The organism is Variovorax paradoxus, assembly GCF_024734665.1.
In the GTDB taxonomy this organism is placed as follows: Bacteria; Pseudomonadota; Gammaproteobacteria; order Burkholderiales; family Burkholderiaceae_C; genus Variovorax.
On sequence record NZ_CP102931.1, the window covers coordinates 6386400 to 6499071 of the forward strand.

Genomic DNA, 112672 nt, shown 5'->3' on the forward strand with positions numbered 1-112672 from the left:
GCAAGATCGGGCCGATCTGCGCGCGATCGACATGAATCAGCACGCACATCGCGAGGATCGCGTTGTAGGGCCCGCCCAGCGCATCCGTGATGACGTCGAGCAGTTCGCCCTTCTTGCCGCGCTCCGCCTGCAGGTCGAGAAATGCCTGTGCCGCATCGGTGCGCCTGACGACCCCGCCCAGGGACTCGATGAAGTCGGCGTCCCGCCCCGGACCGGAGCCGATCTCGAGCACGGTGCCGCCGGTGGGCACGAACTGCATCATCCGCCGCAGCGCGTCCGCGATTTCGGGCTGCAGCGGGTGTTCGGCCACGATCGCGTTGTACTCGCGGGCAGAACCTTCGTAGGACTGGACGGTGCGGTGCGATTTCTCCAGCGCCTGTGCGGAGATTTTCATGAGCAGCCTTTCCGGACCATCGGACATCCGACGGAACCTGGAAAGGCTAGGCCCAAGACGCCACCCGGGCCATGGGGCAAATCACCTAGTGGACTGCCGATGAAGTCAATGAACTGGCTGGGTTGGCAATACCTGCCGCAGCAGGCAGCCTCACACAGAGCGCGTGATGCCGCCGTCCACGCGCAGGTTCTGCCCGGTGATGTAGCCCGCGCCTTCCGACGCGAGGAAGCCGATCACGGCCGCGATCTCGCTGCTCTTGCCGTAGCGGCCCATGGGAATGCGGCCACGGAATTCGGCCTTCTCTGGCAGGCTGTCGATGAAGCCGGGCAGCACGTTGTTCATGCGCACGTTGTCGGCCGCGTACTTGTCGGCGAAGAGCTTGGTGAAGGCTGCAAGGCCGGCGCGGAACACGCCCGATGTGGGGAACACGGGGTCGGGCTCGAAGGCAGCGAAGGTGGAGATGTTGATGATGGAGCCGCCGCCCTGCTTCGCCATGAGCGGCGCGACGAGGCGCGCAGGGCGCACTGCGCTCAGCAGATAGACGTCCATGCCGCGGTGCCAGTCTTCGTCGGTGATGTCGAGGATCGGCGCGCGCGGGCCATGACCTGCGCTATTGACCAGCACGTCGACGCGGCCCCATTCAGCTACGACCTTGTCGACGAGCCGCTTGAGGTCGTCGTTCGACTGGTTCGAGCCTGTCACGCCGATGCCACTCAGCTCGGCGGCCAGTGCCTCGCCCTTGCCCGACGAGGAGAGGATGGCTACGCGAAAGCCGTCGTCTGCGAGCTTGCGGGCTGCCGCGGCACCCATGCCGCTGCCACCTGCGGTGACGATGGCTACTTTTTTCTGTTCTTCAGAAGACATCCAGGATTCCTTGGTTCATGCGAGACCTGCATTTAGCCAAGGAATCAGGCTTCTTGCCATTCAGGGGTGCGTGCGAATGACACCGGGTACTCCCCTCCGCGAATGTCCCCCGGCCTGCGGCCTCCTCCTTTATTTCGCTGCGGGGAGCACCCGATGCCATTCGCACATGGGCGCGGCCGTTGTGCAGGCATTCAAAGGCCTACTGCTTGCAGGTGCGCTGACGTTCAACCTGTTTCGTCATCTGGACGATCTCGTGCTCAACGCACATGGACTCCGCCGTCTGCTCCAGCGATCCACCGCCATAGTCCTTCGCCGCGTTGCGTTTGCATCCCTGGTCGCGCACGACTTCCCAGCGGGCGATCCTGGCTTCGAGACGCTCCTTGCAGGCCGGCAACTGCTGCACCTTGCTGGCTAAGGCGTGCTTCAGTTTCAGGTCAGCCACAACGACATCGCGATACGCGCAAATATTCATCGCTGATTGACTTGCCTCGCAACGAGACAGAAGGCCGCGCAATTCGTCCTCAGGTATCCCGGAGCGTTGCGCCAAGGCGGTCAATACCTCCTGAAAACCAGGCTCGTACTTCGCAGGAGATGCTGTGGATGCTCCCGAGACTGCGCAAGCAGTCAGCAGTGCAATCAACCCGCGTTTCATCGCGCGGGCTGAAATAGGGATGCCTCTTCGCGTCGGCGGTTTGCCAGGCTCTGCAAACGAACAGTGCGAAGACGGTGGCCGCGAGGTTCTGCGCGCCCACTGACACTCATCACCGTGTTCTCGTTGGCCATTCAGGCTTTTGTTGTTCGGGGCGATCAACCACCGCTCTGATCGATCACGTCGATGGGGTGCTCTGTTTCGCGAAATAAAGGAGGAGGCCGAAGGCCGGGGGACATTCGCGAAACAGAGCACCCCGTCGGCGGGATTGCGCCCCGAAACGAACGAAACCTAAACCGGAGGCAAAGTAGCCCGCATCGACGCACGCTGGTTGAATGCTTCGAACCACTTCGCACTGTTCGGCGCCTCAGCGCGCCAGTCGACGGCAGGAAACCGGAAGTCCATGTAGCCCAGCGCGCACCCGAAAGCGATGGTGCCGATGTCGACACGATCACCGAACGAAGGCGCAGCCGTCTCGAGCCATTCGAGGCCGGTGCGCACCTTGGCGAGTTGGCCATCGGTCCAGTCAGCCCAGCGCAGTTCCTCAGGGCGCAGCACGCTCTCGTAGCGGGCGAGCAATGCTGCGCCGGTCATGCCGTCGGCCAGCGCGAGTTCGGTCAGGCGCGCCCAGCGCGCGGTTCCGTCTGCCGGAAACAGTTTGCCCGACTGCGTGGCGTTCAGGTACTCGCAGATCACGCGGCTGTCGAACAGCACCTGGCCGTCGTCGGTGATGAAGGTCGGCACCTGGCCGAGCGGGTTCTTCGGGATGATGGTGGCGTCGCGCTTCACGGGGCCGGCCGCGCTCGGCAGCTTCTCGATGCGGTCTGCAATGCCGAGCTCGTGCGCCACGACCATGCACTTGCGCACGAAGGGGGAAGCGGGAGAGAAGAAGATTTTCATGGTGATGAGAGCTTGTGTTTCAGGCGTGCACTGTGACTACGCCGGCTTCCTGATGCGCAGCATGCCCTCTTGCGCGGCCGAGGCCACGAGCCGGCCGTCGCGCGCATAGAGGCTGCCGCGGCACAGGCCGCGCGCGCCGCCCGCGCTGGGCGAATCGAGCACGTACAGCAGCCAGTCATCCATGCGGAAATCGCGGTGGAACCACATCGCGTGGTCGAGGCTCGCGGGGCGCACCTGGCCGCTCATGAAGCTCAGGCCGTGCGGCAGCATCGCGGCGCGCAGCAGGCCGTGGTCGGAGGCGTAGGCCAGCAGCGCGCGGTGCACCATCGGATCGTCGGGCAGCGGCGCGATGGCGCGCATCCAGATGGCGCTTTGCGACGCCGCCGGGCGCGGCAGCGGTGCCATCAGGTCTTCGGGGTCGACGCGGCGGTATTCGATGCCGTGCGGCTGGATCGCCTTGGAGCGCCAGGGCTCGGGCAGGCGGTCGCCGAGGGCGATGCGCTGGTCGAGTTCGCTGACGAGGCCTTCGGGGCCGGCCACCTCGGGCATGTCGAACTGGTGCTCGACGCCTTCGTCCACGGTCTGGAACGAGGCCGACATTTCAAAAATGATGCGCTCCTGCTGGCGCGCCACCACGTGGCGGGTGGTGAAGCTGCGGCCGTCGCGCACGCGGTCTACGCTGTACTCGATGGGTGCGTGCTCGCCCGGCAGCAGGAAGTAGGCGTGCATCGAATGCACCGGGCGCTCGGCGCCGACCGTGAGGCTGGCCGCCATCAGCGACTGGCCCAGCACCTGGCCGCCGAACACGGCGGGCGTGCCGATGTCCTCGCTCTGGGCCAGGAAGCGGTCGTTGCCCAGTGGCTCGAGCTGCATGAGCGCGACGAGTTCGTTGACTATGCGGGAGGCGGTGGCGGAATCGGTGGTCATCGGGGGGAAAGCGGTCAAAAACCTGGCAGAAAGCAACCCTGGACCATAGCAAAGGCCGCGCCCGCAGGCTGTCGCGGGCCGGTCAGCGACTGCTATTTGAAGAAGCAGATATCCATGAAACGGGCCCGGCAGCTGTAGTCCGTTCCGCCCTGCACCACGGACAACGGCGCCCCACCCAGCACCAGCGAGCCATCGGCGGCTCGAGACAGCGGCGTCGGCGCGGCCTTGTCGGCGGGGCCGCTGGCCGTTTCCTGCTCCACGTACTTGAGGTACTGCGTCCGGGAGAAGTCGACCGCCTCGTCCTGCTTCAGCACGCCGGCCTCGTAGCGGCGGCCCTTGACGCTGCCGAAGTAGCGCAGCGCCGGCCCGGTGCGGTCGCCGTATTTCACTTCGGTCCTCGCGAAGCCGGTCTGGATCAGGAAGGCCTGGTCGTCAGGCGTCAGGTCGGTGTCGAAGACCATCAGCACGTACTGGCCTTCGAGGCTCTGGTTGCGCGCCACCTTCAACTCGCCGACCAGGGCGGGCGAGATCTTGGTGCGACCTTCCCACCGCAGGATGGTGGCCACACCCGGGTCGCCGTCGAATACGTAGTGGTACTTCTCGCCGGCAATGACGAGCTTGCGGCCGTCCTTGCTCGCGAGAAAGCTCACCATCGCGTCCTTGCCATGAACGGGCTCGCCCTCGGGCGTACTGGCGCAGCCCCACTGCATCAGGCCGAGCGCGGCGCATGAAAGAGCCAGGAAGCCGCGGCGCGCGGTGATCGACAACGAAAGAAGGTTCACGTTTCGTCCGGGGGTCGAGTTCATCTTGCCCCGGACTCTAGCGCGCCGCCGTGCTCAGCGGTCGAGGTCGGCGCCGTCGGCGGCCAGCTTTTTCTGCAGGGCCGGCACATCGACCTTCGCGCAGGCGCCGCCGCCCAGCGACGCTGCCGCCGTGCCCGCGGCCTGCCCCATGACAAAGCAGCCACCGCTCGCGCGCGCGGCCGACTGGCCCTCGTGCGTCATCGATGCGCAGCGGCCGGCCACCAGCAGGTTGTCGAGCGTCTGCGGCACCAGCATGCGCCAAGGCAGGTGGTTGTAGGCGTTGGCTTCGTCGCGCGGAAAGGCCCATTCGATGCGGCCGTCGGCGTGCATTTCCATCGGCCAGGCATTCAGGCCAATGTTGTCGTCGAACTTCGCCGAGCCCAGGATGTCCTCGCGCCCGAGCGCATACAGACCCTGGATGCGCCGCGTCTCGCGGATGCCGACCTGCGGCGCGATCTCCACGATGGACGACTGCGCGAAGCCCGGCACCTCGGCCTTCAGGAACTTGAAGTACTCGCTGATCTGGCGGCGGCCTTCGAGTTCGCCTTCGGTGAGTTCGCGCGCATCGACGCCGTTCATCGCGCGGCCCTGGGCATTGCGGATCTGCGTGACGTTGGCACGCCATTCGCGCGGGTCCTTGTTGGGCCGCAGGATGGCGCCCTCGCGCGGAAACTTGTAGACGCCCGGCTTCTGCTGCTCGGTGCGCGCCATGTAGTCGTTGATGGCCTTGAACTCGCCCACCGCCTCCAGCGCGGCCGGTGCGTCGACCTGGCCGATGCGGAACATGGTGGTCGGAAAGAGCCCGCTGCCATGGCCGTCGCCCACTTCGAAGGGCACGCCGGCAAAGGCCGCCACGTCGGCATCGCCGCTGGCGTCGATGAAGGCGTTGGCGCGGATGGCCTGGCGGCCCGACTTGGTCTCGACCACCAGCGCCGCGATGCGGTTGCCGTCGCGGATTACCGCGGCCGCGTACGCATGGAACAGCAGCTTCACGCCCGCGGCGTCGAGCAACTGGTCGGCGGCCAGCTTGTAGGCCGAGGTGTCGTACGAGCGCACGCAGATGCGCCCGCCCATGCCGTTCTGCGGCTGGTTCATGCCGTTGAGCCCGGCGATGCGGTCGATCAATTCGTCGACCACGCCGCGCACCAGTTGCGTCATCTCGCCCTTGCGCTTGCCGTACAGGCCCGCGAAGTTGGTAACACCGCCTGCAGTGCCCATGCCACCGAGAAAGCCGTAGCGCTCCACCAGCAGCGTGTTGGCGCCGTGGCGTGCGGCGCTCACTGCAGCGGCAATGCCGGCGGGGCCGCCGCCGACCACCACCACGTCGTATTCGCCGAATACCGGCAACTCGCGCGCCGGTTCATGCAATGTTGTGGGAGACGTAGTCATTACTGCAGCTTGATTCCGCGGGCCGAGATGATCTTGCTCATGATCGCCGCCTCTTCGTTCACACGCGTGCGCATGCCGTCCGGCGAGGTGCCCACGGCCTGCCAGCCCTGCTCGAAGAGCTTGCGGCGCACGTCCGGGTTCTTCATGACCACTTCGAGTTCGCGGCTGATGCGCGCCTGCGCCGCCTTCGACAGGTTGGCCGGGCCCAGCAGCGCCACCCACACCTCGAGGTTGAAGTCCTTCACGCCGGCCTCCGACAGCGGCGGGATCTCGGGCACCAGCGCGCTGCGGCCGCCGGTGAGGCCGATGGCCTTGAGCTTGCCGGCCCTGATCTGCGGCATGGCCACGCCCGGCGGGATCAGGCCCATCTGCACCTGGTCGCCCAGCATCGCGGTGATGACCTGCGGGTTGCCCTGGTAGGGCACGTGCTCGGGCTTGAAGCCGGGCACGCGGGTCTTGAGCAGTTCCATGCCCAGGTGCCCGACCGAGCCGATGCCCACCGAGCCGTAGTTCCACTTGTCGCCGGCCTTGCGGCCCTCGTCGAAGAAGGCGGTGCCCGAGGGCAGGTTGTTCTGCGCCACCAGCACCAGCGGCGCGGTTGCGATCAGCGACAGGTAGGTGAAGTCTTTCACCGGGTCGTACGGCAGCCTGGCGTACAGCATCTTCGACGACGTGAGATTGCCGTTGATGACGATGCCCAGCGTGTGGTCGTCGGTGGCCTTGGCCACCTGGTCGGCCGCGATGTTGCCCGAGGCGCCGGCCTTGTTGTCGACCACGATCGGCTGGCCCAGCGCCTTCGACAGCGGCTCGGCGATGGTGCGCGCCGCGATGTCGGGCGTGGAGCCGCCCGGGAAGCCCACGAGCAGGCGGATCGGCTTGGTAGGCCAGGCGGCGTTCTCTGCATTGGCGCTCAGTGGCAGCGCAACGGCGGCAGCAGCCAGGCCGCAGGCAATCAGGAGAGCTCTCTTGGTGGCTTGCATGAAAAGAAGTGTGAAAAAGTTGTCAAAAAACAAAGAGGGTCAGCTTAACTGTCGAGTGAGACAGCGGGCAAGCCACGCCCCCGTTAATCCAAGCTGATGTTGCCCCTGCGCACCAGCTCGCCATACACCTTCGACTTGGCCTCGGCGTTGCGCTCGATTTCCTCGGGCGACCAGGCCAGCGGCTCGAAGGCGAAGGTGTCGAAGCGGGCTCGGATTTCGGGGTCGGCGATGACCTTGGCCACGTCGGCATTGATCTTCGCCTTGACGGCCGCCGGCACGCCCTTGGGCGCGAGCAGCGACACGAACGAATTCACCTCCAGCGAGGCCGGGCCGCCGGCCTCGGCCATGGTCGGCACGTCGGGCATCTGCGGAATGCGCTTGGGCGCGGCAATGGCGAGGTAGCGCAGCTTGCCGGCCTTGTAGATGCCCTGGCTCGACGGAATGCTCGCGAAGCTCCAAGGCACCTCGCCGGCGCCCACGTTGGAGAACAGCTGCGACACCTCGCGGTACGGCGCGTGGCGCATGTGGATGCCGGTGAGCGCCTCGAGCTGCTGCGCGCCCAGGTGGCCCGGGCTGCCCACGCCCCACGAGCCGTAGACGATGCCGTCGGGGTTGGCCTTGGCGGCGGCGATCAGGTCGCTCATGTTCTTCCACTTCGAATCAGTGGCCACGGCCACGAAGAAGGGTGTGCGAAAGAGCGACGCCACCGGGTCGAAGTGCTGCAGCGTCACGAAGTTGCGCGACTTGTACAGGTGCGGCAGCGCGGCGATGTGCTCGCTGTCGAGCTGCAGCAGCGTGTAGCCGTCGGGCGCGGCGCGGCGGGCCTGGTCGATGGCGATGAAGCCGCCGCCGCCGGGCTTGTTGTCGATCAGCACGCGCTGGCCCCACAGGCGCGAGAGCTTGTCGGAGACCAGGCGCAGCACCGCGTCGGGGCCGCTGCCGGCCGCGAAGGGGGTGACCAGGGTCACCGGCTTGTTGGGGAAGTCGCCGGCTTGCGCCATGGCGCCTGTCGCCGCCGTCAGGGCAAGGACGCCTGTCAGCAATGCGCACGAAAAATTCATGTCTTGTCTCCTGGGCCTTTTTGGCCTCGATGGTTAGTTATGAATGATGAAAGCAACGGGTGTCAGTGCGGCGAAAGCGCGGCAGCCGCTTCGTTCGCCGCCATGGTCGCGGGCCGCAGCGCCTCGGGCGCATCGTCCAGGCAATGCTCGGGCCGCCAGGCGTAGAGCCATTCGACCGCATCGTAGAAGCGCTCGGGCGAGCGGCCGACCCACAGGCTGTTGCGCACGAGGCGTTCCACGCCCTTGGCGTGATACAGCCGCCCCATCTCGCGCACCGACAGCACCACGCGCGCCGTGCGGGCGATGCGTGCCGCTTCATAGAGCTTGAACGCGGCAGCCATGTCAAAGCCGCTGGCCTTCACCGCCTCGCCGAGCGTCACCGCGTCTTCGAGCGCCATGCAGGCGCCCTGCGCGAGGTACTGCATCATGGGATGCGCCGCATCGCCCAGCAGCGTGGCCGGGCCCTCGCTCCAGCGCTCGACCGGATCGCGGTCGGCGGTGCTCCAGCGGCGCCACGAGGTCGGGCGGTCGAGCAGCTGGCGCGGGCGCGCATGCACGCCCTCGAAGTACGAGAGCACTTCTTCCTTGCTGCCGTCGGTCACGCCCCACTCTTCCTGCTCGCGGCTGTGGAAGGTGACGACCAGGTTGTATTGCTCGCCATGGCGCAGCGGGTAGTGCACCAGATGGCAGTTGGGGCCCGCCCAGACCACGGGCGCGTTCCAGCGCAAGTCGGCCGGCATGTCGGCCGCGGGCACCACGGCGCGGTAGACCACGTGGCCCGACACGCGCGGCGCATCGCCGATGAGTTTTCCGCGCACCACCGACTTCACGCCGTCGCAGCCGACGATGGCGTCGGCCTGAAAGCGACGGCCGTCGCTCGTGACGGCCGTGACGCCTTGCGCGCCCATATCGATAGCTTCAACCTGCGCCGAGGTATGGAAGCGGATCAGCGGATGCTGCTTCACGGCTTCGTGGATCGCGCCGTGCAGGTCGGCGCGGTGGCTCACCGCATAGGGATTTTTGAAGCGCGCTCGGAAGGCTTCGCCGACCGGCACCGAGGCCACTTCGCCGCAATCGACCGCGTCCATCATCACCAGCCTGTCGGTGAACACCGAGCCCCGGCGCACCGCCTCGCCCACGCCCAGCGCGTCGAGCGCGGCGAAGGCATTGGGGCCGAGCTGCAGGCCGGCGCCAATCTCGCCGATGGTGGCGCTCTGTTCGAGCAGGTCGATGGAAACGCCCAGGCGCGCAAGCGCCAGCGCCGCGGCCATGCCGCCGATGCCGCCGCCGACCAGCAGCACGGTGGGAGGGTTCTTCGATGGGGTCATGGCGGGCCTGTGCGGTGAAGAAGATCAGTCGATTTGCACGGTCAGCGAAGGCAGGCGGTCGATGCTCACCTTGATCGTCTGGCCGGGCTTCACCGCGCCCACGCCTTCGGGCGTGCCGGTGAAGATCAGGTCGCCGGGCTGCAGCGTGAACAGCGTCGACAGGTTGGCGATGACTTCGTTCACCGACCAGATCAGGTGCGTGATGTCGCTGTTCTGGCGTACCTGGCCGTCGACTTCGAGCACGATGGCGCCGGCGTTGATCTCGCCCACGTCGGCCAGCGTGCGCAGCGGCGCGATGGGCGCGGAGAAGTCGAAGGCCTTGCCGATTTCCCACGGACGGCCCTGCTCGCGCATCTTCATCTGCAGGTCGCGGCGGGTCATGTCCAGGCCCACGGCGTAGCTGTGGATGTGGCTGGCGGCCTGGTCGACGGGGATGTTCTTGCCGCTCTTGCCGATGGCGACCACCAGCTCGGCCTCGTAGTGGTAGTTGCTCGTGAGCGGCGGGTAGGGAATGGACGCGCCTTTGCCGTCGAACACCGGCACCACGGAAGCGTCGTCGTTCGGCTTGCAGAAGAAGAAAGGCGGTTCGCGGTCGGGGTCGAAGCCCATCTCGCGGGCATGGGCCGCGTAGTTGCGGCCGACGCAGTAGACGCGGCGCACGGGGAACTGCTGGTCGGAGCCCACGATGGGCAGGCCGACGATGGAGGGAGGCGTGAAGACGAAGGACATGAAGGCTCCTGCCGCGCGTGGCGGCACACGGTCGAACAAAAAAAGAAAAGAAGGGTCGCCCGTGCTTCAGGCGTCTTCGAGAAAGGCTTCGCGCAGGATGCCCATGGCCTGCTGCACAGGGCGATCGGAGAAGCTGAAGAGCACGGTGTCTTCGCCCGGCGACGACAGCCGCAGCGGCGCCCACGAAGGCACCACGAAGGTGTCGCGTGGACCGAACGCGAAGCGCTGGCCGGCAATCTCGGCCGTGCCGTGGCCTTCGACCACGCTGTACACCGCGCCATCGGTCGCGCGGTGCGTCTTGCCCGCGAAGCCCTTTGGCAGCAGTTGCAGGTTGGTCGAGATGGTCGGCATCGGCGAGCCGCCCGTCAGCGGGTTGATGTAGCGCAGCTTGTGGCCCAGCCAGGCATCGGGCGCTTCCTGCGTCTGCAGTTGCGCCAGCGCCTCGCGGCTGCGTGCGTGGGGGTAGTTGAAGATCGGCGAGGTGGCCGATGCGTGGTCGTGCCGCACCGGCACCATGTTGTGGCCGAAGCGCGCGAGGCTGTTGCCTTCGGGGCGCGACACGTGCTGCACCTTGGCGTCGTCGTTCTCGGCGAAGCCGGCGTCGAAGAAGCGCAGCATCGGAATGTCGAGTCCGTCGAGCCACACAACCGGCTCCACGCTGCCGCCGATGCCTTCGTTGCCATGGTCGTGCCAGGCCCACGAGGGCGTGATGATGAAGTCGCCGGGGTACATGGTGGTGCGTTCGCCGCCCACCGTGGTGTAGGCACCCTTGCCGTCGACGATGAAGCGCAGCGCCGACTGCACGTGGCGGTGCGAAGGCGCCACCTCGCCCGGCATGATGAGCTGCAGCCCGGCGTAGAGCGACTGCGTGATCGACGAGTTGCCGGGCAGCGCCGGGTTCTCGAGCACCAGCACGCGGCGCACGGCCTCTTCGGCGGTGATGAGTTCGGCCGACTCCATCAGCAGCGGGCGGATCTCGTCGTAGCGCCACAGCGCGGGCACGCAGGGCGTCTGCGGTTCGCGCGGCACCAGCGCGTGCAGCGATTCCCACAGCGGCGTGAGGTTCAGCGGGCGGATGCGGGCGTAGTAGTCGCGGCGTTCTGCCGCATTGGAAGGCGCGGGTTTCATTGCGTGGTTGTCTCCGTGGCGGCATTGTTGAGCCGGACCACTATTTCCTCAAGACCGGTAGCCAATACACGGAATTCGAAATTTCGATAATGGTGCCTTTCACCGTACGCAGGAGCCCCGGATGTCCAAGCTCGATCTCGAATGGCTCGCCGTGTTCGACGAGGTCTACAAGACCGGCAACGTCTCGAAGGCGGCCGAGCGGCTGGGCATGGCGCAGGCGGCGGCCAGCACCGCGCTGAACAAGCTGCGCGCGCATTTCGACGACCGTCTGTTCACCCGCACCGCCCAGGGCATGCAGCCCACGCCGCATGCCGAGCGCATCTATCCGAACCTGCGCGAGGCGCTGGCCCAGCTGGCACAGGCCCAGGGCAACCGCAGCAGCTTCGAGCCCGCGCAGGCGCAGCGGCGCTTTCGCATCTGCATGACCGACATCAGCGAGGTGGTGCTGCTGCCTGGCCTGCTCGACCACCTGCGGCGCGCGGCGCCGGGGGTGCACATCGAGACCGAGATCATTTCGACGATCAGCGGGCGCCGGCTGCAGGACGGCGAGGTCGACCTGGCCGTGGGCTTCATGCCGCAGCTGGACGCGGGCTTCTACCAGCAGACGCTGTTCATGCAGAACTTCGTCTGCCTGGCGGCGCAGAACCATCCGCGCATCGGCGCGAAGCTCACGCGCAAGCGCTTCGAGGCGGAGGCGCACGCGGTGGTGTCGACCTCGGGCACCGGGCACGCCATCGTCGACACGACCATCGCGCGGCTGGGCCTGAAGCGCGACGTGGTGGTGCGGCTGTCGAGCTTCCTGAGCGTGGCGCGCATCGTGGCGCACACCGAGCTGATCGTGGTGGTGCCGCGCATCCTCGGCAAGGTGCTGGCCACGCAGGAGCCGGTGAAGCTGCTGGAGCCGCCCTTCACGCTGCCGGCCTATGCCGTGAAGCAGCACTGGCACGAGCGCTTTCATGCCGACCCGGGCAATGCCTGGCTGCGGCGCACCCTGGCGCAGTTGTTCAGCGGCAGCTAGCCGCCGACTGACTGAGCGTGCATGCCCGGACGACGGGCGGCAGCCGCAAGCGTGCGCCCGCTCGCATAATCGCGGCTCCCCACCTCATAGCCATATTCGAAAAGGCGGCCCCATGTCTTCGATCACCCTGCGTTTTCTTGCCGAGCCCAGCACCGTCAACTTCGGCGGCAAGGTCCACGGCGGCACGGTCATGAAGTGGATCGACGAGGCCGGCTACGCCTGCGCGACCAGCTGGGCCAAGCGGTATTGCGTCACCGCCTTCATCGGCAGCATCCGCTTTCACCGGCCGATCATGATCGGCGATCTCGTCGAGGTGGAGGCCCGCCTGGCCTACACCGGTAACACCAGCATGAACATCTCGGTCGAGGTGCGCAGCGGCGACATGAAGGGCGGCTCGATGGAAAAGACCACCGAATGCCTGATCGTGTTCGTCTCGGTCGACTCGCACGGGCGGCCGCTGCCGGTCGAAGCCTTTGTGCCCGGCACGCCTGGTGAAATGGCTCTGGCCGAGCGCGCCAAGGCGCATCTCGACGCGAGCCGCGCGGCGGGCGCAACGCCCTGAGCCTTTCCCAGGGCTTCGCCCCATAGACGCGAAGCTCTAATGCAAAGCACGTCGAACAGCTAGAGTCAGCCGCTTGTTTGCAAAGGAACATTCGCATGGCTACCCAGGACGACGACAGCAACGGCAAGGCCGCAGACCGCATCAAGGATTCCGCCCAGCAGATCTGGCTTGCCGGGCTCGGCGCCTTCGCCAAGATGCAGCAGGAAGGCAGCAAGGCCTTCGAAGCGCTGGTCAAGGACGGCGCCGGCATGCAGAAGAAGACCCAGCAGGCCGCCGAGGAAACCCTGTCCCAGGCCCAGCAGCGCATGGCCGGCTTCGCCAGCGAGTTCGGCACCAAGGCAGCTGGCCAGTGGGGCAAGCTGGAGAACATTTTTGAAGAACGCGTGGCGCGCGCGCTCGAAAAGCTCGGCATCCCCAGCGCCGCCGACATGGCCGCGCTGCAGGCGCGCGTCGAGGCGCTCGAAGCACAGCTGAAAAAATCGCAGGGCGCCACCGCCGCTCCCCGCAAGACCGCGGCCCGCAAGACGGCTGCGCCCGCCGCCAAGAAAACCTTGCGCCGCAGCAAAGCCGGCTGAGCCAGCCCGCGCCGTCTGCCGACCGGTCGGTATTGCGGCACTGCACAAAAATTCAGCGCCGCAAAACATGTCCCGCACCGTTCATGGTGCGGTGCACATGCGCTAGAGTGCCCCCAAGAGACCACGAGACAACCGGGGGCACCGACATGGCAAAGAAGGCGCCACGCCGCACAGCGCAACGCATCCTCGAAGCCGCATTGGATCTGTTCAACCGCTTCGGGGAGCCGAACGTCTCGACCACCCTGGTGGCGGGCGAACTCAACATCAGTCCGGGCAACCTGTACTACCACTACCCGGCCAAGGAAGAGCTGATCAACAAGCTCTACGAAGCCTACGAGATCGAGCTCAACGAGCTGCTGCACGCCAGCGAAGGCGTGCACGACGTGGAGGACGCGTGGTTCTTCATGCACAGCCTGTTCGAGCTGATCTGGCGCTACCGCTTCCTCTACCGCGACCTCAACGACCTGCTCAGCAAGAACCGGCGGCTGGAAACCCAGTTCCAGCTGGTGCTGAAAAACAAGGCACGCGCCATCCGCCAGCTGATCGCCGGCCTGAGCCGCGCCGGCCACCTCGAGATCGACGCGCACGAGGTCGACACGCTCGCGCAGAGCATGGTCGTGGTGCTGACCTACTGGCTCAGCTATGAATATGTGCGCAACCCGCGCGAGGCGCTGGAGCCCGCGCATGCGGCGGGAGCGCTGATGCGCGGCGGCCACCACACCCTGCACCTGCTCGCGCCCTACCTCGGGCGGGAACAACGGCGGCATCTGCTGACACTCAGCAATGCCTACAACGGCGAAGATTCCAGCAACAGCGGTGCCGGCAGCAGCGCCGGCGCCGTGGCTTCCCCGGTCGATATGGCGGTCTAGCAACCATGCCCCACCCCGATTTCAAACCGCTCTCGCTGATGTCTGCCAGCCCGATTGCCACCGCCGACGCGGCCCCCTGGACGCCCCTGCCCTGGGCCGACGTGCCTCGCTTCGATGCCCGCAGCGTGCTGCTCCACTGGCCGCGCCTGCATGCCGGCCACGAGTTGCCGCTGCCGGCCGAAAGCTCTGCGCTCGCCGAAGGCTGGGCGCTGTACCACAGCGGCGAATTCGAACGCGCCGCCGCCGTCGGCCTGCTGCAGGGCGCCGAAGGGATGGCGCTGGCCAACCAGGCGACCGCGATCTACGCCAACTACGTCGAGCCGCGCGAGGCCGTGCGGCTCGCGATGTTCCGCCAGGTGATCGAGCGCGCGAGCGCGCAGGCCGCTGCCGAGCCCGAGAACTGCCAGGCGCTCTACTGGCAGTCCTACGCACTGGGCCGCTACAGCCAGGGCATCAGCGTGGCGCGTGCGCTGGCGCAGGGACTGGGCAGCAAGCTCAAGGGAGCGCTGGAGCGCGTGATCGAGCTGCAGCCGCGGCACGCGGACGCGCACCTCGCGCTGGCTTCGTTCCACGCCGAGGTGATCGACAAGGTCGGTGCGCTGGTCGGGCGCATGACCTACGGCGTGCGTGCCGAGACCTCGCTCGAATTGTTCGAACGCGGCCTCGAGCTGCACCCCCATTCGGCCGCCGGAATGATGGAATACGCCCGCGCGCAACTGATGCTGCACGGCGAATCGCGCATGGGCGAGGCAACGCGGCTCTATGAAAGGGCTGCAGGGCTGAAGCCGGCCGATGCGCGGGAGCGGCTCGATGTGGAGCTGGCGCGGGCGGGGCTGAAGGACTGAATCTGGTACCACCGGGTACCGTGCAATTTAAGATGCACAGTTTCCGCTTTCTTCAATTCGACCGCCATGTCTGATCTCAACGCCCAATTCGAAGCCGCCCAGGCCAACTCCAAGCTGCTCGCCGAGCGCCCCGACAACCCGACGCTGCTGAAGATCTACGGCCTCTTCAAGCAGGCGACCGAAGGCGACAACACCGCCAAGAAGCCCGGCTTCAGCGACATCGTCGCGCGCGCCAAGTGGGACGCGTGGACCGCCCAGAAGGGTGCGAGCGCCGACGAGGCCAAGCAGAAGTACATCGACCTGATCGAATCCCTGCGCGGCTGATCGACCGCGCCTTCGCTCCAGTCAGGCCGGAAGCTTCGTATCGGCGTAGCGCCGGATGGGCTGGACGAACGCGATGTCAACGCCATCGAGCACGTCACGCCCTTCGAGGCTTTCGAACTTGAGCCCGGTCTCCGCCTCGATGAACGCGAGCGGACGCTGCGATGTGTCGAAGTCTTCAAGGTCGCGCGCCACCCCCGAATCGAGATAGGTGCCCTGGCTCATCAGGTAGGCGATGGCGCTCAGCTCGCCCGTCGCCTCGCTGATGAAGGCAACCACCTTCCAGAAGTCCCGCGGGATCTGTATGCCGAATCTCTCCGGGTCGCCCGACCGGAGGATGGGGCCCGTGAAGACGCTGATGCGCTTGTCGTCGCCCTGGGCATTGCCGAGGATGTAGTCCTCGAGGTCGCCCCACAGCCCATCGTTGAAAGGCTGCCATTGCGGGCAGGCGTTGGTGGCGAAGAATGTGTCGATGTTGGCCCGTTGCGCCGTCGCCAGCGAGCCCCAGTTCGGGTCCTGCCTGCGCGTCATGTGGCCGCGGGAGAATTTCTTGTCCTGCTCGGGGCCGTAGGCCTCCCGCAGCATCTGGTATTCCTTCCTGATGCGGCCGTCGTAGTTCCAGGTGTCATGGCGCGGAACGTTCTTCGACTTCGACCCGTCGATGTTGCACGCCGAGTAAAGCGGCACGCGCCGGGAAATGCATTGCACCGTGCTGAAGTGCTGGTACTTGAGCTCGAAGGAGCCGTCTTCGAGCTTTGCGATGTCGTCCATGGAGATGGCGTCGCCCATCGACGGCAGTTCCACACGATTGGTGTCCCCGAAGAACTCGGGTACGTAGCCTTCGCGGCCCCTGAAGAACTCAGGCGGCTTCGGCGTTGCGGCAACACGCTGGATGCCAGCCCATGAATTGCTCACGACCTGGATGTCTGTATCGGACATGAAGCTCCCTATCCAAAAAACTCCATGACCACCAGCGGCCATGGGCGCCTTGCGGCTATTTCGCGAGCTTGGCGCGTGCGTTTTTCAGATTGAAGACAGGTTTGCGGATTTCCGCGAAGGTAGGCTGGGACACGGCCCATTCCGGGTTCTGTTCGAGCACCGCCAGTTGCTCCTCGTCGAGCTGGGCTTCCACCAGGGTGCTCGTCTTCGGCGTGAGCACCGCGCCCGGCACGCTGCGACGCAGCCGTGCTTGCGCCGACAATTTCTTGCCGGGGCTGCCTGTGTAGGTCAACACGACGCTTGTCACTTCAGAACTCCAAAACCTTCATATTCGGCTGGCCAACCCACCTTTTGCGCTGTCTGAGACAGCATCTTGACGATGGCGTCGGCCTTTTCAGGACCGTCAGGCATGTTAAGCAGCTTCGAATTCCCTGACAACAGACGGGCCGCCATGCCCGAGGAGTACGGCGTGGCCATCGAGGTGCCGGACATCATTGCGTACTTTTCACCCGGAAACGTCGACAGCACCGCCACGCCGGGGCCGATGAAATCGGTCGAAAGCCCGTAGTTCGAGAACTCGGCGACAAACTCCTTCTTGCGGCGGATCTCGCTCTCCTGAAAGCTCTCGGGGCAGTCGGCCGGAAATGTTCCGTCGCGCCCCAGCGCGCCAACGGCCAGGGTGTGGCTGTAGCGGGCCGGATAGCGCAGCAGGGGCTGGCCGTCGTTGCCGGTGGCCGCGAACACCACGACGCCGGCATCGCGCGCCTTCTGGAGGATGTCCGGCATCTCCGGCATCGGCTCCAGGCTGCCCATGCTGATGTTCACGATGTTGCAGCCGTCGCTGATGGCGCGTTCGAGCGCGCTGGCAATGTCGGTCGATTTCGCGCGTCCACGCTCGCCGGTCTTCGGGCAGACGCGATAGGCCAGCAGGCGGCAGGCCGGCGCCAGGCCATAGATGCCGGTGGCGGACGCCTTCTTGCCCGCGATGATGCCGGCGACGTGGGTCCCGTGCCCGATGCCGTTGTCGAGAAAATCCGCGGCATTCTCGCCAGTGACGAAACAGCCGCCGCCCGCCACGGCGATGTCCGCATGCGGCCCGACGCCGCTGTCGATCACGCCGACCGTCACGCCCGCTCCGGCCTGGGGGTCGTATGGCGCGTAGTTCGCCAGCAGCTGGAAGCTGTCGGGCACCAGCGGCGTGGCTTGCACGTTCAATCGCTTCGGTGCCGCGACCCGGTCGAACCCCTTGATGAAGACCGACCAGTGCGTGTGTTCCGGCTCGACCAGGATCATTTCCACCCGCGGATAGAGCACCGGAATTCCCAGGCTCGCGATTCCCTTGCTGTCGGTCACCGCGGGCACGTGCGCGCCGTCCCAATCCACGAGCGCCTTGACCCGGACGCCCGGCACGGGCTTGCCCTGCGGGTCCGCAAGATGCAGCTCGAAGCTCTTGACCTTGGCCCCCGGCGCAACCTGGATCGCGCTGGAATCCATCTCATCGCCCAGCGGCCGGATGTACTGGAGGTAAGCCCATGCGGCGGGTGCCACCCGCAGCCCCGGCGTGTTGCGGCGCATCGCCAGCAGGGCGGACGAGTTGGCCTGCATCACGGACACGTCGTCGAGCTGCTTGATGAGCTTCATCCGGGGAATGCCACGACCTTCCACTCTTTGGCCGAGCGCCTCCGCCGCGTTGCCGAGATTGATTGCGCTCAGCGTCGCCATCTCTGCGCCGCCAGCCACGGCGCTCCTGGAGGGCCACACGATGACGTCGTCGGAGAACTTGGGCTCAGCAGCCATGCGGCGCAGACGCAGCTGCTGCAGCAGGTGCTCCACCTTCTCGCAGTCCAATTTCGACAAGTCCCATTTCGCAGTCCCGTAGACGCGTTCGGTTTCACGCGCAGGGGTGCTGCTGTTCCGCCTCGGGGCTTCCTGTCGCCTGTTCGCTGCTGCCATGGACTCTCCTTGTTGCCCGGTTTATCGCACGGGGGCCATTGCAGGCCCATGAATGGCCCGTATCGGCTAGCCCACTATTCCGCGCTCGTGCAGCGCGGCGATCTGCTCGGCGCTCAGGCCGATTTCCTTCAGCACCGCATCGGTGTCCGCGCCCAGCGCCGGCGCGTTGTGCCGGTGGCTGGCCGGCGTGAGCGACAGCTTGGGCACGAAACCAGGCACCGCGAGCGCGCTGCCGTCAGCCATCTGCACCTGCTGCAGCATGCCGCGCGCGGCGTAGTGCGGATCGGCCGCGATGTCGGCGATGGTGTAGATCCGGCCGCCTGGCACATGCGCCGCGTCGAGCGCGGCCAGTACTTCGTCGACCGTGCGTTGCGCGGTCCAGTCGCCGATGGCGGCGTCAAGCATTTCGACCTGCGCCACGCGGCCCGTGTTGCCGGCCAATGAAGGATTCGCCGCGAGGTCGGGCCGGCCGATGCACGCCATGAGCCGGCGAAAGATGCTGTCGCCGTTGCCCGCGACGATCGCGTAGCCACCGTCCGAACATCGGTACGCATTGGTCGGCGCAATGCCCGGCAGCGCGCTGCCGGCCGCCTCGCGCACCGCGCCGAATTCGCCGTACTCGGGCAGCAGGCTTTCCATGCAGTTGAAAACGGCCTCGTAGAGCGCCACGTCGATCACCTGTCCGCGGCCCTTCGGATATTCGGCGCTCACCGTCGCATGCCGGTGCTGCATCGCCATCAGCACGCCGATCACGCCGTGCAGCGAGGCCAGCGTGTCGCCGATCGACACGCCCACGCGCACCGGCACGCGGCCCGGCTCGCCCGTAAGGTGGCGCAGCCCGCCCATGGCCTCGGCCACCACGCCGAAGCCGGGGCGGTCGCGGTACGGCCCGGTCTGGCCGTAGCCGCTGATGCGCAGCATCACGAGCGCGGGGTTGGCGGCCAGCAGCTCGTCGGGGCCGAGGCCCCAGCCTTCCATCGCGCCGGGGCGGAAGTTCTCGATCAGCACGTCGGCCTCGGCCGCGAGCTTGCGCACGACGGCCTGCGCCTCGGGTTCGCGCAGGTCCAGCGCCAGCGAGCGCTTGTTGCGCGACTGCACCTGCCACCAGACGGAGGTGCCGTCTTTCAGCAGCCGCCAGGTGCGCAGCGGATCGCCTCCGCCGGGCGGCTCGATCTTGATGACCTCGGCGCCGAAGTCGCCCAGCGTGCGCGCAGCAAAGGGCCCGGCGATGAGCTGCCCGAGCTCGATGACCTTGAGGCCGGCCAGCGGGCCCGCTGCCGGAGGGGAGGAGCTTGTTGTCGTCATGACGCCAGAGTGTGCCCGGGCCTGACGGGGCGGGAAAACACCTATGAATTCTTGACTTCGCAAATCCGGCGCCTGCCGCGGTGCAGCAAATACCGCCCGCGGCCCTGCTCTCCCCGAGGAGAAAGGGGTTTGCTGCGGCGCAATGCAAGTCGCCGCATCGGTCGTTCAGGCCTCCCCGGAAGTCAAAAAAGTATCGATCCGGGACGCCTTCTCTGGTTGTTGGCATCGGGAGCGGTTCGTACAGTCCGCCCCATGCAACCCGACCTGGAAATCGTTGAAGTCCGCGGTGACGAATCGTTCACCTGCTGGGCGCACGGCTACCCGTACCGCACGGTGCGCTGGCACTTCCATCCCGAGTACGAGATCCAGCTGATCGTCGAGACCCAGGGCGTGTATTTCGTGGGCGACCACGTCGGCCACTTCGAGCCGGGCAACCTCGTGATGATGGGCCCCGATCTGCCGCACAACTGGATCAGCGACGTGCCCGCAGGCCAGAGCGTCGAGCGGCGCGGCATCGTGATCCAGTTTCCGGCCGGGCTGGTGCAGAACATGGCCGGCACTTTTCCGGAGTTCGAGCGCATCGCGCCGCTGCTGGCCGAATCGGGCTCGGGTCTGCTGTTTTCGGTGGAGACCGCCGCCGCGGCCAAGCCGATCATGGAATCGCTGCTGGAGGCGCGCGGCCTGCGCCGCGTGATCCTGCTGCTGTCGCTGCTCGAACTGCTGGCCGACGGCCACGACCGCCAGCGCCTGGCCAGCCCCGCGTTCAAGCCCGACCCCAAGGCCTTCATGTCGCACGCGATCAACAACGTGCTGGCCCACATCGCGGCCAACCTCGGCGACGACCTGCGCGAGCCGATGCTGGCCGAGCTGGTGGGCCAGAGCCCGAGCGCGTTCTCGCGATCCTTCCGCAAGCACACGGGCCAATCGTTCGTGCGCTACGTGAACCGGCTGCGCATCAGCCGCGCCTGCGAGCTTCTCACCAACAGCGAGAAGCCGGTGCTCGACGTCTGCATGGACGTGGGCTTCAACAACGTGTCGAACTTCAACCGGCAATTCCTGCTGCACAAGCGCATGCCGCCGACCAAGTTCCGCAATTTCCATCGCATGCAGGCCGCGGCCTCGCGTGCCGCCAACCCGCCGTAGCCGGGCTTCCGTGTTCCCCGTGTCGTCACCGACGCGGCCCTTCGGGCGCCGCGTGGGGCGAGCCTTTGTCCGCGTTTTTCGACAGTCACAAACCCAAGGAGACAGCCACCATGAAGAACATCCTCAAAGCCACCGCCCTTACCGCCGCGCTGATCTGCGGCGCATCCGCCGCACAGGCGCAAGCCTCGAAGCAGCCGCTGCGCATCGGCATGACCTTCCAGGAGCTCAACAACCCCTACTTCGTGACGATGAAGCAGGCGCTCGAAGAGGCCGCCGCCAGCATCGGCGCCACCGTGGTCACCACCGACGCGCGGCACGACGTGGCCAAGCAGATCGGCGACGTGGAAGACATGATCCAGAAGAAAGTCGACATCCTGCTGCTGAACCCGACCGACTCCACCGGCGTGCAGTCGGCCGTGCGCTCGGCCAAGAAAGCGGGCCTCGTGGTGGTGGCGGTCGACGCCAACGCGCAAGGCCCGGTCGATTCCTTCGTCGGCTCGAAGAACACCGACGCCGGCCGCCTGGCCTGCGAGTACCTGGCAAAGAGCATCGGCGAGAAAGGCGACGTGGCCATCCTCGACGGCATTCCGGTCGTGCCTATCCTGGAGCGCGTGAAGGGCTGCCGCGAGGCGCTCGCCAAATACCCCGGCATCAAGGTCGTGAGCACGCAGAACGGCAAGCAGGAACGCGCCACCGCGCTCACCGTGACCGAGAACATCCTGCAGGCCAACGGCAACCTCAAGGGCATCTTCAGCGTGAACGACGGCGGCTCGATGGGCGCGCTCGCCGCCATCGAAGCCAGCGGCAAGGACGTGAAGCTCACCAGCGTGGACGGCGCCCCCGAGGCCATCAAGGCCATGCAGAAGCCCGGCTCGAAGTTCATCGCCACCACCGCGCAGTACCCGCGCGACCAGATCCGCCTGGCCATCGGCATCGCGCTGGCGAAGAAGTGGGGTGCCAACGTGCCCGCTGCGGTGCCGGTCGACGTGAAGCTGATCGACGCCGACGGCGCGAAGACCTTCACCTGGTAACCGACGCCAGAAGCAGCGCACGGCCATGAACGACACCGCCGAAATGCTGAGGCTCGAAGGCGTCTCGAAGAGCTTTCCGGGCGTGAAGGCTCTCGCGGGCATCGACCTCTCGATCCGCAAGGGCGAAGTGCACGCGCTGCTCGGCGAGAACGGCGCGGGCAAGTCGACGCTGATGAAGATCCTCGGCGGCATCTACCAGGCCGACGAGGGGCGCATCTTCATCGAAGGCAGCGAGCGGAAGTTCGCGGGCTACAACGATGCGATTGCTGCCGGCATTGGCATCATCTTCCAGGAGTTCAGCCTCATCCCGTACCTGAACGCGGTGGAGAACATCTTCCTCGGACGCTACCTGAAGAACCGTTTCGGGCTGATGGACAAGGCGGCGATGAAGCGATCCGCGCAGGCCTTGTTCGACGAGCTGGGTGTGCAGATCGACCTCGGCGTGCCGATCTGCCGGCTCTCGGTGGCGCAGCAGCAGTTCGTTGAAATCGGCAAGGCGCTGTCGCTGAAGGCGCGCCTGCTGGTGCTCGACGAACCGACTGCCACGCTCACGCCGAACGAGGCCGGGCACCTGTTCAAGATCATGAGGGAGCTGCGCGCCAGGGGTGTGGCGATGATCTTCATCTCGCATCACCTCGACGAGATCTTCGAGGTGTGCGACCGCATCAGCGTGCTGCGCGATGGTGCCAACGCAGGGCATGCCGAGGTGGGCGCGACCGATGTGAATGCGCTGGTCGAAATGATGGTGGGCCGCCGCATCGAACACAACTTTCCGCCGAAGCCGGTGCCTGCGCCGCGCGGGCGCAAGGTGCTCGAAGTGCCGCACATCCAGCTAGCGAAGGGCGGGCCCATCAACGCCTTCGAACTGCATGAAGGCGAGATCCTCGGCTTTGCAGGGCTGGTCGGCTCGGGCCGCACCGAACTGGCGCTGGGCATGATGGGTGCCGACCGCGTGCATCGCAAGACGGTGCTGCGCAACGGCAAGCCCGTGCGACTGAACGACCCGACGCAGGCGCTGGAGAACGGTATCGGCCTGCTGCCCGAAAGCCGCAAGGTCGAAGGGCTGATCACCGATTTCACGATCCGCTTCAACATCTCGCTGAACAACCTCGGCAGGCACCGCAGCGCGGGGCTGGTCAGCCAGGCGTCTGAGAAGCAGGCGGCCGGCGAACTCTCGCGCCGCGTAGGTGTGAAGGCGCCGAACATCGAGACGCGCGTGGCGACGCTGTCGGGTGGCAACCAGCAGAAGGTGGTGATCGCGCGCTGGCTCGGCCACGCCTCTGAAGTGCTGATCTTCGACGAACCCACGCGCGGTATCGACGTGGGCGCCAAGGCCGAGATCTACGGCCTGATGCGCGAGCTCACTCGGCAGGGCAAATCGATCGTGATGATCTCCAGCGAGCTGCCTGAGATCGTCGGCATGTGTGACCGTGTTGCCGTGTTCTCGGGCGGGGCCATCGTGGCGACGCTCGAAGGCGACGCAATCAACTCGGGCGACATCATGCGCTACGCCACTTCGTCGGGAGGCGCTCAATGACTACGACAGAGATTTTTTCGAGGCGCGATCACGCCGACGGCGCCCACTGTGCACAGGGCATCCCGTCTTCGCGCAATACCCAGTGGAGCACATGAAATGAACGCAACCGCAACCGCAACCGCAACCCACCCCACACCACCGGCACCTGCAGGCGGCTTCTTCACCCAGCTGCGCCGCTCCACAGCCTTCCTCCCACTGGTAGGCCTGGTCGCGATCTCGGTCTTCATGATCGTCGCGACCGACAACTTTCTCTCCTGGGGCAACCTGCAGAACATCGCGCTGCAGTCGTCGATCAACGCGATCATCGCGGTGGGCATGACGGCCGCGATCCTCACCGGTGGCATCGACCTTTCGGTGGGCGCGGTGGTGGCACTGTCGGGCACGCTGGCCTCGGGAATGATGGTGCAGTTCGGCCTGCCGCCGATGCTGGCCGTGCCGCTCGGCCTGGCCGTTGGCGTGGTGATCGGCCTGTTCAACGGCTACTGCGTGGCCTACCTGCGCATGCCGCCGATCATCGTGACGCTGGCCACCATGGGCATTGCACGCGGCATTGCGCTGATCTACACGGGCGGCTATCCCATCGACGGGCTACCCGATTCTTTCGCCTTTCTCGGCGGCGGCGTGCTGGCTGGCATCAAGGTACCGATCCTCATCATGCTGGCGACGTACCTCGTGGCCTACGTGCTGCTGAACATGGCGCCGTTCGGCCGCTACGTGTATGCCATCGGCGGCAATGAGGAAGCCACTCGACTCTCGGGCGTGCGCGTGTCGCGCTACAAGCTGCTCGTGTATGCGCTGAGCGGGATGACCGCCGCCATCGCCGGCATCGTGCAGGCAGCGCGCGTGACCAGCGGACAGCCCGGCGTGGGCGTGGGCTTCGAGCTCGACGCCATCGCAGCCGTGGTGATGGGCGGCACATCGATCGCCGGCGGGCGCGGCGCCATCGTCGGCACGCTGGTCGGTGCACTGCTGCTGGGCGTGCTGAACAACGGCCTCAACATGATCGGCGTGTCGCCGTACCTGCAATTGATCATCAAGGGCGGGATCGTCCTGCTCGCCATCTTCATCAGCCGCGAAGCCAAGCGCTGACTTCGCAGCCGACACCTTCCCCCCAAACTCCCCAACCTCATGTCTTATCAAAAGCTCCAACCCGGCACATCGGGCGCCATCGCCCAGCTCGCCATGCAGGCCGTCGTCTGCCACGGCCCCAAGGACTACCGCCTCGAAACCGTCGACATGCCGGCCATCGGCCCGAACGAGTTGCTGATCTCCATCGCCGCCTGCGGCATCTGCGCCTCCGACTGCAAGTGCCACTCGGGCGCGAAGATGTTCTGGGGTGGCGACGGCCAGCCCTCATGGGTCAAGGCGCCGGTCATCCCCGGCCATGAATTCTTCGGGTATGTCGAAGCCCTCGGCGAAGGCGCGGCCGAGCACTTCGGTGTGGAGAAAGGCGACCGCGTGATCGCCGAGCAGATCGTGCCCTGCGGCAAGTGCCGCTTCTGCACTTCGGGCAAATACTGGATGTGCGAAGTGCACAACATCTTCGGCTTCCAGCGCATCGTGGCCGATGGCGGCATGGCCGACTACATGCGCCTGCCGTCAACCTCGCGCGTGCACAAGATCCCCGACGGCATCTCGCTGGAAGACGCGGCCATCATCGAGCCGCTGTCTTGCGCGATCCACACGGTGAACCGCGGCGACATCCAGCTCGACGACGTGGTGGTGATCGCCGGTGCCGGCCCGCTGGGGCTGATGATGGTGCAGGTCGCCGCGCTGAAGACGCCGAAGAAACTCATCGTGATCGACCTCGTGCCGGAACGCCTGGCGCTCGCGAAGCAATACGGCGCCGACGTCGTCATCAACCCGAAGACCGAGAACGCAGACGCCATCGTCAAGGGCCTGACCGAAGGCTACGGCTGCGACGTGTACATCGAGACCACGGGCGCGCCCATCGGCGTGACGCAGGGGCTGGAGATGATTCGCAAGCTCGGCCGCTTCGTCGAGTTCAGCGTGTTCGGCTCGGAAACCAGCGCCGACTGGTCGATCATCGGCGACCGCAAGGAGCTCGACGTGCGCGGCGCGCACCTGGGTCCGTACTGCTACCCCGTTGCCATCGACCTGCTGGCGCGCGGCCTCGTCACCTCGCAGGGCATCGTGACGCACGACTTTCCGTTGACCGAATGGGAGCGCGCCTTCGCGCTGGCAAACTCGCTGGATTCCATCAAGGTGCTGCTCAAGCCGCAGCCCCGATCCTGAGAGACAACACATCATGAAATACGTGATCGGCGTCGACATCGGCACGCAAAGCACCAAGTGCCTGCTGGTCGGCATCGACGGCAAGGTGCATGCGCAAGCGAGCGTGGCCTACCAGCCCGAGACGCCGAAGCCGCTGTGGGCGCAGCAGGACTGCGCCGTGTGGTTCGACGCGGTGCGCGAGAGCGTGCGCGCCTGCGTGGCCGGCAGCGGCGTCGCTCCGTCGGACATCGCGGCGATGTGCGTGAGCAGCCTCTACGGCGGCGCGGGCATTCCGGTCGATGAAGAGATGCAGCCGCTGCACCCCTGCCTGATCTGGATGGACCGCCGCGCCACGGCCGAGGTTGCATGGGTGAACGCGAACGTGGACGTACCACGCCTCGAAGCCATCACCGGCAACGGCGTGGACAGCTACTACGGCTTCACCAAGATCCTGTGGGTGCGCGAGCACCTGCCCGAGGTATGGGCGAAGACGCGCCATTTCCTGCCGCCCAACAGCTATATCAACTGGCGGCTCACGGGCGAGCTGGCGGTCGATCACAGCTCGGCCGGCAACATCGGCGGCGTGTACGACGCGGCGCGCCGACAGTGGTCCGAAGAGGCGATGCAGATGCTCGGCATTCCGTCGCGCATGATGCCGCCGCGCCTGACCGAGTCGAGCGAGGTGGTCGGCGGGCTGAGCACCGAATGGGCCGCGAAGCTCGGCCTTGCCGAGGGCATGCCGCTGATGGCGGGCGGTGTCGATGCGGCGGTGGCCACCTTCTGCGCGGGCGTTACAGGCAGCGGCGACCATGTGGCGATGATCGGCACCAGCATGTGCTGGGGCTTCGTGAGCCCCACGGTCGATGCACGGCACAAGCTCATCACCATGCCGCACGTGTATCGCGGTGCGGACCGCAGCTATGTGTTCGGCGGCGCAATCACGGCGGGTGCGGCCATCACGTGGTTCCGCGAAGCCTTCTGCCAGGCCGAAGTGGCCGAGGCGGCGCGCACCGGCGAAGACGCGCACGCGCTGATCGAACGCAAGGCCGTCGACGTGCCACCCGGCGCGGAAGGCCTCGTGTTCCTGCCCTACCTCATGGGCGAGCGCAGCCCGATCTGGGACGCGCGGGCCAAGGGCGCCTTCATCGGCCTCTCGCTCGCGCACAGCCGGGCGCACCTGTACCGCGCGGTGCTCGAAGGCGTGAGCTTCGCGCTGCAGCACAACATCGAGGCGGGACGCCAAAGCGGGCAACCGCTGGACGACCGGCTGATCGTGGTCGGCGGCGCGGCACACTCGGACCTGTGGATGCAGATCGTGGCGGACATCACAGGCTATCCGGTGTTCACCATCGAGCAAGAAGTCGAGGCGGCGCTCGGGGCGGCGATGCTCGCGGCACTCGGTGCTGGGCTGGTCGATGCTGCAACGGCTGAGCGCGGCTGGGTCACGCTGGTGGAGCGGGCGCGGCCTGAGCCTGCGGCGCAGGCTGTGTATCGAGAGCGCTTCGAGATCTACAAATCCCTTTATCCCGCGTTGCGTGATGCGATGCATCGGCTGATGTGACTATTCGATGCGATCGGGGGCGCGATCACGACAGCGGCGTCCATGTGCGAATGGCACCGGGTGCTCCCCGCAGCGAAATAAAGGAGGAGCCGAAGGCGGGGGACATTCGCGGAGGGGAGCACCCGGTGTCATTCGCACGCACCCCGACCGAACACTGAAGCAACTGACATGACAACCTCCTTCAACTTCTCCGGCCAACGCGCACTGGTGACCGGCGCGAGCAGCGGCATCGGCCGCGCAGTGGCGATGCGACTCGCGCAGTCCGGCGCAAAAGTCACAGCCGTGGGACGCAACGCCGCAGCACTGGAGACGCTGCACGCCGAGGCCGGCTGCACGCCACTGGTACTCGACGTGGCCGACGCTCCCGCACTGGAGCACGCGCTCGCGCAGTTGCCCGCATTCAACCTCGTCGTGAACTGCGCCGGCATCGCGTTGCTCGAATCTGCCGCCGAAATGAAGGCCGAAAGCTTCGACACCGTCATGGCCGTCAACGCACGTGCCGCAGCACTCGTAGCCTCACGCTGCGGCAAGGCCATGATCGCGGCCGGCATACGCGGCAGCATCGTCAACGTGTCGAGCCAGGCCTCACTGGTCGCACTCGACGCGCACCTCTGCTACTGCGCCTCGAAGGCTGCGATGGACGCCATCACGCGCTCACTGTGCCTGGAGTTCGGGCCGCACGGCATCCGCGTGAACAGCGTGAACCCGACCGTCACGCTCACGCCGATGGCCGAACAGGCCTGGGCCGACGCGGACAAGAGCGCTGCTGCCCTCAGGAACATTCCGCTGGGCCGCTTCGCGCAGGTGGAAGAAGTGGTGGCGCCGATCCTCTTTCTGCTGAGCGATGGCGCGTCAATGGTGAGCGGCGTGGCGCTGCCGGTGGACGGCGGCTACACCATCGCCTGAAGCCGAAGGCTCTCAGGCGAGACGGGTGCCGCTACCCCGGGGGGATTCGAGCAACGCGTCGAGGTTGCGCGTGATCTTCTGCTCGATCATTTCGCTGAAGCTGCTGAACAGGAAACCCAGCGTCGCATCGAGCGTGAAGGTGCTGGCCGTGACCTCGACGGTGCCGTCGATGCCAGCGCGCGTGAAGGTTGCCACGTCGCGGTCTTCGCCCTTGGTGTAGACGCATTCGAGGCCGAACTCCTGTTCGGCCTGCTTGATCCACTGGCGTGCGGCGACGCGCGCCCCGGCGATGCCCAGCGTGTGGTTGCGTTCGATATGGATGTCAGGCACCGTGATCTCCGTTTTTTTGTTCCGGGCTGGAATGGGTTTGCATGATGCCGGTCGCCGCCTGCAAGGCACTGCGGCGTTCTTCCGTGGTCGGCAGCGCGGCGATGCGCCGGACCTCAGTGTAAAAGCGCGGCCAGTCGTGGCCTTCGCGCTCGAAGAGTTTCTCGAAGCTGGGCACGAGATCGTCGTAGGCGCCCTGCGCGCCGAAGGCCGCGTTGTTGGCGCGCGCCACCCAGGCGTCGTAGGCGTTGCGGCGGGGGCCGGACCAGCCCTCCTTCAGCTTCGCGTAGCGCTCGCGGAAATCGGTCATGGCCGCCTGCTTCATGACCTCGACCTTGGCCCAGTCCTTGGCCTTGGCTTCGGGCGATTCGTAGACCTGCGTCAGCGCGCGGCGGGTGTTGAGCGCCAACGCCCGGAAGTCCTGGCGCTGCCCATCGAACTGGGCGTACTCGCGGCGGGCCTGCTCGCCGGCTTCGCGCTGCAGCCACATCGCCCCGCCGATGCGCTCGACGGCCGTGGCGTACGACTCGTTGAACACCGTGTCGCCGGCCACGTAGAGCACCTGGTGCGCCAATTCGTGGAACACGATGCGCGCGAGCTCGCCCTCGGGGTAGCCGATGAAGGTGGACAGCAGCGGGTCGCCGCCGGCCCAGTTCATCCAGCCCAGCGTGGAGTACGCGGGCACGGGGTACACGGCAACTTCCAGGTCTTGTTTCTTCTGCGCCTCGGCTTCGGCCTTGGCCGCGTCCTCGCTGTAGTAGCCGCGGTAGCCCACGCAGCCGGCCACCGGGAAGCACCAGCTCTTGAGCGTCAGCGAGTACGGCGGCGCGGCCACCACATTCCACACGGCGGCGGGGCGGTGCAGGTCGGCGTACGACTTGTAGCTGGCGTTGTCGGGCAGGCCGAGTTCGGCGGATGCGAAGCGGCGGATGCGCTGCGTGAGTTCGAGCTTGGCCTTCAGCGGCGCGGACACGGCCGGGTCGGCCAGCCACTCGGGCACGGGCTTGGCGGCCCGCATGATGCCGATGTGGCCGCTGGCGGACTGCCAGTAGTAGCCGAGGTCGGCGCAGCCGGTGAGCAACAGCGCGCCGGCCAGCGCAAGCGCGGGAAGAGGCCTCACGCCTTTTCGACCTCGACGAGGCAGTCGTAGAACGTAGGGCCGCGGCCGATGTCGGTCAGGCGCTGGCTGGTCAGCTCGTTGACATTGGTGCCGTCCATGCCGAGCTTGCGCCACCAGATGCCCATGCCGTGCACCACGCCCTGCCGCGCGCGGCGCGAGACCTCGGCGCGGCAGCGGTGCTCACCGCGCTTGTTGAACACGCGCACCATCGCGCCGTCCTCGATGCCGCGCGCGGCGGCGTCGGCCTCGTGGATCTCGAGCAGCGGCTCGACCTCGATGGCGCGCAGGCTCGTCACGTTGACGAAGGTCGAGTTGAGGAAATTGCGCGCCGGCGGCGAGATCATGGCCAGCGGAAATTCGGTCGAACTGCCGGCCGGCTCCCAGTTGGGCACGTGGTCGGGCAGGCCGCCGATGCCCATGGCTTCGAGGCGCGCGCTGAAGAATTCGCAGCGGCCCGAAGGCGTGGGGAAGCTGCCTTCGGCAAACGGCGCCTCGGGCAACTTCACGCTGGTGAAGCCCTGCGCCAGCAGTTCGGGGAAGTCGATGGCGTTGTCGGCAAAGGCGGTGCGGCACAGCGTTTCGTCGGAATCCGAGAAGCAGGGCTCGCCAAAGCCCATGCGGCGCGCCAACTCGCGGAACACCCAGGCATTGCTGCGGGCCTCGCCGCGCGGCGCCACGGCCGGGCGGTTCAGCAGCACGTCGGTGTGGCCGTAGCTGCAGTGGATGTCCCAGTGCTCCAGCTGCGTGGTGGCGGGCAGCAGGTAGTCGGCGTAGTCGGCGGTGTCGGTGCGGAACTGCTCCAGCACCACGGTGAACAGGTCTTCGCGCGCGAAGCCGGCCGCCACCTTGGCCGACTCGGGCGCCACCGCCACCGGGTTGCTGTTGTAGACCACGATGGCCTCCACCGGATTGGCGGTGTCCAGCAGCGCGTCGCCGATGGTGCTCATGTTGACGATGCGCGGCTTGCGCCCGGCCAGCAGGTCGGGGCGCTGAAGCGCGGCGCGGTCGACCGGGTAATGACCCGAGCTGCTCAGCAGCAGGCCGCCCGCGCGGTCGCGCCAGGCGCCAACCAGCGCCGGCAGGCAGGCGATGGCGCGGGCCGCGTTGCCGCCGCCGCGCACGCGCTGCATGCCGTAGTTCAGGCGGATCGCAGCCGGCTTCGTGGTGCCGTAGGCCCTGGCCAGCGAGACGATCTGTTCTTCAGGGATGCCGCAGACTTCGGCCGCGCGCGACGGCGGCCATTGGAGCGCGCGCTCTCGCAGCTGCTCCCAGCCCAGCGTGTGGTTGGCGATGTAGTCGTGGTCGAGCCAGTCGTGCACGATCAGCTCGTGCATCAGGGCCAGCGCCAGCGCGGCGTCGGTGCCGGGCAGCAGCGCGATGTGCTCGTCGCACTTGTCGGCGGTTTCGGTCTTGCGCGGGTCGATGCACACCAGCCGTGCGCCGGCGCGCTTGGCGGCCTGGGCATGGCGCCAGAAATGGAGGTTGCTGGCGATGGAATTGCTGCCCCAGATGAGGATCAGCCTGGCCTCGGCGAAGAACTCGATGCGCATCCCGACCTTGGCGCCCAGCGTGTAGACCATGGCTTCGCCGCCGGCCATGGAGCAGATGGTGCGGTCCAGCAGGGTGGCGCCCAGCTTGTGGAAGAAGCGCCGATCCATCGACTCGCCCTGCACCAGCCCCATGGTGCCCGCATAGCTGTAGGGGACAATAGCTTCGGGTTTTCCCTGTAATACTCGAAGATGCGCGGCAATGTCGTCCAGCGCGGCGTCCCACGACACGGGCTCGAACTGGCCACTGCCCTTGGGGCCGACACGTTTCAGGGGCTGTACCAGCCGTTCGGTGTGGTCGTTGCGTTCGATGTAGCGTGACACCTTGGTGCACAGCACGCCACCGGTGTGCGAGTGGGCGGCATTGCCCTGCAGCTTGACGGCCACGCCATCCTTGACGGTTGTAACAAGCGCGCAAGTGTCCGGGCAGTCGTGGGGACAGGCGCCCAGCACGGTGGTCGTTACGGGCTGGGGAGGCGCTTCTTCGAGCAAGGTATCCGGTGCGTGGGCCATCGGGCGAGTCTAATTTGTGCGCGAGTCAGAGCGCGGGAGTGGGTTTTCATCATGTTGAATCGACGTCATTTTTCTTTGGCCGCAGGCGCGGCCGCCACGCTGGGGGGTTTCGGCATCGCGCGGGCACAGGGCGACACGCCGCTGGTGCTGGGCCAGTCGGCAGCGTTCACCGGTCCGGCGGCGCAGCTGGGCATCCAGTTTCACCAGGGCGCCAAGCTGTTCCTGGACCAGTACAACGCCCAGTCGGGGCACCGCGACGTGGTCATCAAGAACCTCGACGACGGCTACGAGCCCGACCGCTGCGCGGCCAACACGCAGAAGCTGATCTCGGAAGACGTGTTCGCACTCTTCGGCTACATAGGCACGCCGACCAGCCTGGCGGCGCTGCCGCTGGCGGTGAAGGACAAGGTGCCGTTCGTGGCCCCCTTCACCGGCGCGATGTCGCTGCGCGAGCCCTTCCAGAAAAATGTGTTTCACGTGCGCGCCTCGTACAACGACGAGACGGCGCTGATGGTGAAGCAGCTCACCCACCTGGGCCTGAAGAAGATCGCGGTCTTCTATCAGAACGACGCCTACGGCAAGGCCGGGCTCGACGGGGTGACGCTGGCGCTCGGCGAGCAGCAGCTCAAGCCCGTGGCGCTGGCCACGGTGGAGCGCAATTCGGCCGACGTGGCGCAGGCGGTGAAGTCCATCGTGGCGGCGAAGCCCGACGCGGTGGTGCAGGTGGGCGCGTACAAGGCCTGCGCGGCCTTCATCCGCGAGGCGCGCAAGGCGGGCTACGGCGGCACTTTCTTCAATATGTCTTTCGTCGGCACGCAGGCGCTGGCGGACGAGCTGGGCAAGGACGCGGCCGGCGTGATGGTGACGCAGGTGGTGCCCTCGCCCTACAACCAGGCCAATGCGCTGGCGCGCGAATTCACCGAGGCGGTGCGCAAGGCCGGCGGCGGCGCGAGCGCCAATTTTTCGAGCATGGAAGGCTACCTGGCCGCGAAGGTGCTGACCGAGGGCCTGCGCAAGGCACCGGGCAAGCCCACGCGCGAGAGCCTGATCGCAGGGCTGGAAAGCATCGACCGCCAGCAGTTCGGCGGGTTCGAGGTGTCGTTCTCTGCCAAGAACCACGTGGGCTCGAAGTTTGTCGAGCTGTCGATGTTGACCGGCGACGGCCGCGTCAGGACCTGATCAGGCCGCCTTGCCGCTGAGACCGCCCACGGCCTGGAACATCGCCTGCCGCGCCTGGCTGACGATCTGTCCACGCCAGGCATCGGTGTCCGTATAGAACGCTTCCAGCATCCGTGCCCGGATACCGTCGGCCAGGTCAGCCGGCGCCTCAGGGTGCTTGTGCAGCCAGTGGTCGGCACGCAGCGCGCCGGTCACTTCGAGGATCGGCAGCGTGCCGTATTCGAGCGCGATGCCGGTGTACTCGGCCTGCGGGCACTCCTCGTAGACGGAGTCCCACATCAGCCCGCGCAGCAGCGCTGAAGTCGAGGAGCCGTCGTAGATCGAAGTGACGGGCGCGGCGGGCGTGCCCCACCACGCATTGGCGCGCGCATAGGCGACCTTGTCGTCGCGGCAGGCAAAGATGCGTTCACCCAGACCGTTCGGGCCGAGCCCCGTATGCAGGTCGATCCAGGCCAGGCGCTTGGCGTTGCCCGCGTGGCGCTTGAGCACGCTGCGGATGGTCTTGTTGCTCCAAGTCGGCGCCTTGCCGCCGAAGAACAGGCCATCGTCGAACTGGTATTGCCCGCTTGTCACGGCCGCCTGGTAGGCAGTGGCGCCGTGCTTTCCGATCCACTTGTCCACGGCCGCCTGGTTCTCGGGCGTGGGCGGCCAGGTGGCGGGCAGCAGCAGGTCGTGCAGCTTGGCATACGGCTCGTTGACCGGCACCGGCTTGGAGAAGTCGATGAAGTTGCGGTTCAGGTCGACGTTCTCGTGCGTCACGCGCCGGCCGTAGGAAAAACCGTGCGGGTTGAGCGCATGCACGTACAGCACCGCCACGCCCTGCGCCTTGGCCTTCTCGCGCCATTCAGAGTCGTGCAGCGCGAACACCTGCACGCCGCTGCCGCAGTGGCCTTCGGCGCCATGGCAGGCGCTGCTGACGATCAGCAGGTTCTGCGCATTCGCGTCGCCGTCGAGCGCGACGTCCATCGACAGGTCTTCGCCGTCGCGCCCCTTGAGCGGGTGCGCATGCGGCTCGACCGTGAGGCCGGCGCTCACGCAGCCTTGCAGGAACTTCTGGCGCGCCTGGGCGTAGCGCGGCGAAAAGGCCTCTGCGATGCCGATCATGTCGCTGCGCCGCCGGGCTTGAGGAACTGCTCGGCGATCTGCACCCAGCAGGTGGCGCCCAGCGGGATGAGGTCGTCGTTGAAGTCGTAGCTCGCGTTGTGCAGCGTGCACGGGCCTTCGCCGTGGTGCACGTCGCGGTGCGTGCCGTCGCCGTTGCCGATGAAGGCATAGGCGCCGGGCTTGGCCTGCAGCATGAAGGCGAAGTCTTCGGAAGTCATGGCGGCCTCCTGCTTCAGCACGTTCTCGGGGCCGACGATGCCGCCCATCACACGGCGCGCGAAGTCGGCCTCGGCCTCGGTGTTGATGGTGGGCGGGTAGTAGCGCTCGAAGCGGAAGTCGCAGGTGGCGTCGTGCGCCGCGCAGATGTGGTCGGCGACCTGCTTCATCTTCGCCTCGATCAGGTCGAGCACCTCCAGCGAGAAGGTGCGCACCGTGCCCGACAGCTCGCAGTTGTCGGGAATCACGTTGTTGGTTTCGCCGGCATGGATGGTGGTGACCGAGATCACGGCCGAATCGGTCGGCTTCATCTTGCGGGTGAGGATGGTCTGGAAGGCCTGCACGATCTCGCAGGCGATAGGCACCGGGTCGATGCCCGTATGCGGCAGCGCGGCGTGGCCGCCCTTGCCGATCACGTTGATGTGGAACTTGTTGCCCGAGGCCATCACCGGGCCGGGGCTCACGGCGAACTGACCCGCCTTCATGCCGGGCCAGTTGTGCATGCCGAACACGGCGTCCATGGGGAACTGCTCGAACAGTCCTTCCTTGATCATCTCGCGGGCGCCGCCGCCGCCCTCTTCCGCCGGCTGGAAGATCAGGTAGACGGTGCCGTCGAAGTTGCGGTTCTTCGCCAGGTGCTGAGCGGCCGCGAGCAGCATGGCCGTGTGGCCGTCGTGGCCGCAGGCGTGCATCTTGCCGTGGTGCTTACTGGCGTGGGCGAAGGTGTTGAGTTCGGTGACGGGCAGCGCGTCCATGTCGGCGCGAAGGCCGACTGCGCGGCTGCTGGAGCCATTCTTGACGATGCCCACCACGCCGGTGGTGCCCAGGCCGCGGTGAATGGGAATGCCCCATTCGGTGAGCTTGCCTGCCACCACGTCGGCGGTGCGGACTTCCTGGAAACAGAGTTCGGGGTGGGCATGAAGGTCACGTCGGACGGCGGCGATGCCAGCCGCCTGCGTGACGAGCGAGTCGATGAGTTTCATGGCGTGGACGTCTCAAAATGCCAGTCTATCCACTCTGGCGTTTCGAGGCACCACCAAAAATACGCACCCCGGGTGCGCACCCGGGGTTCAGTGCCCGGCGGTCCAGAAGCCGACGTGCGGCGCAGAGGCTTCCTCTTCGAGCAGCGGCCCCACCACCTCGACGCGTCGCTGCCCGCGCGCGAAAACCTCGCGGCAGGGAAGCGAAAAGGTCGGGTTTTCGGGGTGGTCGCCGGTCAGGCCGAGCAGAGCGTGCTCGGACAGCGCGTAGACCACGCGGCCGATGTTCGTCCAGTAGATGGCGCCCGCGCACATGCAGCAGGGTTCGGCGCTGGTGTACAGCGTGCAGCGCGCGAGCTGCTCGGGCGTGAGCAGGCGCGCGGCCTGCGCGGCGGCCACCAGTTCGGCATGCTGCGTAGGGTCGCCCTCGGGCGGCATCGAGTTGTTGCCCGCGGTGACGACGACCTCGCCATGCTCGTTCGCCACCAGCGCAGCGAAGGGATGGCGCCCGCGCGCCTTCGACTCATCCGACAGCCGGATGGCCATGCGCAGAAGTTCGAGGTCGCGTGGCGACAAGTTGTCGGTGGTCATTTGCGGACAACGCCCCGATCAGCGGCCGATGCTCTTCAGGTAGTCGGCGCGCGCAGCCAGCGCGGTGTCGGTGAAGTCGGTGAACACGCCGTCCACGCCGAGCTTGTAGTACACGCCGTATTCGCTCTTGCCGTCCTTGTTGTAGTCGGACGCCAGGCGGCGCGACTCGTTGCGGAAGGTGAAGGGGTGCACGAACAGGCCGGCCTTGTGCGCGTCGGCGATCAGCGAGGTGGGCGCGGTGGAGGTGGCGTCGGCGTCGTTGATCTTGCCGTCCTTGTTGACGTCCACCGGCTTGCCGTCGGCGCCGATGGTGCCCTTGATGCTCACGATGTAGCGCTTCCACGGGCCGATGCCGTCGGCGTAGGTCTTGATCTCGGCCAGGCCTGCGGGCGTGACCATGGCGTCGAAGTTGCGCTTGTCACCGGCCTTGGTCCAGTCGTAGGGGCGGTCGCTGGGCACGGCGAAGGTCACGGCGCCGGTCTTCAGGTCGACGCTGTCGCCGTCGATCAGCTGGATGAGCCGGGTGTTCAGGCCCTTGCTCTTCATGTACTTCAGGCTGCCGGGCTCGAAGGACTGCACGTAGATGGGCGCGGTCTTGCTGTTCCAGCCGGCTGCGTTGATGGCGGCGATGACCTTGTCTTCCATCGGCAGGCCGAGCTCGCGGAAGTAGGTCGGGTTCTTGGTCTCGGGGTAGATGGCGATGGTGCGGCCGGTTTCCTTCGACTTGGCCTTGGCGAAATCGATGATCTCCTGGAACGTGACGATCTTGAACTTGCCGTTGAATTCCTGCGGACGCTCGGCGTCGGTGGAGATGCCGCCCAGCGTCTTGATCTCGGCCAACGTGAAGTCGTTGCTGAACCAGCCGGTCTGGGTTTCGCCGTCGACCTTGATGGTCTTCTTGCGCGAGGCGAAGCGGGGGTGCTTGGCCACGTCGGTGTTGAGGGCGAGGTTGGGGTCGTGACGGGCGATGAGCACGCCGTCCTTGGTGGAGATCAGGTCCATCTCGATCACGTCGGCGCCGAGTTCGATGGCGCGCGCATAGGCTTCGAGCGTTTCTTCCGGCAGGTAGCCGGATGCACCGCGGTGGGCGATGACCAGCGGCGGGTTGCCGTCGAGCGTCAGCAGCTTGTTGCTGGAAGGTCCGGTGGTGCTGCAGGCGGCCACGCAGAGGGCGGCGGTGGCGGTCAAGGCGATCTGAAGGGTGCGCATGGTGCTGGTTTCTCCGTCCAAAAGAAGAGGGGCAGCGTACCCGCTTCGCGTGACGGCTACGACATCCACGCACGCGCCGCGCCGACTTCCGGGAGAATGTGTTGCATGCTCCACACGCTTTCCCCCCAAAGCCTGCTGCTGGCCCAGACCCTGGTGCGCATGAACACCGTCAGCGCCAACAGCAACCTCGAACTGATCGACTTCGCGCAGAGCCACCTCGCGGCCCTGGGCGTCAAAAGCCGCATCACCTACAACGCCGAACGCACCAAAGCGAACCTGTTCGCCACGCTGGGCGAAGGCAAGCCAGCCGGCGTGATCGTCTCCGGCCACACCGATACGGTGCCCTGGGACGGGCAGGACTGGAGCGTCGACCCGCTCTCCGCTGTGGTGCAGAACGAGCGCCTCTACGGGCGCGGCTCGGCCGACATGAAGAGCTTCATTGCCATCGCGCTGTCGAATGCCAAGCGCTTCCTCGAGAGCAACTCGCCCTTCGCGGTGCACTTCGCCTTCAGCTACGAAGAAGAAATCGGCTGCTTCGGCGTGAAGGAACTGATCGCCGACATGCGCGATGCCAACATCAAGCCGCTGGCCTGCATCGTGGGCGAGCCCACCAGCATGGTGCCCGCCATCGCGCACAAGGGCGTGTACCGCTACAAGTGCTGCGTGCGCGGCAAGGAGGCGCATTCCTCGCTCACGCCGAAGTCGGTCAACGCCATCGAGATGGCGGCCCGAGTGATCGGCAAGGTGCGCGACATGGCGGAAGACTTCGAGCGCAACGAGCCGCGCTACGAAGGCTTCGACGTGCCCTTCAGCACCGCGAGCGTGGGCCAGTTCCACGGCGGCATCGCCGACAACGTGGTGCCGCGCGATGCCGAGTTCCGCTATGAATTCCGCGACCTGCCGACCGCCGACGCCAAGCGCATGCAGGCCGACGTGGTGGCCTACGCGGGCAGCATCGAACCGGCGATGAAGAAGGTTGCGCCCGACGCGGGCTTCAGCTTCGAGACCATCTGCGAGATTCCGAGCTTCCTTGGCGCGGCCGACAACCCGATCACCAAACTGGCGCAGCGCCTGGCGGGCGAAGAACGCACCACGCTGGTGGCCTTCGGCACCGAAGCGGGTCTGTTCAAGAACGCTGGCATCCCCACCGTGGTGTGCGGCCCCGGCAGCATCGAGCAGGCGCACCAGCCCGACGAATTCGTGAGCCTCGAACAACTGGCGCGCTGCGAATTGTTCATGGAACGCCTTGCTTCCACCCCCAGCATTGGCTGACAGCGGCGATGCGCTGGGGCGCATGAAGCGCGTCGCGCTCGGTCTGCTGTGCGGCGCGGCGTTGCTCTATGTACTGGCGAGCGCGCTGCATGCGCAGCACCCGGCCTGGGGCTACGTGGCGGCCTTCTCGGAGGCCGCGATGGTCGGCGCCATTGCCGACTGGTTCGCGGTGGTGGCGCTGTTTCGCCACCCGTTGGGCCTGCCGATTCCGCACACCGCGATCATCCCGAGCAACAAGGACCGCATCGGCGCCAAGCTCGCGGGCTTCATCTGCGACAACTTCCTGAGCACCGAACAGGTGCTCGGCAAGCTGCGGCAATTCGATGCAGCCGGGCGCATCGCAGACTGGCTGGCGCGCCCCGCCAGCGGCGAGAAGCTCGGCGAGTGGGGCGTGGCCGCCACGCGCTACGGGCTCTCGGCCTTCGACGACGAACGGGTGCGCGACTTCATGGGGCGCGCCGCCGCGGCCGGCCTCGAAAAAATTGACCTCTCGCGCCTGACCGGCCAGGCGCTCGATGCACTCACCGCCGGCGGGCGCCACCAGGCCCTGCTCGACGACGTGCTGCAGCAGGTGGCCGGTCTGCTCGAAGGCGACGAGGTGCAGGCGCACATCACCGAGGCCATCGCGCGCGAGATCAAGACGCTGCGCTACGTGGGCCTCGACCAGGTGGCGGCCAAGCTGGCCACGCGCAAGATCGTCGCGGCCGTGGCGCGCACCATCGGCGAGCTGGCGGCCGAGCCCGACCATCCGATGCGCAAGCGTTTCGATCACTTCGTCGACGACTTCGTGGTGCGCCTGAAGCTCGACCCCGAGTTCCAGCAGCGCGGCGAACAGATTCGCGCCGAACTCATCGCGCACCCCGCCCTCGGCGACTACCTGCACGGGCTGTGGGGTGAGCTGCTGGCGTGGCTGCACGACGACCTGGGCCGCGACGACTCGGCGATTGGCCAGCGCATTGCCTCGATGGCCGGCTCGCTGGGCGCACGGCTGCAGGGCGACGAGGCCATCCGCCGCTGGATCAACGAGCAGATCGAGGCCGCCGCGCCGCTGGCCATCGAGCGCTACCGCGAAGACATCCGCCGCTACATCGAGGAACGCGTCGGCGAGTGGAACGCACAGGAAATGACGCTCGAGCTGGAACGCCACATCGGGCGCGACCTGCAGTTCATCCGCATCAACGGCACGCTTGTAGGTGGGCTGGTGGGGTTGCTGATCCACACGGTGACGCAGTTGCTGCGCGGCTGAACGAACGGGCTCGGGTAATCCACAGCGGACGAAAGTCCGCATCGTGTCTCCGGAGAGACTCCACCGCCTCTTCCTCCTCCTAGACTGCTTCGCGCACCCACAAGAGGAGACACCATGCCCCGTAGAAGCAGCCTCGGCGCGATCGCGCTGACCGCCACCCTCGCCCTGCTGGGCGCCTGCAGCAGCCTTGCGCCGCCACCCACCCGGCCCGCCTCGTGGGGCCCGCCCGAGGCGCTGGTCGCGCCCTCGTCCTTCTCGGGCGTGCACGGGCTGGCCATCGACGCGAAGGGCCGGCTGCTCGCGGGCTCGGTCGTCGGCAACACGCTGTGGGAGGTCGACCGCAACACCGGCGCGGCCAAGGTGCTCATCGATGCACCCGAAGGCCAGGCCGACGACATCGCCGTGGGCCCGAAGGGCGAGCTGGCCTGGACCAACTACCTCATGGGCATGCTGCGCTACCGCGAGAGCGACACCGCCCCGCTGCGCGTGCTGGCCAAGGACCTGCTCGGCCTCAACTCGCTCGACTTCGACCGCCGCAACGGCAAGCTCTACGCATCGCAAGTGTTCCTGGGCGACGCGCTGTGGGAGATCGACCGCGAAGGCCAGAAGCCGCCGCGGCTCATCAAGAAGGACATGGGCGGCTTCAACGGCTTCGAAGCCGGCCCCGACGGCATGCTCTACGGGCCGCTGTGGTTCAAGGGGCAGGTCGTGAAGATCGACCCGGCGAACGGCAACATGACCGTGATCGCCGATGGCTTCAAGATCCCGGCCGCCGCCAACCTCGACGGCAAGGGCAACCTCTGGGTGGTCGATGCGCGCAGCGGCGAGCTGGTGAAAGTAGACCTCGCCACCGGGCGCAAGACGGTCGCGAAGCAGTTGCGGCCTTCGCTCGACAACCTGGCCATCGCGCCCGACGGCACGATCTATGTGTCGAACATGGCCAACAACGAGGTGCAGGCCTTCAACCCCGCCACTGGCGAACTGCGCACGCTCACCAGCGGCAAGCTGGCGGTGCCGGCCGGCATGAAGATCGATGGCAACGACCTCTGGGTGGCCGACGTCTTCGGCTTCCGCCAGGTCGACGTGCGCACGGGCGAGGTGCGCGACGTGTTCCGCATGCAGCGCGATCCGGAGCTCGACTACCCCTTCGCGGTGGGGCTGTCGCCAAAACTCTTCGCGCTGAGCTCGTGGTTCACGGGCACGGTGCAGCTGGTCGACCGGCAGACGCTGAAGACCGTCGAAACCATCCACGGCCTGAAGGCGCCGTTCGACGCCATCCCCATGCCGGACGGCAGCGTGATCTACGCCGAAATAGCTACCGGCAGCATCACCCGCGCCAGCGGGCCGAAGTTCACTGAAAAGTCAGTGCTTGCTAGCGGCCTGAACGGCCCGGTGCAGATGATCGTCGGCCAGGACGGCGCGCTCTACGTGACCGAGGCCGCCGGCAAGCTGCTGCGCATTCCGCTGGACGCCAGCGCGCCGCTGCGCACCGTGGCCGACGGGCTGGCGCTGCCCGAAGGCGTGGCGCAAACGCCGTGGGGCAGCTTCATCGTGGCCGAGAGCGCGGCGCGGCGGCTGGTGGAAATTGCCCCCGACGGCACACGCCGCACGGTCGCCGAGAACCTGCCGATCGGCCTCGCGCCTGGGCCCGGCCTGCCCCCGCCCTACGTGGTCACGGGCGTCGCTGTGGGGCGCGACGGCACGATCTACATGGCGGCCGACCGCAACAATTCGATATATCGAATCCATCCCGTAAGGTAGGGTAACAATAAGTGTAAATTGGAGTTTACTTTTAAAAACAAATATTACAGACTGCGCGGGACGTCTTGTGGCGTCCCGATTGCATCCGGTGGTCGGGAGGTCTGCGAGGCGCTCTTTTCCTGAACTTGAAAGGACATCGCATGACTCCGCTCGTCGTAGGCCAACTCCTGTCCCCCGAGTACTCCCTGGGCATGGTGGCGCTCTCCTTCCTGATCTCATTCGCGGGCTCGCTGGTGGCCCTCATCTGCGCCAGCCGCATGGTCGGCGCGGACGGCAAGCCCAACCTCGCCGTCGTGGCCTGCGCCGCGGTGGCGCTGGGCGGCATCGGCATCTGGTCGATGCACTTCATCGGCATGCTGGCGTACCGCCTGCCGGTGGCCATTTCGTACAACATGCCGCTCACGGTGGTGTCGCTGGTTGCGGCCATCCTGATCTCCGGCATTGCGCTGTACATGGCCGGCGGACGGCGCAAGTTCAGCAAATCGGGCTGGCTCGCCGGCAGCCTGCTGGCCGGCATCGGCGTCTGCGTGATGCACTACATGGGCATGTTCGCGATGAGCATGCGCGCCTCGATGAACTTCGACCTGGCGGTGGTCGGGCTGTCGGTGCTCATCGCCGTCACCGCCGCCGCGGCGGCCCTGTGGCTGGCGTTCAACCTGCGCAAGTTCTCGCACAAGGTCGCGGCCGCTGCCGTGATGGGCGTGGCGGTCTGCACCATGCACTATGTGGGCATGAGCGCGGCCAGCATGGTCTGCATCGCAGCCGCGCCCGCCGACGCGCTGGCCATCGGCGGCAGCTACATGGGTCTCACGGTGTTCGGCACGGCCGGCGCGGTGCTGATCTTCATCTACTGGGTGGTCACGGGCAGCAGCCTCGATGCCCCCGTTGCCGCGCCACGCGCGCGCGCCGGCTGATGCCCGGTTGACGACCAGCTAGTAGGCGCAAGCGGGCGCGGCGCCCGCCCCCTAGAGTCTGTGCAGAGCGAAAACAAGCGACCTGTACAGACTCTTCCCATGCCCGTCATCGAATCCCGGCTGCAAGCGGCCAGCGACACCTTCCAGGCCAACCGCACCGGCATGCTCGCGCTACTCGACCAGGTGCGCGCACACGAGGCCCGCGCCGTAGCGGCCTCCGGCGCTTCGGCCGAGCGTTTTGCCAAGCGCGGGCAGCTGCTGCCGCGCGAGCGCATAGCGCTGCTGCTCGACACCGGCGCGCCCTTTCTGCCGCTGGCCTCGCTCGCGGGGCTGGGGCAGGACAACCCCGACCTGGCCAAGAGCGTGCCCGGCGGCGGCCTGATCTCCGGCATCGGCCAGGTGTCGGGCGTGCGCTGCATGGTCAACGCATCCGACTCGGGCATCGACGCCGGCGCGCTGCAGCCCATGGGCCTCGACAAGCAGCTGCGCGTGCAGGAGATCGCGCTCGAAAACAAGCTGCCCTACGTGCAGCTGGTGGAAAGCGCCGGCGCCAACCTCATGCACTACCGCGTGCAGGACTTCGTGCGCGGTGGCAACATCTTCCGCAACCTCGCGCGGCTGTCGGCTGCGGGCCTGCCGGTGGTGACGGTGACGCACGGCTCCTCGACCGCGGGCGGCGCCTACCAGACGGGCCTGTCCGACTACATCGTGATGGTGCGCGACCGCACGCGGGCCTTTCTCGCGGGACCGCCGCTGCTGAAGGCAGCCACCGGCGAGATCGCGACCGAAGAAGAACTGGGCGGCGCGGTGATGCACACGCACATCTCGGGCCTCGGCGACTACCTGGCGGAAGACGACCGCGACGCCATCCGCATCGCGCGCTCGATCCTCGGCGGCATCGACTGGGCGCGCAACGAAGCGCCGCGCCAGTTCATTCCGCCGCGCTACGACGCCGAAGACCTGCTCGGCATCATGCCGAGCGACGGACGGAGGCCGGTCGATATGCGCGAGGTCGTCGCGCGCATCGCCGACGGCTCCGAGTTCCTTGAGTTCAGCGAGCACTACGGTAGCGCCACCGTCTGCGGCCACATCCGGCTCGAAGGCCACGCCGTGGGCATCGTCACCAACAACGGCCCCATCGATTCCGACGGCGCGACCAAGGCCACGCACTTCATCCAGGCCTGCTGCCAGACGCGCACGCCCATCGTCTACCTGCAGAACATCACGGGGTACATGGTGGGCCGGGCGCACGAGGAGGCCGGCATCATCAAGCACGGAGCGAAGATGATCCAGGCCGTGACCAACGCCACCGTGCCGCAGATCACGCTGCACTGCGGCGCTTCGTACGGCGCGGGCAACTACGGCATGTGCGGCCGGGGCTTCGCGCCGCGCTTCTGCTTCTCGTGGCCCAATGCGCGCACAGCCGTCATGGGCGGCGAGCAGGCTGCGAAGACCATGGCCATCGTCATGGAGGCGGGCATGGCGCGCAAGGGCGCGATCGACCACGCGAAGATCGATGCGATGCAGCAGCAGATCGTCGAACGCTTCGATCGGCAGATGAGCGTGTTCACCACCAGCGCGCTGCTGCTCGACGACGGCGTGATCGACCCACGCGACACACGTGCGGTGTTGGCTGAAGTGCTCTCCATCTGCCGCGATGCCGATGCGCGCGGGCCGCAGCCGATGCAGTTTTCGGTGGCGCGGCCATGAGTGCATTCCACAAGATCCTGATCGCGAACCGCGGCGAGATCGCAGTTCGCGTGATGCGCACTGCGCGCGCGATGGGCTACCGCACGGTGGCCGTGTACTCCAGCGCCGATGCGGAGGCCGAACATGTGCGGCAGGCCGACCAGGCAGTGTGGATCGGCGAATCTCTGCCCGCGCAGAGCTACCTGAACATCGCTGCGATCATCGAGGCCGCGCGCGCCAGCGGCGCCGATGCGGTGCATCCGGGCTACGGCTTTCTCGCGGAGAACGCAGCGTTCGCGCAGGCCTGCCGAGACGCGGGACTGGTCTTCATCGGACCATCACCGGAGGCCATTCGCGCGATGGGCGACAAGGCCGGCGCCAAGCGGCTGATGCAGGCAGCGGGCGTGCCGTGCATTCCGGGCTACCAGGGCGAAGGCCAAGGCGCGGAGAAGCTGGCCGCCGAGGCCGCGCGCATCGGCTGGCCCGTGATGATCAAGGCGACTGCGGGCGGCGGCGGGCGCGGCATGCGGCTCGTGACATCGGCCGCTGACTTCGCCGCGCAGCTGCACAGCGCGCAGTCCGAAGCGCTCAACGCATTCGGCGACGCCACCGTGATCCTGGAGCGCGCCATCGTCGCGCCGCGCCATGTCGAGGTACAGATATTCGCGGACCGGCACGGCAACGCCATCCACCTCGGCGAGCGCGACTGTTCGGTTCAGCGGCGGCACCAGAAGGTCGTCGAAGAAGCGCCCTCTCCGGCAGTGTCCGACGCACTGCGCGAACGCATGGGTGCCACCGCCGTCGCTGCGGCGAAAGCCATCGCCTACGAAGGCGCGGGCACGCTCGAATTCCTGCTCGACGCCGAAGGCCAGTACTGGTTCATGGAAATGAACACGCGCCTGCAGGTGGAGCACCCGGTGACCGAAGCGGTGACGGGCCTCGACCTCGTCGAACTGCAACTGCGCGTCGCGGCCGGCGAACCTTTGCCGCTCGCGCAGCAGGACGTGCGCATCACAGGCCATGCGATCGAAGTGCGTCTGTGCGCCGAAGATCCGCGGCAGAGCTTCATGCCGCAAAGCGGCACCCTCACGGCGTGGCGGCCCTCTGCCGCGCTGCGCGCCGAGCACGCCTTGCGCGACGGGGCCGCCGTGCCGCCCTTCTACGACTCGATGATCGCCAAGCTCGTGGCGCATGGCCAAACGCGCGAGGAAGCCCGGCACCGGCTGATCGCAGGTTTGCAGGACACGGTAGCGCTCGGCATCTCGACCAACCAGCAGCTTCTGCGACGCGTGTTGTCGCATGACGTGTTCGCAAGCGGTGCTGCTACGACCGCCTTCATCGGCGATCACCTCGACGCCCTGCTCGCCGCCGACGCGGCGAACGACACCCGCGCCGCATTGCTCGCCGCTCTGCTGCTCCAGTTGGGCGAGCGCGGCTGGCCCTCGCCGCTCGCGCACACGCTCCCCAACGCCCTGCGCTTCGCGCTCGACGGCACGGTGCACGCGGCCCGCGTGACACCATGCGGCGCCGGTCGGTTCGACATTGCACTGGGCGACAAAGCACCTGTGCAACTCGCCTTGCTCGCTCTACCCGGCAACGGCAGCCTCCGCTTCTCGTGCGACGGCCTGTCCGAACAAGCCTTCGTCGTGCGGCAGCCCGACCGCGTGGATTTCCACTTCCGCGGCCAGTCATTCCAGCTGGAAAACCTCACGCACGTCGCGGTTGCACGCACCGACGACACCGCCGGCGACGGCCTGCTGCGCGCATCCATGAACGGCCGCGTGATCGCCCTGCTGGTGGCCGAGGGCGATGCGGTCGCCGCAGGCCAGCCGCTCGTCACGCTCGAAGCGATGAAGATGGAGCACGTGCACTGCGCGCCGCGTTCCGGCCGTGTCGCACTGCATGTCGCGGTGGGCACGCAGGTGGCCGCGCGCCATGTGGTGGCCGAGGTCGCCGACGCGTGACGCTCTTCAAGACAAGTTTCCGAAAGTCTTCCGCATGAATGCATCCTCCCGCTACCGCTCCGTCTTCGCACCCGGCCTGTTCGGCGGACAGGTCATCGTCGTCACCGGCGGCGGCTCCGGCATTGGCCGCTGCACAGCGCACGAACTCGCGGCGCTCGGCGCGCAGGTGGTGCTGGTCGGCCGCAAGCCCGAGAAGCTCGACAAGGTGCGCGCCGAGATCGAAGCCAGCGGCGGCAAGGCCAGCACGCAGGCCTTCGACATCCGCCAGGAAGAAGCGGTGCGCGCAGCCATAGCCGCCGTCGTCGCCGCGCATGGCCGCATCGACGGGCTCGTGAACAACGCAGGCGGCCAGTACATCACGCCGCTCGCCGCCATCTCGGCCAAGGGCTGGGAGGCGGTGATCCACACCAACCTGACGGGCGGCTTCCTGGTCGCGCGCGAGTGCTACGTGCAAAGCATGCAGGCCAACGGCGGCGCCATCGTCAACATCGTGGCCGACATCTGGGGCTCGATGCCCAACATGGGCCACAGCGGCGCGGCGCGCGCCGGCATGGTGAGCTTCACCGAGACGGCCGCCGCTGAATGGGCCGTGAGCGGCGTGCGCGTGAACGCGGTGGCGCCGGGCTACATCGCATCGAGCGGCATGGACCACTACCCGCCCGAAGCCGGCGACATGCTGCGCGCCATGCGCAACACCGTGCCCGCCGGGCGCTTCGGCAACGAGGCCGAGACCTCAGCCGCCATTGCCTTCCTGCTGAGCCCCGCGGCCAGCTTCATCAGCGGCAGCGTGCTGCGCGTGGACGGCGCACGGCCACAGGTGCGCATGGGCTGGCCGATGGAGATTCCCGATGCGCAGACGCAGCAGCGCGCGGCGGTGCGGCCTTTCGATGGCTTCCATCTCGCGCAGACGCCGCGCGTGTTCCAGGACAAGTAAAGAACGAACGACCGGAGACAAGACACCATGCAGTACACCCACGAACACCTCGAAATCCAGAAGACCCTGCGCCGCTTCATCGACGACGAGATCAACCCGCATGTGGACGAATGGGAGGCGGCCGAGATCTTCCCTGCGCACGAGGTGTTCAAGAAGCTCGGCAATCTCGGCATGCTGGGCCTGAACAAGCCAGAGGCCTTCGGCGGCGCCGGGCTCGACTACTCGTACGCGATGGCGATGGCCGAGGCGCTGGGCCACATCAGCTGCGGCGGCGTGCCGATGGCGATCGGCGTGCAGACCGACATGTGCACGCCCGCGCTCGCACGCTTCGGCAGCGACGAACTGCGCCGCGAGTTCCTGGCGCCCGCCATCGCCGGCGACATGGTCGGCTGCATCGGCGTGAGCGAGCCCGATGCGGGCAGCGACGTGGCGGGCCTGAAGAGCCACGCGCGCAAGGACGGCGACGACTACCTCATCAGCGGCCAGAAGATGTGGATCACCAACAGCCTGCAGGCCGACTGGATGTGCATGCTGGTCAACACCAGCGACGGCCCGGTGCACCGCAACAAGTCGCTCGTGATGGTGCCGATGGACAGCCCCGGCATCGAGAAGGCGAAGAAGATCCGCAAGATCGGCATGAATTCGAGCGACACCGGGCTCATCTACTTCGACAACGTGCGCGTGCCGCAGCGCTACCGCGTCGGCGAGGAAGGCCAGGGCTTCGTCTACCAGATGCAGCAGTTCCAGGAAGAGCGCCTGTGGGCCGCCGCAAGTTCGCTCGAACCGATGGAAGACTGCATCGCGCAGACCATCGAATGGGCGCAGCAGCGGCAGATGTTCGGCGCCACGCTGGCCGACCAGCAATGGGTGCAGTTCAAGCTGGCCGAGCTGAAGACCGAAGTGGAGGCGCTGCGCGCGCTCACGTATCGCGCCTGCGACCTGCATGTGCAGGGCGAAGACGTGCTCGAACTCGCATCGATGGCCAAGCTCAAGACCGGTCGCCTCACGCGGCAGGTGTCCGATACCTGCCTGCAGTTCTGGGGCGGCATGGGCTTCACGCTGGAAAACCGCGTTTCGCGGCTGTACCGTGACGGCAGGCTGGGCTCCATCGGCGGCGGTGCCGACGAAGTGATGCTCGGCATCCTCGCGAAGACCATGGGCATCGCCAAGCGGCCGCCGCGCGGTTGAACAGCACCCCATGAATGCCGAACTGCAAGCCGACCGCACCGCGCTCGCCGATACGGTGCGGCGCTTTGCCGAAAGCGAGATCGCGCCGCATGTGCAGGCGTGGGATGACGCGGGCGAGTTTCCGCGCGCGCTCTACGCGCGTGCCGCCGAACTCGGCCTGCTGGGCCTGGGCTATCCGGAAGAACTCGGCGGCACGCCCGCCTCGTATTCGCTGAAGCTGCCTGCGTGGGTCGCGCTCGCGCGCCATGGCAAGAGCGGCGGCGTGCTCGCGAGCCTGTTCTCGCACAACATCGGCCTGCCGCCCGTGGTGCTGCATGCAAGCGACGCGGTGCGCCAAGAGGTCGTACCGCAGGTGCTGCGCGGCGAGAAGATCGCGGCGCTCGCCATCACCGAGCCCGGTGGCGGCTCCGACGTGGCTGCGCTGCGCACCACAGCAAAGCGGGAAACAGACGGCGACGGCGATCACTACGTGGTCAACGGCGAGAAGACTTTCATCACCTCCGGCATGCGCGCCGACTGGATCACGGTAGCCGTGCGCACCGGCGAAGGGCGCGGCGCGGGCGGCATCTCGATGCTGATGGTGCCAGGCGACACGCCGGGCCTTTCGCGCACGCGCTTGTCGAAGATGGGCTGGCTGTGCTCCGACACCGCGACGCTGCACTTCGACAACGTGCGCGTGCCGGCGCGCTACCTTCTCGGGAACGAGGGCGAAGGCTTCCGCATGGTCATGGGCAACTTCAACGGCGAGCGCATCGGCCTTGCTGCGGGCGCCCTGGGCTTCTCGCAGGCCTGCCTCGATGAGGCCCTGACTTGGGCGCGCGAGCGCAAGACCTTCGGCTCGGCGCTCATCGAGCACCAGGCGGTACGCCACAAGCTGGTCGACATGCAGATGCGCATCGCCTCCACCGAGGCCTGGATCGAGGCGGTGTCGGTCGAGGGCGACGCGCTCGAAGCAGCCGGGCGCTTCAACGCACCCGAATGGGTCGCGCAGATCTGCATGCTGAAGAACCACGCGACGCAGACCATGCAGTTCTGCGCCGACCAGGCGGTGCAGATCCTCGGCGGCATGGGCTTCATGCGCGGCACCGTAAGCGAGCGCATCTACCGCGAGGTGAAGGTGATGATGATCGGCGGCGGGGCCGAAGAGATCATGAAAGAGTTGGCGGCCAAGCAGATGGGCTGGTAGCCGCCGGCCTCTCTTTCTTCGTGCTGCGAGGAACGCCGCCGCGCACCGGGTGTCCAACCATCCAGCGCTTTCGCTGGGTCGCAGGAGACCGACATGCTCTCTCTCACCTCAGGCATCGGCGCCGTCATCATTGTTCTGCTGGCGGTGCTGCTGTTTTCAGCGGTATGGATCTTCCGGGAGTACGAACGCGGCATCGTGTTCACCCTCGGGCGCTTCTCGAAGGTTTCGGGGCCGGGCCTGGTGCTCGTGATACCGGCCATCCAGCAGGTGGTGCGCGTCGATCTGCGCACCGTAGTGCTCGAAGTGCCGACGCAGGACGTGATCTCGCGCGACAACGTGTCGGTGAAGGTCAGCGCGGTCGTCTACTTCCGCATCGTCGATGCCGAGAAGGCCATCATCCAGGTGAAGGACTTCTTCAACGCCACCAGCCAGCTGGCCCAGACCACCCTGCGCTCGGTGCTCGGCAAGCACCAGCTCGACGACATGCTGGCCGAGCGCGAGAAGCTCAACCTCGACGTGCGCGAGTCGCTGGACGTGCAGACGGCTTCATGGGGCATCAAGGTGTCGAACGTGGAGATCAAGCAGATCGACCTGACCGAATCGATGGTGCGCGCCATCGCGCGGCAGGCCGAGGCGGAACGCGAGCGGCGCGCCAAGGTGATCCACGCGGAAGGCGAGCTGCAGGCCTCAGAGAAGCTGTTCCAGGCCGCGCGCGTGCTGGCGCAGGAGCCGCAGGCCATCCAGCTGCGCTACCTGGAAACGCTCACGGTGATCGGTGCGGACAAGAACACGACCATCGTGTTTCCGCTGCCGGTGGATCTGATATCCAGCTTCCTCGGCAAGCACGCATAGCGCACGGAAACGGAAAACTGTTCTTCACGCGCGGGGCGCGCGGCGCATAGCCTTTCGCAAGGCACGTGCTTACCATCGTCCGCATGTTCAAGCACATCGTGATGTGGGACCTGCGTGGCGACACGCCGGAAGAAAAGACGCAGGCCCGCCAACTGCTCAAGCGCAAGTTCGAATCGCTGCGCGGCCAGATCCCGGGCCTGCTGCACATCGAAGTGGGCGTCGATTCGAGCCGCGCAAGCTATGCCTGCGACGTGGTGCTCTACAGCGAGTTCGACAGCCAGGCCTCGCTCGACGGCTACGCTACGCACCCTGCACACCTGCGCGTGCGCGAAGAACTGGGCGACCTTCGCGTCGCACGGCACCAGGTCGATTACGCGGCAGACTGATCGGCGCTGGTCAATCGTTCTTCTCGGGAGCATCCCCCCGGGCCGCGGCAAGCGCAGCAGCCGTACGCAACTTGTCTTTCTTGCTCGGCCGCTTGCCCTTGATGCCGCCCGTGCCCGACGCATCGACCACTGGCACCGCCACTTCCGTCGGCTCGAAGCCTTCGACACGCTCACGTGGCAGGCTCAGCCCCTGGCGCTTCTCGATCAGCCGGAAATGCGCCTCGGTCGATGCACTCACGAAGCTGATCGCCAGGCCGCTCTCTCCCGCGCGCCCGGTTCTGCCGATGCGGTGGATGTAGTCGGTGGGCGAGCGCGGCAGGTCGTAGTTGATGACCACGGGCAGCTGCGCGATGTCGATGCCGCGCGCCGCGAGGTCGGTGGCAATCACCACGTCCCATCGGCTCTGCTTGAACTGCGAAAGGATGTCGGTGCGCGTGCCCTGCGCGATGTCGCCGTGGAAGGGCACTGCGTAGATGCCGTTCTTGTAGAGCTTCTCGGCCACGATCTGCGCGGCGTGCTGCGTGGCGACGAAGACCAGCACACGGTCCCATTCGTTCTCGTGCTGCTTCAGCAGATGGCGCAGCAGCTGCGTGCGGCGGGCGGCGTCGACTTCGATCACGCGCTGCACGATGTTCGGCTCGGTGCCGGGCTCGCCCTGCACGTCGACGACGGCCGGGTCGTGCAGCATGCCATCTGCCAATGCCTGAATGGCGCTCGGAAAGGTGGCGGAAAACAGCAGGTTCTGGCGCTGCTTGGGCAGCAGCGCGAGGATGCGGCCGAGTTCTTCGGCAAAGCCGAGGTCGAACAGGCGGTCGGCTTCATCGAGCACGAGCATCGACACGGCATCGAGCTTCAGCGCGTTGTGCTCGACCAGGTCGAGCAGACGGCCCGGTGTGGCAACGACGATGTCGGCACCGCCGCGCAGGCCCATCATCTGCGGGTTGATCGACACGCCGCCGAATGCGACGACGATCTTCAGGCGCTCGGGCAGGTGCTGCGCCAGGCTGCGCATGGTCTCGCCGACCTGGGCCGCGAGTTCGCGTGTGGGCACGAGGACCAGCGCACGCACACGGCGCGGCGACTGCGCAGCTTCGGCGACTAAGCGCTGCAACAGGGGCAAGGAAAATGCGGCGGTCTTGCCGGAGCCGGTCTGCGCCGAGCCCCGCACGTCGCGACCTTGCAGAATCGCGGGGATGGCCGCGGCCTGGATGGCGGTCGGCGCGGCATAGCCGCTTTGGGCGGCAGCCTGCACGAGCGCGGGGATCAGGCCCAGTGAGTCGAATGGCATGTAAGCAGACAGAGAGAGAAGAGACGAATCGAATGTCGACGATGAAACAGCAGCGCAATCAGTCCGGCAGCGCCCTGGTGTACTCCACCGAGGCGGGCGGGCGCATGTGCCCCGACTGCGGGGAGCCGGTGGCCCAGTGCCGCTGCAAGGAACTCAAGGCGCGCGTTCCGGCCACCGACGGCATTGTGCGTGTATCGCACGAGACCAAGGGGCGCAAAGGCAAGGGCGTGACGGTGGTCAAGGGCGTTGCGCTCGATGCGGCGGCGCTCACGGCACTCGGCAAGCAGCTGAAAACGGCCTGCGGCTCGGGCGGCACGGTGAAGGACGGCGTGATCGAAATCCAGGGCGACCACCGCGAAACGGTGATCGCCGCGCTCGTGAAGCAGGGCCACACGGTCAAGCGGGCGGGAGGCTGAGCGCGCGATGAAACCCGAAGACCTGCAGCGCCTGGTGACGCTCGAAATGCCTTTTGGCAAGCACAAAGGCACGCTGATTGCCGATTTACCCGGAAATTACCTGACGTGGTTTGCACGCGAGGGTTTTCCCTCGGGAGAAATAGGCCGGCTACTCCATTTGATGCATGAAATAGACCACAACGGGCTCTCGGACCTGCTGAAACCGTTGCGAAACCGCCCGTCGCGCCGGGATGTTTCTCAATAACACACGATTTCGCCACGTTTTTTGCAATTAGGGCTGGATAATCCGGCCTACGTGTCTGTGAGCTTTGTCTCCCGTGCACGTAATTCGGTGATCGGTCAGTTTCGCGCCACAGCGCATTTTGTTTGTTGTGATTCTGGGACTCCATCGCTTTGTCTTGTTGGTTTGAATTAGGAGTCCCTCAATGGGCAAGAAACTCTACGTAGGCAACCTCGCCTACTCCGTGCGTGACAACGACCTGGAACAAGCCTTTGGCGAGTTCGGCGCAATCGTCAGCGCCAAGGTCATGATGGAACGTGACACCGGCCGTTCGAAGGGCTTCGGCTTTGTCGAAATGGGTTCGGATGCTGAAGCACTCGCAGCCATCGAAGCCATGAACGGCCACTCGCTGCAGGGCCGCGCCCTGACGGTGAATGAAGCCCGTCCGATGGAAGCTCGTCCCCCCCGTACCGGTGGTGGCGGCGGCTACGGCGGCGGTGGTGGTGGCGGCGGCTACGGTGGTGGTGGCGGCGGCGGCGGTTACGGCGGCGGCGGCGGTGGCCGCAGCGGTGGTGGCGGCGGTTACGGCGGCGGCGGCGGTGGTCGCGGCGGCTACTAAGCCCTTCCCTCCAGAGCCTTCGGGCTTCTGAATAAAAAGCTCCTTCGGGAGCTTTTTTCGTTTGTGGCCCTCTGTGGCGCAGGGGGCGCCGAGGGAGAACCCTCGCCCTGCGGTAAGCATTTGTCCGTACCGGGCAGGTCAGCCAACGGTCAGGCCCGCAGAACGACCCTCACTCCTCCATACAAGAGGGGCGAGACGACATGCGCATCAAGAGTCAGGCTGACTTCTTTTCAGGAGTCATGTTCACCACCGTGGGGGGCGCCTTTGCGATAGGCGCGACCACCTACACCATCGGCGACGGCGCCCGCATGGGGCCGGGCTACTTCCCGCTCATGCTGGGCATCCTGCTGGCCATCCTCGGGGCCATCATCATGTTCCAGGCGCTGGTGGTCGAAACCACCGACGGCCACCCGATCGGCAAGTGGGCCTGGAAGCCGCTGGCCTTCGTGCTCGGCGCCAACCTGGCCTTCGGCGTGCTGCTGGGCGGCCTGCCCAGCATCGGGCTGCCGGCCATGGGGATGATCATCGCGATCTACGCGCTCACGATCATCTCGAGCATGGCGGGCGAGCACTTCAAGCTGCGCGACGTGCTGATCCTCTCGACCATCCTGGCGGCTGGCAGCTACGTGGCCTTCATCTGGGCGCTGAAGCTCCAGATCCAGGTCTGGCCCACTTTCATTTCGGGCTGAGGAGCGCACACCATGGACCTGATCCACAACCTTTCCATCGGTTTCGGCGTTGCCTTCACCTTCACCAACCTGCTGTATTGCCTGCTGGGCTGCATCCTGGGCACGCTGATCGGCGTGCTCCCGGGCATCGGCCCGGTCGCGACCATCGCGATGCTGCTGCCCGCCACGTACGCGCTGCCGCCCGTGTCGGCGCTGATCATGCTGGCCGGCATCTACTACGGCGCGCAGTACGGCGGCTCGACCACGGCCATTCTGGTGAACCTGCCCGGGGAGTCGTCCTCGGTGGTCACCTGTATCGACGGCTACCAGATGGCAAGGCAGGGCCGCGCGGGCCCGGCGCTCGCCGCGGCCGGCCTGGGCTCGTTCTTCGCGGGTTGCGTGGGCACGCTGATCCTGGCCGCCTTCGCGCCGCCGCTGACAGAGCTGGCTTTCAAGTTCGGCCCGGCCGAGTACTTCTCGCTGATGACGCTGGGCCTGATCGGCGCCGTGGTGCTGGCTTCGGGCTCGCTGCTGAAGGCGGTGGCGATGATCGTGCTGGGCCTGCTACTGGGCATCGTCGGCACCGACGTCAACTCGGGTGTCGCGCGCTACAGCTTCGACATTCCGGAACTCACCGACGGCATTGGCTTCGTGGTGATCGCCATGGGCGTGTTCGGCTACGGCGAAATCATCGGCAACCTCTCGCAGCCCGACGACGAGCGCGAGGTGTTCACGCACAAGGTCAAGGGCCTGTGGCCCACCAAGGACGACTTCAAGCGCATGCTGCCCGCGGTGCTGCGCGGCACGGCGCTGGGCTCGGCATTGGGCATCCTGCCCGGCGGCGGCGCGCTGCTGGCCTCGTTCGCCTCGTATGCGCTGGAGAAGAAGATCCGCATGCGCCCGGGCGAAGTGCCCTTCGGCAAGGGCAACATCCGCGGCGTGGCATCGCCCGAGTCGGCAAACAACGCTGGTGCGCAGACCTCCTTCATCCCGCTGCTGACGCTGGGCATTCCGCCCAACGCGGTGATGGCGCTGATGGTGGGCGCAATGACGATCCACAACATCCAGCCCGGCCCGCAGGTCATGACCAGCAACCCCGAACTGTTCTGGGGCTTGATCGCCTCGATGTGGATCGGCAACGCGATGCTGATCATCCTGAACCTGCCGCTGATCGGCATGTGGATCAAGCTGCTGACGGTGCCCTACAAGTTCCTGTTCCCTGCCATCGTGCTGTTCTGCGCAATCGGCGTGTACTCGACCAACAACAACACCTTCGACGTGTGGATGGTGGCGGCCTTCGGCTTCATCGGCTACCTGTTCATCAAGCTGCGGACGGAGCCTGCACCGTTGCTGCTGGGCTTCATCCTGGGGCCGATGATGGAAGAGAACCTGCGGCGTGCGCTGCTGCTGTCGCGCGGTGCCTGGAGCGTGTTCGTCACCCGGCCGCTGTCGGCGGGGCTGCTGGTGGCGGCGGCTCTGCTGCTGGGCATCGTGCTACTGCCTGCAATCAAGGCCAAGCGCGAGGAAGCCTTCGTCGAGGAGTGAGCGCTCCGGTCCTCACAAGAAGCCCCCACTCCGGGGGCTTTTTTCATTTGGGGCCTTTGTTCGGGGTGCGTGCCCCAAATGGACGCGCTCTTGTTGGTGCCCAGCAGGGTCGCCGACGGTGCCCGGAAACACGGCGAACAACGAGGCGCCCGTTACCACCAGCATTTTCATAAGGGGAGGATTGCCCCACCCGTGGCGCTATCAAAAAGGGAGCTGAAGATGCAGGTGTGTCAAGTCATGCAGGCATAAAAAAGGCGCCGACCAGCGGCGCCTTTCAAAGTCAAACACGGCATCTCGTACGGAGCCTTTGAAGCATTTTTATTGTTGCTTGGGGATTGTCTCCTCGGACCCTCGGCAGCACGAGCAGGGCCCGTTCGCGAGTGGGCAGACTTTAGGGTGCGCACCGCCTCAGTGCATTGGGAATTACCCGCTTTGCCTTAACGAGAAAGCCCGATTTGCGAACCAAAGTGTTTCTGATAGTTAACGGGGTGGCACGACTTGTGCAGGCAGCACCAAGGTCCATCACTTCAAGAAGAAGAAACGGTCATGGCCCTGGCTCCGCACGCCTCCATCAACGCGGCAGACACCGCATGGATGATGACTTCGACCGCGCTGGTGCTGCTGATGACGCTGCCCGGCATCGCACTCTTCTATGCGGGCATGGTGCGCCGCAAGAACGTGCTGGCCACCATGGCGGGGGTGGTGGCGATTGCCGCGGCGGTCTCGCTGACCTGGTTCGCGGTGGGCTATTCGCTGGCCTTTACCGAGGGCTGGCCCTGGCTGGGCGGCACCGGGCGCTTCTGGTTCTCGGGCTTCGAGTATCTGAAGGAGGCCGGGCAGGTGGCGGTAAGCCACGTCGCGCCGAACGTGCCCGAGTCGGTCTACGCGATGTTCCAGCTGACCTTCGCGATCATCACCACCGCACTGGTGCTGGGCGCTTTTGTCGAGCGCATGCGCTTCTCGGCGATCCTGTGGTTCGCGCTGCTCTGGAGCGTGCTGGTGTATGCACCTGTCGCGCACTGGGTGTGGGAGCCGGGCGGCTGGCTCGCGCAGATGGGCGCGCTCGACTTTGCCGGTGGCTCGGTGGTGCACGTCAACGCGGGCATCGCGGGGCTGGTGTGCGCCTATGCGCTCGGGCCGCGCAAGGGCTACGGGCGCGAGGCCTTCGAGCCCTACAGCCTGGCGATGACGATGACGGGCGCGGGCCTGCTGTGGGTGGGCTGGTTCGGCTTCAATGCGGGCTCGGCGGTGGCGGCCGACGGGCGCGCGGGCCTGGCGATGCTGGTGACGCACATCGCGGCGGCGGCCGGCGCCATGAGCTGGATGCTCGGCGAATGGATCGTGCGGCGCAGGCCTTCGCTGCTGGGCCTGTGCTCGGGCCTGGTGGCCGGGCTGGTGGCCATCACGCCGGCGGCCGGCTTCGTCACGCCGCTGTCCGCGCTGGCCATCGGCGCCATCGCGGGGCTGGCCTGCTACTGGGGCGCCACCGGGCTCAAGCACCTGCTTGGCGCGGACGACTCGCTCGACGTGTTCGGCGTGCACGGCATCGGTGGCATCGTGGGCGCGCTGCTGACGGGCGTGTTCGCCGATGCACGCATCTCGGGCGCCACGGGCGACGTGCTGACGCAGGCGATCGCCGTGGGCAGCGTGGCTATCTACAGCGCAACGGGGACGGCGGTGGTGCTGTTTCTGGTGCACATCATGGTCGGGTTGCGCGTCGATGCCGACAGCGAGGTGCTGGGCCTCGATCTTGCACAGCACAGAGAACATCTCGGGAGTAGTTGACCCACCGACGGAGGAACCATGCCATCCATGTCCGAAAGCGAACGCATCGCCCTTGCTGCCCGCCTTCACGTGGCGCTGCGGCGAAAGCATGGGCGCGTGACCGACACCGAGTGGATGGCGACCAACGCCGAGTACGCCGCCGAGATCGTGCGCATGACGCGCGCGCACGCTGCTGATACCAAGGACGAGGAGCTTTACCAACTGGCGATGCGGCTGGAGCAGGCGATGGAGCCGCTGGCGCGCGCTGCGCGGTTGGCGGCGCGGCAGCCTGATGGGACGCCGCCTACGCCGCCGCCTCGCTATGTGGGTGGGTTGCGCTAGGTCTTTTCGGGGTGCGTGCGAATGACACCGGGTGCTCAGCTTGCAGCCAGCGCTGCCTTGCGAATCGACTGCAGCGTGCTTCCCGGGGTGATCGCTTCCGGATCGAGCAGGCAATGCAGGATGGCCGGCTTGCCGCTGGCACGCGCACGAGCCAGTGCGGGGCCGAATTCTTCGGTGCTGGTCACGCGCTCGCCGTGGCCGCCGAACACTTCGGCATAGCCACGGAAGTCCGGGTTCTTCAACTGCGTGGCGCTGATGCGGCCGGGGTAGTGCTTTTCCTGGTGCATGCGGATCGTGCCGTACATGGCGTTGTCGAGCAGCACCACGATGATGGGCAGGCCGTACTGCACGGCCGTCGCGAACTCCTGGCCGTGCATCATGAAATCGCCATCGCCCGCGAACACGACCACTTCGCGCTGCGGCCACAGCCGCTTGGCACCGACGCCGGCCGGCAGGCCGTAGCCCATCGAGCCGCTGGTGGGGGCGAGCTGGCTGGCGTAGGCACGAAACGGCCAGAAGCGGTGCACCCAGGTGGCGAAGTTGCCTGCGCCGTTGCAGAAGATGGTGTCAGCCGGCAGCACTTCGCGCAGGTGCTGCATGACCTCGCCCATCTGCAGCGGGCCGGGAATGCGGATGGGAGCCGGGTCGCTCCAGCGCAGGAAGTCTTCGCGGGCGGTCTTCGTTTCTGCCTGCCAGGCCGGCGTCTGCGCGGGGCGCAGCGTGGACACGGCCTCGGCAAAAGCCTGCGGCGTGGCGTGAATGCCCTGCGCCGGGCGGTAGAGCTTGCCGAGCTCGTCGGCGTCGGCGTGCACATGCACCAACGCCTGCTTCGGCTGCGGAATGGCCAGCAACTCGTAGCCCTGCGACGGCACTTCCGACAAACGCCCGCCGACCAGCAGCACGAGGTCAGCGTTGCGGATGCGCTCCAGCATGCGCGGGTTGGCGCCCAGGCCCAGGTCACCTGCGTAGCAGGGGTGCTCGGCCGACATCAGCATCTGGCGGCGGAACGAGCAGTACACGGGCAGCGAGAACGCGGCCGCGAAATCCGCGAACTGCTGCGTGGCCTTCTCCGACCAGCGGCTGCCGCCCAGGATGACGACGGGGCGCTGCGCTTGCGACAGCCGCTGCTGCAGCTCTGCGAGTTGCGCTGCACCGGGATGGGTTTCCGTCACCGCGTAGGGCTGCGCGTCGGCCACTGTCGCGGCCTCGGTCAGCATGTCTTCGGGCAGCGCGATAACCACAGGACCGGGCCGACCCGAGGTTGCGACATGGAAGGCGCGCGATACCAGCTCGGGCACGCGCGCCGGCTCGTCGATCTGCACCACCCACTTGGCCATGGTGCCGAACACCGCGCCGTAGTCGAGCTCCTGGAAGGCTTCGCGGCCCAGCGCATCGCGCGCGACCTGGCCGACGAACAGCAGCAGCGGCGTCGAATCCTGGTGCGCGATGTGCACGCCGGCCGCCGCGTTGGTGGCGCCCGGTCCGCGCGTGACGAAGCACACGCCGGGCTTGCCGGTGAGCTTGCCCTGCGCCTCGGCCATCATCGTCGCGCCGCCTTCCTGGCGGCACACGGTCACGTCGATGGATGCGTCATGCAGCGCGTCGAGCACGGCAAGAAAGCTTTCGCCGGGAACGCAGAACAGCTGCTTGACGCCGTGGGTGATGAGCTGGTCGACCAGGATCTGGCCGCCGGTGCGGGGTGAGGTCATGCGTTTTCCAATGAAATGAAGGAGGTCATTCGAGCGCGGCGCAGGCAGCGATGATGCGCGCGCACGCCTCTTCCAGCTGCGCCATCGACGTCGCATACGAAATGCGGAAGTACGGCGCCAGCCCGAACACGCTGCCCGGCACCACCGCCACCTCGAAGTCCTGCAGCAGGTAGCGGCAGAAGTCGCTGTCGGTCTGCAACAGCGCGCCGCCTCGGGTGCGCTTGCCGAGCACGCCGGCGCAGCTCGCGAAGGTATAGAACGCGCCTTCCGGCACGCGGCAGTGCAGCCCCGGCGCTCGGTTCAGCGCGGCGACCACGAAGTCGCGCCGCGCCTGGAAGTCGGCGCAGCGCTCGGCCACGATGTCCTGCGGCCCGGTCAGCGCCTCGATGGCCGCGGCCTGGCTGATCGACGAGGGGCAGGAAGTCGTCTGACTCTGCACCACGGCCATGGCCGCGATCAGCGCGCGCGGCCCGGCGCCGTAGCCCACGCGCCAGCCAGTCATTGCGTAGGCCTTCGACACGCCGTTGATGGTCAGCGTGCGTTCGCGCAGGCGCGGCTCCACGGCCACCGGTGTCGCGAACGCCAGCCCGTCGTAGAGGATGTGTTCGTAGATGTCGTCCGCCAGCACCCAGACTTGCGGATGCCGCAGCAGCACCTCGCACAGCGGCTTCAGCTGCGCTGCGCTGTAGGCCGCGCCGCTCGGGTTCGACGGCGAGTTGATGAACAGCCATCGCGTGCGCGGCGTGATGGCCGCTTCGAGTTGCGCGGCATCGAGCCGGAAACCGTTCTCCCCGGTGCACGCCACGGCCACGGGCACGCCGCAGCAGATCTGCACGATGTCGGCGTACGAGGTCCAGTACGGCGCGGGCAGGATCACCTCGTCGCCGGGGTTCAGGCTGGCCATCAGCGCGTTGAAGATCACCTGCTTGGCGCCTGCGCTCACGCTGATTTCGTCAAGAGCAAAGTCGAGCGCGTTGTCGCGCTTGAACTTGAGCTGCACCGCCGCCTTCATCGCCGGGCTGCCGTCGAGCACCGTGTAGCGTGTGTCGCCGCGCCCTATGGCGCGCACTGCGGCCTCGCGCACGTTCTGCGGCGTGTCGAAGTCAGGCTCGCCCGCGCCCAGCACGATCACCGGACGGCCCGCGCGCTTAAGGGCGTTGGCGTGGTCGGTGATGCGCAGGATCTCCGAGACGCCGATGGCGCGCACGCGCTGCGCTGGCTGAAAAGCGAGAGGGGCAACGGTATCTGCTGTCACTTGGCGTAGGCCTCCAGTGGCTTGTCGTTGGGTTCGAGCATCAGCTGCTTCAGCGCCGGGCTCATCGGCAGGTTCAGGCTCGTGTTCTTCGGCGGAATGGCCGCCACGAACCACTTGGTGTAGATCTTTTCGAGGTCGCCGCTCTTCATCATGCGACGCAGCGAATCGTCCACCGCGGTCTTGAAGGCCGGGTCGTCCTTGCGGAACAGCAGCGCGATCGGCTCCGAGCCCAGCGCGTCGCCCACGATGCGGTAGCCCGCGGGGTTCTTCGAGTTCGCGATGATCCCGGCCAGCAGGTTGTCGTCGAGCACGAAGGCATCGGCGCGGCCCGACTCCATCAGCAGGAAGCTTTCGAGGTGGTCCTTGCCGAGCATGGTGTTGTACGAGACGTTCTGCGCGCGCTCGCGCTTGCGCAGCAGCTGCACCGCAGTGGTGCCGGTCGATGCCGACACGTTGCGGCCCGCGAGCTGGTCGAGCGTGGTGATGCCCGAATCGACCTTGGTGGCCATGCGCACTTCGCTCACGTAGGTGGTGAGCGCGAAGGCCACCTGCTGCTGGCGCGCGGTGTTGTTGGTGGTGGGGCCGCAGCCGATGTCGAGCGTGCCGTTCTGCACCAGCGAGATGGTGTTCTGCGCGGTCACGGCCATGTATTCGAGCCTGGCCGTGGGCGCGATGTCTTTCAGCACGCGCTCGCACAGCTCGACGTGGTAGCCCACGTACTTGTCGCCCGCGCCGAGCATGTAGGCCATGGGCGGCGAGGCTTCGCGCACGCCGAGCACGACCTTTCCGCTGGTCTTGATCTTGTCGAGGGTGCCGGTGGCGGGGGTCTGCGCGATGGCACCGAATGCGAATGCGAGCAGCGTGGCGGCCGCGACTGTCTTGAAGGGAATGCTCATGTTCTCTGTCTCCTGGTTATGGTTTTTTGGTGAATGCATGCAGCCGCCCGCCTGCCGCCGCAGCCAAACGCTGCGCGGCAAGCTCGAACGAACCGGGGGCGATCAGTCGCCGATGTCGAAGGTCACGCCTTGCGCGAGCGGCAAGGCAGTGGAGTAGTTGATGGTGTTGGTGGCACGGCGCATGTACGCCTTCCAGCTGTCGGAGCCGGCTTCGCGGCCGCCGCCCGTTTCCTTCTCGCCACCGAAGGCGCCACCGATCTCCGCGCCGCTCGGACCGATGTTGACGTTGGCGATGCCGCAGTCCGAACCCGCGCTCGACATGAAGCGCTCGGCCTCGCGCATGTTCAGCGTGAAGATCGACGACGACAGGCCCGCGCCCACTGCGTTGTGCAGCTCGATGGCTTCGTCGAGCGTGCTGTAGCGCACCACGTACAGGATGGGCGCGAAGGTCTCGCGCAGCACCGGGCCTTCATGCGACTTCAGCTCGACCAGCGCGGGGCGCACGTAGTAGGCGTCCTTCGTGCCGATGCCTTCGACGCGCTGGCCGCCGTGCACCTTGGCGCCGATCTCGCGGCACTCACCGAGTGCCTTCTGCATGCCATCGAAGGCCGCGCGGTCGATCAGCGGACCGACCAGCGTGCCGGCCTCGCGCGGGTCGCCGACCTGCACGTTGCCGTAGACCTTGGCGAGCTTGGGCACCAGCTGGTCGTACACGCTCTCGTGCACGAACAGGCGACGCAGCGTGGTGCAGCGCTGGCCGGCCGTGCCCATGGCCGCGAAGGCGATGCCGCGCAGGGCGAGGTCGAGGTCGGCCGAGGGCGTGACGATGGCAGCGTTGTTGCCGCCGAGTTCGAGAATGGCGCGGGCAAAGCGTGCGGCCAGCTTCGGCCCCACTTGCCGGCCCATGGCGGTCGAGCCGGTGGCCGAGAGAATCGGCACACGGTGGTCGTCGACCAGCACCTCGCCGACGTCGCGCTGGCCCAGCAGCAGGCCGAGCAGGCCTTCGGGCGCGTCGCCGAAGCGTTCGATGGCGCGCTGCGCGATGGCGTGCACGGCCAGCGCGGTCAACGGCGTTTTTTCAGACGGCTTCCACACCACCGAGTCGCCGCACACCAGCGCCAGCGCCGCGTTCCACGACCACACGGCCACGGGAAAGTTGAAGGCCGAGATCACGCCGCACACGCCCAGCGGGTGCCAGGTTTCCATCATGCGGTGCTCGGCGCGCTCGGTGGCCAGCGTGAGGCCGTAGAGCTGGCGCGAGAGACCGACCGCGAAGTCGCAGATGTCGATCATTTCCTGCACCTCGCCCGCGCCTTCGGACGGGACCTTGCCCGCCTCCAGCGTCACGAGCAGGCCCAGGTCGCGCTTGGCGGCGCGCAGCTCTTCGCCCAGCAGGCGCACCAGCTCGCCGCGGCGCGGCGCCGGCACGTTGCGCCAGGCCTTGAAGGCCTCGTGCGCACGGCCGATGACTGCGGTGGCCTCGGCCGGCGAGGTCTGCGGCACCTGCGCAATCACCTCGCCGCTGACGGGCGAACGCACCGTCAGCTCGCCGCCGGTGTGGGCCTCGGGGGGCACGCCCAGGCGCTGCAGCAGCTGTTCGACTTCGGTGGCGACGGAGGGGGAGGTGTTGGCTTCGGACATGGACGCGCTCCGGGAAGGAGGAGAAAGGAGGACCCGGTCAATATCTGCGAATCCCGCGCGCTTGCCTAGTGAAAATATGGAAGGACCTGATGCGTTTCAGGAATGAACTCGCACGGTTCATGTGCGGCTAGCGCACCAACCGGGTGGCCGCGAGAACCCACAACACCACCAGCACGCTGTTGCTCGCGGCGAACAGCACCAGCCGGTGGATCACGTGGTTGTAGGTCAGGTGCACCACGCTGTGCAGCGCGCGCAGGCCGACGTACACCCAGGCCAGCCAGATGGCCCCGGGCGTGGGAAGCACCGCCACGTAAAACAGCAGGCACACCACATAGAACAGCACCGGCAGCTCCAGCAGGTTCATGTAGTTGCGGTTCGGGATGCGCACGGCGTCGGGCACCGCCGCCGATTCGCCCAGCTTGAAATCGATGCCCCGGACCTCGCGGCGCCGCACCGCGCGGATGCGCACGATGGGGATGAGCAGCAGCACCAGGCCGGTGAGGCCGGCGAGGGCGAATACGGGGTAGAGGATCGAGGGGTTGTTCATAGGAGGTTCCTTGCTCAGCCTGGCCCAGGCGCCTCGGGCAACGAAATCTTCTGGCTCGCCGGTGACCCCGCCAAGCTCTGCGCCGGCCTCCTCAACGTCGCATCGAACGGATTGATCTTCGGCCCGATGGCCGCCGCCTCGCGCTTGAGCAGTTCGACCACCGTCGGCATGCGGTCCGCATTGAGCCGGTCGGCAATCGTGCCCACGCTCAGTGCCGCCACCGCGCGCCCCTCGCGGTCGAGGATCGGCACGGCCACGCCGGCCATGCCTTCGAGCAGGCCGGTGTTGCGCCCCGCGTAGCCCTGCTGCCGCACGCGCTCGATCTCGGTGCGCAGGTACACCTCGTCGTACACGCCGTACTCGCGCACGCGCGACAGGTTGAAGCGGATCACCTCTTCGCGCTCGGCCTCGGGCAGGAAGGCCAGGATCGCCAGCGCGCCCTGCCCTACACCCAGCGCGATGCGCCCGCCGATGTCGCCGGTGAACGAGCGAATGGGGAACGGCCCTTCGCTACGGTCGAGGCACACCGCGTCGAAGCCGCTGCGCGCCAATAGAAAGATGCTGTCGCCCAGGCTCGCGCACAGGCGCAGCAGCACCGGCCGGCAGATAGAACGCAGGTCGCCCGGGTTGCCAGCGCTCGCGGCGAGCGCGAAGAAATCGATGCTCAGCCGGTAGAGCTTGCTGCGCTCGTCCTGCTCGACCATGCCTTCGGCCATGAGCGATTGCAGCAAACGGTGCGTGGTGGCCTGGGTGAGGCCCACGGATCGTGCGATCTGGGTCACGCGGCCGCCTTCGGCCTGCACCGCGCCGAGCGCGCGGATCACCGAAAAGACGCGCGGCACGCCGCCGCTGGCCGCCGGCGACGCCGAAGAGGTCTCCATACCTTGCTCCTGTGGAATCCGATGTATCAATCGCAGCCATCATATTCCATTGATCGGAATAAATTGAAGAAAGATTCTGATTAATGGAATACCCGAGGCGATCTGGCGCAATCGTTGCAATAGAGTGAATTAAGAGCAGCAAGCTGTCCATGGCCCGCACCAAGGTGAAACAAGGTGCCTGAAGCCATCTTTTCGCCCCCGAAGAAAGGCCCGTTCCATGTCATTCCTCCGGCTTACCGACGTGACCAAGTTCTATGGCGCCACCCGCGCGGTGTCGGCCATGAGCCTCACTGTGGAAAAGGGCGAGTTCGTCTCGCTGCTCGGCCCCTCGGGCTGCGGCAAGACCACCACGCTGCAGATGATTGCGGGCTTCGAGGCCGTGAGCAGCGGCCGCATCGAGCTCGCGGGCAAGGACATCACGCATGCCAAGGCCAACACGCGCGGGCTGGGCATCGTGTTCCAGACCTACGCCCTGTTCCCCCACATGACGGTGGCCGACAACGTGAGCTTCGGCCTCGAGATGCGCAAGATGCCCAAGGCCGAGCGCATCGAGCGCGTGAAGCAGGCGCTGGCGCTGGTGCACCTCGAAGCGCATGCCGGGCGCTATCCGCGCGAGCTTTCGGGCGGCCAGCGGCAGCGCGTGGCGCTGGCGCGCGCGCTGGTGATCGAGCCGCCGGTGCTGCTGCTCGACGAGCCGCTGTCCAACCTCGACGCCAAGCTGCGCGAGGAAATGCAGTTCGAGCTGCGCCAGATCCAGCGCAAGGTCGGCACCACCACGGTGATGGTCACGCACGACCAGAGCGAGGCCATGTCGATCAGCGACCGCGTGGTGGTCATGGAAGGCGGCTGCGCCACGCAGATCGACCACCCGCAGCGCGTGTACGAACACCCGAGCACGCGCTTCATCTCGACCTTCGTGGGCAAGGCCAACCTGCTGGACTGCCGCGTTTCGAACAGTGGCGCCACGCGCACCTGCGTCGAGGTCGGCGCGCTCTCGCTCGACGTGGACGACACGGGCTTCAGCGTCGACGCCGCCGCGCTGCTGAGCGTGCGGCCCGAGAAACTGCAGCTCGTGCCGCCTGGTCGGGGCCGCCTCGACGGCGAGGTGCAGGAGCGCTTCTTCCTCGGCAGCCAGTGGCTCTACCGCGTGGCCACTTCCGTGGGAGACCTCACTGTGCTGAGCCCCAACGACGGGCGCGAAGCGCTCGAAGAAGGCAGCCGCACAGGCCTCGACTGGCCGGCGCACTGCATGCGGCTGCTGCCTGCGGAAGAAAAGGCCGTTGCAGCATGAGCAGCGCATTGAAGAGCAAGGCCACCCCGTGGTGGCTCTCCGGCCCCGCGCTGCTGCTGTTCACCGCGCTGCTGCTGGTGCCGCTCGCGCTCACGGCGGTGCTGTCGTTCAACGTGTACGACCCGGCCACCGGCCCGAAGTCCGGCGAGTTCACGCTCGCGCACTACGCGCTGGTGTTCTCCGACTCGTACTACCTCGGCATCTTCTGGCGCACCTTCTGGGTCTCGGCGCTGGTCACGCTGATCTGCGTGCTGGTCGGCGCACCCGAGGCCTATGTGCTGAGCCGCATGCGCAACCCGTGGCGCTCGGTGCTGCTGCTGGTGGTTCTCGCGCCGCTGCTGGTGTCGGTGGTGGTGCGCGCCTTCGGCTGGAGCATGCTGCTCGGGCCCGAAGGCGCGGTGAACGGTCTGCTGAGCCTGCTCGGCATCGGGCCGGTGAAGATCCTCTACACCAGCACGGCCGTGGTCATTGCGCTGGTGCACGTGATGCTGCCGTTCATGGTGATCCCGGTGTGGACTTCGCTGCAGAAGCTCGACCCCGGCGTCGAGAACGCGGCCCTCTCGCTCAACGCCACGCCCTTCACCACGTTGCGGCGCATCGTGCTGCCGCAGGTGATGCCGGGCATTCTCTCGGGCAGCCTGATCGTGTTCGGCCTGGCTGCGAGTTCGTTCGCGATTCCGGGGCTGCTGGGCGGGCGTCGGCTGAAGATGGTCGCGACCATCGTCTATGACGAATACCTGAGCGAGCTGAACTGGCCGCTCGGCGCAGCCGTGGCGCTGGTTCTGCTGGTGGCCAATCTCGTCGTGATGCTCAGCTACAACCGCCTCGTCGAAGGCCGCTACAAGAAGGCATTGGGCTGAGCCATGAACAAGAACGGCCCCATCGCCCTCGCGTTCAACGCGCTCGTCATCGTCTTCATGCTGGCACCGCTGGTGGTGGTGTGCATCGTGGCGTTCACGCCCGAGAACACGCTGACCATTCCGACCACGCATTTCTCGCTGCGCTGGTTCAAGGCGGTGTTCGCGCACCCCGACTTCATGCAGTCGTTCTGGAACAGCCTGTGGCTCGCGCTGAGCTCGGCCACCATCGCCACGCTGCTCGCGGTGCCGGCCGGCATGGCGATCACGCGCTATGAATTTCCGGGGCGCAACTTTCTCAACGGCCTGTTCCTATCGCCGCTGATCGTGCCGCACCTGGTGCTGGGCGTGGCGCTGCTGAGGCTGTTCGCGCTGGTCGGCGGCACGGGCAGCTTCGGCTGGCTGGTGATGGCGCATGCACTCATCGTCACGCCCTACACGCTGCGGCTGGTGGTGGCGGCGCTGGTGGGCTTCGACCGCAGCGCCGAGCAGGCCGCGCTGTCGCTGGGCGCGAGCCAGGCCACGGTGTTCCGCCGCATCACGCTGCCGATGATCCTGCCGGGCGTGACGGGCGGCTGGATGCTGTCGTTCATCAACAGCTTCGACGAAGTGACGATGTCGATCTTCGTCACCGCGCCGAGCACGGTGACGCTGCCGGTGCGCATGTACATGTACGCGACCGAGTCGATCGATCCGCTGATGGCGGCTGTGTCGGCGCTGATGGTGGCGATCACGGCCTTTGCGATGGTGCTGCTCGACCGTGTCTACGGACTCGACCGCGTGCTGGTGGGACGCAGATAAGCAATGACGACAACGACGACTTCAAACGCCCTGCTGCACCGCGTTGCCGAGACCACCGGTCGCGAGGCAGTGCCCTTCACCCTCGACGGCGCGCCTGCGGGCGCACTCGCTGGCGACACCGTGCTTACGGCCGTGCTCACGCAATGCGCCCAGCTGCGCCGCAACGAATTCAGCAACCTGCCGCGCGCGGGCTTCTGCATGATGGGCGCCTGCCAGGACTGCTGGATCTCCACCGGCGAAGGCGAACGGCTGCGCGCCTGCTCGACCTTCATCGCGCCCGGCATGGCGCTGGTCACGGGAAGGAACGGCGCATGACGACGGCAAGCGAAATCCGCCCCGTGATCGTCGGCGCTGGCCCGGCCGGCGTGCGCGCGGCGCAGACGCTGGTGGCGCATGACCTGCGGCCCGTGCTGATCGACGAAGCCTCGCGCGCCGGCGGGCAGATCTACCGCCGCCCGCCCACCGTGTTGGCACAGCGCACTGCGCGAACACTCTACGGCTTCGAGTCGAAGCGCGCCGACGCCGTGCACGCGGCCTTCGACGCACTGCAGGGCCGCATCGACCACCACCCCGACAGCCTCGTGTGGAACGCACAGGACCATCGGCTCGACGTGATGCACAACCCGACGTGCAGCACCCGCCGCGTGCCGTACAGCCATCTCATCGTGGCGACCGGCGCCACCGACCGCGTGCTGCCGGTGCCGGGCTGGACGCTGCCCGGCGTCTACACGCTCGGCGGCGCGCAGGTCGCGCTCAAGTTCCAGGGCTGCGCCATCGGGCAGCGCGTGGTGTTCATGGGCACCGGGCCGCTGCTGTATCTGGTGGCGTATCAGTACGCGAAGGCTGGCGTAGAGGTGGCCGCGGTGCTCGACACCGCGCGCCTGGCCGACCAGATCGCCGCCTCGCCCGCGATGCTGACGCAGCCTGCGGTGTTCGCGAAGGGCGTGTACTACGTGGGCTGGCTGCGCGCGCACGGCGTGGCGCTGCACAGCGGCGTGCGGCCGCTGCGCGTGCTCGGCGACGAAGCGCAGGGCCGCGTCACCGGCGTGGCATGGCAAGACGGCAATGAAGAACGCACGCTGGTCTGCGACGCCGTCGGCTTCGGCTACGCGCTGCGCTCCGAAACGCAGCTCGCCGACCTGCTCGGCTGCCGATTCGACTACGCGCCGATGCACCGCGCGCACCTGCCGGTGCGCGATGCGGCGGGGCGCTCCAGCGTCGAAGGTGTGTACCTCGCGGGCGATGGCGCCGGCATCATGGGCGCTGACGCGGCCGAGTGGGCCGGCGAACGCGCTGCACTGGCGCTGCTGGCGGACAACGGCGTGACCGTCGACACAACACGCGCCGCCGAACTCGAACGCAAGCTCGACAAGCTCACCAAATTCCGCCAGGGCCTCGAACGCGCCTTCCCCGTGCCGCAGGACTGGGCCGCGCACGCGAGCGACGACCTCGTGATCTGCCGCTGCGAGAACATCACGGCCGGCACGCTGCGCCAGACCGTCGCCACCGCCGGCGCCGACGAGATGAACCGCCTGAAGGCGCTGTCGCGCGTCGGCATGGGCCGCTGCCAGGGCCGCATGTGCGGCGTGGCGGCGGCGGAGATCCTCGCGCACGCCACGGGCCAGCCGCTGCAGCAGGTCGGCAGGCTGCGCGGGCAGGCGCCGATCAAGCCGATTCCGATCATGCTCGTGCCCGCCGAGGGAGCCGGCGCATGAGCACGATCAAGAAGCTGCAGACCGACGTCGCCATCGTTGGCGGCGGCATCGTCGGCTCTTCGGCCGCATTGGCCTTGCGCCGCATGGGCCTTGGCGTGGTGCTGCTGGAGCGCGACCTCTGCGGCTCGCGCTCCAGCGGCGTGAACTTCGGCGGCGTACGCCGGCAGGGTCGGTCGTTGAGCCAGCTGCCGCTGACGCAGCGCGCGCACCGCATCTGGGGCCAGCTGCCCGAACTGCTGGGCACCGACGGCGAATACATCCGCTCGGGCCATTTCAAGATCGCGCGCAGCGAATCGGACATGGCTTCGCTCGAACGCTACCGCGCGCTGAGCAGCGACTTCGACCTGGGCCTGGAGCTGATCTCCGGTGCGCGCCTGCGCGAGCAATGCCCCTGGCTCGGCACGCGCGCCGTGGGCGGCTCGCTGTGCGCAGAAGACGGGCAGGCCAATCCGCGCCTGGTGTCGCCGGCCTTCGCACTCGCGGCGCAGCGCGCGGGCGCGCAGATCTTCGAGCGCCACAAGGTCGACGAAGTCGCACATGACGGCGCCATGTTCATGGTGCGCAGCGGCAATGCGCTCGAAGTGCAGGCCCCCGTGCTGCTCAACTGCGCGGGCGCCTGGGCCGGCGCCATCGCCAGCCAGTTCGACGAGACGCCGCCGCTGCGCGCGCGCAGCCCCGTGATGGCCGTGACCGAGCCGGTACCTCATTTCATGCAATGGAGCCTTGGCGTGGAAGGCGGCGGCATCTACTGCCGGCAGGTGGCGCGTGGCAATCTCGTGCTCGGCGGCGGCACGGGCATCACGCTCGATGCCGAACGCGCGCGCGCCGAGCGCGACGCCATCGCCACGCTCGCGATGCAGGCCGTGGAACTGTTGCCCGTGCTGCGCCATGCGCACATCATCCGCACTTGGGGCGGCACCGAGGGCTACCTGCCCGACCGCGAACCGGTGCTCGGGCCCAGCCGCACCACGCCCGGCCTGTTCCACGGCTTCGGCTTCTCGGGCGCGGGCTTCCAGATCGGCCCGGCCGCCGGCGAGGTGCTGGCCGAGCTGGCGCGCGACGGGCGCACCGACACGCCCATCGACGCCTTCGCCATCGAGCGCTTCGACGAACAACCCGTTTCTTCACCTGCCACCGTTTTCCCCACCTGAACTTGATTGGAGAGCATCACCATGTCCCGCACCGCCAGGTCCCCCTTCTTCCTCCTCCTTCCTCTGGCAGCAGCACTGCTCGCAGCCGCCGGCAGCGCCAGCGCGCAGACCAAGACCATCTACATCGGCATGAACGGCGGCACCATGGAGAAGGCGTACACGCAGTACGTCTTCCCCGCCTTCGAGAAGGCCTACGGTGCCAAGGTGGTGGTGGTGCCCGGCACTTCGTCCGACATCCTCGCGAAGGCGCAGGCCAACAAGGACAGGCCGCAGATGCACGTGATGTTCCTGGACGACGGCGTGATGGTGCGCGCCATCGGCATGGGCCTGTGCCAGAAGCAGAAGCCCAGCCAGTCGCTCAGCGAGATCTACCCGGCCGCACGCTTCAAGGACGACATGGCCAGCGGCGTGAGCCTGGGCATGACGGGCCTTGCCTACAACGCCAAGATGTTCAAGGAAAAGGGCTGGGCCCCGCCCACCTCGTGGATGGACCTGGCCGACCCCAAGTACAAGGGCAAGGTGGTGTTCCAGTCGATGTCGTCCTCGTCCTTCGGGCTGCACGGCTTCCTGATGTTCAACCGCATCCAGGGCGGCAACGACAAGAACGTGGAGCCGGGCTTCAAGGCGTGGCCCACCACGATCGGGCCGAACGTGCTGGAGTACATCCCGAGTTCGGCCAAGCTTTCGGAGATGGTTCAGACCGGCGAGGCGGCGATCTTCCCGCTAACGCCCACGGCCGTGGCCGCACTCAAGACCAAGGGCATTCCGGTCGAGTACGCACCGCCCAAGGAAGGCGCGGTGGTGCTCATGGTCGGCCAGTGCGTGATCGCCAACAACAGCGAGCCCGAGCTGTCGCAGAAGCTCGCCGAGTTCCTGCTGAGCCCGTTGGCGCAGGCCAATGTGCTGCAGTACGGCGCGCAGATCCCGACCAACCCCAAGGCCCCGGCCGTGGGCGAAGGTGCGGCGCAGGTGGCGGACATCAACAAGTGGATGAAGACTGCGGTCACCATCGACTGGGAAAGCATCAACGCCAATCGCCCGGCGTGGAACGCCCGCTGGAACAAGACGATCGAAAAATAGGGCTCGCCCCCAGGCTGCGCGCACTTCGTGTCGCTGCGCCAACCCCCTACCGGGGGCAACACCTGAGGCCCGGCAAAGCCGGTTCCTCGGTGTTTCTGGTGTTGGACGGGAGCTATTGCCGGGCTGTCCTGCGCAGCAGCACCGGCAGGCACAGCAGGTAGAGCGACGCCCCCGCCAGCCACACGATGCCGGGAAAGCGCGTGCGGAACGCGAAGTAGAGCGGGCTGATCAGCAGCGGGCCGAACACCGCGGCTAGGCTGGTGATGCTCGCGAGCACGCCCTGCAGGCGCCCCTGCTGCGCCTCGCCCACGCGCGCCGAGAGCGTCGCCTGCAGCGCGGGTGCGCAGACGCCGCCCATGCACAGCAGCGGCAGCAGTGCGATCACCATCCAGCCCTGCGTGGCGAAGGCGATCAGCGCATAGCCCGTGCCGTCGGCGATGGTGCCGACGGCGATGGCTGCGCGTTCGCCCCAGCGCTCGACCAGCGGTCCCGCCACGAAGCCCTGCACCAGCGCATGAAGCAGGCCGAAGACCGCCAGCGAGAGGCCGACCATGGTGCCGTTCCAGGCGTAGCGGTCCTGGCCGTAGAGCACCCAGGTCGTGCCGGCGACTTCGCCCACGAGCACGAGCAGCAGGAACACGCCGAGCAAGGGCAGCAGCGCGGGAAAGCTCGCGGCCCAGCGCAGCGGCGCGAGCGGATGCAGCACGCCGCGGTCGAAGGGCTGCGACGCGAGTGCCGGCGGGCGCGACTCGCGCAACACCAGCAGCCCCACGAGAAAGGTCACGCCATTGAGCAGTGCGGCCGCGATGAACGGCAGCCGCACGCCGTGGTCGCCGAGCACGCCGCCGATCGCCGGCCCGGCGATGAAGCCCAGGCCGAAGCAGGCGCCCATGCGGCCGAACCAGCGCGCGCGCTGGTGCTCGGGCGTGAGGTCGGCAATGGCCGCCGAGGCCACCGCCATGCTCGCGCCCGTCATTCCTGCGATCGCGCGGCCCACGAACAGCATCCACAGCGAAGGCGCGAAGGCCATGAAGAGCGCGTCGACAGCCGCGCCCAGCACCGAAGCCAGCAGCACCGGCCGGCGGCCGAAGCGGTCGCTCAACGCGCCGAGCACGGGCGCGCAGAGGAACTGCATCAGCGCATAGAGCGAGAGAAAGGCGCCGAAGTGCCAGCCGAGGTCGCCGGTGTGGCCGACCTCGCGCAGCAGGCTCGGCACGATCGGCATGACCAGGCTGATGCCGATAGCGTCGAGCGTGACGATCGCGAGGATCACGAACTGCGCGTGGCGGCCGTTCGTCGCGAAAGAAGGTAAAGAACTGTTGGAATTTATCATTGATAAGGGATTATCAGCGATAAATTCCAGGCTGTGAAGTACCCACCCGAACTGGCATCGACATCGACATGAAACTGGACCGCGAAGTGATCCTCGAGGCAGCGCTCGCGCTGCTCGACGAGGTCGGCATGGACAAGCTCAGCACCCGGCTGCTGGCCGAGCGGCTCGGCGTGCAGCAGCCCGCGCTGTACTGGCATTTCAAGAACAAGCGGGCGCTGCTCGACGCGATGAACAGCGAGATCCTGCACCGCGCCCACGGGCGCAAGCTGCCGCTGCCTGGCGAGACCTGGGACGGGTTCCTGCGCGAGAACGCGCACAGCTTCCGCCGCGCGCTGCTGGCGCGGCGAGACGGCGCGCGGCTGCATGCCGGCTCCGAGCCCGATCCGGGCGACCTCGACATGGTCGAGGCTCAACTCGCGGCCGTGGTCAACCTGGGCGTGCCGGCGACGCAGGCGATGACGCTGTTGATCGCGCTGGGCCGCTACACCGTAGGCTGCGTGCTCGAGCAGCAGGCGACGCCGCCTGACGCGGCAGCGCAGCAGCAGGTGCTCGATGCCGCCGCGGCCTCGCGTCCGCTGCTGGCCGAGGCGTTCGCCCACTACCGCCGGGCCGGGCCCGACGCGCTGTTCGAGATCGGCGTCGACCTGATGCTCGAAGGCGCGAAGGCGCGCCTCGCGGGCAAGGGCCAGGCCGCCGAGGCTAGCCCCCGGCTCCGCCGAGAATCCAGCCGGCGGCCTTCTCCGCCATCATCAGCGTAGGGCTGTTGGTGTTGCCGCTGGTGATGGTCGGCATCGCGCCCGCATCCACCACGCGCAGGCCCTGAATCCCGCGCACCCGCAGCTGCGAATCGAGCACGGCCATCGGGTCGCTCTCGGCGCCCATCTTCGTGGTGCCGACCGGATGGAAGATGGTCGTGGCGATGTCGCCCGCCAGGCGCGCGAGGTCTTCGTCGGTCTGGTACTGCACGCCGGGCTTCCACTCCTGCGGCTTGTACTTGGCAAGCGCGGGCTGCTCGGCGATGCGGCGCGTGACGCGCAGCGAATCGGCCGCCACCTTCCGGTCTTCTTCGGTGCTCAGGTAGTTGGGCGCGATGGCCGGCGCGTCTTCGAAACGCTTGCTCTTGATGCGCACCGAGCCCCGGCTGGTCGGATTGAGATTGCACACGCTCGCGGTGAAAGCCGGAAAGCTGTGCAGCGGATCGCCGAAGGCGTCGAGCGACAGCGGCTGCACGTGGTACTGCAGGTTGGGCCATTCGCGATCGGGCGAGCTGCGCGTGAAGGCACCGAGCTGCGACGGTGCCATGCTCATCGGGCCGCTGCGCTTGAGCAGATATTCGAGGCCGATCTTCGCCTTGCCGACCATCGACGAAGCCATCACGTTGAGCGTGGGCGCGCCTTCGATCTTGTAGACCGCGCGAATCTGCAGATGGTCTTGCAGGTTGGCGCCGACGCCTGGCGCGTCGAGCACCACATCGATGCCGTGCTGGCGCAGCAGGTCGGCCGGGCCGATGCCCGAGAGCTGCAGGATCTGCGGCGAGCCGATGGCACCCGCGCTCAGGATCACCTCGCGCGAAGCGTGCGCGGTGGTCATCTCGCTGCCGTTCCAAACCTCGGCGCCGGTGCAGCGGCGCGTACCGTCGGGCAGCGTCTCGAACAGCAGGCGCGACACCTGCGCGCCGGTCCAGAGCTCGAAGTTGGGCCTGCCATAGCAGGTCGGCCGCAGGAAGGCCTTGGCGGTGTTCCAGCGCCAGCCGTTCTTCTGGTTGACCTGAAAGTAGCCCACGCCCTCGTTGTTGCCGCGGTTGAAGTCGGCGGTGTGCGGCACGCCGGCCTGTGAGGCGGCTTCGGCAAAGGCGTCGAGGATGTCCCAGCGCAGGCGCTGCTTCTCGATGCGCCACTCGCCGCCGGCGCCGTGCATCTCGTCGGCGCCCAGGTAGAAGTCTTCGTGCTTCTTGAAGGCCGGCAGCACGCTCTGCCAGCGCCAGTCGTCGTCGCCGGTGAGATCGGCCCAGTGCTCGTAATCGCGCGACTGGCCGCGCATGTAGATCATGCCGTTGATGCTCGACGAGCCCCCGAGCGTCTTGCCGCGCGGATAGCGCAGCACGCGGCCGTTGAGGCCAGCGTCGGGCTCGGTGCTGTAGAGCCAGTCGGTGCGCGGATTGCCGATGCAGTAGAGGTAGCCAACCGGGATGTGGATCCAGTGGTAGTCGTCCTTGCGGCCTGCCTCGATGAGCAGCACGCGCTTGCTCTTGTCGGCACTGAGCCGGTTCGCCATGAGCGAGCCGGCGGTGCCCGCGCCGATGATGATGTAGTCGAAGGTGTTGTCGTTGTCTCTCATCTTTTTTCTCAGGGTTTCACGGTCATGGTCTGGGCGGTGCCCTCGCCGAAAACTTCAGGCGCGTACATGGCTTCCACGCGCACCGGGGGCAGCTTGAAGTCGCCCGCGTTGTTCAGCCGCACGGTGTATTCCACGCGCCAGTTGCCGCGCGGCACATAGCGGAAGTACGCGCGGTAGCTGTCGGTGGCGCGTTCGATGTAGCTGGGCCAGGCCCAGCCCTCGCTGGTTTCGCCGCGCTGCGCGAGGTTGCTCTCGCGGCCCAGGCCGCGGCCGAGCTGGCTCGCGCCCGAGGGCACGGCGTCGCGCACCACCACCCAGGTCTGCTCGGCGGTCGACTCGAGATCCAGCCGCACGCGGTAGACGTCGCCCACCGACCACTGGCCCTTGCGCTTCTGCTCGACTGGCGTGACGCTGCGGCGCACCACGAGGCCGTTGGTGACGGGCTGCGTGTTGCGCACTGCTGCCAGCGTGCTGATGGTGGCCCACGGCTTGCCGCTGCCTTCGTGGCGCAACTGCAGCGTGCCTCGGGCGCCTTGCGCGGGCCAGGGCAGCAGCATGCTCGGGGCCTTGGCATCGGCCCATGTGGCGTCGCGCGTGGTGCGGCCCAGCGTGGCGCGCGTCACGCCATCGACCGGGCCCGCCTCGAACTGCTGCTGGAAGCGGCGCAGCGCGACCGTGCTCCAGGCATTGCCGGTGGTGGTGCTCCAACGGCCTGCGCTCTGGCGGCCGACCAGCCCCTGCGTGATGAGCGGCGCATCGGCCTTCCAGCTTGCATCGGTCTCGGCCCATTGCTGCGCGAGCAGGGCCATGCGCGCGGCGGTGCTGTCGCCGCTCCACATGAACCACCACCAGTGCTGAGCCGATTCGTCGCGCCAGCGCAGGCGCGTGCCTTGCACGTCGAAGCGGCTGCGCAGCTGCGCGCCGGCTTCCTTCAGTGCAGCGTCGCGCTCGGCATCGGCGGGCATCGCCATGAGCGCGCGCGACCAGTCGACCAGCGACTGGGCCGAGAGCGCATCGAGCGCCTTGGGCTTGACCACGATCTTCGCGCGGCCGTGCTCCACCAGCGTTGCCTGCGCGGCGAGCTGCTGCGGCTCCAGGTAATTGCGCGGCGCCCAGTCTTGCGCGGCCAGGCGGCCCTGCAGCAGGGCATCGAGCGCGTCGAGCATCTGGCGGCGTGGGGCCTCGGGCACCGGCCAGCTCTTGGCGTGGGCGAGGTCGAGCAGCTGCACGGTGAGCATCTCGCTGCCGGACAGCGAGGACTCGGGGAAGTAGCGCGCCAGCCCCTTGCCGTCGATGTACTTGGGCAACTGGGTCATCAGCTTGTCCCAGCTCGCGCGGTCGTCAAGCGACACGTAGCGCGAGCTCTGCTGCTCGAGGCAACTGTACGGGTACTGCGCCATCCAGCGCGTCGATTCGGCGAGTGCCGCATCGACGAGGCTGGACTGCAGCGCGACGCGCACGCCGCCTGTGAGCGGCACCGCATCGCGCGGCTGCACAACGGGCACGGCGCCCGCGTCGGCGACCGACAGCAGCGTCGACTGGCGCACCGTGGCGGTCAGTGCTGGCACCACGCGCTGCGTGACTTCCAGCGCGTCGCGTTCTTCACCACCCTGCGCACTGATGCGCCAGCGCAGCGTGCCGGCGCCACCGGGCACGGCGACAGGCCACAACACTTCCTGCGTCTGGCCGACCGCGAGCTGCACGCGGCGCTCGATCTTCAGGCCGCGCGCGGCCAATGCATCGGCGGGCACTACATCGCGTGCGCCGGACAATTCGCCATTGGGCTCGACGACGGCCTCGGCCTTGAGCACCACGGCGAGCGGCGACTCACCCGTGTTGCGCAGGCTGAGCTTCTGCACGATGGCGTCGTCCGCGCGCAGCAGCTCGGGCAGGCCACTGAAGATCTGCAGTGGCTGCGTGCTGGTGATGGTGGTTTCGCCCTGGCCGAACTGCGCCTCGCCCGCGCTGGCGATGGCGACGATGCGGAACTGGGTGAGCGCGTCGTTGAGCGGGACGGTAGCGCGGGCGATGCCTTGGGCGTCGGTGCGCAGGTCGGTGCGCCAGAGGATGAGGGAGGAGAGGTCAGTGCGCGGGGGCGGCTCGTCCGGCGCGTCCGGCTTCGAGGCGCGCATCGCGGCGGCCGCGACCGGGGCCGGAGCGCCCGGTACGACGCCGAACAAGCCGCGCGCGGCCTCGTCGTCCGGCCGGTGCTGCGGCTGCAGACCGAGCTCGACCCGGCGCAACAGGCGGGCATCGAGCGCCGTGCTGGTGACCGAGTTGCCACGCGCCGCGAACATCGCCCGGGCCAGCGCCCAGGTGCCATTGGGCTTGAGCGCCAGCAGGGCCTGGTCCACCGCGACCAGTGTCACGCGCGCGCCACCCACGGGCTGGCCGGCGACATCGCGCACCGCGACTTCCATCGGTAGCTGCGTGCGCGGCCGCGCCGTCGCAGCCTCGGGACGCAAACCGACGGAAAGCGTCCACGCGTCGGGACGCACCGGCACCTCGGCTCGCTGCACGCTCGCCAGCGGTGCGTCCTTGCCTGCGTCCTGCAGCGGATACACATAGCGCGCCGCCAGATGCACGTTGGGCGCATGTTGCGCGGTCAGCGGCAGTTCGATGCGCTGCGCCATCGCGGTGATCACATGCACGCTTGCGGCCATCACACCTTCGCGTTCCACGGTGAGCAGCAGGTTCGCCGGCAGACGCTCGGGACGCGCGACCACGATGGCGGTCTCGCCAGGGCCGAAGGACGGTCCGTTCTCCAGCTGCAGCGCCGAGCGGGCCAGCGCCTCCTGCCAGCCCAGTGTCCAGCGGTACTGCAGCATGTCGGTGCGCACGACGGCGCGGCTGTGCTTCAGGCTGCTGGCGCTCGCGCTGAACAGCCATTGCTCGGGCACCTGCTGGCCCGACACCGCGGCGGGTAGCTGCCAATCGCAGGCCCACCGCCCTTGCGCGTCGGTGCGGGTGCTGCACACATCCACCTCGGGGCCGAGGTCGGTGACTCGCGTCTGCCCGCTGTTCCAGTTCCGCTGCACCGGCTTGACGCGCACGCTCACGGGCTCGTCGGCCACCGGCCGGTTCTGGTCGTCGAGGGCAATGCCTTCGATGGCCTGCGGCCGATCCCGGTCTTTCGCCCGCACGCGCAGGCCGAGCTTCATGCGGTCGGGCCACAGCATGGTGCTGGCGCCGACGGTCTGGGTTTCGCCGTTGGGGTCCTGGAACTTCAGCTCGGTCTGCAGCAGCATCGGTCGTTCCAGCGATGGCGCCTTGAGCCGCAGCTGCGTCCTGCCGGCGGCATCGAGCTTCGTGGCTTGCGGTGGAATGGACGACGGCATGGCAGGCGCGGCATCGAGCGTTTCGTCGTAGAACGCGTAGCCGGGCTGCGGGCCTTGCACCTGGCGCGCCCAGCCCTGCTGCACGGTCACCGGCAGCCCGGCCGCGGCGCCGCCGGCGAAGTAGCTCAGCCGCGCATCGACCACCGCGAGCTGAGCGTCGCGCTCCCACAGCGCCTTGGTGCGCAGTTCGCTGTCGAACACCGGCGTGCGGAACTCCTCGACCTGGAACTGCGCACTGGCCAGCTGCCGGCCGCCCTGCAACACCAACACGGTGTAGTTGCCGAGCTTGGCGTCGACCGGGATCGTCCACTGGCTGGTGGCGCTGCCGTCGGCGCCGAGCGGCACACTGGACGTGTTCACCTTGTCGCTCCAGCTGTAGCGAATCTCGACATCCAGCGTGCCCGCCGGCGGCAGCGCGAAGCCACGGCTTTCGAGCAGCCGCACGACGTGCTGCATGCTGACGGTCTCGCCCGCCTTGAACAGCGTGCGGTCGAGCACGGTGTGGGCGCGGATGTTCTGCGCATCGCGGCCTGCGGAGAAGCCGTTCCACCCGGCCGAGACCTGCATCAATGCCATGTCGTCGCCGGCGCGCACCACCACCCAAGGGCTGTTGTTGCCGCCGCCACCGTAGCGTGGCGTCACGGCACGGGTGTTGTTGCTGCACGCCAGCTTGCCGCGCAAGGCTTCGTCCGGCCGGGCCAGGCCCTGCGCATCGGTCTTGCCGCGCCAGAGCAGTTCGCGGTTGCATGAGTACACAGCCACATCGGCGCCCGCCACCGGCTTGGCGCTGTCGAACGCGGTGACCCAGATCACCGAAGCGCCCGCATTGCCGAAGCTCGCGCCGGGGTTGAGGTTGGTGGCTTGCACCACCGCATAGCGCTGGCGCGGCGAGGCATCCCGGGTTTCGCTCGGACCAAGCGGGCGCGTGTCGATGTATTGCGTGAAGGCGGCGCTGTCAGCACGCACCACGTGCAAGCCGGGCGCGGCGAGCGGCACGCCGACGAATTCCATGCCTTCGCCCTGCGTGGCCAACGTCGATGTACGCGGTACCCCTGCCTTGGCGTTCAGCTGTTCGGTGGGCCACTGGCCGGCCTGCTGGTTCTGCAGCAGTTCGATGGCGTAGGCCTCGATGCCCACGCCCATCTCGCCGCCGAGCCGCCATTGCCGCAGCGGCACCGACTTCTCGACGCGGCGCACGGCAAAGGCCGCCACTGCGTCGGACTTGCCGGCTTGCCACGGCATGACGGCGAGAGAGTTGGCCACACCCAGATATGGCGGCAGGCGAGCGAATTCGACTGTCTTGGGAAACTCCGACGCGTTGACCAGCGGCCGGCCGAGCACGTCGCGGAAGTCCTCGGGCAGGCGCACGGTGAAGCGAGTGCCCTCGCCAAAACTGCCCTTCGGCGGCATCACACGCAACTGCCGAACCTCGTCACGGCGCCACGTGTCGACGGCATCGAAAGACAGGTCGGCGCCCGACGCGTCGGTCAGGCGGATGCCGCCGGACCTCATGAGGCCGATGCCGGCGGAGAAAGTCAGTTCGACCGGCCGGCGCGGGTCGCAGGCCTTCTGTCCCTGGGGGTAGTCGAGCACCGTGCACTCGACACGCGCGGTGAAGCGCGGACGAGTGGTGTAGTTGAAGAGCTTCGGCTCGGCACCGTCCACGGGCACCTGGCGCAAGCGCAATTGCACGCCTTCGGGCAGCGGCTGCGCGCAGCGCAGTGCCAACGCGTAGGTACCCGACTGGGCTGCGCGCAGCGCCGAGGTCAGGGCGGCCCCGGTGACCAGCTCTGTCGGCTGGCTCTGCACCTTGTCGCCGTCGCGCAGCTCGCAGGTGAAGCCGGCCGCCAGCGTCTGCGGATCACCCACGGGCTGGGGGTCGTAATGGCGCAGCAGGAAGACCTGATCGGGCGCGACCTGCGAGCCCTCGGCCGGAAAGGAAGTAGAAAAACCATGGGGGCCGGCCACGAAGCTCGCGGCCGGCGGCGTGGTCACCGCCTCGCCCGCCAGCGTCTTCAGCCCAGCCTTGAACACGACATTGCATCGCGTCCCACCACGCACATCTTTCTCGAACTCGAAGGCCCAGGCGCGCGGACCGATCCAGCGCGCGCGCCCTGCCGGCGTCTGCGGCGAGCACTGCACGCTCGCGGGCTCGGCCCCTTCACTCTGGCCCAGCGGCACCATGTCGGCATCGAAGCGGATAGCCACCTGCCGCACGTCGCGCGCTTCGCCTTGCGGGCTCACGCTGAGCACGCTGGCCGCGTGCAGCGTCGGCGCCGCGACGAGCGCCGTGGCCAGGGCCAGCAGCCGCCAGAGCGCGCCGCCGGCCGAAGCCGGGTTTCGGAAAGTCCTCGTGTTGTTGTTCGCAGCCATGTCTCCTCGGTCCTCTCTGGTCTTCTGATGTTGGACGCGAGATGCGTCCGGGTTTCTAGGCGGTCATGGCGAACTCTACGGAAGAAACGTTTCAGAACCCGAAGGATCGGGGAGGCCCCGGCGCAACGGCGGCCGGGGGCTTGCTTTTTTATCTGATTACTTGGCAGTCGGCATCACGAACTCGGCACCCTTGCCGATGCTCTCGGGCCAGCGCTGCATCACGGACTTCTGCTTGGTATAGAAGCGCACGCCCTCTTCGCCGTAGGCGTGCATGTCGCCGAACAGCGAGCGCTTCCAGCCGCCGAAGCCGTGCCAGGCCATGGGCACCGGGATCGGCACGTTGATGCCGACCATGCCGACCTGGATGCGGCGGCTGAATTCGCGCGCCACGTTGCCGTCGCGGGTGAAGCAGCTCACGCCGTTGCCGAACTCGTGCGCGTTGACGAGGTCAACCGCGTCCTTGAAGTTGGCCACGCGCACGCAGCTGAGCACCGGGCCGAAGATTTCTTCCTTGTAGATGCGCATCTCGGGCGTGACGTTGTCGAACAGCGTGCCGCCCATCCAGAAGCCGTCGCCACAACCTTCGCCGGCCTTGCTGCCGTCGAAGCCGCGGCCGTCGACCAGCAGCTTCGCGCCTTCCTTCTCGCCCAGGTCGATGTAGCCGGTGATGCGCTCGTGCGCGGCACGCGTGACGATCGGGCCCATTTCGGCGGCAAGGTTGGTGCCGTTGAGCACCTTCAGCGTCTTCGTGCGTTCGATGAGCTTGGGAATGATCTTGTCGGCCACGTCGCCGACCAGCACCGCCACGCTGATGGCCATGCAGCGCTCGCCGGCCGAGCCGTAGCCCGCGCCGATCAGCGCGTCGACCGTCTGGTCGATGTCGGCGTCGGGCAGCACCACCATGTGGTTCTTCGCGCCGCCCAGGGCTTGCACGCGCTTGCCGTGGCGTGCGCCGGTTTCGTAGATGTAGTTGGCGATGGGCGTGGAGCCGACGAAGCTGATGGCCTTGACGTCCGGATGTTCGAGCAGCGCGTCGACGGCTGCCTTGTCGCCCTGGACCACGTTGAACACGCCGTCGGGCAGGCCGGCTTCCTTCAGCAGCTCGGCCATGCGCAGCGAGGCGCTCGGGTCGGTCGGGCTGGGCTTGAGCACGAAGGTGTTGCCCGCGGCAATGGCCACCGGGAACATCCACATCGGCACCATCACCGGGAAGTTGAAGGGCGTGATGCCGGCGACCACGCCGAGCGGCTGGCGCAGCGTCCAGTTGTCGATGCCGGTGCTCACCTGGTCGGTGAAGTCGCCCTTGAGCAGTTGCGGAATGCCGCAGGCGAACTCGACGATGTCGATGCCGCGGCTGACTTCGCCCTGCGCGTCGGTGAAGACCTTGCCGTGCTCGGCGGTGATGAGGTGGGCCAGTTCGTCCTTGTGCTCGTTGAGCAGCTGCAGGAACTTGAACATGACGCGCGCGCGGCGGATGGGCGGAGTGTCGGCCCAGGCCGGGAAGGCGGCCTGCGCGGCGGCGACGGCGACGGAGACTTGCGCGGCATCTGCCAGGCCGGCCTTGCCGGTGACGGCGCCGGTGGCGGGGTTGGTCACGTCCTGCGTGCGGCCGGAGGTGTTGACGGCAGGCTTGCCGGCGATGAAGTGGTCGATGGAGGTGGGCATGGGGAAGGCTTTGAAAAGGGCTTTGCTGGCGGAGGAGTGCGGTCAGTTTAGGCAGCACCTTGTTCCGCGCCTAGCCATGAAGCTTGAACTTATTGTTCATGATGCTGAACAATGCAAACATGAAACCCCAAAATATCGAGTCGCTCTGGACGCACCTGCACTGGCTCACGGTGCTGGCGCAGCAGGGCAGCTTCACGGCCGCGGCGCTGCGCCTGGGCGTGAGCAAGGCAGCCATGAGCCAGCGCATCGCCGAGCTCGAACGCGCGGCCGGTGCGCCATTGGTGCAGCGCACCACGCGCAGCGTGCGGCTCACCGAGGCCGGCCAGCGGCTGGTGGAAGACATGCGCGGCCCCTTCGAGCAGATTGCCCACAGCTTCGCGGGCGTGCGCGATCTCGCGGGGGTGCCGCGCGGGCTGGTGCGGGTGACGGCGCCGGTGGCATTCGCGCGCCAGCAGCTGGTGCCGCGGCTGGCCGACTTCCTGCGCGCGCAGCCCGAAGTGCGCCTCGAGCTCGACCTGTCGGACCGGCTCAGCTCGCTCGCGATGGAGGGCTTCGACCTGGCCATCCGCCACACGGCCGCACCGCCCGACACGCACGTGGCCTGGACGCTGTGCGAAACCCGCTCGGTGCTGGTGGCCAGCCGTGCCTACCTGCGCCGCCGCGGCACGCCGCGCGAGCCGCAGGCGCTGGCGGAGCACGACTGCCTGCACTACCCGCGCGCGCAGGAAACGCCGACCTGGCACTTCGAGGCAAAGGCCTCGGCACCGCGCATCACGGTGCCGGTCTCGGGGCCGCTGGTCGCGAACAACAGTGAGGCGCTGCGCGACGCGGCCCTCAGCGGGCTGGGCATTGCGCTGGTGCCCGACTTCAGCGCGCAGTCGGCGCTGCAGTCGGGCAAGCTGCAGCAGGTGTTGCCGCAGTGGCGCTCGGTGGGTGCTTTCGGCGAGCGGCTGTATGCAATACGTCCTTACGCCACGCATGTGCCGCAGGCTGTGACGGCCTTTGTGGGGTGGCTGCGCGAGGCGCTGTCCGAGGGCTTTTCAGCGTGATCGCATCTGCCCTGAAGAAAACCTGAAGAAACGGCGTTGTGCCCTACGCAAACGAGGGGTCTGGAGCACCTTCACACTGGATGCACCCGGTTACGATGCGCGCTTCCACCCCCGCCTTTGTTAACTTTCCCGCTCACCCGCCCTATGTCCCCTGCCACATCGACTGCCGACGCTTCCGCCGCCGACAGCGCGTGGCCCCGCGTCGAGCAGCGGGAGCAGGAAGGCCGCCAGTGGACGGTAGCCAGCGGCTGCTGGACCACGCTGGCGATGTCGTCCAAGCCGGCCTGGCAAGCACTGGCCAAAAGCCTGGAAACCGCCCCTCCCGCCGACGACCGCGCGTGGGACCTGCGCCCCATCGGGCAGCTCGACCACATCGGCGCGCAGTTGCTGTGGGAGCACTGGCGCCACCAGTGGCCGGCCACGCTCGAAATGTTGCCGCAGCACAAGGCCGTGCTCGACCAGGTGGCGCAGTACACCGTCGCCACGCCGGACGAGCCCCCGCCCTCGCTCAGCGACCGCATCCGCGCGTTCTCGCACAACGGCCCGCGCGTGATGTACGTGGTGCGCGACTTCACGAGCCTGATCGGCCAGCTGGCGCTCGACGTAGGCCGGCTGATCCGCGCGCCGCACCGCGGGCCGTGGCGCGACTTCTCGGGGCACCTGTATCAGTTCGGCGCCACGGCCCTGCACATCACGGCGCTGGTGGGGCTGCTGATTGGCGTGGTGCTGGCCTACCTGATCTCGCAGCAGCTGCGGCAGTACGGCGCCGAGACTTTCGTGGTGAACATCCTCGGGCTCTCGCTGATCCGCGAGCTGGGGCCGGTGCTGGCTGCCGTGCTGATCGCCGGGCGTTCGGGCTCGGCCATCACGGCGCAGATCGGCGTGATGCGGGTAACGGAAGAACTCGACGCAATGCGCGTGATGGGCATCGCCCACGGCTTTCGCCTCGTGATGCCGCGCGTGCTGGCGCTGGCCATCGCAATGCCGCTGATCAGCCTCTGGACCTCGATGGCCGCGCTCGCGGGCGGCATGCTGGCGGCCGATGCGGCGCTCAATATTTCGCCCGCCTACTTTCTTTCGGCGCTGCCGCGCGCGGTGCCCATCTCGAACCTCTGGCTGGCGCTTGCCAAGTCGGCGGTGTTCGGCATTCTGATTGCGCTGATCGGCTGCTACTTCGGCATGAAGGTCAAGCCCAACACCGAGAGCCTGGGGCGCGGCACCACGCAGTCGGTCGTCACGTCGATCACCGCGGTGATTCTTGTGGACGCGCTCTTCGCAGTGCTCTTCAAGGGCATCGGATTCAGGGCCTGACACCATGAGCATGCCCGTACGCTCCGACACCTACACCACCGTGGTGGACATCCGCGGCCTGTGGACGGTGTTCCAGAGCCCCGATGGCGAGCAGGTGGTGCACCGCGACTTGCAGCTGCACATCGACCGCGGCGAGGTGCTGTCGCTGGTCGGCGGCTCGGGCACCGGCAAGACGGTGCTGCTGCGCCAGATCCTCGGGCTCGAAAAACCCACGCGCGGCCACGTCGAGGTGCTGGGCCAGGAGCCCGGCGAGCTCAGCGCCTCGGGCGCGGCCAACGTGGGCATGCTGTTCCAGCACGGCGCCTTGTTCTCTGCATTCAGCGTGCTGGAGAACATCGCCTTTCCGCTGCGCGAGCTGAAGCTGCTGCCCGACGAGCTGATCCGCCACGCGGCGCTGGTGAAGCTGCAGATGGTGGGCCTGGGCCCGCAGCACGCGAACAAGAGCCCGTCAGACCTCTCGGGCGGCATGATCAAGCGCGTGGCGCTGGCGCGCGCGCTCATCATGGACCCGCCGCTGCTGCTGCTCGACGAGCCCACGGCCGGCCTCGACCCCGAGGCGGCCGACAGTTTCTGCGACCTGCTGCGCGGCCTGCACCGCGAGCTGGGCCTCACGGTGGTGATGGTCACGCACGACCTGGACACGCTGTTCGACCTGAGCACCCGCATCGCGGTGCTGGCCGACCAGAAGGTGATCGTCACCGGCGCGGCGCGCGAAGTCATCGCGTACCCGCATCCCTTCATCCACGAATACTTTCTCGGCGGGCGCGGCCAGCGCGCCCTGGAGGCTCTGCACGACAAGCCCGCCGAACAATCTCCGTCGCAGCCCGCCGCCGAGGCGGGCCGCTGAAAGGTAGGTAGCCACCATGGAAAACAAGGCCCACGCCCTCGCCGCCGGCGCCTTCGTGCTCGGCCTGATCGCCGCGCTCGTCGGGCTGGTGATCTGGTTCACGCGCGACAACACCGTGCGCAACATCTACGAGCTGTCCACGCGCGACGCCGTCAGCGGTCTGCAGCCGCAGGCGATGGTGCGCTACCGCGGCATCGCGGTGGGCAAGGTGGCGTCGATCGACTTCGACCCCAAGGTGAAAGGCAATGTGCGCGTGCGCATCACGGTCGACGAGCGCGTGCCGCTCACCACCTCCAGCTTTGCCACGCTGAGCTACCAGGGCGTGACCGGCCTGGCCTTCATCGCGCTGGACGACAAGGGCGAATCGACGGTGTCACTGAAGCCAGACGACGACAACCCGCCGCGCATTCCGCTCAAGCCCTCGATGCTGGCGCAGCTGCAGGACCGCGGCGAGGCCATCATCAATCAGGTCGAGGAAGTGACGAAGCGCGCCAACCAGCTGCTGAGCGACCCCAACCAGAAGCGCGCGGCCGAAGCGCTGGAGAACATCGCGGCCGCCTCGGCCAGCGCCAACACGCTGCTCAAGACGCTCGACAACACGGTGAAGACCGGACTGAACCCCGCGCTGACGAAGCTGCCCGACACGCTGGCCTCGGTGAAGAAGGCCGCTGGCGACGTCTCGCGCGTGGCCACCAACTTCAACACCACCGTGGGCCGGCTGAATGCGCCCGACGGCCCGGTCGAGCGGCTGAGCGACGGCACCAAGGCGCTGGCGCAGGCCGTCGATTCGTTCAACGCGGCCACGCTGCCGCGCGTGAACCGCGTGGCCGACGACACCTCGCACGCCGTGCGCCGGCTGGGCCGCGCGGCGGACAACATCAACGACAACCCGCAATCGCTGCTGTTCGGCAACGGCGGCGCAGTCGCGGGCCCGGGCGAGCCGGGGTTCAGCGCGCCGGCTGCGACGCGGCCCTGAGCACCACCCAGGGAGAACCATCCACCATGAAGAACGCCATTCGCTCCTTGATGAACCCGGCCGCCATCGCGCTCGGCGCCGCACTGCTGGTCGCAGGCTGCGGTGCGCTGCCCGACAAGCCCGCACGCACCACGCTCTACGACTTCGGCCCCGGCCTGACGGCGCCTGCGGCCGCCGCGCCTGCCGCAGCCACCCTGCCCACGCTGGCGCTGGCCGAGTTCGACAGCAACAGCCGCCTGGACGGCACGCAGATCCTCTACCGGCTGGGGTACGCCGACGCCAACGAGCTGCGCCCCTACGGCCAGTCGCGCTGGAGCCTGCCGCCCGCGCAGCTGCTGCGCCAGCGGCTGCGCGACACGCTGTCGGAGCGCCGCACCGTGCTCGGCCCCGAAGAAAGCGCCACCATCTCGCGCAGCCGGGGCGAGGTACCCGACACGCTGCGCATCTCGCTCGACGAGTTCAGCCACTACTTCGATTCGGCCAGCGCCAGCGTGGGCCTGGTGCGCCTGCGCGCCACGCTGGTCCGCAGCGCGCCCGGTGGCGACCGCGTGCTGGGCCAGCGCACTTTCACCGTGCGCCGCCCTGCTTCCAGCGCCGACGCACCCGGCGGTGTGAAGGCGCTGATCTCGGCCAGCGATGCCGCGATGGCCGAGGTGGTGCAATGGGTGGACCAGCTGCAGCAGCAGACACCGCAGCAGCCCCGGCAATAGCCATTCAACGGACGGAGGATCGACCCCATGAACGCAACACGCATCGTCGGCATCCTGCTGATCGTGGCCGGCATCGCCGCCCTGGGCCTCGGCAGCTTCAGCTTCACCAAGGAAACCCACGAGGCCAAGCTCGGCCCGCTGGAGTTCTCGATGAAGGAGAAGCAGACGGTCAACTTCCCCACCTGGGCCAGCGTGGCCGTGATCGTGGTGGGCGGAGCGCTGGTGCTGCTGGGCGGCAAGAAGGGCTGAGCGCCCTCAGCCCCCTTTCTTGGCCTTTCAGCCTGGCAGGCCTGCGAGCAGCTGCGGCAGCAGGTCTTCCGAGGCGCCGCGCAGCACCACGGTCGCTGCTTCATCCAGATGAGGCAGCGGCTCCAGGTTGAGCGTGATGAGCCGCGCGCCGTGCGCCAGCGCCGTCTGCGGCAGCTCGGCCGCCGGATAGACGATGGTCGTGCTGCCGACCACCATGAACAGATCGCACTCCTGCGCGGCCACCTGCGCGTCGAGCAGCACGCCTTCGTTCAGCATCTCGCCGAACATCACCACGTCGGGCCGCGCGTGCGAGCCGCAGCGCAGGCAGCGGTGAAAGGGCCATGGGCCGCTGCGGTTGCCACAGCGGTCGCAGCGCCAGCGGCGCAGCGAGCCGTGGAGTTCAAGCACGTCGAGCCCGCCCGCCTGGGTCAGCAAGCCGTCGACGTTCTGGGTGACCAGCCGGGTGGCAGGGCGCAGCCTTTGCAGCAGCGCGAGCGCGGTGTGGCCCGGGTTGGGCTGCGCCGACTCGATCATCGACAGGCGCTGCGCCCAGAATTTCGTGAAGCCCGACGGGTCGCGCTGGAGGTCTTCGGCATGGGAGAACTGCAGTGCATTCTGGTTCTTCCACAGGCCGTCCGCATCGCGGTAGGTCGGGATGCCCGAGGCGCGCGACAGGCCGGCGCCGGAGAACACGACGATGCGCCGGGCGTTGCGCAGCAGCTCGATGGCCGCGTGGAGAGGAGGAGAAGAGATATCTGGTGTGACTGGCGTCATCGCTCTGGTCTGGGGGGATTCGCGGCAGGCGGGTTGGCGGTAGCGCCCAGGCGCTGCGACACGGTGTCCGCGCAGGCCTTGAGCGCACGGGAAATCTCGCCGTCCCACGCGGTGTCGAAGATGCCGGCCGGGCCGATGGCGGTCACGGCCAGCACGATGGCGCCAGTGTGGTCGAAGACGGGCGCCGCCATGGCGCTCACGCCTTCGATGACCTCGCCGTCGGAGCGGCTGATGCCGTGCGCGCGCACTTCCTGCAGCTGGCGCTCGAAGTCGCTCCACGAGGGCAGCGGCTGCACCGGCGGCATGCCGGCGGCCGGAACGGGCTCGGCGCCCTTGCGCTGCTTCTGGCGCTGGCGCTCGTCCTCGAGCAGCTGGCGCACCGCGTCGGCATCGAGGAAGGCTGCAAACACGCGGCCCGAGGCCGTATTGGTCAGCGAGAACACCGTGCCGTGCCGCATGTTCACGTGCACCGGCGAGGGCGATTCGGCCGTGCGCACGATGGTTGCGCCGCGCGCGCCCCACACGGCCAGCGCCACGGTGTGGCCGGTCTGCTGGGCCAGCTGGGCGATCAGCGGGGTGGCAATGTGCACCGGGTCGGCCTGCTGCAGGCTGATGAGCCCCAGTTGCAAGGCGAGCGGGCCGAGCAGATAGTGGCCGCTGGCGCGGTCCTGTTCGATCAGGCCCAGGCGCCCGAAGCTGACCATGTACGGGTGCGCCTTGGCGGCCGTCATGTCGGCTTCCCGCGCCAGGTCTTTCAGCGCCATGGGCCGGCCGTGGTGCACCAGCGCGCGCAGCAGCTGGCCACCGACTTCGATGCTCTGGATGCCGCGCTGGGCGCGGTCGGTGTCACTGGCTGCCATGGCCGGCCTCGCCTTCTGGTCGTTCGTTCATGAAGAAGGGATTAGACATTAACTGATCAGCGGCTTACACTGCGGAAATTCGTTCACCGCGAATTCGTTCAGATTAGACGAATCGCAAAACCAACCTCACCCCACCAACGGAGACAACCGATGAGCCAAGCCAAGAAATTCGCCAGCCAGGCCGACATGGAAGAGAAGAAGATCACCTTCAGCCAGATCTCCGAACATGCCTGGGCCTACACCGCCGAGGGCGACCCCAACACCGGCATCGTCATCGGCGACGACTGCGTGCTGGTGGCCGATACCCAGGCCACCCCCGCCATGGCGGCCGACGTGGTGCGCCGCATCCGCGAAGTGACCGACAAGCCCATCAAGTACGTGGTGCTCACGCACTACCACGCGGTGCGCGTGCTGGGCGCGGCGGGCTACGGTGCCGAACACATCCTGGCCAGCCAGGACACTCGCGACCTGATCGTCGAGCGCGGCGAGCAAGACAAGGCCAGCGAAATCGGCCGCTTCCCTCGCCTGTTCCAGAACGTCGAGACGGTGCCGCCCGGCCTGACCTGGCCCACCATGACCTTCACCGGCAAGATGACGCTGTGGCTGGGCAAGCTCGAAGTGCAGCTCATCCAGCTCGGTCGCGGCCACACCAAGGGCGACACCGTCGTCTGGCTGCCGGGCGAGAAGACGCTGCTGTCGGGCGACCTGGTCGAGTTCGGCGCCACGCCGTATGCCGGCGACGCCTACTTCAAGGACTGGCCGCAGACGCTGGACAACATCGCAGCCCTGAAGCCCGCCGCGCTGGTGCCGGGCCGCGGCGCCGCGCTGACCACGCCGGCCGAAGTGGCCGAGGGCCTGACCGGTACGCGCAACTTCATCTCCGACGTGTACGCCAGCGTGCAAGAGGGCGTGAAGGCCGGGCGCGACCTGAACGCGGTCTACAAGGACACCTACGAGAAGCTCAAGCCCAAGTACAGCCAGTGGGTGATCTTCGACCACTGCATGCCCTTCGACGTGAGCCGCGCCTACGACGAGGCCTCGGGTCACGCCGACCCGCGTGTGTGGACGGCCGAGCGCGACATCGAGATGTGGAAGGCACTGGAAGGCTGATTGCGCGAGACGACAGAAGAAGACACGGAGACAACACGTGATCGACTATCAGAGCCTGCGCTTCGACTACCGCCGCCACGCCGACCAGGACGCGGCCGAGCCAGCCCGCCATCCGGTGGTGGTGGTCGGCGCCGGCCCGGTCGGCCTGGCGCTGGCCATCGACCTCGCGCTGCGGCAGGTGCCCGTGGTGCTGCTCGACAACGACAACACCCTCTCAAGCGGATCGCGCGCGATCTGCTTCGCCAAGCGCACGCTGGAGATCTTCGACCGCCTCGGCTGTGGCGACCGCATGGTCGACAAGGGCGTGTCGTGGAACGTGGGCAAGGTGTTCTTCCATGACGAGCAGGTCTACCGCTTCGACCTGCTGCCCGAGCCCGGCCACGAGCGCCCGGCCTTCATCAACCTGCAGCAGTACTACGTCGAGGGCTACCTCGTCGAGCGCGCTGCCACGCTGCCGCTGATCGACCTGCGCTGGAACAACAAGGTCACGGGCATCGAGCAACGCGACGACGGCGCGGTGCTGACCGTGGAGACGCCCGAGGGCGACTACCGGCTGCAGGCGGATTACGTTGCCGCCTGCGACGGCTCGCGCTCCAACCTGCGCCAGCTGCTGGGCCAGGAAGCAAAAGGCCGCGTGTTCCGCGACCGCTTCCTGATCGCCGACATCACGATGGACGCGCACCTGCCCACCGAGCGGCGCTTCTGGTTCGACCCTTCGTTCCACCCCGGCCAGAGCGTGCTGCTGCACAAGCAGGCCGACGGCATGTGGCGCGTGGACTTCCAGCTCGGCTGGGACGCCGACCCGGTGGAAGAGCGCAAGCCCGAGAACATCACGCCGCGCGTGCGCGCGCTGCTCGACAGCATCGGCTTCGAAGGCGTGCAGTTCCGGATCGGCTGGGCCAGCGTCTACACCTTCGCCTGCCAGCGCATGGAGCGCTTCCGCCACGGCCGCGTGCTGTTCGCGGGCGACTCGGCGCATGGCGTGTCGCCCTTTGGCGCACGCGGCGCCAACTCGGGCGTGCAGGACGCGGACAACCTCGCATGGAAGCTCGCGGCGGTGGTGCGGGGCGATGCGCCCGACGCCCTGCTCGACAGCTACGCCAGCGAGCGCGAGTTCGCGGCCGACCAGAACATCCGCAACTCCACGCGCGCGACCGACTTCATCACGCCCAAGAGCGAGGTGAGCCGGCTGTTCCGCGATGCGGTGCTGGAGCTGACCAAACGACACGCCTTTGCGCGCACGCTGGTGAACAGCGGGCGGCTGTCGGTGGCCACTGTGCTGCGCGATTCGCCGCTCAACACGGCCGAGGCCGAGGCCTTCGCGGGCGCGATGGTGCCGGGCGCGGCAGCCGCCGATGCGCCTGTCGTGCGCGCCGATGGCAGCACCGGCTGGCTGCTGCGCGAGTGCCATGTCTCGCAGTTCACCGCACTTGTGTTCGGCCAGGGTGAGACGGCCGAGCGCAGCCTGCAGGCGCTGAAGGCGAGCGACTTTCCGCTGCACGTCGTGCGCGTGGAAGGCGGCGGCACCGACGTCGCACTCGCCACGCAGCGCTACGACGCGCAGCCCGGCACCGTCTACCTGCTGCGGCCCGACCAGCACGTGTGCGCGCGCTGGCGGCAACCCACGGCGGCAAACATCCGCGCGGCCATCGGCCGCGCACTGGCAAAGGCGTGAACACCATGCAGCAGCAACAGCACCTGACCACCGCACCGAACCTCGAAGCGCCCGATGACTTCTACGAAGCGCTCATCGAGGCGCATCAAGGGCTTTCCACCGAGGAAAGCCATGCCTTCAATGCGCGCCTCGTGCTCGTGCTGGCCAACCACGTCGGCTCGCTGGCCGTGCTGCGCGAAGCCTTCGATGCGGCGCGCGCCGGCTAGGCTCCACGCATTCCAATCTCCTCATTGCGACTTTCGAAAGAGAAGCCCATGACCCCAGCAACCTCGCCCTCTGAACGGCGCTACCAGAGCGGCTTCGGCAACGAGTACGCCTCCGAGGCGGTGCCCGGCGCCCTGCCCCAAGGCCGCAACAACCCGCAGCGCGGCCCCTTCGACCTGTACACCGAGCTGATCTCCGGCACCGCCTTCACCGCGCCGCGCCACGAGAACCGCCGCACCTGGCTGTACCGCCGGCAGCCTTCGGTGGTGTCGGGCCGCTACCAGCCCTACGCGCAGGCGCATTGGACGACCGGCGCCGACCGCGAGATCCCCCTGCCGCCCGAGCCCCTGCGCTGGCATCCTCAGTCGCTGGACGGCGCGGCCGACATCGACTTTGTCGACGGCATGCGCACCATCGCGGCCAACGGCGATGCCGAGTCGCAGGTCGGCATCGGCTCGCTGATGTACCTCGCGGGCCGCTCGATGGAGCGCCGCGCCTTCGTCAACGCCGACGGCGAAATGCTGCTGGTGCCGCAGCAGGGCCGCCTCGTCATCACGACCGAACTGGGCGTGCTCGGCGTGAAGCCCGGCGAAATCGCGGTGCTGCCGCGCGGCATGGCCTTCAAAGTGGCGTTGCCCGACGGGCTCTCGCGCGGCTACGTGTGCGAGAACTACGGCGCGCACTTCCGCCTGCCCGAGCTCGGCCCGATCGGCTCGAACGGCCTGGCCAACGCGCGCGACTTCCAGGCGCCCGTGGCGGCTTTCGAATCGGAAGAAGGTGCCTACGAAATCGTCAAGAAGTTCGGCGGCCGCTTCTGGCAGGCGCCGATGAAGCAGTCGCCCTTCAACGTGGTCGCCTGGCACGGCAACCTGTCGCCGGTGAAGTACGACACGGCGCATTTCATGGTGATCGGCTCGATCAGCTTCGACCATCCCGATCCGTCGATCTTCACCGTGCTGACTTCGCCCAGCGACACGCCCGGCACTGCCAACTGCGACTTCGTGATCTTCCCGCCGCGCTGGATGGTGATGGAAAACACCTTCCGTCCGCCATGGTTCCACCGCAACCTCATGAGCGAATTCATGGGCCTGGTGCTGGGCGAGTACGACGCCAAGCCGGGCGGCTTCAAGCCCGGCGGCGCGAGCCTGCACAACTGCATGGTGCCGCACGGCCCCGACGAGGAAGCCTTCGACAAGGCCACGCACGCCGACCTGAAGCCGCACAAGCTGGACAACACGCTGGCCTTCATGTTCGAGAGCCGCTACCGCTTCATTCCGACGAACTTCGCGCTGAAGAGCCCTGCGCTCGATACCGACTACGCGGACTGCTGGGCAGGATTGAAAGACCAGTTCAAGCCATGAGGGGCGCCTTCACCCTCACGCGCCGCGCGGCGGCCGTGGCGCTGCTCGCGGCGCCCTTCTTCGTGCACATCGCACAGGCCGCCGACTTTCCGACCAAGCCCATCCGCTTCATCGTGCCCTACACGCCGGGCGGCACCACCGACCTGGTGGCGCGCACCGTGGGCCAGAAGGTGTCGGAGAAGCTGGGCCAGCCGGTGCTGATCGACAACCGCGGCGGCGCGGGCGGCAACATCGGCATGGACGCCGTGGCCAAGGCCGCGCCCGACGGCTACACCATCGGCTTCGGCGCCATCTCGACCAATGCGCTGAACCCGCACATCTACAAATCGATGGCCTTCGACCCACGCAAGGATTTCACGGCCATCAGCCTGCTGGGCACCTCGACCATCGTGCTCGAAGTGCCGGCGGCCTCCGCCATCAAGACCGTGCCCGACCTCGTTGCCGCCGCGAAGAAGAACCCCGGCCTGCCCTACGCCACCGCGGGCGCCGGCACCTCGATGAACCTGGCCGGCGTGATGTTCGCGCAGATGACCGGCACCGAGCTCGTGCACGTCGCCTACAAGGGCAGCGGCCCGGCCATCACCGACATGCTGGGCAACAACATCGGCGTGATGTTCGACAACCTGCCGGCGTCGCTGCCGCACATACAGGCCGGCAAGCTGCGCGCGCTGGCGGTGGCAGGCCCCGCGCGCTCGCCTTCGCTGCCCGACGTGCCGACGATGGCCGAAGCCGGGCTCAAGGGCTACGCGCTGGAACCGTGGTTCGGCGTGTACGGCCCGGCGAAGCTGCCGGTGCCGATCGTCAAGGCGCTGAACGAGGCCTTTGTCGAAGCGCTCGCCATGCCCGACGTGAAAGCCAAGCTGGCGCAGGCCGGCTTCTCGCCGCGCAGCTCGACCCCACAAGAGCTGACCACGCTGACCGAAACCGAATACAAGCGCCTGGGCGATGTGGCCCAAAAGGCCGGCATGACCGCCGACTGAACCGATTCACAGAAAGACATCCATGACCGCACTGAACGCCACCCATGACCCGAAGCTGCGCAGCTGGGTCGCCTCGGCCCATGAAGCCGGCACCGACTTCCCGATCCAGAACCTGCCCCTCGGTCGCTTCCGCACGGCCGGCAGCAGCGAGGGTTTCCGCATCGGCGTCGCCATCGGCGACCAGGTGCTGGACCTGCGCGCAACGGGCCTCGTCGACACCGACGACATGAACGTGCTGATGAACGCCAGCATCAAGGACCGCCAGGCCCTGCGCGCCGCGATCTCCGCGGGCCTTGCCGAAGGCAGCGACAAGCAGGCCGCGTGGTCGAAGGCGCTGCTGGCGCAGGGCAAGGCCGAGATGACGGTGCCCTGCCGCATCGGCGACTACACCGACTTCTACACGGGCATCCATCACGCGACCACCGTCGGCAAGCTGTTCCGCCCCGACCAGCCGCTGCTGCCCAACTACAAGTGGGTGCCCATCGGGTATCACGGCCGCGCCTCGTCCATCGTCGTGAGCGGCCAGAGCTTCAAGCGCCCGCAGGGCCAGACCAAGGCGCCGGATGCGGCCGAGCCGAGCTTCGGCCCCTCGAAGCGGCTCGACTACGAGCTGGAGCTGGGCTTCCTGGTGGGCCGCGGCAACGCGCAGGGCGAACCCATTGCCATCGGCGAGGCCGAAGACCACCTGTTCGGCGTGACGCTGCTCAACGACTGGTCGGCGCGCGACGTGCAAGCCTGGGAGTACCAGCCGCTCGGCCCCTTCCTCTCGAAGAATTTCGCAAGCTCGCTGTCGCCGTGGATCGTGACGATGGAGGCGCTGGCGCCGTTCCGCGCGAAGTTCGAACGGCCCGCGGAAGACCCGCAGCCGCTGCCGTACCTCGATTCGGCATCGAACCGCGAGAGCGGCGCACTCGACATCACGCTCGAAGTGCTGCTGCAGACCGCGAAGATGCGCGCCGAGGGCGTTGCCCCGGCGCTGCTCACGCGCGGCAACACCACCGAGGCCGCCTACTGGACGGCCGCACAGCTCATCGCGCACCACACGGTGAACGGCTGCAACCTGCAGCCGGGCGACCTGCTGGGCTCGGGCACGCTGTCGGGCCCGAAGCCCGACGAGGCCGGCTCGATGATGGAGCTGACGCTGGGCGGCAAGCAGCCGATCACGCTGCCGAATGGCGAGAAGCGCACGTTCCTGGAAGACGGGGACACGCTGATCATTCGCGGTTACTGCGAGCGCGCGGGCGCGGTGCGCATCGGCCTCGGCGAGGTCAGCGGAACGGTGGTCTGAGGCTTGCGTTGCCCTCCCCGTCTTGTCCCCTCTCCCTCTGGGAGAGGGCTAGGGTGAGGGCAGCGGCGTCAGAAAGCGCGCGATGGAGGTGAGGCCGCTCGCCCTCACCCCAACCCTCTCCCAGAGGGAGAGGGAGTAATACGGGTCAGGGCGCGGTAGCAGGCGTTGCCACGGGCGCCGGCCACGCCACTTCACTCGCCACGCGCGGCTTGCCGATTGGCGCGGTCGCCTTGCCGGTCTTGATGGCCGCCAGGTCGGCCTCGCTCGGGTACTGGTTCGCGAGCCAGTAGTCGAACACCCGGCGCGCGATGGGGGCCGCGGCGCCCGCGCCCCAGCCGGCGTTTTCCACGATCACGGCCACGGCGATCTTCGGGTCGTTCACCGGCGCGAAGGCCATGAAAAGAGCGTGGTCGCGCTGGTGTTCTTCCAGGGCGCGCGCGTTGTACTTGGTGTTCTGCGCCTGCGTTACCGCCTGCGCCGTGCCCGTCTTGCCGGCTGCCTGGTAGGCCGCGCCCGCGAACACGCCGCGCGCCGTGCCGGCGGTGACCACGCTGGTCAGGCCGTCGCGGACCACCGCAACGTTGGCCGCCGAGAAGCCGAGGTTTTCCGCCGGCGGCTGCTGCAGCGGCACCACCTGCCCGCTCACGGTGTTGCGCGTGGCCAGCACGAGGTGCGGCTTGTGCTTCAAGCCGCCGTCGGCCACGACGGCCGTGGCCTGCGCCAGCTGCAGCATCGTGAAGGCGTTGTAGCCCTGCCCGATGCCCAGCGAGATGGTCTCGCCCGCGTACCACTTCTTTTGCTCGGGGCGCTTGTAGGTGTTGCGTTTCCACTCGGTGCTGGGCAGCACGCCGCGCACCTCGCCGCCCAGGTCGATGCCGGTGATCTGGCCGAAGCCCAGCGGCTTCATGAAGTCGTGGATCAGGTCCACGCCCATCTCGTTGGCCAGCGAGTAGTAGTAGATGTTGCTCGACAGCTGGATCGATCGGCGCATGTCGACGCCGCCCAGGTTGCCTTCGGGGCTGCCGAAGCGGTGGCCGCCGAAGTTGAAGTAGCCGGGGTCGTTCACCACCACGTTGGGCCCGCGCTTGCCGGTTTGCAATGCCGCCATTGCCATGAAGGGCTTGTAGGTGGAACCGGGCGGATAGGTGCCGCGCAGGGCGCGGTTCAGGAGCGGCTTGTCGAGGGACTCGGTGAGCGCCGCCCAGCTTTCGTTGTCGATGCCTTCGACGAACAGGTTGGGGTCGAAGGTGGGCTTGCTCACGAAGGCCAGCACCTCGCCGGTCTTGGGGTCGATGGCCACCAGCGCGCCGCGGCGGTCGCCGTACATGTCTTCCACCAGCTTCTGCAGCTTGATGTCGAGCGACAGCATCACGGTGTTGCCCGGTGTGGCCGGATGGCTGGCCAGGCGGCGCACGGCGCGGCCGCCCGCCGAGGTTTCCATCTGCTCGACACCGGTCTGGCCGTGCAGCGTCTTCTCGTAGCTCTGCTCGATGCCGAGCTTGCCGATGTAATCGGTGCCCTTGTAGTTGGCCTGGTCTTCCTCGTCCCAGTCTTCCATCGCGGTCTTCTCGCGCTGGTTGATGCGGCCGATGTAGCCAAGCACGTGCGAGGCCAGCTCGCCCTGCGGGTAGTTGCGGAACAGGCGCGCCTTGATCTCCACGCCCGGGAAGCGATAGCGCTGGGCCGCGAAGCGCGCCACCTCTTCGTCGCTCAGGCGGGTGCGGATCGGAATGGAGTCGAAGCTGCGCGAGTCTTCGCGCAGGCGCTTGAAGCGGCGGCGGTCGCGCGGCGAGACTTCGAGCACCTGGGTCAGGCTGTCGATGGTTTCCTCGACGTCGTTCACCTTGGAGGGCGTGATCTCCAGCGTGTAGGCCGAATAGTTCGAGGCCAGCACGATGCCGTTGCGGTCGAGGATCAGGCCCCGGTTGGGCACCACCGGTACCACGGCCGTGCGGTTGCTCTCTGCCTGCTCGGCCAGGTCTTCGTGGCGCGTGACCTGCAGGTACACCAGCCGCGCACACAGCAGGCTGAACGCGAACAGCACCGCCAGGCCAATGACGATCACGCGGCGCTTGAAGCGCGCGAGGTCGGCGGCGACGTTGCGGATTTCGGTCATGGCGGTGGGAGCTTAGGCGCGTGCAGTTGCTTTTGGCAAATGCGGCGGGCAGGGCTTAGAGGGGGCGGTTCTCGTCCGGTTCCGGGGTGCGGCGCTGCGGGGCCAGTAACAGTGCGGTGACCAAGGGCCACAGCGCGGCCTCGATGGCAGGCGAGATCAGCACAGACCACCCCGGGAACACACCGCCGCCGATCATCCGCGTGACGACCTCGATCAGCTGCGACAGCGCAAAGAGCGGCAGCACCTGCAGCGCCTGCGAGAGCACCGGATACCAGAGCAGGCGCCGGTGGATGGTGATCGCGAAGAAGCCCAGCGTGGTGTAGGACAGCGCATGCTGGCCCAGCATCGACGACTGGTGCACGTCCATGCACAGGCCGAACACGAAGGCCGCGCCGATGCCCACGCGCGCGGGCTGGTGCACGCCCCAGAACACGATCACCAACGCCAGCAGGTCGGGCATCCAGACCGCGCGGCCGATGGGGATCATGTTGATGAGCAGCGCCACCACGAGGCTGCTCCACATGAAGAGCGGGCTGACGGGCAGCAGGAGCTGCTGCTGGCCTGGACGCTTGATCATGGGCGCGCTCCCGCTGGCTTCTTTTCGTTCTTGCCCGCGCCGGGCTTGCCTTCAGGCCGCTTGCGCTGGGTGGCGGCGGGCGCGGCAGGCGGCGGCGCGGCCGGCGTGCCGGTGGGCTCGAGCACCAGCACGTAGCGCGCGGCCGTCACATGGGCCAGCGGCACGCAGTAGATGCGGGCGAAAGCCGAGTCGGCGCGCCGCTCGATGCGCTCGATCTTCGCCACCGGCAGGCCGGCGGGATAGATGCCGTCGACGCCGCTGGTGGAGAGCAGGTCGCCCTCCTGCAGGTCGGCATTGGCGGCCATGAAGCGCAGCTCCAGCCCGCCGCCGTGGGCCGAGGCGTCGCCGAAGGCCACGCTGCGCACGCCGGTGCGGGTGTTCTGCACGGGAATGGAAAGATCGCGGTCGATCACCAGCGTGACCTCGCTCGTGAAGGGCAGCACCTGCGTGACCTGGCCGAGCACGCCGCGCGCGTCGATCACCGGCGAGCCGGGCGCCACGCCCTGGGTCAGGCCCTGGTCGATGACGATCTTGCGGGTGTAGGGGTCGGCCGCGTCGTAGAGCACCTCGGCCGCGCGGCCCGGCGTGGCCGTGGTCTGGCGCAGTTCGAGCAGCTCGCGCAGACGGGCGTTGTCCTGCAGCAGCGTGTCGGCCTGGGCGGCGCGTTCGGCCTGCATCATCAGCGCCTTGCGGGCGTCTTCCTCGTTGCGCTGCGCGGTCTGCAGGTCTTCGAGGTAGCGCCCGCCTCCCAGCACGGCCTGCACCGGCTTCAGCGCCACCCATTGCACCGGGTAGAGCACCGCGCCGATGGTCGCGCGGATCGGCTGCACGATGTGAAAGCGCGCATCGGCCACCATGAGGAACAGGGCGAGCGCGCCGAAGAAGATCAGCTTGCTGAGCGCCGACTGCCCCTGGTTGAACAGGGGTGGCGCTGTGCGATCGAGCGTGCCCAGAGGCATGAATTCAGACCCGGCGGTGGTGCGGAATCAAATAACAAAAAGCCGGCCTGCGCAAGCAGAGGCCGGCCGATGATGGCTTTCGCCTTTTACTCGCTCGTGAAGATGCTGCCCAGGCGATCCATGCGCTCCAGGGCGATACCGCAGCCGCGCACCACACAGGTCAGCGGGTCTTCGGCCACCAGCACCGGCAGGCCGGTTTCCTCGGCCAGCAGGCGGTCGAGGTCGCGCAGCAAGGCGCCGCCACCGGTCAGCATCATGCCGCGCTCGGCGATGTCGGCGCCCAGCTCGGGCGGAGTCTGTTCCAGCGCGTTCTTCACGGCCGAGACGATGTTGTTGAGCGGATCGGTCAGGGCTTCCAGCACTTCGTTGCTGCTGATGGTGAAGCTGCGCGGCACGCCTTCGGAAAGGTTGCGGCCCTTGACTTCCATTTCCTTGACTTCGGAGCCCGGGAAGGCCGAGCCGATGTTCTTCTTGATGACTTCGGCCGTCGGCTCGCCGATCAGCATGCCGTAGTTGCGGCGGATGTAATTGATGATGGCTTCGTCGAAGCGGTCGCCGCCGACGCGCACCGAGCCCTTGTAGACCATGCCGCCCAGGCTGATGACGCCCACTTCGGTGGTGCCGCCGCCGATGTCCACCACCATCGAGCCCGAGGCTTCACTGACGGGGAGGCCCGCGCCGATGGCCGCGGCCATGGGTTCTTCGATGAGGTAGACGGAGGTGGCGCCAGCTGCTTCGGCCGCGTCCTTGATGGCGCGGCGCTCGACCTGGGTGGAGCCGCAGGGCACGCAGATGATGATGCGCGGGCTCGGCGTGAGCAGCGTGCGCGGGTGCACCATCTTGATGAACTGCTTGATCATCTGCTCGGTGATCACGAAGTCGGCAATGACGCCGTCCTTCATCGGGCGGATCGCCTCGATGTTGCCAGGCACCTTGCCCAGCATGGCCTTGGCCTCGCGGCCGACAGCCTGGATCACCTTCTTGCCGTGGGGGCCACCTTCGTGGCGAATGGCGACAACCGAGGGCTCGTCCAGCACGATGCCCTTGTTACGGGCAAATATCAGGGTGTTGGCGGTGCCGAGGTCGATCGCAAGGTCGGTGGAAAAGTACCGACGGAAAGCTCCAAACATGTGCGGAATTCCTCTGAGTACGGCCTGCGCATCGGCAGGTCGTCACTCTATTTTTTGGGTCGTTTGACGGGGTGAATTGATCGTTTTTGGCGCAAAAGCCGGCGCGTTCGCGGGGGTTGCGGCAAAGGCGGGATAATACCCGAATCCCCTCTGATTCCTGTATTAGCACCCGCTTCGGCGTGCGATTACCTTCGCTTTTTTGGGCCGTTCCGACCTATGTCACTCTCCGCTTCCGATATTGCGCGCATTGCCTCGCTGGCGAGGCTGCAGCTTGCCTCCGATGAAAGCGAGCGCATGCTCAGCCAGATCAACGGCTTTTTCGATTTAGTCGAACGTATGCGTTCCGTGGACACCACGGGCGTCGAGCCGCTGGCCCATCCGGTGGCCGCGCTCGAAGACATCACGCTGCGCCTGCGCGACGACGTGGTGAGCGAACCCAATAACCGCGAAGCCAACCAGAAGAGCGCCCCGGCCGTCGAAGCCGGTCTGTTTCTCGTGCCGAAGGTGATCGAATAATGAGCAGCGGTGAATTGCACCAGATGAGCGTGGTCGCGCTGGCCAAGGCATTGGCCGAGCGCAAGGTCTCGGCCGTCGAGGCCTCGCAGGTTTTTCTCGGCCGCATGAAGGCGCACGAGTCGCTCGGCACCTTCGTAACCGTCAATGAAGAAGTCACGCTGGCCCAGGCCCGCGCCGCTGACGCACTGATTGCCACCGGCAACGCACCGGCGCTGGCCGGCGTGCCGATCGCGCACAAGGACATCTTCGCCACCGCCGATTTCGCCACCACCGCCGGCTCGAAGATGCTCGCGGGCTACCGCTCGCCTTTCGACGCCACCGTGGTCAAGCGCCTGGCCGAGGCCGGCGCGGTCACGCTCGGCAAGCTCAGCTGCGACGAGTTCGCCATGGGCTCCGCCAACGAGAACATCGCCGTGCCCGCCGTGGGCCACGACAAGGCCGTGCCCGTGCAGAACCCCTGGAACCGCGAACGCATTCCGGGCGGCTCTTCGGGCGCCAGCGCGGCTGCAGTCGCGGCACGTCTGGCCCCCGCGGCCACCGGCACCGACACCGGCGGCTCGATCCGCCAGCCCGCGTCGTTCTGCGGTGTGACCGGCATCAAGCCCACCTACGGCCGCGCCTCGCGCTATGGCATGGTGGCCTTTGCGTCGAGCCTCGACCAGGCCGGCCCGATGGCCCGCTCGGCCGAAGACTGCGCGCTGCTGCTGTCGGCTTTCTGCGGCCCCGATCTCGACCGCGATTCGACCTCGCTCGACAAGCCCGCCGAGAACTTCGGCCGCTCGCTGAACGACTCGCTCGAAGGCCTGCGCATCGGCGTGCCGAAGGAGTTCTTCGGCGAAGGCGTGGCGCCCGGCGTGCGCGCGGCCATCGACGCGGCGCTCGCGCAGTACGAGAAGCTCGGCGCCAAGCGCGTCGAGGTCACGCTGCCGCGCACCGAACTGTCGATTCCCGTGTACTACATCATTGCCGCGGCCGAGGCCTCGAGCAACCTGAGCCGCTTCGACGGCGTGAAATTCGGCCACCGCGCGAAACAGTACAAGGACCTGTCCGACATGTACGAACGCACGCGCGCCGAAGGCTTCGGCGACGAAGTCAAGCGCCGCATCATGATCGGCACCTACGTGCTTTCGCACGGCTACTACGACGCCTACTACCTGCAGGCGCAAAAAGTGCGCCGCATGATCGCCGACGACTTCCAGCAGGCCTTCAGGCAGTGCGACGTGATCGCCGGCCCCGCCGCGCCCACCACCGCGTGGAAGCTCGGCGAACATGGCGACGACCCCGTGGCCGACTACCTCGCCGACATCTTCACGCTGCCCGCCTCGCTGGCCGGCCTGCCCGGCATGAGCGTGCCCGCAGGCTTCGACGGCGGCATGCCCGTGGGCCTGCAGCTGATCGGCAACTACTTCGGCGAAGCGAAGCTGCTCAACGCGGCGCACCGCTTCCAGCAGGCCACCGACTGGCACGCGCGCACACCGGAGGGCTTTTGAGATGAGCGAGACCGTGAACACATTCGAAGCACAACAGCAGGGCCGCCCGACCGGTCCGCTGGTGCGCGGCTATGAAGTCATCATCGGCTTCGAGACGCACGCCCAGCTGTCGACCGCGAGCAAGATCTTCAGCCGCGCCTCCACCGCCTTCGGCGCCGAGCCCAACACGCAGGCCTGCGCGGTCGACCTGGCGCTGCCCGGCACGCTGCCCGTGATGAACAAGGGCGCCGTCGAACGCGCCATCAAGCTCGGCCTGGCGCTGGGCTCGCACATCGCGCCGCGCAGCGTGTTCGCACGCAAGAACTACTTCTACCCCGACCTGCCCAAGGGCTACCAGATCAGCCAGTTCGAGATCCCGGTCGTGCAGGGCGGCTCGGTGTCGTTCTTCCTCGGCGAAGAACAGAAGACCGTGCGCCTCGTGCGTGCCCACCTCGAGGAAGACGCGGGCAAGTCGCTGCACGAAGACTTCATCGGCCAGAGCGGCATCGACCTGAACCGCGCCGGCACGCCGCTGCTTGAAATAGTGACCGAGCCCGACATGCGCTCCACCGCCGAGGCCGTGGCCTATGCGAAGGAGCTGCACAAGATCGTCACGTGGATCGGCATCTGCGACGGCAACATGCAGGAAGGCAGTTTCCGCTGCGACGCCAACGTGTCGGTGCGCAAGCCCGGCGACAAGCTCGGCACGCGCCGCGAGATCAAGAACCTGAACAGCTTCAAGCACATGCAGCAGGCGATCGACTACGAGATCCGCTGGCAGATCGAAGAGATCGAGGACGGCCGCAAGATCGAGCAGGCCACCGTGCTGTTCAACGAAGGCACCGGCGAGACGCGCGCGATGCGCGCCAAGGAAGACTCGGCCGACTACCGTTACTTCCCTGACCCCGACCTGCCCCCGCTGGTCATCGCCGCCGACTGGATCGAGCGCGTGAAGGCCACCATGCCCGAACTGCCGCGCGCGATGGCCGATCGCTACGTGCGCGACCACGGCCTGTCGGAATACGACGCGGCGCAGCTCACGCAGAGCGCCGCGCTCGCCGCCTACTTCGACGAGGCCGTGAACGCAGGCGCCACGCCCAAGCTTGCGAGCAACTGGATCACAGGCGAAATGGCGCGCCGCCTGAACGCCGCCGAGATCGGAATCGAAGCCGCCCCCGTGAAGGCGCAGCAACTGGCTCAACTGGTGAAGCGCATCGCCGACGGTACGCTGCCGAACAACGCCGCGCGCCAGGTGTTCGAAGCCCTGTGGACCGGCGAAGGCAGCGATGTCGATGCGATCATCGAGGCCAAAGACCTGAAGCCGATGAACGACACCGGCGCGCTCGACAAGATCCTCGACGAAGTGATCGCGAAGAACGCCAAGAACGTCGAGGAATACCGCGGCGGCAAGGAGAAGGCGCTCAACGCCCTCGTGGGTCAGGTCATGAAGGCCAGCGGCGGCAAGGCCAACCCGGCGCAGGTCACCGAGCTGCTGAAAGCCAAGCTGGGCTGACGGCAGGAAACCGGGGCCTTGGTGCAAGGCCCCGGCAGGTTCATCAGCGGGGGTTGCCGCCGTTCTGCGGCGACCAGAGCGTCTTCAGACGCGTGCGCTCTTCGTCGAAGCGCGCATTCACCCGCTTCTTCTCTTCTTCCTGCTCCGCAATGAAGCGGTTCTGCACCACCACGCTCTGCGTGTTGTCTTCGAGCTTGCGGCGCACCGCGCCCGGCGCCTTGCTGGTGTCCTGCTTGTAGAACTCCATCTCCTCGTCGATCTTCTTGCGGTCTTCGCTCAGCTCGGCGATGCGCTTGCGCGCCGCCTGAGTCACCGCGTCGATTTGCGCGAGCGCCTCGCTGCGTTCGCGGTCGTGCGTGGCGAGGTTCGGGTAGCGCACCAGCAGCGCGCGTTCGCGGCGCCGCTCGTCGGTCAGGCGCGCGGTCTGGATGGCGGCTTCGCGGGCACGGTCTTCGCGCTCCTGCAGCTCGCGCGCGGTGTAGGTCGGCTCGACCTTGCGGCGCACCGAGCCGCTCGGGTTCAGCTCGCGCTGCTCGCGGTCGGTGCACTCGGCAATCGGCCGGTCGGCCGTCAGCGTGCGGCCGCGGGCGTCGGTGCAGGTGTAGATACCGGGGGAGGCTCCTTCCACTTTCTGCGGTTGCGCTTGCAAGGCGCCGCAGAACGAAGAAACCGCCAGGAAGAAAGAAGCCGACGCCAGCAGGCGGATCGGCTTGCCGTGATCGTCGCGTGCGTCGTGCATGGGCGCCCTTGCCTCAGCTGGTGGCGCCGTAGCGCGTGCGGTAGGCCAGCACGCGTTCGCGGTGCGCGCCCAGGTCGGCGGCAGCGTTGCCCGAGAGGTAGCTCAGCAGGTCGTCCAGCGTGGCGATGGCAATCACCGACAGGCCGAGCTGGTTGCGCACGTACTGCACGGCGCTGTGATCCACGTCGACACCGTTCTCGGTGGCCTTTTCCTGCCGGTCGAGCGCAATGGCCACCGCATGCGGTGTGGCGCCGGCCGCCTGGATTGCCGCGATCGACTCGCGCACCGCGGTGCCGGCCGACATCACGTCGTCGACGATCAGCACGCGGCCCTTGAGCGGCGCGCCCACCAGGTTGCCGCCTTCGCCGTGTGCCTTGGCTTCCTTGCGGTTGTAGGCAAAGGGGTAGTTGCGCCCGCGCCGGGCCAGCTCCGCGGCCACCGTGGCGCCCAGCGGAATGCCCTTGTAGGCGGGGCCGAAGATCATGTCGAATTCAAGCCCGCTTTCGATCAGCCGGTCTGCATAGAATCCGGCGAGCCGGGCGATCTTGCCGCCGTCGTCGAAGAGCCCCGAGTTGAAGAAATAGGGGCTCATCCGACCGGCCTTGGTCTTGAATTCGCCAAAGCGCAGCACGCCGGCATCCAACGCAAACTGGACGAAGTCCTGTGCGACCGCGCTGCTTTTCTCACCATCTACAGCCATCGGGAATTCCTTGTGTTCAAACTGACCAGTCTCAATCTCAATGGCCTGCGTTCGGCCGCTACCAAAGGCGTGGCCGACTGGGTGGCCGAACTTGCGCCGGATTGTATTTGCATGCAGGAGATCCGCGTCCAGGCCAGCGACATCGAAGGCCGGTTCGAGGAAATGGCCGGCCTCAAGGGCCACTTCCACTTCGCCGAGAAAAAAGGCTACGCCGGCACCGCCATCTACACCAAGCACGCTCCGAGCCAGGTCGTGGTGGGCTGGGGCGACGCCGAGTTCGACGCCGAGGGCCGCTACCTCGAACTGCGCTTCGACACGCCCAAGCGCAAGTTCTCCGTCATCAGCTGCTACTTCCCGAGCGGCAGCTCGGGCGAGGAGCGGCAGGAGGCCAAGTTCCGCTTTCTCAAAGGCTTCTTTCCGCACCTGCTGGCACTGAAGAAAGAGCGCGAGTTCGTGCTGTGCGGCGACATCAACATCGCCCATAAAGAGATCGACCTGAAGAACTGGCGCGGCAACCAGAAGAACAGCGGCTTCCTGCCCGAAGAACGCGCCTGGATGACGAAGCTGCTCGACGTCGGCGCCGAGGGCGCAGGCCTGGTCGACGTGTACCGCATGCTCAAACCCGACACCACCGGCGATGCCTACACCTGGTGGAGCAACCGCGGCCAGGCCTATGCGAACAACGTGGGGTGGCGGCTCGACTACCACCTGGCCACGCCGAAGACCGCCGCGCTGGCGCGTACCGAGCAGATCTACAAGACCATCAAGTTCAGCGACCACGCGCCGATCACGGTGGACTACGACTTCAAGCTGTAAGGCGCGGCCTAGCCGCAGCAGCCACCCATCCGCCCGCGCCGGTAGAACGGCCCGAGGTCCTCGGCCAGCGCCTTGACGGTCTCGCGCCACGACAAGGCGCCGGCAGCATCCGCCACCAGTGCGCCGCGCATGCGCGCCAGCAGTTCGGTGCGCAGCGCGGGCTCGTCGACGCCCTGCACGCGGCCCGCATCGACCACCGCGCGCCCGCCTACCAGCACCTTGGCAATGTGGCGGCCGTTGCCCCGCGCCAGCAGCAGGTCGAGCGGATCCGTCTCGGCGAAGACCGCGTCGTCGTCGAGCGCATCCCAGTCCAGCAGCACCAGGTCGGCCGCGGCGCCGGGCACGATGCTGCCGCCGCCGGCCAGCCCGCCGCGCACGCTGCGCGGACCGTTGCGCGCGGCAAAGGCCCAGAGCTGGTCGCGCGTCATCGTGGTGTCGTAGCCCCAGCCGCGGTGCAGCGAGTACGCCAGCCGCATCTCGCGCAGCGCGTCGTCGTCTTCATCGAAGGCCATGCCGTCCAGGCCCATGGCCACGCGGCAGCCATGTCGCAGCATCTCGGGCACCGGCGCAATGCCCGACTTGAGCCCCAGGTTGGAGCTGGTGTTGACCGCGATCGTCGCGCCGCGCTCGGCAATCAGCGCCAGTTCCTCGGGCCGCGCCCAGGCGCAGTGCGCGAGCGTGAGGCGCGGGCCCAGCAGGCCGATGTCGTCGAGAAAACGGACGATGCCGCCGGGGTGGTTGGCATCGGCCCAGTCGCGCTGGTAGCGCGTTTCGAGCAGGTGCATGTGAACAGGCCGGCCCGTGTCGGCCGATGCCTGCGCAATTGCCTCGAGCAGCGGCGTGCTGCACCACTGCACCGCCGTCGGGCCGTACTGGACGGTCGCGTGGCCGCCATGGCCGTCCTCTTCCACCATGCGCGCGACCTCGTCGACCAGCGCAAGCTGCTGCGCGGGCGCCACCGGCTTCACCGCCAGCCGTTCGGCCACTGCATGGCGGATGCCGGGGCGCAGTGCCGCCAGCACGCTCGCGTCATCGCAGTAGGCAATGCCGTGGCGGTCGCGCATGGCGATGGCGAAGCCGATGCGCACGCCGACGTCACGCGCCGCGCGCGCCACCGCCCTAGCCTCGTCGACATAGGCCATGCCGCCCTGCACGCGCGTGTAGTGGACCATCAGGTTCGCCACGCCATGCCGCACCGAACGCGCGAACGAGGTCGCGGCGCAAAGGTACGGGTCCATGCCCGGCACCACGCCCAGGAACGGCAGCCAGCCTTCGAGCGGCTGGCCGAAGGCGCCCAGCGTGGCGCTGCGGAAGGTGCGCGCATGATCGTGCGCGTTGGTCAGCGCCGGCAGCGCGAGCAGGCGCGGCGTGCCCGTGCCGGCGACGGCCTCTTCCGCCAGCGGCGCGATCGACCGGATGCAGCCGCCCTCCAGCTCGATGCGCACATCCGACTGCGCAGGCTGCGCGCCGGGATCGGCCAGCAGCCATGCGCAGTCGAGCGGGCCTTCGTGCATGCGAGCGGACATGGCGTTTCCTTCGTCGTCGGTCAATCGTTCAGGGCGCAGCGATCTTGCGCTCCGCAAGCGGTGGCAGGAAGCGCCGGTCGAAGACCTCGCCTGCGGTCGGTGCATTCGCCAGTTCGAACGCTTCCTTCACCTGCCCGATGGCACGCGTCATGCGCTCGTCGTTCACGTCACCGATGCCGCCGGTGCCAACCTCGGGCGTCAGCATCACGGTGCGAAGCGTGTAGAGCAGGCGCCGCTTCTCCAGCGCCTGGTTGAGCAGCGGCTCGCGCTTCATCAACGCGGCAATGGCCGCGTCGGGGTCGGCCACGGTGTCGCGCACCGCCTTGTTGACGGCACGCACCAGCCCGGCCACGGCCTGCGGCTTGTCCCTGAGCAACTGGCGGGACACCAGCACGCCGTTGCCGTACAGGTCGACGCCGTGGTCTCCGTAGTGGAACCAGCGGATGTCCTTGTCCGGGTCCACGCCCTGCGCCACCAGGTTCATGTAGCTGGTCACCGAGAACACGGCCGAGCCCTCGACGTGGTCCTTCAGCAGCATCTGCTCCTGCAGGTTGGGCGCCATGCTGGTCCACTTGACCTTGCCCGCGTCCACGCCGTTGCGGGCCGCCATCAGCGGGAACATGCGTTGCGCGGCGCCGCCGGCCGGCGAGCCCAACGTGCGGCCCTCAAGGTCCTTGAGGGTCCTGATGGGGCTGCCCGCCTTCACGATGAGCGCGAACGGCGCGCGGTTGTAGACCATGTAGACCATCACGGGCGCGGCACCGGGCTTGGCGGCCGCGTTCTGGATGACCGCATTCACGTCGCCGAAGCCCGCGTCGTAGGCCCCGGCCATCACCTTGGTCACGGCCGCTGCCGAGCCGTCTCCCTGGTCGATCGTCACCGCGAGCTTTTCCGCGGCGAAGTAGCCCCGGTCTTCGGCGAGGTAGTACCAGGCATGGATGCCCTGCAACTTCCAGTCGAGGACGAACTTGATGGGCGTGAGCTGCTGGGCGCGTGCTTCGCGCACCGGAAGCGCCGCGAGCGATGCGCCCAACGCGGCGGACACCGCGACGACCGCTGCGCGGCGGGATACTGGAAAGAACATGCGAGGCTCCCGTGGGTTGAATCAGATGGCTTCGAAGAGAACGTCCTGCGCGCCTTCCCACAGCACTTTGGTGCCGAGCGCGCGCAGCTGCTCCCGCCCTTCGACGATGGTGAGGAAGTGGTTGCCCGCAAGCGTGCCCATCTTGCTGGCGAAGCTGCAGGCGCCGTAGGCCAGGATGATCTCGGTCTCGCTGTAGCCGCCGGGGTAGAACAGGATGTCGCCCACCGACGGATGGCTGGTGTGGTTCTCGAAGCCCACGCCCAGCTGGAAGTCGCCCAGCGGCACCCAGCAGCCTTCGCCGCTCCAGCGCACGTGAATGAGCTTCTGCCGGTAAGGCAGCAGCCGGCGGAAAGCCGCGACGGTGAGCGGCGCGTCGGGGTGCGTCTGCGCCACGAAACGCAGGCCGCCGGCGGTGATATGGACGAGATCGCTCATGTCGTTCATGCCATTGCCATGTCGGTCTTGCGCTGGGCCCAGCCCGTCATGCGCCGCTCGACCAGCGAGGAGACGGCATACAGCGCCACCCCCATCGCCGCAAGCAGGAAGAGCCCGGCGAACACCATCGGCACATCGAAGTTGCCGCTGGCGATCATCATCACCGTGCCGATGCCCTGGTTGGACGCGACCGTCTCGCTCAGCACGGTGCCCACGAAGGCCAGCGTGATCGCGATCTTGAGCGAGGCGAACAGGTAGGGCAGCGCACGCGGCAGGCCCACGTTCCAGAGAATGTCGCGCTTCCTCGCGCCGAGCACGCGCAGCACGTCCTCCAGCTCGGGCTCGGTGCTCGCGAGGCCGGTGGCCACGTTGACCACCACCGGAAAGATGCTGATCACCATCGAGGTCAGGATCGCCGGCACCGTGCCCGCGCCGAACCACACCACGAACAGCGGCACCACCGCCACCTTCGGAATGCTGGAGAACCCCACCAGCAGCGGATAGGTCACGTCGTAGGCCAGCTTCGAAGAGCCGATCATCACGCCGATGACGATGCCCGCTCCCACGCCCAGCACGAAGCCGGCGAGCGTGGTGTAGAGCGTCTGCACGGTGTGCGGCCACAGCAGCGGCATCTTCTGGATCAGCACCGCCGCAATCTGGCTCGGGCGCGGCAGGATCAGGTCGGACACGCCGAAGGCCAGGCACACTACCTCCCAGAGCACGAAGAAGCCGACGAGCGCGCCCGCGGAAAGCAGGCGTTGCCGTGCGAGCGGCGCGATCATGCGGCCACCTCTTCGAGCACATTCCCAGGCGGCACCAGCATCGGTACTGGCACCGCATCGCTTTCGCGGCGCGCCTGCGCGATGCGCATGCGCAGCTGCTGCACCAGCGCCGCGAATTCGGGCGCATAGCTGCTCTCCAGCGTGCGCGGCCGCGCGAAGCCCACGTCGCGCGTTTCGAGAATGCGCCCCGGCCGCGCGCTCATCACGCAGATGCGGTTGGCCAGGTAGGCCGACTCGCGCAGGTCGTGCGTCACCAGCAGCACGGTCGGGCGCTTGGCGATCCACAGCGTCTGCATGATGTCCCACAGCTCCTCGCGCGTGAACTGGTCGAGCGCGCCGAAGGGCTCGTCGAGCAGCAGCAGCTCGGGCTCGTGCACCAGCGCGCGGCACAGCGAGGCGCGCTGCAGCATGCCGCCCGACAGCTGCCACGGTCGCTTGTCGCCGAAGCCCTTCAGGCCCACCTGCGCCAGCAGCGCATCGGCGCGCTCGGCGTATTCGCCGCGCTTCTTGCTGCGGTAGTGCTGCCGGAAGGGCTCGACGATCTTCAGCGGGATCATCACGTTCTCGCGGATCGTGAGCCACGGCAGCATGGTCGGGTTCTGGAAGGCGAGGCCGATGCGAAGGCGCGGCGCCGCCGACGCATGCGCACCCGCCGGGGCCAGCGTGCCGGCCGCGCCCACCTCGCGCCCGCCGGCAATCACCGCGCCCGCACTCGGCCTCAGCAGGCCGGCCACCAGCTTCAGGATGGTTGACTTGCCGCAGCCGCTCGGGCCCACCAGGGCAACGAAGTCGCCCTTCTCGATGTCCAGCGTTGTATGGTCCAGCGCGATGGTGCCGCCGCCATAGCGCAGCATCACGTCGGACAGTTGGATGAATGCGTTGCCCATGAGGTCCTTCAGGAAAAAGTGGAGTCCGTGTCGTCCACCCGCAGGATCGCGGCCACCGGGCCGCCGCCTGCGGGCCCCTGGTGCTCGGCGCCGCCCGACACGTACAGCGCCGTATGGCCGGCCACCGAGGCCAGCACGCCGCCCACCACGGCGCGCGCATGGCGCGTCGAGTGGATGTCGGAGTCGTTGAGCATGGTGTGGCGCGTGTCGCGCACGCGGCCGTCGGGGCTGGCCTCGGCCTTCGCGAGCAGGTTCACGAGCCGCGCCGACAAGGCCTGCGCATCGCGCTCCGGGTCGAGCCCGAAGGCATCGCGCAGCAAGGCGCGTACGCTCGCGGCGTCGATCGCATCGCGCATCACCGCATGGGCGATGCGGAACGCCGACGCGCTGCCTTGCGCCTCGCCGAGCACGATGACGACGTTGTCTTCCAGCTCGATGCCGGCCGAGGCCGATGCGCGCGCGGAGAACAGCCGCCAATCGCTCATCACGCTGGCATCGCAGACCTCTTCGCGCGCGACTTCGCCGAGCGCGACCGCCACACCGAGCGCCGATGCGCCGCGCGAATAGCCCATCGACTCATAGCTGTCGTGGGTCACGGGTGCGGCGCCGCGTGCCAGCGCGGCGGAGACCTTGGCCGCGGTAAGCAACGGGCACTTGACCTGCACGAAGTGCACGTCGTCCGCGCTCTCGATGCCCGCATCGCGCATGGCCTCGGCCACGGCTTCGGCCGTGGCGTCGACCTGTGCGGTGCGGCCCAATTCCTCCGGCAGGAAGGCGCGCGTATGCGCGACGCCGACCACGAGGCGCTTGCCCAGGCCAGCCGGCGCTTCGGCCACCCAGCGCCGCGTGAACACCGTGAAGTGCGGCGACAGCACGCCCTCGGTGCCGCCCGACATCACCAGCGCCACGCGGGCATGCACCGCGTCGGGCGTGCAACCCAGCGCGGGCGCCAGCAGATGGCACCAGGCACTGGATGCGTACTCGCGCGTGAAGTCGTTGACGCAGCCGTTGCCTTCGGTCTTTCCCATCACGGCCACGATGTCGGCCGCGACGATCTCGCCCGCATCGATCAGCGCCCTGGCGCCGCTCAGGTCGCCCGGCCCGCTGCACGGGATGCGCCATACCTGCACCTGCTGCACGCGGCCCGCGTTCATGCGGCGCTCCAATCCACCGCACCCACCGGCACGGCCGTCGCAGGCACGCCGGCCGGCGTCTGCAGGATCGCGCTGCTGTAGTGCTCGGTGTTGCGCGGCTTCGGAGTGGGCATCTTCTGCACACCCTTCACCGTGCGCCCCCAGCCGACCGCATCGCTCACCAGCTTGCCTTCGCGCATCACGAAGCGCCCGCGCAGCAGCGTGTGCAGCGGATAGCCCTTCACCGCGCGGCCGTTCCACGGCGATATCTTGCTGATGCTCTGCAGCCGGCTCTGCGACAGCGTGCCGGCGCGCTGCATGTCGACGATCGCGATGTCGGCGTGCGCACCCGGCGCGATCACGCCCTTGGTGCCATACAGGCCCCAGGCCCGGGCCGGGTTCACCGCGCTCCAGCGCACGTAGTCCATCAGCGTGGCGCGCTCGCGGTTTACCTCGGTCAGCATCAGCGGCATCTGCGTCTCCACGCCCGGAAAGCCGCAGTCGCAGTCCCATATGCTCTCGCGGGTCTTCTCTTCGGGGGTGTGCGGCGCGTGGTCGGTCGCGATCATGTCGAGCGTGCCGTCGAGCAGCGCGTCCCACAACGGCTGGTTGTGGCGCGCCTCGCGGATCGGCGGGTTGAGCCGCATCACGCCGCCGAGCTTCAGCATGTGGCTGGTGTTCAGCAGCAGGTACTGCGGGCAGGTCTCGGCCGTCACGTCGACGCCGCGGCGCTTGGCTTCGCGCAGCAGGAAGAGCGAATCGGCCGCGCTGTGGTGCGCGATGTGCACGCGCGCGCCGGTCCACTCGGCCAGCGTGAGCACGCGGCCGATGGCTTCGATCTCGGCCACCGCCGGGCGCGCGGCCAGGTGCGCCATCGCGTCGATGCGGCCGGCGGCCTTCATCTTCTGCTGGCGGCGCTGCAGGATTGACGAGTTCTCCGCATGCACCACGGTGCGGATACCCAACGGGGCGAGCTTCTCGAAACCCTCGAGCAACGCACCATCGGTGGGCGCGGGCAGATTGCCGAAGGTGTT

Annotated in this window: 105 protein-coding genes (2 of these 105 only partly in view); 56 read left to right on the plus strand and 49 right to left on the minus strand. The window is 67.6% G+C overall.

What is annotated here, in order from left to right; all coding sequences use genetic code 11:
• The 12 genes from NWF24_RS29865 to gtdA all read right to left on the minus strand — a co-directional run.
• A protein-coding gene (locus tag NWF24_RS29865; protein ID WP_258351681.1) for a methyltransferase domain-containing protein crosses the window boundary here: on the minus strand, positions 1-394 show its 5' portion. The gene continues 218 nt to the left of window position 1, outside the view; the window shows 394 of its 612 coding nt (coding positions 1-394); it begins with the start codon at positions 392-394; the stop codon falls past the left edge of the window.
• Between the two features lie 150 nt (positions 395-544).
• The gene (locus NWF24_RS29870) at positions 545-1258 is read right to left on the minus strand and encodes an SDR family oxidoreductase (protein ID WP_258351682.1); all 714 of its coding nucleotides are present in this window, start codon (positions 1256-1258) and stop codon (positions 545-547) included.
• 199 nt (positions 1259-1457) lie between these two features.
• Positions 1458-1805: a lysozyme inhibitor LprI family protein gene (locus tag NWF24_RS29875; RefSeq protein WP_258351683.1), complete on the minus strand. Its 348-nt coding sequence runs from the start codon at positions 1803-1805 to the stop codon at positions 1458-1460.
• 393 nt (positions 1806-2198) lie between these two features.
• Positions 2199-2807, minus strand: coding sequence for a glutathione S-transferase (locus NWF24_RS29880; RefSeq protein WP_258351684.1), 609 nt, complete (start codon positions 2805-2807; stop codon positions 2199-2201).
• A 36-nt stretch (positions 2808-2843) separates the two neighbouring features.
• Positions 2844-3734, minus strand: a complete 891-nt coding sequence (locus tag NWF24_RS29885) for an acyl-CoA thioesterase (protein WP_258351685.1) — start codon at positions 3732-3734, stop codon at positions 2844-2846.
• A 92-nt stretch (positions 3735-3826) separates the two neighbouring features.
• Positions 3827-4516, minus strand: a complete 690-nt coding sequence (locus tag NWF24_RS29890; protein ID WP_258351686.1) for a hypothetical protein — start codon at positions 4514-4516, stop codon at positions 3827-3829.
• 54 nt (positions 4517-4570) lie between these two features.
• Complete coding sequence (locus NWF24_RS29895) at positions 4571-5926, minus strand: FAD-dependent oxidoreductase (RefSeq protein WP_258351687.1); 1356 nt, start codon at positions 5924-5926, stop codon at positions 4571-4573.
• Positions 5926-6906 carry a Bug family tripartite tricarboxylate transporter substrate binding protein gene (locus NWF24_RS29900; RefSeq protein ID WP_258351688.1) on the minus strand — a complete coding sequence of 327 codons (981 nt, stop codon included), beginning with the start codon at positions 6904-6906 and terminating at the stop codon, positions 5926-5928. Before NWF24_RS29900 ends, NWF24_RS29895 begins: the two co-directional genes overlap by 1 nt.
• Positions 6907-6989: 83 nt before the next feature.
• A complete protein-coding gene (locus NWF24_RS29905) occupies positions 6990-7967 on the minus strand; it encodes a Bug family tripartite tricarboxylate transporter substrate binding protein (RefSeq protein WP_258351689.1) in 978 nt (325 codons plus the stop codon).
• Between the two features lie 62 nt (positions 7968-8029).
• The gene (locus tag NWF24_RS29910; RefSeq protein WP_258351690.1) at positions 8030-9295 is read right to left on the minus strand and encodes a 3-hydroxybenzoate 6-monooxygenase; all 1266 of its coding nucleotides are present in this window, start codon (positions 9293-9295) and stop codon (positions 8030-8032) included.
• Positions 9296-9319: 24 nt separating this feature from the next.
• A complete protein-coding gene (locus NWF24_RS29915; protein WP_258351691.1) occupies positions 9320-10024 on the minus strand; it encodes a fumarylacetoacetate hydrolase family protein in 705 nt (234 codons plus the stop codon).
• A gap of 66 nt (positions 10025-10090) precedes the next feature.
• Positions 10091-11152 (minus strand): gentisate 1,2-dioxygenase, encoded by a 1062-nt coding sequence (gene gtdA / locus NWF24_RS29920; protein ID WP_258351692.1) that lies wholly within the window; start codon positions 11150-11152, stop codon positions 10091-10093.
• A 121-nt stretch (positions 11153-11273) separates the two neighbouring features.
• Here gtdA and NWF24_RS29925 point away from each other — a divergent pair, with 121 nt between their 5' ends.
• The 6 genes from NWF24_RS29925 to NWF24_RS29950 all read left to right on the plus strand — a co-directional run bounded on the left by NWF24_RS29925 (position 11274) and on the right by NWF24_RS29950 (position 15345).
• Positions 11274-12170, plus strand: coding sequence for a LysR family transcriptional regulator (locus NWF24_RS29925; protein ID WP_093053751.1), 897 nt, complete (start codon positions 11274-11276; stop codon positions 12168-12170).
• A gap of 112 nt (positions 12171-12282) precedes the next feature.
• Positions 12283-12732 (plus strand): acyl-CoA thioesterase, encoded by a 450-nt coding sequence (locus tag NWF24_RS29930; RefSeq protein WP_258351693.1) that lies wholly within the window; start codon positions 12283-12285, stop codon positions 12730-12732.
• A 95-nt stretch (positions 12733-12827) separates the two neighbouring features.
• On the plus strand, positions 12828-13307 hold the full coding sequence (locus NWF24_RS29935) for a phasin family protein (RefSeq protein WP_093175397.1): 480 nt from the start codon (positions 12828-12830) through the stop codon (positions 13305-13307).
• A 146-nt stretch (positions 13308-13453) separates the two neighbouring features.
• A complete protein-coding gene (locus NWF24_RS29940) occupies positions 13454-14176 on the plus strand; it encodes a TetR/AcrR family transcriptional regulator (protein WP_258351694.1) in 723 nt (240 codons plus the stop codon).
• Between the two features lie 5 nt (positions 14177-14181).
• Positions 14182-15021, plus strand: coding sequence for a hypothetical protein (locus tag NWF24_RS29945; RefSeq protein WP_258351695.1), 840 nt, complete (start codon positions 14182-14184; stop codon positions 15019-15021).
• 66 nt (positions 15022-15087) lie between these two features.
• Positions 15088-15345: an acyl-CoA-binding protein gene (locus NWF24_RS29950; RefSeq protein ID WP_258351696.1), complete on the plus strand. Its 258-nt coding sequence runs from the start codon at positions 15088-15090 to the stop codon at positions 15343-15345.
• Positions 15346-15366: 21 nt separating this feature from the next.
• Here NWF24_RS29950 and NWF24_RS29955 read toward each other — a convergent pair whose 3' ends face one another.
• The 4 genes from NWF24_RS29955 to NWF24_RS29970 all read right to left on the minus strand — a co-directional run bounded on the left by NWF24_RS29955 (position 15367) and on the right by NWF24_RS29970 (position 19539).
• On the minus strand, positions 15367-16281 hold the full coding sequence (locus NWF24_RS29955) for a DNA/RNA non-specific endonuclease (protein WP_258351697.1): 915 nt from the start codon (positions 16279-16281) through the stop codon (positions 15367-15369).
• Between the two features lie 55 nt (positions 16282-16336).
• The gene (locus NWF24_RS29960) at positions 16337-16588 is read right to left on the minus strand and encodes a hypothetical protein (RefSeq protein ID WP_258351699.1); all 252 of its coding nucleotides are present in this window, start codon (positions 16586-16588) and stop codon (positions 16337-16339) included.
• Complete coding sequence (locus tag NWF24_RS29965) at positions 16585-18234, minus strand: S8 family peptidase (protein ID WP_258351701.1); 1650 nt, start codon at positions 18232-18234, stop codon at positions 16585-16587. The genes NWF24_RS29960 and NWF24_RS29965 overlap by 4 nt, the downstream gene beginning before the upstream one ends.
• Positions 18235-18300: 66 nt before the next feature.
• Positions 18301-19539 carry a CaiB/BaiF CoA transferase family protein gene (locus tag NWF24_RS29970; protein ID WP_258351702.1) on the minus strand — a complete coding sequence of 413 codons (1239 nt, stop codon included), beginning with the start codon at positions 19537-19539 and terminating at the stop codon, positions 18301-18303.
• Between the two features lie 252 nt (positions 19540-19791).
• Here NWF24_RS29970 and NWF24_RS29975 point away from each other — a divergent pair, with 252 nt between their 5' ends.
• The 7 genes from NWF24_RS29975 (at position 19792) to NWF24_RS30005 (ending at position 27952) form a co-directional block, all read left to right on the plus strand.
• Positions 19792-20682, plus strand: a complete 891-nt coding sequence (locus NWF24_RS29975; protein WP_258351703.1) for an AraC family transcriptional regulator — start codon at positions 19792-19794, stop codon at positions 20680-20682.
• Positions 20683-20792: 110 nt separating this feature from the next.
• On the plus strand, positions 20793-21713 hold the full coding sequence (locus tag NWF24_RS29980) for an ABC transporter substrate-binding protein (RefSeq protein ID WP_258351704.1): 921 nt from the start codon (positions 20793-20795) through the stop codon (positions 21711-21713).
• A gap of 25 nt (positions 21714-21738) precedes the next feature.
• A complete protein-coding gene (locus tag NWF24_RS29985; protein WP_258351705.1) occupies positions 21739-23250 on the plus strand; it encodes a sugar ABC transporter ATP-binding protein in 1512 nt (503 codons plus the stop codon).
• Positions 23251-23346: 96 nt separating this feature from the next.
• Positions 23347-24339, plus strand: coding sequence for an ABC transporter permease (locus NWF24_RS29990; RefSeq protein ID WP_258351706.1), 993 nt, complete (start codon positions 23347-23349; stop codon positions 24337-24339).
• Positions 24340-24378: 39 nt separating this feature from the next.
• Positions 24379-25506, plus strand: a complete 1128-nt coding sequence (locus NWF24_RS29995; RefSeq protein WP_258351707.1) for an alcohol dehydrogenase catalytic domain-containing protein — start codon at positions 24379-24381, stop codon at positions 25504-25506.
• A gap of 13 nt (positions 25507-25519) precedes the next feature.
• Positions 25520-27046 (plus strand): FGGY-family carbohydrate kinase, encoded by a 1527-nt coding sequence (locus tag NWF24_RS30000; protein ID WP_258351708.1) that lies wholly within the window; start codon positions 25520-25522, stop codon positions 27044-27046.
• Positions 27047-27214: 168 nt separating this feature from the next.
• Positions 27215-27952 carry an SDR family oxidoreductase gene (locus NWF24_RS30005; RefSeq protein WP_258351709.1) on the plus strand — a complete coding sequence of 246 codons (738 nt, stop codon included), beginning with the start codon at positions 27215-27217 and terminating at the stop codon, positions 27950-27952.
• 12 nt (positions 27953-27964) lie between these two features.
• Here NWF24_RS30005 and NWF24_RS30010 read toward each other — a convergent pair whose 3' ends face one another.
• From NWF24_RS30010 to NWF24_RS30020, 3 genes are read right to left on the minus strand one after another with little or no spacing between them, the layout of a single operon-like run.
• The gene (locus NWF24_RS30010) at positions 27965-28282 is read right to left on the minus strand and encodes a polyhydroxyalkanoic acid system family protein (RefSeq protein ID WP_258351710.1); all 318 of its coding nucleotides are present in this window, start codon (positions 28280-28282) and stop codon (positions 27965-27967) included.
• Entirely contained in the window at positions 28275-29399 is a 1125-nt protein-coding gene (locus tag NWF24_RS30015; RefSeq protein WP_093076822.1) for an aminopeptidase, read from the minus strand. Before NWF24_RS30015 ends, NWF24_RS30010 begins: the two co-directional genes overlap by 8 nt.
• The gene (locus NWF24_RS30020) at positions 29396-31459 is read right to left on the minus strand and encodes a molybdopterin-containing oxidoreductase family protein (RefSeq protein ID WP_258351711.1); all 2064 of its coding nucleotides are present in this window, start codon (positions 31457-31459) and stop codon (positions 29396-29398) included. The genes NWF24_RS30015 and NWF24_RS30020 overlap by 4 nt, the downstream gene beginning before the upstream one ends.
• A 51-nt stretch (positions 31460-31510) precedes the next feature.
• Here NWF24_RS30020 and NWF24_RS30025 point away from each other — a divergent pair, with 51 nt between their 5' ends.
• Positions 31511-32638, plus strand: a complete 1128-nt coding sequence (locus NWF24_RS30025) for an ABC transporter substrate-binding protein (RefSeq protein WP_258351712.1) — start codon at positions 31511-31513, stop codon at positions 32636-32638.
• Here the strand turns inward: NWF24_RS30025 and NWF24_RS30030 are convergent, their stop codons facing one another.
• The 4 genes from NWF24_RS30030 to NWF24_RS30045 all read right to left on the minus strand — a co-directional run bounded on the left by NWF24_RS30030 (position 32639) and on the right by NWF24_RS30045 (position 36738).
• Positions 32639-33742, minus strand: coding sequence for a M14 family metallopeptidase (locus tag NWF24_RS30030; RefSeq protein WP_258351713.1), 1104 nt, complete (start codon positions 33740-33742; stop codon positions 32639-32641).
• Positions 33739-34941, minus strand: a complete 1203-nt coding sequence (locus NWF24_RS30035; RefSeq protein WP_258351714.1) for a M20 aminoacylase family protein — start codon at positions 34939-34941, stop codon at positions 33739-33741. Before NWF24_RS30035 ends, NWF24_RS30030 begins: the two co-directional genes overlap by 4 nt.
• 87 nt (positions 34942-35028) lie before the next feature.
• The gene (locus NWF24_RS30040; RefSeq protein ID WP_258351715.1) at positions 35029-35529 is read right to left on the minus strand and encodes a nucleoside deaminase; all 501 of its coding nucleotides are present in this window, start codon (positions 35527-35529) and stop codon (positions 35029-35031) included.
• 18 nt (positions 35530-35547) lie between these two features.
• Positions 35548-36738, minus strand: coding sequence for a glycerophosphodiester phosphodiesterase (locus tag NWF24_RS30045; protein ID WP_258351716.1), 1191 nt, complete (start codon positions 36736-36738; stop codon positions 35548-35550).
• Positions 36739-36843: 105 nt separating this feature from the next.
• Between NWF24_RS30045 and argE the strand changes: the two genes are divergently transcribed.
• The 11 genes from argE (at position 36844) to NWF24_RS30100 (ending at position 50130) form a co-directional block, all read left to right on the plus strand.
• Positions 36844-38010 (plus strand): acetylornithine deacetylase, encoded by a 1167-nt coding sequence (gene argE, locus NWF24_RS30050; protein WP_258351717.1) that lies wholly within the window; start codon positions 36844-36846, stop codon positions 38008-38010.
• Complete coding sequence (locus tag NWF24_RS30055; protein ID WP_258351718.1) at positions 37985-39256, plus strand: DUF445 domain-containing protein; 1272 nt, start codon at positions 37985-37987, stop codon at positions 39254-39256. The genes argE and NWF24_RS30055 overlap by 26 nt, the downstream gene beginning before the upstream one ends.
• A gap of 114 nt (positions 39257-39370) precedes the next feature.
• Entirely contained in the window at positions 39371-41017 is a 1647-nt protein-coding gene (locus NWF24_RS30060) for a hypothetical protein (RefSeq protein WP_258351719.1), read from the plus strand.
• A 140-nt stretch (positions 41018-41157) separates the two neighbouring features.
• Complete coding sequence (locus tag NWF24_RS30065; RefSeq protein ID WP_258351720.1) at positions 41158-41931, plus strand: MHYT domain-containing protein; 774 nt, start codon at positions 41158-41160, stop codon at positions 41929-41931.
• Positions 41932-42030: 99 nt separating this feature from the next.
• Complete coding sequence (locus NWF24_RS30070; RefSeq protein ID WP_258351722.1) at positions 42031-43641, plus strand: acyl-CoA carboxylase subunit beta; 1611 nt, start codon at positions 42031-42033, stop codon at positions 43639-43641.
• Positions 43638-45584 carry an acetyl/propionyl/methylcrotonyl-CoA carboxylase subunit alpha gene (locus NWF24_RS30075; protein WP_258351723.1) on the plus strand — a complete coding sequence of 649 codons (1947 nt, stop codon included), beginning with the start codon at positions 43638-43640 and terminating at the stop codon, positions 45582-45584. The genes NWF24_RS30070 and NWF24_RS30075 overlap by 4 nt, the downstream gene beginning before the upstream one ends.
• 34 nt (positions 45585-45618) lie before the next feature.
• Positions 45619-46518, plus strand: a complete 900-nt coding sequence (locus NWF24_RS30080) for an SDR family oxidoreductase (protein ID WP_258351724.1) — start codon at positions 45619-45621, stop codon at positions 46516-46518.
• 27 nt (positions 46519-46545) lie between these two features.
• Positions 46546-47706 carry an acyl-CoA dehydrogenase family protein gene (locus tag NWF24_RS30085; RefSeq protein WP_258351725.1) on the plus strand — a complete coding sequence of 387 codons (1161 nt, stop codon included), beginning with the start codon at positions 46546-46548 and terminating at the stop codon, positions 47704-47706.
• Between the two features lie 10 nt (positions 47707-47716).
• Complete coding sequence (locus NWF24_RS30090; protein ID WP_258351726.1) at positions 47717-48892, plus strand: acyl-CoA dehydrogenase family protein; 1176 nt, start codon at positions 47717-47719, stop codon at positions 48890-48892.
• A 93-nt stretch (positions 48893-48985) separates the two neighbouring features.
• Entirely contained in the window at positions 48986-49744 is a 759-nt protein-coding gene (locus tag NWF24_RS30095) for a slipin family protein (RefSeq protein ID WP_258351727.1), read from the plus strand.
• Positions 49745-49827: 83 nt separating this feature from the next.
• Positions 49828-50130, plus strand: coding sequence for a Dabb family protein (locus NWF24_RS30100; protein ID WP_258355384.1), 303 nt, complete (start codon positions 49828-49830; stop codon positions 50128-50130).
• Between the two features lie 10 nt (positions 50131-50140).
• On the opposite strand, the gene NWF24_RS30105 is transcribed toward NWF24_RS30100, so the two are convergent.
• Positions 50141-51418: a DEAD/DEAH box helicase gene (locus NWF24_RS30105; protein ID WP_258351728.1), complete on the minus strand. Its 1278-nt coding sequence runs from the start codon at positions 51416-51418 to the stop codon at positions 50141-50143.
• A 41-nt stretch (positions 51419-51459) separates the two neighbouring features.
• Between NWF24_RS30105 and NWF24_RS30110 the strand changes: the two genes are divergently transcribed.
• The 7 genes from NWF24_RS30110 to NWF24_RS30140 all read left to right on the plus strand — a co-directional run bounded on the left by NWF24_RS30110 (position 51460) and on the right by NWF24_RS30140 (position 56992).
• On the plus strand, positions 51460-51834 hold the full coding sequence (locus tag NWF24_RS30110) for a translation initiation factor Sui1 (RefSeq protein ID WP_371127361.1): 375 nt from the start codon (positions 51460-51462) through the stop codon (positions 51832-51834).
• Positions 51835-51841: 7 nt separating this feature from the next.
• Positions 51842-52078: a DUF3820 family protein gene (locus NWF24_RS30115; RefSeq protein WP_093053658.1), complete on the plus strand. Its 237-nt coding sequence runs from the start codon at positions 51842-51844 to the stop codon at positions 52076-52078.
• A 181-nt stretch (positions 52079-52259) separates the two neighbouring features.
• Positions 52260-52673, plus strand: a complete 414-nt coding sequence (locus NWF24_RS30120; protein WP_093127640.1) for an RNA recognition motif domain-containing protein — start codon at positions 52260-52262, stop codon at positions 52671-52673.
• Positions 52674-52873: 200 nt separating this feature from the next.
• Positions 52874-53362 carry a tripartite tricarboxylate transporter TctB family protein gene (locus NWF24_RS30125; RefSeq protein ID WP_093053650.1) on the plus strand — a complete coding sequence of 163 codons (489 nt, stop codon included), beginning with the start codon at positions 52874-52876 and terminating at the stop codon, positions 53360-53362.
• 12 nt (positions 53363-53374) lie between these two features.
• The gene (locus tag NWF24_RS30130; RefSeq protein ID WP_093053647.1) at positions 53375-54886 is read left to right on the plus strand and encodes a tripartite tricarboxylate transporter permease; all 1512 of its coding nucleotides are present in this window, start codon (positions 53375-53377) and stop codon (positions 54884-54886) included.
• 546 nt (positions 54887-55432) lie between these two features.
• Positions 55433-56671 (plus strand): ammonium transporter, encoded by a 1239-nt coding sequence (locus tag NWF24_RS30135; protein ID WP_093053644.1) that lies wholly within the window; start codon positions 55433-55435, stop codon positions 56669-56671.
• Positions 56672-56689: 18 nt separating this feature from the next.
• Positions 56690-56992, plus strand: a complete 303-nt coding sequence (locus NWF24_RS30140) for a hypothetical protein (protein WP_258351729.1) — start codon at positions 56690-56692, stop codon at positions 56990-56992.
• A gap of 35 nt (positions 56993-57027) precedes the next feature.
• On the opposite strand, the gene NWF24_RS30145 is transcribed toward NWF24_RS30140, so the two are convergent.
• The 6 genes from NWF24_RS30145 to NWF24_RS30170 all read right to left on the minus strand — a co-directional run bounded on the left by NWF24_RS30145 (position 57028) and on the right by NWF24_RS30170 (position 63921).
• Positions 57028-58701: a thiamine pyrophosphate-binding protein gene (locus NWF24_RS30145; protein ID WP_258351730.1), complete on the minus strand. Its 1674-nt coding sequence runs from the start codon at positions 58699-58701 to the stop codon at positions 57028-57030.
• 25 nt (positions 58702-58726) lie between these two features.
• The gene (locus NWF24_RS30150; protein WP_258351731.1) at positions 58727-59956 is read right to left on the minus strand and encodes a pyridoxal phosphate-dependent aminotransferase; all 1230 of its coding nucleotides are present in this window, start codon (positions 59954-59956) and stop codon (positions 58727-58729) included.
• Positions 59953-60852, minus strand: a complete 900-nt coding sequence (locus NWF24_RS30155) for an amino acid ABC transporter substrate-binding protein (protein ID WP_258351732.1) — start codon at positions 60850-60852, stop codon at positions 59953-59955. Before NWF24_RS30155 ends, NWF24_RS30150 begins: the two co-directional genes overlap by 4 nt.
• Positions 60853-60954: 102 nt before the next feature.
• Positions 60955-62493 carry an L-piperidine-6-carboxylate dehydrogenase gene (gene amaB / locus NWF24_RS30160; protein WP_258351733.1) on the minus strand — a complete coding sequence of 513 codons (1539 nt, stop codon included), beginning with the start codon at positions 62491-62493 and terminating at the stop codon, positions 60955-60957.
• Between the two features lie 127 nt (positions 62494-62620).
• Positions 62621-63040, minus strand: a complete 420-nt coding sequence (locus tag NWF24_RS30165) for an MAPEG family protein (RefSeq protein ID WP_258351734.1) — start codon at positions 63038-63040, stop codon at positions 62621-62623.
• Positions 63041-63054: 14 nt separating this feature from the next.
• Positions 63055-63921 (minus strand): IclR family transcriptional regulator, encoded by an 867-nt coding sequence (locus tag NWF24_RS30170; RefSeq protein ID WP_258351735.1) that lies wholly within the window; start codon positions 63919-63921, stop codon positions 63055-63057.
• Positions 63922-64138: 217 nt separating this feature from the next.
• Between NWF24_RS30170 and NWF24_RS30175 the strand changes: the two genes are divergently transcribed.
• The 7 genes from NWF24_RS30175 to NWF24_RS30205 are packed head-to-tail and all read left to right on the plus strand — an operon-like array spanning position 64139 to position 70816.
• On the plus strand, positions 64139-65212 hold the full coding sequence (locus tag NWF24_RS30175; RefSeq protein WP_258351736.1) for an ABC transporter ATP-binding protein: 1074 nt from the start codon (positions 64139-64141) through the stop codon (positions 65210-65212).
• On the plus strand, positions 65209-66072 hold the full coding sequence (locus NWF24_RS30180) for an ABC transporter permease (RefSeq protein WP_258351737.1): 864 nt from the start codon (positions 65209-65211) through the stop codon (positions 66070-66072). Before NWF24_RS30175 ends, NWF24_RS30180 begins: the two co-directional genes overlap by 4 nt.
• A gap of 3 nt (positions 66073-66075) precedes the next feature.
• The gene (locus NWF24_RS30185; RefSeq protein ID WP_093053612.1) at positions 66076-66870 is read left to right on the plus strand and encodes an ABC transporter permease; all 795 of its coding nucleotides are present in this window, start codon (positions 66076-66078) and stop codon (positions 66868-66870) included.
• A gap of 3 nt (positions 66871-66873) precedes the next feature.
• Entirely contained in the window at positions 66874-67185 is a 312-nt protein-coding gene (locus tag NWF24_RS30190; RefSeq protein ID WP_258351738.1) for a (2Fe-2S)-binding protein, read from the plus strand.
• Entirely contained in the window at positions 67182-68585 is a 1404-nt protein-coding gene (locus NWF24_RS30195) for an FAD/NAD(P)-dependent oxidoreductase (RefSeq protein ID WP_258351739.1), read from the plus strand. Before NWF24_RS30190 ends, NWF24_RS30195 begins: the two co-directional genes overlap by 4 nt.
• Positions 68582-69736, plus strand: a complete 1155-nt coding sequence (locus NWF24_RS30200; protein WP_258351740.1) for an NAD(P)/FAD-dependent oxidoreductase — start codon at positions 68582-68584, stop codon at positions 69734-69736. Before NWF24_RS30195 ends, NWF24_RS30200 begins: the two co-directional genes overlap by 4 nt.
• Before the next feature lie 21 nt (positions 69737-69757).
• Positions 69758-70816 (plus strand): ABC transporter substrate-binding protein, encoded by a 1059-nt coding sequence (locus NWF24_RS30205; RefSeq protein WP_258351741.1) that lies wholly within the window; start codon positions 69758-69760, stop codon positions 70814-70816.
• 112 nt (positions 70817-70928) lie between these two features.
• Here the strand turns inward: NWF24_RS30205 and tet are convergent, their stop codons facing one another.
• Entirely contained in the window at positions 70929-72149 is a 1221-nt protein-coding gene (gene tet / locus NWF24_RS30210; protein ID WP_258351742.1) for a Tet(A)/Tet(B)/Tet(C) family tetracycline efflux MFS transporter, read from the minus strand.
• 68 nt (positions 72150-72217) lie between these two features.
• On the opposite strand from tet, the gene tetR reads away from it, so the two are divergent.
• Positions 72218-72907, plus strand: coding sequence for a tetracycline resistance transcriptional repressor TetR (gene tetR, locus NWF24_RS30215; protein WP_258351743.1), 690 nt, complete (start codon positions 72218-72220; stop codon positions 72905-72907).
• Here the strand turns inward: tetR and NWF24_RS30220 are convergent.
• The 3 genes from NWF24_RS30220 to NWF24_RS30230 all read right to left on the minus strand — a co-directional run bounded on the left by NWF24_RS30220 (position 72849) and on the right by NWF24_RS30230 (position 81862).
• Positions 72849-74486, minus strand: a complete 1638-nt coding sequence (locus NWF24_RS30220) for a GMC family oxidoreductase (RefSeq protein WP_258351744.1) — start codon at positions 74484-74486, stop codon at positions 72849-72851. The two genes, tetR and NWF24_RS30220, sit on opposite strands and share 59 nt — an antisense overlap.
• A gap of 8 nt (positions 74487-74494) precedes the next feature.
• Positions 74495-80197: an alpha-2-macroglobulin family protein gene (locus tag NWF24_RS30225; RefSeq protein ID WP_258351745.1), complete on the minus strand. Its 5703-nt coding sequence runs from the start codon at positions 80195-80197 to the stop codon at positions 74495-74497.
• A 156-nt stretch (positions 80198-80353) separates the two neighbouring features.
• A complete protein-coding gene (locus tag NWF24_RS30230; RefSeq protein WP_258351746.1) occupies positions 80354-81862 on the minus strand; it encodes a CoA-acylating methylmalonate-semialdehyde dehydrogenase in 1509 nt (502 codons plus the stop codon).
• 119 nt (positions 81863-81981) lie between these two features.
• On the opposite strand from NWF24_RS30230, the gene NWF24_RS30235 reads away from it, so the two are divergent.
• From NWF24_RS30235 to NWF24_RS30260, 6 genes are all read left to right on the plus strand, one after another.
• Complete coding sequence (locus NWF24_RS30235; protein WP_258351747.1) at positions 81982-82911, plus strand: LysR family transcriptional regulator; 930 nt, start codon at positions 81982-81984, stop codon at positions 82909-82911.
• A gap of 144 nt (positions 82912-83055) precedes the next feature.
• Positions 83056-84222 carry an MlaE family ABC transporter permease gene (locus tag NWF24_RS30240; protein ID WP_258351748.1) on the plus strand — a complete coding sequence of 389 codons (1167 nt, stop codon included), beginning with the start codon at positions 83056-83058 and terminating at the stop codon, positions 84220-84222.
• 4 nt (positions 84223-84226) lie between these two features.
• Positions 84227-85069: an ABC transporter ATP-binding protein gene (locus NWF24_RS30245; protein WP_258351749.1), complete on the plus strand. Its 843-nt coding sequence runs from the start codon at positions 84227-84229 to the stop codon at positions 85067-85069.
• A 16-nt stretch (positions 85070-85085) separates the two neighbouring features.
• Positions 85086-86045: an MlaD family protein gene (locus NWF24_RS30250; protein WP_097200589.1), complete on the plus strand. Its 960-nt coding sequence runs from the start codon at positions 85086-85088 to the stop codon at positions 86043-86045.
• A 26-nt stretch (positions 86046-86071) separates the two neighbouring features.
• On the plus strand, positions 86072-86755 hold the full coding sequence (locus tag NWF24_RS30255; RefSeq protein ID WP_258351750.1) for an ABC-type transport auxiliary lipoprotein family protein: 684 nt from the start codon (positions 86072-86074) through the stop codon (positions 86753-86755).
• A 27-nt stretch (positions 86756-86782) separates the two neighbouring features.
• On the plus strand, positions 86783-87004 hold the full coding sequence (locus NWF24_RS30260; protein ID WP_093053572.1) for a hypothetical protein: 222 nt from the start codon (positions 86783-86785) through the stop codon (positions 87002-87004).
• A 27-nt stretch (positions 87005-87031) separates the two neighbouring features.
• Here NWF24_RS30260 and NWF24_RS30265 read toward each other — a convergent pair whose 3' ends face one another.
• Both NWF24_RS30265 and NWF24_RS30270 read right to left on the minus strand, forming a co-directional pair.
• Positions 87032-87778: an SIR2 family NAD-dependent protein deacylase gene (locus NWF24_RS30265; protein ID WP_258351751.1), complete on the minus strand. Its 747-nt coding sequence runs from the start codon at positions 87776-87778 to the stop codon at positions 87032-87034.
• Complete coding sequence (locus NWF24_RS30270; protein ID WP_258351752.1) at positions 87775-88638, minus strand: IclR family transcriptional regulator; 864 nt, start codon at positions 88636-88638, stop codon at positions 87775-87777. The genes NWF24_RS30265 and NWF24_RS30270 overlap by 4 nt, the downstream gene beginning before the upstream one ends.
• A gap of 150 nt (positions 88639-88788) precedes the next feature.
• Between NWF24_RS30270 and NWF24_RS30275 the strand changes: the two genes are divergently transcribed.
• Genes NWF24_RS30275 through fahA form a run of 6 tightly spaced genes read left to right on the plus strand, consistent with a single transcriptional unit; the run spans position 88789 to position 95256 of the window.
• A complete protein-coding gene (locus tag NWF24_RS30275) occupies positions 88789-89748 on the plus strand; it encodes an MBL fold metallo-hydrolase (protein WP_093053563.1) in 960 nt (319 codons plus the stop codon).
• Positions 89749-89785: 37 nt separating this feature from the next.
• A complete protein-coding gene (locus NWF24_RS30280; RefSeq protein WP_258351753.1) occupies positions 89786-91423 on the plus strand; it encodes an FAD-dependent oxidoreductase in 1638 nt (545 codons plus the stop codon).
• Positions 91424-91428: 5 nt separating this feature from the next.
• Positions 91429-91629: a DUF2783 domain-containing protein gene (locus tag NWF24_RS30285; protein WP_258351754.1), complete on the plus strand. Its 201-nt coding sequence runs from the start codon at positions 91429-91431 to the stop codon at positions 91627-91629.
• A gap of 48 nt (positions 91630-91677) precedes the next feature.
• Positions 91678-92988 (plus strand): homogentisate 1,2-dioxygenase, encoded by a 1311-nt coding sequence (gene hmgA / locus NWF24_RS30290; protein WP_258351755.1) that lies wholly within the window; start codon positions 91678-91680, stop codon positions 92986-92988.
• Positions 92985-93968 carry a Bug family tripartite tricarboxylate transporter substrate binding protein gene (locus NWF24_RS30295; protein ID WP_258351756.1) on the plus strand — a complete coding sequence of 328 codons (984 nt, stop codon included), beginning with the start codon at positions 92985-92987 and terminating at the stop codon, positions 93966-93968. Before hmgA ends, NWF24_RS30295 begins: the two co-directional genes overlap by 4 nt.
• Before the next feature lie 22 nt (positions 93969-93990).
• Positions 93991-95256, plus strand: coding sequence for a fumarylacetoacetase (gene fahA, locus NWF24_RS30300; protein ID WP_258351757.1), 1266 nt, complete (start codon positions 93991-93993; stop codon positions 95254-95256).
• Positions 95257-95401: 145 nt separating this feature from the next.
• Here the strand turns inward: fahA and mrdA are convergent, their stop codons facing one another.
• From mrdA to NWF24_RS30320, 4 genes are all read right to left on the minus strand, one after another.
• Positions 95402-97372 (minus strand): penicillin-binding protein 2, encoded by a 1971-nt coding sequence (gene mrdA, locus NWF24_RS30305; RefSeq protein WP_258351758.1) that lies wholly within the window; start codon positions 97370-97372, stop codon positions 95402-95404.
• Between the two features lie 55 nt (positions 97373-97427).
• Positions 97428-97949, minus strand: coding sequence for a rod shape-determining protein MreD (gene mreD, locus NWF24_RS30310; protein ID WP_093076761.1), 522 nt, complete (start codon positions 97947-97949; stop codon positions 97428-97430).
• Positions 97946-98908 (minus strand): rod shape-determining protein MreC, encoded by a 963-nt coding sequence (mreC, locus tag NWF24_RS30315; protein ID WP_258351759.1) that lies wholly within the window; start codon positions 98906-98908, stop codon positions 97946-97948. Before mreC ends, mreD begins: the two co-directional genes overlap by 4 nt.
• An 86-nt stretch (positions 98909-98994) precedes the next feature.
• The gene (locus NWF24_RS30320) at positions 98995-100038 is read right to left on the minus strand and encodes a rod shape-determining protein (protein WP_007833435.1); all 1044 of its coding nucleotides are present in this window, start codon (positions 100036-100038) and stop codon (positions 98995-98997) included.
• Between the two features lie 216 nt (positions 100039-100254).
• Here NWF24_RS30320 and gatC point away from each other — a divergent pair, with 216 nt between their 5' ends.
• From gatC to gatB, 3 genes are read left to right on the plus strand one after another with little or no spacing between them, the layout of a single operon-like run.
• Positions 100255-100554, plus strand: coding sequence for an Asp-tRNA(Asn)/Glu-tRNA(Gln) amidotransferase subunit GatC (gene gatC / locus NWF24_RS30325; RefSeq protein ID WP_056588033.1), 300 nt, complete (start codon positions 100255-100257; stop codon positions 100552-100554).
• The gene (gene gatA, locus NWF24_RS30330; RefSeq protein ID WP_258351760.1) at positions 100554-102044 is read left to right on the plus strand and encodes an Asp-tRNA(Asn)/Glu-tRNA(Gln) amidotransferase subunit GatA; all 1491 of its coding nucleotides are present in this window, start codon (positions 100554-100556) and stop codon (positions 102042-102044) included. The genes gatC and gatA overlap by 1 nt, the downstream gene beginning before the upstream one ends.
• Position 102045: 1 nt before the next feature.
• Complete coding sequence (gene gatB / locus NWF24_RS30335) at positions 102046-103536, plus strand: Asp-tRNA(Asn)/Glu-tRNA(Gln) amidotransferase subunit GatB (RefSeq protein WP_258351761.1); 1491 nt, start codon at positions 102046-102048, stop codon at positions 103534-103536.
• Between the two features lie 43 nt (positions 103537-103579).
• Here the strand turns inward: gatB and NWF24_RS30340 are convergent, their stop codons facing one another.
• Positions 103580-104275 carry a DUF4124 domain-containing protein gene (locus NWF24_RS30340; protein ID WP_258351762.1) on the minus strand — a complete coding sequence of 232 codons (696 nt, stop codon included), beginning with the start codon at positions 104273-104275 and terminating at the stop codon, positions 103580-103582.
• A gap of 13 nt (positions 104276-104288) precedes the next feature.
• The gene (gene pyrE, locus NWF24_RS30345; RefSeq protein WP_258351763.1) at positions 104289-104975 is read right to left on the minus strand and encodes an orotate phosphoribosyltransferase; all 687 of its coding nucleotides are present in this window, start codon (positions 104973-104975) and stop codon (positions 104289-104291) included.
• 12 nt (positions 104976-104987) lie between these two features.
• Here pyrE and NWF24_RS30350 point away from each other — a divergent pair, with 12 nt between their 5' ends.
• Positions 104988-105791 carry an exodeoxyribonuclease III gene (locus tag NWF24_RS30350; protein WP_258351764.1) on the plus strand — a complete coding sequence of 268 codons (804 nt, stop codon included), beginning with the start codon at positions 104988-104990 and terminating at the stop codon, positions 105789-105791.
• Between the two features lie 8 nt (positions 105792-105799).
• Here the strand turns inward: NWF24_RS30350 and NWF24_RS30355 are convergent, their stop codons facing one another.
• The 7 genes in view from NWF24_RS30355 to allB are tightly spaced (at most 28 nt apart) and all read right to left on the minus strand, a layout consistent with a single transcriptional unit that may run on beyond the window.
• Entirely contained in the window at positions 105800-107317 is a 1518-nt protein-coding gene (locus tag NWF24_RS30355) for an amidohydrolase family protein (RefSeq protein WP_258351765.1), read from the minus strand.
• 28 nt (positions 107318-107345) lie between these two features.
• Positions 107346-108401 (minus strand): ABC transporter substrate-binding protein, encoded by a 1056-nt coding sequence (locus NWF24_RS30360; protein WP_093076755.1) that lies wholly within the window; start codon positions 108399-108401, stop codon positions 107346-107348.
• 21 nt (positions 108402-108422) lie between these two features.
• Positions 108423-108836, minus strand: coding sequence for a DUF3830 family protein (locus NWF24_RS30365; RefSeq protein WP_258351766.1), 414 nt, complete (start codon positions 108834-108836; stop codon positions 108423-108425).
• A gap of 5 nt (positions 108837-108841) precedes the next feature.
• Positions 108842-109618 (minus strand): ABC transporter permease, encoded by a 777-nt coding sequence (locus NWF24_RS30370; protein ID WP_093076753.1) that lies wholly within the window; start codon positions 109616-109618, stop codon positions 108842-108844.
• A complete protein-coding gene (locus NWF24_RS30375; protein ID WP_093053514.1) occupies positions 109615-110505 on the minus strand; it encodes an ABC transporter ATP-binding protein in 891 nt (296 codons plus the stop codon). Before NWF24_RS30375 ends, NWF24_RS30370 begins: the two co-directional genes overlap by 4 nt.
• An 8-nt stretch (positions 110506-110513) precedes the next feature.
• Positions 110514-111659, minus strand: coding sequence for a cyanuric acid amidohydrolase (atzD, locus tag NWF24_RS30380; protein ID WP_309148848.1), 1146 nt, complete (start codon positions 111657-111659; stop codon positions 110514-110516).
• Positions 111656-112672, minus strand: partial view of an allantoinase AllB gene (allB, locus tag NWF24_RS30385; RefSeq protein WP_258351767.1) — the 3' portion only. The gene runs 453 nt beyond the window's last position; the window shows 1017 of its 1470 coding nt (coding positions 454-1470); its start codon lies off the right edge, out of view; its stop codon occupies positions 111656-111658. Before allB ends, atzD begins: the two co-directional genes overlap by 4 nt.

Bases quoted from the DNA above. Each gene is read 5' to 3' on its own strand.
- NWF24_RS29870 (WP_258351682.1), bottom strand. From the start codon at position 1,258: ATGTCTTCTGAAGAACAGAAAAAAGTAGCCATCGTCACCGCAGGTGGC.
- NWF24_RS29880 (WP_258351684.1), bottom strand. From the start codon at position 2,807: ATGAAAATCTTCTTCTCTCCCGCTTCCCCCTTCGTGCGCAAGTGCATG.
- NWF24_RS29885 (WP_258351685.1), bottom strand. From the start codon at position 3,734: ATGACCACCGATTCCGCCACCGCCTCCCGCATAGTCAACGAACTCGTC.
- NWF24_RS29895 (WP_258351687.1), bottom strand. From the start codon at position 5,926: ATGACTACGTCTCCCACAACATTGCATGAACCGGCGCGCGAGTTGCCG.
- NWF24_RS29900 (WP_258351688.1), bottom strand. From the start codon at position 6,906: ATGCAAGCCACCAAGAGAGCTCTCCTGATTGCCTGCGGCCTGGCTGCT.
- NWF24_RS29905 (WP_258351689.1), bottom strand. From the start codon at position 7,967: ATGAATTTTTCGTGCGCATTGCTGACAGGCGTCCTTGCCCTGACGGCG.
- NWF24_RS29910 (WP_258351690.1), bottom strand. From the start codon at position 9,295: ATGACCCCATCGAAGAACCCTCCCACCGTGCTGCTGGTCGGCGGCGGC.
- NWF24_RS29915 (WP_258351691.1), bottom strand. From the start codon at position 10,024: ATGTCCTTCGTCTTCACGCCTCCCTCCATCGTCGGCCTGCCCATCGTG.
- gtdA (WP_258351692.1), bottom strand. From the start codon at position 11,152: ATGAAACCCGCGCCTTCCAATGCGGCAGAACGCCGCGACTACTACGCC.
- NWF24_RS29925 (WP_093053751.1), top strand. From the start codon at position 11,274: ATGTCCAAGCTCGATCTCGAATGGCTCGCCGTGTTCGACGAGGTCTAC.
- NWF24_RS29930 (WP_258351693.1), top strand. From the start codon at position 12,283: ATGTCTTCGATCACCCTGCGTTTTCTTGCCGAGCCCAGCACCGTCAAC.
- NWF24_RS29935 (WP_093175397.1), top strand. From the start codon at position 12,828: ATGGCTACCCAGGACGACGACAGCAACGGCAAGGCCGCAGACCGCATC.
- NWF24_RS29940 (WP_258351694.1), top strand. From the start codon at position 13,454: ATGGCAAAGAAGGCGCCACGCCGCACAGCGCAACGCATCCTCGAAGCC.
- NWF24_RS29945 (WP_258351695.1), top strand. From the start codon at position 14,182: ATGCCCCACCCCGATTTCAAACCGCTCTCGCTGATGTCTGCCAGCCCG.
- NWF24_RS29950 (WP_258351696.1), top strand. From the start codon at position 15,088: ATGTCTGATCTCAACGCCCAATTCGAAGCCGCCCAGGCCAACTCCAAG.
- NWF24_RS29955 (WP_258351697.1), bottom strand. From the start codon at position 16,281: ATGTCCGATACAGACATCCAGGTCGTGAGCAATTCATGGGCTGGCATC.
- NWF24_RS29965 (WP_258351701.1), bottom strand. From the start codon at position 18,234: ATGGCAGCAGCGAACAGGCGACAGGAAGCCCCGAGGCGGAACAGCAGC.
- NWF24_RS29970 (WP_258351702.1), bottom strand. From the start codon at position 19,539: ATGACGACAACAAGCTCCTCCCCTCCGGCAGCGGGCCCGCTGGCCGGC.
- NWF24_RS29975 (WP_258351703.1), top strand. From the start codon at position 19,792: ATGCAACCCGACCTGGAAATCGTTGAAGTCCGCGGTGACGAATCGTTC.
- NWF24_RS29980 (WP_258351704.1), top strand. From the start codon at position 20,793: ATGAAGAACATCCTCAAAGCCACCGCCCTTACCGCCGCGCTGATCTGC.
- NWF24_RS29985 (WP_258351705.1), top strand. From the start codon at position 21,739: ATGAACGACACCGCCGAAATGCTGAGGCTCGAAGGCGTCTCGAAGAGC.
- NWF24_RS29990 (WP_258351706.1), top strand. From the start codon at position 23,347: ATGAACGCAACCGCAACCGCAACCGCAACCCACCCCACACCACCGGCA.
- NWF24_RS29995 (WP_258351707.1), top strand. From the start codon at position 24,379: ATGTCTTATCAAAAGCTCCAACCCGGCACATCGGGCGCCATCGCCCAG.
- NWF24_RS30000 (WP_258351708.1), top strand. From the start codon at position 25,520: ATGAAATACGTGATCGGCGTCGACATCGGCACGCAAAGCACCAAGTGC.
- NWF24_RS30005 (WP_258351709.1), top strand. From the start codon at position 27,215: ATGACAACCTCCTTCAACTTCTCCGGCCAACGCGCACTGGTGACCGGC.
- NWF24_RS30020 (WP_258351711.1), bottom strand. From the start codon at position 31,459: ATGGCCCACGCACCGGATACCTTGCTCGAAGAAGCGCCTCCCCAGCCC.
- NWF24_RS30025 (WP_258351712.1), top strand. From the start codon at position 31,511: ATGTTGAATCGACGTCATTTTTCTTTGGCCGCAGGCGCGGCCGCCACG.
- NWF24_RS30030 (WP_258351713.1), bottom strand. From the start codon at position 33,742: ATGATCGGCATCGCAGAGGCCTTTTCGCCGCGCTACGCCCAGGCGCGC.
- NWF24_RS30035 (WP_258351714.1), bottom strand. From the start codon at position 34,941: ATGAAACTCATCGACTCGCTCGTCACGCAGGCGGCTGGCATCGCCGCC.
- NWF24_RS30040 (WP_258351715.1), bottom strand. From the start codon at position 35,529: ATGACCACCGACAACTTGTCGCCACGCGACCTCGAACTTCTGCGCATG.
- NWF24_RS30045 (WP_258351716.1), bottom strand. From the start codon at position 36,738: ATGCGCACCCTTCAGATCGCCTTGACCGCCACCGCCGCCCTCTGCGTG.
- argE (WP_258351717.1), top strand. From the start codon at position 36,844: ATGCTCCACACGCTTTCCCCCCAAAGCCTGCTGCTGGCCCAGACCCTG.
- NWF24_RS30060 (WP_258351719.1), top strand. From the start codon at position 39,371: ATGCCCCGTAGAAGCAGCCTCGGCGCGATCGCGCTGACCGCCACCCTC.
- NWF24_RS30065 (WP_258351720.1), top strand. From the start codon at position 41,158: ATGACTCCGCTCGTCGTAGGCCAACTCCTGTCCCCCGAGTACTCCCTG.
- NWF24_RS30070 (WP_258351722.1), top strand. From the start codon at position 42,031: ATGCCCGTCATCGAATCCCGGCTGCAAGCGGCCAGCGACACCTTCCAG.
- NWF24_RS30075 (WP_258351723.1), top strand. From the start codon at position 43,638: ATGAGTGCATTCCACAAGATCCTGATCGCGAACCGCGGCGAGATCGCA.
- NWF24_RS30080 (WP_258351724.1), top strand. From the start codon at position 45,619: ATGAATGCATCCTCCCGCTACCGCTCCGTCTTCGCACCCGGCCTGTTC.
- NWF24_RS30085 (WP_258351725.1), top strand. From the start codon at position 46,546: ATGCAGTACACCCACGAACACCTCGAAATCCAGAAGACCCTGCGCCGC.
- NWF24_RS30090 (WP_258351726.1), top strand. From the start codon at position 47,717: ATGAATGCCGAACTGCAAGCCGACCGCACCGCGCTCGCCGATACGGTG.
- NWF24_RS30095 (WP_258351727.1), top strand. From the start codon at position 48,986: ATGCTCTCTCTCACCTCAGGCATCGGCGCCGTCATCATTGTTCTGCTG.
- NWF24_RS30100 (WP_258355384.1), top strand. From the start codon at position 49,828: ATGTTCAAGCACATCGTGATGTGGGACCTGCGTGGCGACACGCCGGAA.
- NWF24_RS30105 (WP_258351728.1), bottom strand. From the start codon at position 51,418: ATGCCATTCGACTCACTGGGCCTGATCCCCGCGCTCGTGCAGGCTGCC.
- NWF24_RS30110 (WP_371127361.1), top strand. From the start codon at position 51,460: ATGAAACAGCAGCGCAATCAGTCCGGCAGCGCCCTGGTGTACTCCACC.
- NWF24_RS30115 (WP_093053658.1), top strand. From the start codon at position 51,842: ATGAAACCCGAAGACCTGCAGCGCCTGGTGACGCTCGAAATGCCTTTT.
- NWF24_RS30120 (WP_093127640.1), top strand. From the start codon at position 52,260: ATGGGCAAGAAACTCTACGTAGGCAACCTCGCCTACTCCGTGCGTGAC.
- NWF24_RS30125 (WP_093053650.1), top strand. From the start codon at position 52,874: ATGCGCATCAAGAGTCAGGCTGACTTCTTTTCAGGAGTCATGTTCACC.
- NWF24_RS30130 (WP_093053647.1), top strand. From the start codon at position 53,375: ATGGACCTGATCCACAACCTTTCCATCGGTTTCGGCGTTGCCTTCACC.
- NWF24_RS30135 (WP_093053644.1), top strand. From the start codon at position 55,433: ATGGCCCTGGCTCCGCACGCCTCCATCAACGCGGCAGACACCGCATGG.
- NWF24_RS30140 (WP_258351729.1), top strand. From the start codon at position 56,690: ATGCCATCCATGTCCGAAAGCGAACGCATCGCCCTTGCTGCCCGCCTT.
- NWF24_RS30145 (WP_258351730.1), bottom strand. From the start codon at position 58,701: ATGACCTCACCCCGCACCGGCGGCCAGATCCTGGTCGACCAGCTCATC.
- NWF24_RS30155 (WP_258351732.1), bottom strand. From the start codon at position 60,852: ATGAGCATTCCCTTCAAGACAGTCGCGGCCGCCACGCTGCTCGCATTC.
- amaB (WP_258351733.1), bottom strand. From the start codon at position 62,493: ATGTCCGAAGCCAACACCTCCCCCTCCGTCGCCACCGAAGTCGAACAG.
- NWF24_RS30165 (WP_258351734.1), bottom strand. From the start codon at position 63,040: ATGAACAACCCCTCGATCCTCTACCCCGTATTCGCCCTCGCCGGCCTC.
- NWF24_RS30170 (WP_258351735.1), bottom strand. From the start codon at position 63,921: ATGGAGACCTCTTCGGCGTCGCCGGCGGCCAGCGGCGGCGTGCCGCGC.
- NWF24_RS30175 (WP_258351736.1), top strand. From the start codon at position 64,139: ATGTCATTCCTCCGGCTTACCGACGTGACCAAGTTCTATGGCGCCACC.
- NWF24_RS30180 (WP_258351737.1), top strand. From the start codon at position 65,209: ATGAGCAGCGCATTGAAGAGCAAGGCCACCCCGTGGTGGCTCTCCGGC.
- NWF24_RS30185 (WP_093053612.1), top strand. From the start codon at position 66,076: ATGAACAAGAACGGCCCCATCGCCCTCGCGTTCAACGCGCTCGTCATC.
- NWF24_RS30190 (WP_258351738.1), top strand. From the start codon at position 66,874: ATGACGACAACGACGACTTCAAACGCCCTGCTGCACCGCGTTGCCGAG.
- NWF24_RS30195 (WP_258351739.1), top strand. From the start codon at position 67,182: ATGACGACGGCAAGCGAAATCCGCCCCGTGATCGTCGGCGCTGGCCCG.
- NWF24_RS30200 (WP_258351740.1), top strand. From the start codon at position 68,582: ATGAGCACGATCAAGAAGCTGCAGACCGACGTCGCCATCGTTGGCGGC.
- NWF24_RS30205 (WP_258351741.1), top strand. From the start codon at position 69,758: ATGTCCCGCACCGCCAGGTCCCCCTTCTTCCTCCTCCTTCCTCTGGCA.
- tet (WP_258351742.1), bottom strand. From the start codon at position 72,149: ATGATAAATTCCAACAGTTCTTTACCTTCTTTCGCGACGAACGGCCGC.
- tetR (WP_258351743.1), top strand. From the start codon at position 72,218: ATGAAACTGGACCGCGAAGTGATCCTCGAGGCAGCGCTCGCGCTGCTC.
- NWF24_RS30220 (WP_258351744.1), bottom strand. From the start codon at position 74,486: ATGAGAGACAACGACAACACCTTCGACTACATCATCATCGGCGCGGGC.
- NWF24_RS30225 (WP_258351745.1), bottom strand. From the start codon at position 80,197: ATGGCTGCGAACAACAACACGAGGACTTTCCGAAACCCGGCTTCGGCC.
- NWF24_RS30230 (WP_258351746.1), bottom strand. From the start codon at position 81,862: ATGCCCACCTCCATCGACCACTTCATCGCCGGCAAGCCTGCCGTCAAC.
- NWF24_RS30235 (WP_258351747.1), top strand. From the start codon at position 81,982: ATGAAACCCCAAAATATCGAGTCGCTCTGGACGCACCTGCACTGGCTC.
- NWF24_RS30240 (WP_258351748.1), top strand. From the start codon at position 83,056: ATGTCCCCTGCCACATCGACTGCCGACGCTTCCGCCGCCGACAGCGCG.
- NWF24_RS30245 (WP_258351749.1), top strand. From the start codon at position 84,227: ATGAGCATGCCCGTACGCTCCGACACCTACACCACCGTGGTGGACATC.
- NWF24_RS30250 (WP_097200589.1), top strand. From the start codon at position 85,086: ATGGAAAACAAGGCCCACGCCCTCGCCGCCGGCGCCTTCGTGCTCGGC.
- NWF24_RS30255 (WP_258351750.1), top strand. From the start codon at position 86,072: ATGAAGAACGCCATTCGCTCCTTGATGAACCCGGCCGCCATCGCGCTC.
- NWF24_RS30260 (WP_093053572.1), top strand. From the start codon at position 86,783: ATGAACGCAACACGCATCGTCGGCATCCTGCTGATCGTGGCCGGCATC.
- NWF24_RS30265 (WP_258351751.1), bottom strand. From the start codon at position 87,778: ATGACGCCAGTCACACCAGATATCTCTTCTCCTCCTCTCCACGCGGCC.
- NWF24_RS30270 (WP_258351752.1), bottom strand. From the start codon at position 88,638: ATGGCAGCCAGTGACACCGACCGCGCCCAGCGCGGCATCCAGAGCATC.
- NWF24_RS30275 (WP_093053563.1), top strand. From the start codon at position 88,789: ATGAGCCAAGCCAAGAAATTCGCCAGCCAGGCCGACATGGAAGAGAAG.
- NWF24_RS30285 (WP_258351754.1), top strand. From the start codon at position 91,429: ATGCAGCAGCAACAGCACCTGACCACCGCACCGAACCTCGAAGCGCCC.
- hmgA (WP_258351755.1), top strand. From the start codon at position 91,678: ATGACCCCAGCAACCTCGCCCTCTGAACGGCGCTACCAGAGCGGCTTC.
- NWF24_RS30295 (WP_258351756.1), top strand. From the start codon at position 92,985: ATGAGGGGCGCCTTCACCCTCACGCGCCGCGCGGCGGCCGTGGCGCTG.
- fahA (WP_258351757.1), top strand. From the start codon at position 93,991: ATGACCGCACTGAACGCCACCCATGACCCGAAGCTGCGCAGCTGGGTC.
- mrdA (WP_258351758.1), bottom strand. From the start codon at position 97,372: ATGACCGAAATCCGCAACGTCGCCGCCGACCTCGCGCGCTTCAAGCGC.
- mreD (WP_093076761.1), bottom strand. From the start codon at position 97,949: ATGATCAAGCGTCCAGGCCAGCAGCAGCTCCTGCTGCCCGTCAGCCCG.
- mreC (WP_258351759.1), bottom strand. From the start codon at position 98,908: ATGCCTCTGGGCACGCTCGATCGCACAGCGCCACCCCTGTTCAACCAG.
- NWF24_RS30320 (WP_007833435.1), bottom strand. From the start codon at position 100,038: ATGTTTGGAGCTTTCCGTCGGTACTTTTCCACCGACCTTGCGATCGAC.
- gatC (WP_056588033.1), top strand. From the start codon at position 100,255: ATGTCACTCTCCGCTTCCGATATTGCGCGCATTGCCTCGCTGGCGAGG.
- gatA (WP_258351760.1), top strand. From the start codon at position 100,554: ATGAGCAGCGGTGAATTGCACCAGATGAGCGTGGTCGCGCTGGCCAAG.
- gatB (WP_258351761.1), top strand. From the start codon at position 102,046: ATGAGCGAGACCGTGAACACATTCGAAGCACAACAGCAGGGCCGCCCG.
- NWF24_RS30340 (WP_258351762.1), bottom strand. From the start codon at position 104,275: ATGCACGACGCACGCGACGATCACGGCAAGCCGATCCGCCTGCTGGCG.
- pyrE (WP_258351763.1), bottom strand. From the start codon at position 104,975: ATGGCTGTAGATGGTGAGAAAAGCAGCGCGGTCGCACAGGACTTCGTC.
- NWF24_RS30355 (WP_258351765.1), bottom strand. From the start codon at position 107,317: ATGTCCGCTCGCATGCACGAAGGCCCGCTCGACTGCGCATGGCTGCTG.
- NWF24_RS30360 (WP_093076755.1), bottom strand. From the start codon at position 108,401: ATGTTCTTTCCAGTATCCCGCCGCGCAGCGGTCGTCGCGGTGTCCGCC.
- NWF24_RS30365 (WP_258351766.1), bottom strand. From the start codon at position 108,836: ATGAGCGATCTCGTCCATATCACCGCCGGCGGCCTGCGTTTCGTGGCG.
- NWF24_RS30370 (WP_093076753.1), bottom strand. From the start codon at position 109,618: ATGATCGCGCCGCTCGCACGGCAACGCCTGCTTTCCGCGGGCGCGCTC.
- NWF24_RS30375 (WP_093053514.1), bottom strand. From the start codon at position 110,505: ATGGGCAACGCATTCATCCAACTGTCCGACGTGATGCTGCGCTATGGC.
- atzD (WP_309148848.1), bottom strand. From the start codon at position 111,659: ATGAACGCGGGCCGCGTGCAGCAGGTGCAGGTATGGCGCATCCCGTGC.